This window comes from Streptomyces atratus (genome assembly GCF_900119365.1).
Lineage (GTDB): Bacteria > Actinomycetota > Actinomycetes > Streptomycetales > Streptomycetaceae > Streptomyces > Streptomyces atratus_B.
This window is the reverse complement of record NZ_FPJO01000028.1, coordinates 1-88,011: the sequence shown is the minus strand read 5'-3', so window position 1 is coordinate 88,011 and position 88,011 is coordinate 1. Positions and strand designations below refer to the sequence as shown.

Annotated in this window: 85 protein-coding genes, 11 pseudogenes and 4 CRISPR repeat arrays; of the genes and pseudogenes, 45 read left to right on the top strand and 51 right to left on the bottom strand. The window is 68.8% G+C overall.

The features are described 5' to 3' along the window. The 3 genes from BT364_RS32175 to BT364_RS41175 form a co-directional block, all read right to left on the bottom strand. Positions 1–292 (bottom strand): transposase domain-containing protein (locus BT364_RS32175; protein ID WP_177328319.1); only part of this gene is annotated, 292 nt, incomplete at its 3' end. A 77-nt stretch (positions 293–369) separates the two neighbouring features. After that, a CRISPR array of direct repeats spans positions 370–2,777; the repeat unit is 29 nt; unit sequence CTGCTCCCCGCACCCGCGGGGATGGTCCC. A 192-nt stretch (positions 2,778–2,969) separates the two neighbouring features. Continuing rightward, the gene (locus tag BT364_RS41945; RefSeq protein ID WP_177328318.1) at positions 2,970–3,134 is read right to left on the bottom strand and encodes a hypothetical protein; all 165 of its coding nucleotides are present in this window, start codon (positions 3,132–3,134) and stop codon (positions 2,970–2,972) included. Continuing rightward, complete coding sequence (locus tag BT364_RS41175) at positions 3,134–3,319, bottom strand: hypothetical protein (RefSeq protein ID WP_143166581.1); 186 nt, start codon at positions 3,317–3,319, stop codon at positions 3,134–3,136. The genes BT364_RS41945 and BT364_RS41175 overlap by 1 nt, the downstream gene beginning before the upstream one ends. A gap of 323 nt (positions 3,320–3,642) precedes the next feature. Between BT364_RS41175 and BT364_RS32170 the strand changes: the two genes are divergently transcribed. Further along, entirely contained in the window at positions 3,643–4,887 is a 1,245-nt protein-coding gene (locus BT364_RS32170) for an NsdA family TPR-like regulatory protein (RefSeq protein ID WP_072488737.1), read from the top strand. Positions 4,888–4,889: 2 nt separating this feature from the next. Then, positions 4,890–5,207: a 4a-hydroxytetrahydrobiopterin dehydratase gene (locus BT364_RS32165; RefSeq protein ID WP_107408360.1), complete on the top strand. Its 318-nt coding sequence runs from the start codon at positions 4,890–4,892 to the stop codon at positions 5,205–5,207. 180 nt (positions 5,208–5,387) lie between these two features. Here BT364_RS32165 and BT364_RS32160 read toward each other — a convergent pair whose 3' ends face one another. Next, on the bottom strand, positions 5,388–6,320 hold the full coding sequence (locus BT364_RS32160) for an FAD-dependent oxidoreductase (RefSeq protein ID WP_072488736.1): 933 nt from the start codon (positions 6,318–6,320) through the stop codon (positions 5,388–5,390). Between the two features lie 4 nt (positions 6,321–6,324). Then, positions 6,325–6,894 carry a cysteine hydrolase family protein gene (locus BT364_RS32155; protein ID WP_072488735.1) on the bottom strand — a complete coding sequence of 190 codons (570 nt, stop codon included), beginning with the start codon at positions 6,892–6,894 and terminating at the stop codon, positions 6,325–6,327. A 412-nt stretch (positions 6,895–7,306) separates the two neighbouring features. Next, positions 7,307–8,006: a CRISPR direct-repeat array (repeat unit 29 nt; unit sequence CTGCTCCCCGCGCCCGCGGGGATGGTCCC). 97 nt (positions 8,007–8,103) lie between these two features. On the opposite strand from BT364_RS32155, the pseudogene BT364_RS32145 reads away from it, so the two are divergent. After that, positions 8,104–9,191, top strand: a pseudogene (locus tag BT364_RS32145) (IS630 family transposase). A gap of 102 nt (positions 9,192–9,293) precedes the next feature. Here the strand turns inward: BT364_RS32145 and BT364_RS32140 are convergent. The 5 genes from BT364_RS32140 to BT364_RS32120 form a co-directional block, all read right to left on the bottom strand. Next, entirely contained in the window at positions 9,294–9,671 is a 378-nt protein-coding gene (locus tag BT364_RS32140; protein WP_072488733.1) for a nuclear transport factor 2 family protein, read from the bottom strand. A gap of 303 nt (positions 9,672–9,974) precedes the next feature. Then, positions 9,975–11,360, bottom strand: a complete 1,386-nt coding sequence (locus BT364_RS32135) for a replicative DNA helicase (protein WP_072488732.1) — start codon at positions 11,358–11,360, stop codon at positions 9,975–9,977. 169 nt (positions 11,361–11,529) lie between these two features. Then, a complete protein-coding gene (locus BT364_RS32130; RefSeq protein WP_072488731.1) occupies positions 11,530–12,672 on the bottom strand; it encodes a hypothetical protein in 1,143 nt (380 codons plus the stop codon). 424 nt (positions 12,673–13,096) lie between these two features. Next, the gene (locus BT364_RS32125; protein WP_079179735.1) at positions 13,097–13,372 is read right to left on the bottom strand and encodes a helix-turn-helix domain-containing protein; all 276 of its coding nucleotides are present in this window, start codon (positions 13,370–13,372) and stop codon (positions 13,097–13,099) included. 348 nt (positions 13,373–13,720) lie between these two features. Beyond that, on the bottom strand, positions 13,721–14,548 hold the full coding sequence (locus BT364_RS32120; protein ID WP_072488729.1) for an SDR family oxidoreductase: 828 nt from the start codon (positions 14,546–14,548) through the stop codon (positions 13,721–13,723). Positions 14,549–14,682: 134 nt separating this feature from the next. Here BT364_RS32120 and BT364_RS32115 point away from each other — a divergent pair, with 134 nt between their 5' ends. Next, positions 14,683–15,408, top strand: coding sequence for a class I SAM-dependent methyltransferase (locus BT364_RS32115; RefSeq protein ID WP_072488747.1), 726 nt, complete (start codon positions 14,683–14,685; stop codon positions 15,406–15,408). 143 nt (positions 15,409–15,551) lie between these two features. Here the strand turns inward: BT364_RS32115 and BT364_RS32110 are convergent, their stop codons facing one another. Further along, positions 15,552–16,874: a ParB/RepB/Spo0J family partition protein gene (locus tag BT364_RS32110; protein WP_072488728.1), complete on the bottom strand. Its 1,323-nt coding sequence runs from the start codon at positions 16,872–16,874 to the stop codon at positions 15,552–15,554. Next, positions 16,871–18,025, bottom strand: coding sequence for a ParA family protein (locus BT364_RS32105; protein WP_072488727.1), 1,155 nt, complete (start codon positions 18,023–18,025; stop codon positions 16,871–16,873). Before BT364_RS32105 ends, BT364_RS32110 begins: the two co-directional genes overlap by 4 nt. A gap of 301 nt (positions 18,026–18,326) precedes the next feature. Then, positions 18,327–18,600: direct repeats of the CRISPR family, unit length 30 nt; unit sequence TCTGCTCCCCGCGCCCGCGGGGATGGTCCC. Positions 18,601–19,053: 453 nt separating this feature from the next. Here BT364_RS32105 and BT364_RS32100 point away from each other — a divergent pair. From BT364_RS32100 to BT364_RS32075, 4 genes are all read left to right on the top strand, one after another. Beyond that, entirely contained in the window at positions 19,054–20,262 is a 1,209-nt protein-coding gene (locus tag BT364_RS32100) for a helix-turn-helix transcriptional regulator (protein ID WP_072488746.1), read from the top strand. A gap of 561 nt (positions 20,263–20,823) precedes the next feature. Beyond that, positions 20,824–21,123 (top strand): putative ATP-grasp-modified RiPP, encoded by a 300-nt coding sequence (gene tgmA / locus BT364_RS41940; RefSeq protein ID WP_072488724.1) that lies wholly within the window; start codon positions 20,824–20,826, stop codon positions 21,121–21,123. Positions 21,124–21,126: 3 nt separating this feature from the next. Continuing rightward, positions 21,127–22,092 carry an ATP-grasp ribosomal peptide maturase gene (gene tgmB, locus BT364_RS32080; protein WP_072488723.1) on the top strand — a complete coding sequence of 322 codons (966 nt, stop codon included), beginning with the start codon at positions 21,127–21,129 and terminating at the stop codon, positions 22,090–22,092. Further along, the gene (locus BT364_RS32075; RefSeq protein WP_079179734.1) at positions 22,089–23,270 is read left to right on the top strand and encodes a methyltransferase domain-containing protein; all 1,182 of its coding nucleotides are present in this window, start codon (positions 22,089–22,091) and stop codon (positions 23,268–23,270) included. Before tgmB ends, BT364_RS32075 begins: the two co-directional genes overlap by 4 nt. A gap of 542 nt (positions 23,271–23,812) precedes the next feature. Beyond that, positions 23,813–24,817: direct repeats of the CRISPR family, unit length 29 nt; unit sequence CTGCTCCCCGCGCCCGCGGGGATGGTCCC. A gap of 700 nt (positions 24,818–25,517) precedes the next feature. Here the strand turns inward: BT364_RS32075 and BT364_RS32065 are convergent. Beyond that, positions 25,518–25,661, bottom strand: coding sequence for a helix-turn-helix domain-containing protein (locus BT364_RS32065; RefSeq protein ID WP_218172471.1), 144 nt, complete (start codon positions 25,659–25,661; stop codon positions 25,518–25,520). A 214-nt stretch (positions 25,662–25,875) separates the two neighbouring features. Here BT364_RS32065 and BT364_RS32060 point away from each other — a divergent pair, with 214 nt between their 5' ends. The 3 genes from BT364_RS32060 to mobF all read left to right on the top strand — a co-directional run bounded on the left by BT364_RS32060 (position 25,876) and on the right by mobF (position 30,438). Further along, positions 25,876–26,187 carry a hypothetical protein gene (locus BT364_RS32060; RefSeq protein WP_072488722.1) on the top strand — a complete coding sequence of 104 codons (312 nt, stop codon included), beginning with the start codon at positions 25,876–25,878 and terminating at the stop codon, positions 26,185–26,187. Then, entirely contained in the window at positions 26,184–26,315 is a 132-nt protein-coding gene (locus tag BT364_RS43490) for a hypothetical protein (protein ID WP_256260307.1), read from the top strand. The genes BT364_RS32060 and BT364_RS43490 overlap by 4 nt, the downstream gene beginning before the upstream one ends. A 220-nt stretch (positions 26,316–26,535) precedes the next feature. After that, complete coding sequence (mobF, locus tag BT364_RS32055; RefSeq protein ID WP_072488721.1) at positions 26,536–30,438, top strand: MobF family relaxase; 3,903 nt, start codon at positions 26,536–26,538, stop codon at positions 30,436–30,438. Between the two features lie 92 nt (positions 30,439–30,530). On the opposite strand, the gene BT364_RS32050 is transcribed toward mobF, so the two are convergent. Both BT364_RS32050 and BT364_RS32045 read right to left on the bottom strand, forming a co-directional pair. Continuing rightward, the gene (locus BT364_RS32050) at positions 30,531–30,884 is read right to left on the bottom strand and encodes a hypothetical protein (RefSeq protein WP_072488720.1); all 354 of its coding nucleotides are present in this window, start codon (positions 30,882–30,884) and stop codon (positions 30,531–30,533) included. Between the two features lie 600 nt (positions 30,885–31,484). Beyond that, positions 31,485–32,138, bottom strand: coding sequence for a maleylpyruvate isomerase family mycothiol-dependent enzyme (locus BT364_RS32045; RefSeq protein WP_072488719.1), 654 nt, complete (start codon positions 32,136–32,138; stop codon positions 31,485–31,487). Between the two features lie 71 nt (positions 32,139–32,209). Between BT364_RS32045 and BT364_RS32040 the strand changes: the two genes are divergently transcribed. After that, on the top strand, positions 32,210–33,133 hold the full coding sequence (locus BT364_RS32040) for a LysR family transcriptional regulator (RefSeq protein WP_072488718.1): 924 nt from the start codon (positions 32,210–32,212) through the stop codon (positions 33,131–33,133). Positions 33,134–33,446: 313 nt separating this feature from the next. Here the strand turns inward: BT364_RS32040 and BT364_RS32035 are convergent, their stop codons facing one another. Together BT364_RS32035 and BT364_RS32025 are read right to left on the bottom strand one after the other, a co-directional pair. Next, the gene (locus tag BT364_RS32035; RefSeq protein WP_072488717.1) at positions 33,447–34,046 is read right to left on the bottom strand and encodes a TIGR03086 family metal-binding protein; all 600 of its coding nucleotides are present in this window, start codon (positions 34,044–34,046) and stop codon (positions 33,447–33,449) included. Positions 34,047–34,685: 639 nt separating this feature from the next. Then, complete coding sequence (locus BT364_RS32025) at positions 34,686–37,490, bottom strand: AfsR/SARP family transcriptional regulator (RefSeq protein WP_256260306.1); 2,805 nt, start codon at positions 37,488–37,490, stop codon at positions 34,686–34,688. 212 nt (positions 37,491–37,702) lie between these two features. On the opposite strand from BT364_RS32025, the gene BT364_RS32020 reads away from it, so the two are divergent. Genes BT364_RS32020 through BT364_RS32000 form a run of 5 tightly spaced genes read left to right on the top strand, consistent with a single transcriptional unit; the run spans position 37,703 to position 41,553 of the window. Beyond that, positions 37,703–37,924, top strand: coding sequence for a hypothetical protein (locus tag BT364_RS32020; protein ID WP_072488714.1), 222 nt, complete (start codon positions 37,703–37,705; stop codon positions 37,922–37,924). 19 nt (positions 37,925–37,943) lie between these two features. Then, positions 37,944–38,471, top strand: coding sequence for a MauE/DoxX family redox-associated membrane protein (locus BT364_RS32015; protein WP_072488713.1), 528 nt, complete (start codon positions 37,944–37,946; stop codon positions 38,469–38,471). A 35-nt stretch (positions 38,472–38,506) separates the two neighbouring features. Further along, positions 38,507–39,142: a TlpA family protein disulfide reductase gene (locus BT364_RS41935; protein WP_072488712.1), complete on the top strand. Its 636-nt coding sequence runs from the start codon at positions 38,507–38,509 to the stop codon at positions 39,140–39,142. Then, positions 39,139–41,031, top strand: coding sequence for an ABC transporter ATP-binding protein (locus BT364_RS32005; RefSeq protein ID WP_079179732.1), 1,893 nt, complete (start codon positions 39,139–39,141; stop codon positions 41,029–41,031). The genes BT364_RS41935 and BT364_RS32005 overlap by 4 nt, the downstream gene beginning before the upstream one ends. A gap of 24 nt (positions 41,032–41,055) precedes the next feature. Next, positions 41,056–41,553, top strand: a complete 498-nt coding sequence (locus tag BT364_RS32000; RefSeq protein WP_079179731.1) for a S26 family signal peptidase — start codon at positions 41,056–41,058, stop codon at positions 41,551–41,553. 512 nt (positions 41,554–42,065) lie between these two features. Here the strand turns inward: BT364_RS32000 and BT364_RS31995 are convergent. The 4 genes from BT364_RS31995 to BT364_RS31980 all read right to left on the bottom strand — a co-directional run bounded on the left by BT364_RS31995 (position 42,066) and on the right by BT364_RS31980 (position 45,253). Further along, a complete protein-coding gene (locus BT364_RS31995; RefSeq protein WP_072488710.1) occupies positions 42,066–43,235 on the bottom strand; it encodes a site-specific integrase in 1,170 nt (389 codons plus the stop codon). A 227-nt stretch (positions 43,236–43,462) separates the two neighbouring features. Then, entirely contained in the window at positions 43,463–43,606 is a 144-nt protein-coding gene (locus BT364_RS41930; RefSeq protein ID WP_177328317.1) for a hypothetical protein, read from the bottom strand. A 253-nt stretch (positions 43,607–43,859) separates the two neighbouring features. Then, entirely contained in the window at positions 43,860–44,585 is a 726-nt protein-coding gene (locus tag BT364_RS43485) for a DUF5710 domain-containing protein (protein WP_072488708.1), read from the bottom strand. 185 nt (positions 44,586–44,770) lie between these two features. Continuing rightward, positions 44,771–45,253 (bottom strand): hypothetical protein, encoded by a 483-nt coding sequence (locus BT364_RS31980; RefSeq protein ID WP_143166580.1) that lies wholly within the window; start codon positions 45,251–45,253, stop codon positions 44,771–44,773. Positions 45,254–45,347: 94 nt separating this feature from the next. Between BT364_RS31980 and BT364_RS41925 the strand changes: the two genes are divergently transcribed. Together BT364_RS41925 and BT364_RS31970 are read left to right on the top strand one after the other, a co-directional pair. Further along, complete coding sequence (locus tag BT364_RS41925; protein WP_256260305.1) at positions 45,348–45,653, top strand: site-specific integrase; 306 nt, start codon at positions 45,348–45,350, stop codon at positions 45,651–45,653. Between the two features lie 175 nt (positions 45,654–45,828). Then, entirely contained in the window at positions 45,829–46,395 is a 567-nt protein-coding gene (locus BT364_RS31970; protein WP_072488705.1) for a GNAT family N-acetyltransferase, read from the top strand. Positions 46,396–46,398: 3 nt separating this feature from the next. On the opposite strand, the gene BT364_RS31965 is transcribed toward BT364_RS31970, so the two are convergent. The 3 genes from BT364_RS31965 to BT364_RS31960 are packed head-to-tail and all read right to left on the bottom strand — an operon-like array spanning position 46,399 to position 47,346. Next, on the bottom strand, positions 46,399–46,686 hold the full coding sequence (locus tag BT364_RS31965; protein ID WP_072488704.1) for a hypothetical protein: 288 nt from the start codon (positions 46,684–46,686) through the stop codon (positions 46,399–46,401). 29 nt (positions 46,687–46,715) lie between these two features. After that, complete coding sequence (locus tag BT364_RS41920) at positions 46,716–47,147, bottom strand: hypothetical protein (RefSeq protein WP_177328312.1); 432 nt, start codon at positions 47,145–47,147, stop codon at positions 46,716–46,718. 49 nt (positions 47,148–47,196) lie between these two features. Next, complete coding sequence (locus BT364_RS31960; RefSeq protein ID WP_256260304.1) at positions 47,197–47,346, bottom strand: hypothetical protein; 150 nt, start codon at positions 47,344–47,346, stop codon at positions 47,197–47,199. A gap of 205 nt (positions 47,347–47,551) precedes the next feature. On the opposite strand from BT364_RS31960, the pseudogene BT364_RS44415 reads away from it, so the two are divergent. Together BT364_RS44415 and BT364_RS31950 are read left to right on the top strand one after the other, a co-directional pair. Continuing rightward, positions 47,552–47,764, top strand: a pseudogene (locus BT364_RS44415) (hypothetical protein); the annotation flags it as partial. A 418-nt stretch (positions 47,765–48,182) separates the two neighbouring features. Continuing rightward, on the top strand, positions 48,183–48,737 hold the full coding sequence (locus BT364_RS31950; RefSeq protein WP_072488703.1) for a hypothetical protein: 555 nt from the start codon (positions 48,183–48,185) through the stop codon (positions 48,735–48,737). A gap of 69 nt (positions 48,738–48,806) precedes the next feature. Here the strand turns inward: BT364_RS31950 and BT364_RS31945 are convergent, their stop codons facing one another. After that, entirely contained in the window at positions 48,807–49,286 is a 480-nt protein-coding gene (locus BT364_RS31945) for a transposase (protein ID WP_177328316.1), read from the bottom strand. Between the two features lie 2 nt (positions 49,287–49,288). After that, a complete protein-coding gene (locus BT364_RS41915) occupies positions 49,289–49,435 on the bottom strand; it encodes a hypothetical protein (RefSeq protein WP_177328315.1) in 147 nt (48 codons plus the stop codon). A gap of 948 nt (positions 49,436–50,383) precedes the next feature. Between BT364_RS41915 and BT364_RS31940 the strand changes: the two are divergent. Continuing rightward, positions 50,384–53,494 (top strand): annotated as a pseudogene (locus tag BT364_RS31940) (Tn3 family transposase); the annotation flags it as partial. A gap of 370 nt (positions 53,495–53,864) precedes the next feature. Here BT364_RS31940 and BT364_RS31935 read toward each other — a convergent pair. Next, positions 53,865–54,620 (bottom strand): alpha/beta fold hydrolase, encoded by a 756-nt coding sequence (locus BT364_RS31935; protein ID WP_107408357.1) that lies wholly within the window; start codon positions 54,618–54,620, stop codon positions 53,865–53,867. 43 nt (positions 54,621–54,663) lie between these two features. Between BT364_RS31935 and BT364_RS31930 the strand changes: the two are divergent. The 7 genes and pseudogenes from BT364_RS31930 to BT364_RS43480 all read left to right on the top strand — a co-directional run. Then, positions 54,664–54,750, top strand: a pseudogene (locus BT364_RS31930) (DMT family transporter); the annotation flags it as partial. Between the two features lie 110 nt (positions 54,751–54,860). Further along, positions 54,861–55,010, top strand: a complete 150-nt coding sequence (locus BT364_RS41910) for a hypothetical protein (protein WP_177328314.1) — start codon at positions 54,861–54,863, stop codon at positions 55,008–55,010. 130 nt (positions 55,011–55,140) lie between these two features. Beyond that, on the top strand, positions 55,141–56,157 hold the full coding sequence (locus BT364_RS31925; protein ID WP_072488701.1) for a recombinase family protein: 1,017 nt from the start codon (positions 55,141–55,143) through the stop codon (positions 56,155–56,157). Further along, positions 56,150–56,482 (top strand): hypothetical protein, encoded by a 333-nt coding sequence (locus tag BT364_RS31920; RefSeq protein WP_072488700.1) that lies wholly within the window; start codon positions 56,150–56,152, stop codon positions 56,480–56,482. Before BT364_RS31925 ends, BT364_RS31920 begins: the two co-directional genes overlap by 8 nt. Before the next feature lie 92 nt (positions 56,483–56,574). Further along, complete coding sequence (locus BT364_RS31915) at positions 56,575–56,844, top strand: helix-turn-helix domain-containing protein (RefSeq protein ID WP_072488743.1); 270 nt, start codon at positions 56,575–56,577, stop codon at positions 56,842–56,844. Positions 56,845–57,165: 321 nt separating this feature from the next. After that, positions 57,166–57,525, top strand: a complete 360-nt coding sequence (locus BT364_RS41905; protein WP_072488699.1) for a peptidase inhibitor family I36 protein — start codon at positions 57,166–57,168, stop codon at positions 57,523–57,525. 20 nt (positions 57,526–57,545) lie between these two features. Next, positions 57,546–57,674 carry a hypothetical protein gene (locus BT364_RS43480; RefSeq protein ID WP_256260303.1) on the top strand — a complete coding sequence of 43 codons (129 nt, stop codon included), beginning with the start codon at positions 57,546–57,548 and terminating at the stop codon, positions 57,672–57,674. On the opposite strand, the pseudogene BT364_RS44410 reads toward BT364_RS43480, so the two are convergent. Beyond that, a pseudogene (locus BT364_RS44410) lies at positions 57,671–57,951 on the bottom strand (hypothetical protein); the annotation flags it as partial. The gene BT364_RS43480 and the pseudogene BT364_RS44410 overlap by 4 nt on opposite strands. Before the next feature lie 104 nt (positions 57,952–58,055). On the opposite strand from BT364_RS44410, the gene BT364_RS41900 reads away from it, so the two are divergent. Then, on the top strand, positions 58,056–58,568 hold the full coding sequence (locus tag BT364_RS41900) for a hypothetical protein (RefSeq protein WP_177328313.1): 513 nt from the start codon (positions 58,056–58,058) through the stop codon (positions 58,566–58,568). A gap of 458 nt (positions 58,569–59,026) precedes the next feature. Here BT364_RS41900 and BT364_RS31900 read toward each other — a convergent pair whose 3' ends face one another. Together BT364_RS31900 and BT364_RS31895 are read right to left on the bottom strand one after the other, a co-directional pair. Then, a complete protein-coding gene (locus BT364_RS31900) occupies positions 59,027–59,302 on the bottom strand; it encodes a helix-turn-helix domain-containing protein (RefSeq protein WP_072488697.1) in 276 nt (91 codons plus the stop codon). Then, a complete protein-coding gene (locus tag BT364_RS31895; RefSeq protein ID WP_256260302.1) occupies positions 59,302–59,649 on the bottom strand; it encodes a DUF2975 domain-containing protein in 348 nt (115 codons plus the stop codon). The genes BT364_RS31900 and BT364_RS31895 overlap by 1 nt, the downstream gene beginning before the upstream one ends. Here BT364_RS31895 and BT364_RS31890 point away from each other — a divergent pair. Then, positions 59,620–60,933, top strand: a complete 1,314-nt coding sequence (locus BT364_RS31890; protein WP_256260301.1) for a hypothetical protein — start codon at positions 59,620–59,622, stop codon at positions 60,931–60,933. The two genes, BT364_RS31895 and BT364_RS31890, sit on opposite strands and share 30 nt — an antisense overlap. Before the next feature lie 44 nt (positions 60,934–60,977). Here the strand turns inward: BT364_RS31890 and BT364_RS31885 are convergent, their stop codons facing one another. Beyond that, positions 60,978–61,367 carry a VOC family protein gene (locus tag BT364_RS31885; protein ID WP_072488694.1) on the bottom strand — a complete coding sequence of 130 codons (390 nt, stop codon included), beginning with the start codon at positions 61,365–61,367 and terminating at the stop codon, positions 60,978–60,980. A gap of 87 nt (positions 61,368–61,454) precedes the next feature. On the opposite strand from BT364_RS31885, the gene BT364_RS31880 reads away from it, so the two are divergent. After that, positions 61,455–62,267 (top strand): TetR/AcrR family transcriptional regulator, encoded by an 813-nt coding sequence (locus BT364_RS31880; protein WP_072488693.1) that lies wholly within the window; start codon positions 61,455–61,457, stop codon positions 62,265–62,267. A gap of 294 nt (positions 62,268–62,561) precedes the next feature. Here the strand turns inward: BT364_RS31880 and BT364_RS31875 are convergent, their stop codons facing one another. Together BT364_RS31875 and BT364_RS31870 are read right to left on the bottom strand one after the other, a co-directional pair. Beyond that, on the bottom strand, positions 62,562–63,416 hold the full coding sequence (locus BT364_RS31875; protein WP_079179726.1) for a recombinase family protein: 855 nt from the start codon (positions 63,414–63,416) through the stop codon (positions 62,562–62,564). Positions 63,417–63,511: 95 nt separating this feature from the next. Continuing rightward, complete coding sequence (locus BT364_RS31870; protein ID WP_072488692.1) at positions 63,512–64,492, bottom strand: ArsR/SmtB family transcription factor; 981 nt, start codon at positions 64,490–64,492, stop codon at positions 63,512–63,514. Between the two features lie 89 nt (positions 64,493–64,581). Between BT364_RS31870 and BT364_RS31865 the strand changes: the two genes are divergently transcribed. Continuing rightward, positions 64,582–65,898 (top strand): MFS transporter, encoded by a 1,317-nt coding sequence (locus BT364_RS31865; RefSeq protein WP_072488691.1) that lies wholly within the window; start codon positions 64,582–64,584, stop codon positions 65,896–65,898. A 177-nt stretch (positions 65,899–66,075) separates the two neighbouring features. After that, a complete protein-coding gene (locus tag BT364_RS31860; RefSeq protein ID WP_072488690.1) occupies positions 66,076–66,660 on the top strand; it encodes a DinB family protein in 585 nt (194 codons plus the stop codon). A gap of 141 nt (positions 66,661–66,801) precedes the next feature. On the opposite strand, the gene BT364_RS31855 is transcribed toward BT364_RS31860, so the two are convergent. The 4 genes and pseudogenes from BT364_RS31855 to BT364_RS31840 all read right to left on the bottom strand — a co-directional run. Continuing rightward, a complete protein-coding gene (locus BT364_RS31855) occupies positions 66,802–67,608 on the bottom strand; it encodes a Tn3 family transposase (protein ID WP_218172470.1) in 807 nt (268 codons plus the stop codon). A 35-nt stretch (positions 67,609–67,643) separates the two neighbouring features. Continuing rightward, positions 67,644–67,817, bottom strand: a pseudogene (locus BT364_RS44630) (zinc finger domain-containing protein); the annotation flags it as partial. 455 nt (positions 67,818–68,272) lie between these two features. Next, positions 68,273–68,917 carry a YwqG family protein gene (locus BT364_RS31845; protein WP_072488689.1) on the bottom strand — a complete coding sequence of 215 codons (645 nt, stop codon included), beginning with the start codon at positions 68,915–68,917 and terminating at the stop codon, positions 68,273–68,275. A gap of 68 nt (positions 68,918–68,985) precedes the next feature. Next, a pseudogene (locus BT364_RS31840) lies at positions 68,986–69,234 on the bottom strand (Tn3 family transposase); the annotation flags it as partial. Positions 69,235–69,237: 3 nt separating this feature from the next. Between BT364_RS31840 and BT364_RS41895 the strand changes: the two are divergent. After that, on the top strand, positions 69,238–69,420 hold the full coding sequence (locus tag BT364_RS41895; RefSeq protein WP_177328311.1) for a hypothetical protein: 183 nt from the start codon (positions 69,238–69,240) through the stop codon (positions 69,418–69,420). A 105-nt stretch (positions 69,421–69,525) separates the two neighbouring features. Here BT364_RS41895 and BT364_RS31835 read toward each other — a convergent pair whose 3' ends face one another. Continuing rightward, positions 69,526–69,960, bottom strand: a complete 435-nt coding sequence (locus BT364_RS31835; protein WP_072488688.1) for a helix-turn-helix domain-containing protein — start codon at positions 69,958–69,960, stop codon at positions 69,526–69,528. Between the two features lie 90 nt (positions 69,961–70,050). On the opposite strand from BT364_RS31835, the pseudogene BT364_RS31830 reads away from it, so the two are divergent. After that, positions 70,051–72,178 (top strand): annotated as a pseudogene (locus BT364_RS31830) (Helicase associated domain protein); the annotation flags it as partial. 354 nt (positions 72,179–72,532) lie between these two features. Beyond that, the gene (locus BT364_RS31825) at positions 72,533–73,147 is read left to right on the top strand and encodes a hypothetical protein (protein WP_072488687.1); all 615 of its coding nucleotides are present in this window, start codon (positions 72,533–72,535) and stop codon (positions 73,145–73,147) included. 139 nt (positions 73,148–73,286) lie between these two features. Here BT364_RS31825 and BT364_RS43475 read toward each other — a convergent pair whose 3' ends face one another. Together BT364_RS43475 and BT364_RS31820 are read right to left on the bottom strand one after the other, a co-directional pair. Next, positions 73,287–73,409 (bottom strand): hypothetical protein, encoded by a 123-nt coding sequence (locus tag BT364_RS43475; RefSeq protein WP_256260300.1) that lies wholly within the window; start codon positions 73,407–73,409, stop codon positions 73,287–73,289. A 558-nt stretch (positions 73,410–73,967) separates the two neighbouring features. Continuing rightward, positions 73,968–74,816 carry a DUF1963 domain-containing protein gene (locus tag BT364_RS31820; RefSeq protein WP_079179725.1) on the bottom strand — a complete coding sequence of 283 codons (849 nt, stop codon included), beginning with the start codon at positions 74,814–74,816 and terminating at the stop codon, positions 73,968–73,970. A 496-nt stretch (positions 74,817–75,312) separates the two neighbouring features. On the opposite strand from BT364_RS31820, the gene BT364_RS31815 reads away from it, so the two are divergent. Continuing rightward, positions 75,313–75,540: a hypothetical protein gene (locus BT364_RS31815; protein WP_072488685.1), complete on the top strand. Its 228-nt coding sequence runs from the start codon at positions 75,313–75,315 to the stop codon at positions 75,538–75,540. Here BT364_RS31815 and BT364_RS31810 read toward each other — a convergent pair. Then, positions 75,537–76,397, bottom strand: a complete 861-nt coding sequence (locus BT364_RS31810) for a hypothetical protein (RefSeq protein WP_072488741.1) — start codon at positions 76,395–76,397, stop codon at positions 75,537–75,539. The two genes, BT364_RS31815 and BT364_RS31810, sit on opposite strands and share 4 nt — an antisense overlap. A 173-nt stretch (positions 76,398–76,570) precedes the next feature. Between BT364_RS31810 and BT364_RS31805 the strand changes: the two genes are divergently transcribed. Further along, positions 76,571–77,002, top strand: a complete 432-nt coding sequence (locus BT364_RS31805; RefSeq protein ID WP_072488684.1) for a hypothetical protein — start codon at positions 76,571–76,573, stop codon at positions 77,000–77,002. Between the two features lie 8 nt (positions 77,003–77,010). Here BT364_RS31805 and BT364_RS31800 read toward each other — a convergent pair whose 3' ends face one another. From BT364_RS31800 to BT364_RS31775, 6 genes and pseudogenes are all read right to left on the bottom strand, one after another. Continuing rightward, complete coding sequence (locus tag BT364_RS31800; RefSeq protein WP_072488683.1) at positions 77,011–78,237, bottom strand: IS110 family RNA-guided transposase; 1,227 nt, start codon at positions 78,235–78,237, stop codon at positions 77,011–77,013. Between the two features lie 530 nt (positions 78,238–78,767). Continuing rightward, a complete protein-coding gene (locus tag BT364_RS31795; protein ID WP_072488682.1) occupies positions 78,768–79,178 on the bottom strand; it encodes a DUF6415 family natural product biosynthesis protein in 411 nt (136 codons plus the stop codon). 44 nt (positions 79,179–79,222) lie between these two features. After that, positions 79,223–79,405, bottom strand: coding sequence for a hypothetical protein (locus BT364_RS31790; RefSeq protein WP_072488681.1), 183 nt, complete (start codon positions 79,403–79,405; stop codon positions 79,223–79,225). 96 nt (positions 79,406–79,501) lie between these two features. Then, positions 79,502–80,348, bottom strand: a pseudogene (locus BT364_RS31785) (helix-turn-helix domain-containing protein). Positions 80,349–80,364: 16 nt separating this feature from the next. Beyond that, positions 80,365–80,898 carry a DUF6879 family protein gene (locus BT364_RS31780; RefSeq protein WP_072488680.1) on the bottom strand — a complete coding sequence of 178 codons (534 nt, stop codon included), beginning with the start codon at positions 80,896–80,898 and terminating at the stop codon, positions 80,365–80,367. Then, positions 80,867–81,133, bottom strand: a complete 267-nt coding sequence (locus BT364_RS31775; protein WP_072488679.1) for a hypothetical protein — start codon at positions 81,131–81,133, stop codon at positions 80,867–80,869. Before BT364_RS31775 ends, BT364_RS31780 begins: the two co-directional genes overlap by 32 nt. Before the next feature lie 189 nt (positions 81,134–81,322). Between BT364_RS31775 and aac(3) the strand changes: the two genes are divergently transcribed. After that, positions 81,323–82,171, top strand: a complete 849-nt coding sequence (aac(3), locus tag BT364_RS31770) for an aminoglycoside 3-N-acetyltransferase (RefSeq protein WP_072488678.1) — start codon at positions 81,323–81,325, stop codon at positions 82,169–82,171. 202 nt (positions 82,172–82,373) lie between these two features. Here the strand turns inward: aac(3) and BT364_RS42370 are convergent, their stop codons facing one another. Next, the gene (locus tag BT364_RS42370; RefSeq protein WP_218172469.1) at positions 82,374–82,580 is read right to left on the bottom strand and encodes a hypothetical protein; all 207 of its coding nucleotides are present in this window, start codon (positions 82,578–82,580) and stop codon (positions 82,374–82,376) included. A 267-nt stretch (positions 82,581–82,847) separates the two neighbouring features. Between BT364_RS42370 and BT364_RS31760 the strand changes: the two genes are divergently transcribed. Together BT364_RS31760 and BT364_RS31755 are read left to right on the top strand one after the other, a co-directional pair. Then, positions 82,848–83,333, top strand: coding sequence for a helix-turn-helix domain-containing protein (locus BT364_RS31760; protein ID WP_072488677.1), 486 nt, complete (start codon positions 82,848–82,850; stop codon positions 83,331–83,333). After that, positions 83,330–83,701, top strand: a complete 372-nt coding sequence (locus tag BT364_RS31755) for an MFS transporter (protein WP_072488676.1) — start codon at positions 83,330–83,332, stop codon at positions 83,699–83,701. Before BT364_RS31760 ends, BT364_RS31755 begins: the two co-directional genes overlap by 4 nt. Before the next feature lie 47 nt (positions 83,702–83,748). Here BT364_RS31755 and BT364_RS44405 read toward each other — a convergent pair. Beyond that, a pseudogene (locus tag BT364_RS44405) lies at positions 83,749–84,444 on the bottom strand (IS5 family transposase); the annotation flags it as partial. On the opposite strand from BT364_RS44405, the gene BT364_RS31740 reads away from it, so the two are divergent. Next, positions 84,416–84,622, top strand: a complete 207-nt coding sequence (locus BT364_RS31740; protein ID WP_072488675.1) for a ferredoxin — start codon at positions 84,416–84,418, stop codon at positions 84,620–84,622. The pseudogene BT364_RS44405 and the gene BT364_RS31740 sit on opposite strands and share 29 nt — an antisense overlap. After that, positions 84,619–84,798, top strand: coding sequence for a hypothetical protein (locus BT364_RS42365; protein ID WP_371268672.1), 180 nt, complete (start codon positions 84,619–84,621; stop codon positions 84,796–84,798). Before BT364_RS31740 ends, BT364_RS42365 begins: the two co-directional genes overlap by 4 nt. Positions 84,799–85,324: 526 nt before the next feature. Here BT364_RS42365 and BT364_RS31725 read toward each other — a convergent pair. Next, positions 85,325–86,491 (bottom strand): lipid II:glycine glycyltransferase FemX, encoded by a 1,167-nt coding sequence (locus BT364_RS31725; protein WP_072488674.1) that lies wholly within the window; start codon positions 86,489–86,491, stop codon positions 85,325–85,327. A 113-nt stretch (positions 86,492–86,604) separates the two neighbouring features. Next, positions 86,605–87,670 (bottom strand): annotated as a pseudogene (locus tag BT364_RS44625) (IS630 family transposase). 82 nt (positions 87,671–87,752) lie between these two features. On the opposite strand from BT364_RS44625, the gene BT364_RS43470 reads away from it, so the two are divergent. Next, the coding region (locus BT364_RS43470; protein ID WP_143166578.1) for a transposase at positions 87,753–88,011 on the top strand (259 nt) is incomplete at its 3' end.

The window sequence follows — 88,011 nt, the reverse complement described above, 5'->3', positions numbered from 1 at the left end:
CCGACTTCGAGGGCGGCGTGAATGACTCCGACCATCCCGACGCCCACGACAGCCCATCCGTGAGCTGCGCGAACACATCCTCGTAGGAGCCATCCGAATACAGCGCCATCCCCATCGAGAAGTACGCCATCACCCGCGCGGGCAAGGACCGGTGGCGCCGCTCAGTACGCCCCGCCTCCTCGATCACCGCGTCAACCACATCTGCGGGAAACACCCGCGTCAGCAACCCCACAGACACCAAATCCGACAACCGGACATCAGAAGACGGCTTCACCCAACCAGAACGCGGCATCCCCCCACAATAACCCAGAAGCGCTTAACTGAACGGTATTGTCCCTAAACCAAACTCCAGTACCTAACCAAACTAAACTGCTCCCCGCACCCGCGGGGATGGTCCCTTGTCCAGCCTCGGAGACAGCGCCATTCGCAACTGCTCCCCGCACCCGCGGGGATGGTCCCCCTGCCGAAGCCGCCGCGCGTCAGCGCATCCTCTGCTCCCCGCACCCGCGGGGATGGTCCCGCGAACCGCGCCGCGGGAGCCGCCACCGCTGACTGCTCCCCGCACCCGCGGGGATGGTCCCCGTCTGCGTCCGCCGCCTACATCCGCGCCTACCTGCTCCCCGCACCCGCGGGGATGGTCCCGCCGACGCAGTCGCCTGGGCCCGCGAGACGCTCTGCTCCCCGCACCCGCGGGGATGGTCCCCGTGACCACCGACCCGAAGCATCTCACCGAATCTGCTCCCCGCACCCGCGGGGATGGTCCCCGGAGTGGTCCGCCCCCGGGTGCGCGGTAGGCCTGCTCCCCGCACCCGCGGGGATGGTCCCGAGCGGCTCCAGCAGTACTACCTCGATGAGGGCTGCTCCCCGCACCCGCGGGGATGGTCCCGTGCTGGCCGAGTCGTTCGCCGAGACCGACGTCTGCTCCCCGCACCCGCGGGGATGGTCCCATGACCGGGAGGTGGGCCCAGCGGACCGCCGACTGCTCCCCGCACCCGCGGGGATGGTCCCCAGCCGTCGCTCGGCGACGCGCACGACATGGCCTGCTCCCCGCACCCGCGGGGATGGTCCTGGCTCGGTGACGTCATCGCCCGATGCCTGTCCCTGCTCCCCGCACCCGCGGGGATGGTCCCCGGTAGATGCCGCCCTCGTCCAGGCGGAAGGTCTGCTCCCCGCACCCGCGGGGATGGTCCCGTAGGGCGCCTTTACCCCCTGAATATGCGCCACTGCTCCCCGCACCCGCGGGGATGGTCCCAGACCGCTGCCGAGTCGGTGCCCTGAACCTTCTGCTCCCCGCACCCGCGGGGATGGTCCCGACGACGAGCGGACGCGCTGGGACGAGGCGCGCTGCTCCCCGCACCCGCGGGGATGGTCCCTCACCGAGACTCGCCGAGAACTTCCGAGCCTCCTGCTCCCCGCACCCGCGGGGATGGTCCCTCGCGGAGCCGGGCGGCGCCGCCGACGTAGCCCTGCTCCCCGCACCCGCGGGGATGGTCCCGGGCGGCCGAGAGCGGCCAGCACACCGGCGGCCTGCTCCCCGCACCCGCGGGGATGGTCCCCGCAAGCCCGGCTACTGCTACGTCGTCGCGGGCTGCTCCCCGCACCCGCGGGGATGGTCCCGTCCGCCCGCCCGCTCATGGCTGAGGCGTCGGCTGCTCCCCGCACCCGCGGGGATGGTCCTTCTACCCACTGGGCGGCAACCCTGGACGGGACCTGCTCCCCGCACCCGCGGGGATGGTCCCTCCCGCTCCTCGTCGCGGAACTCGTCGAGCATCTGCTCCCCGCACCCGCGGGGATGGTCCCTCCTTGCGGGCCGCGGCCGTGATGCTCTCCTTCTGCTCCCCGCACCCGCGGGGATGGTCCCTGGGTGACCCTGCCGGACGGGCGCCGGATCCTCTGCTCCCCGCACCCGCGGGGATGGTCCCCGACCGCGCGGCCGCTGTCCTCGACCGCGGCGCTGCTCCCCGCACCCGCGGGGATGGTCCCGCCACCATCTGGGTCCCCTGTCAGGTCACACCCTGCCTCCCCGCACCCGCGGGGATGGTCCCCGGCGCGGCTTCGAGCCGGAGGACGTCGCCACCTGCTCCCCGCACCCGCGGGGATGGTCCCTGGGAGTCGGGGCGGATCACGCCGACACCTCCCTGCTCCCCGCACCCGCGGGGATGGTCCCGTCTTGGACCTGTTCGAGGAACTGTGGTCCGACTGCTCCCCGCACCCGCGGGGATGGTCCCGAAGTCCGTTCCTGTCTCTCGGCTCGCGCGACCTGCTCCCCGCACCCGCGGGGATGGTCCCTGTGGCGGGAGTTCGTGGTCACCGCGACCGGCCTGCTCCCCGCACCCGCGGGGATGGTCCCCCGGCCCGCACGTTCTGGACCGGCCCGTCGGGCTGCTCCCCGCACCCGCGGGGATGGTCCCGTACTGCTGGACACCCTCGTACACCCCGGCGTCTGCTCCCCGCACCCGCGGGGATGGTCCCGGGTAGATGCTGCCGGCCTGCGTGGTCGGGCCCTGCTCCCCGCACCCGCGGGGATGGTCCCAGGTCGCACAGTGCCTCATGGTCGTACCGCTTCTGCTCCCCGCACCCGCGGGGATGGTCCCGGTCGTTGCCCGCATCTCTCCCGCCTTCCTCGCTGCTCCCCGCACCCGCGGGGGTGGTCCTGTCCGCCGCAGCGTGACCCGCCGGGGCCGGAGCTGCTCCCCGCGCCCGCGGGGATGGTCCCCGCCGCCACCCTTCCCGACGGAACGGCGGTTGCTGCTCCCCGCACCCGCGGGAATGGTCCTCGGTGTGCCGCTCGCCGACCTCGTTCGTGTGGGGTTGTCGGGCTCGGCAGAGTTCTTGACGTCCCTTGTGACGACGGACCGTGCGGCCTTGATGGTTTCTCCGATGCCCGTGCCGGGGCCCCCGCGCGATGGCGGAGATTGAGAGACCTGCCCGGCCCCCTGCCGCCGACAGCCTCGGGTACGGGCGGAAGATCAGTACCGCCGCTCGCGCGGATACGGCGTCGGCCGAGCAGAGGCGGGCAGCGGGCACAGCTCTTTGTGGAGGTGGAGCGTCATGCCGGGGCCGGTCGCGCCGGGTACCTCGTACCGCTCCGCCTCCTCGGCCGTCAGGTGCTGGTGACAGCGGTCGCACATCATCAGCAGGTCTCCCGGGGGTGGCAGGAGCAGGCGCAGGTGAGGCGCTCGGCGACGGCGTCGCCGACCCGGATGTCGGCCGGTCCGGGGCAGAGGCGGTGCCCCTCGTCCCATGATCCGGCCGTGCTGGTCCTGCACTCTGGGGAGGTATAGGTACTGCGTGATGCCTGCTGTGCGAGGGCGGTCATTTGGCCGCCTTCTTGCACCGCGGGCATCGGCAGGCCGGGTACACGAACTTCTCTTCCACAACCTCAACCGGGACGACTTCCGTCGTCGGGCGAAGGACGCGCGTGCGGCCGTACCGGTCCACCTCGTACACCTTGATCGTCATCATGGGTCGGCCCCGGCCTACGTCGATTGAGGGGCATCCAGCCAGATTGCCGTGCTGCCCGACTTCACACCCTGATGGTGTGTGTGCACGGTGAGCAGCGAATAGGTCGCCGGATGGCCACGCGTGGCCATGTAGCGGCCACAGCCAAAAGCGCGGGCGATGACACCTCAGACTGGGCACATGAGCCGCAACGACGCACTTCGGGCAGCCCGCTTACGCAAGGGATGGCGGACCGTCGAAGCCGCCGCGACGGCCATCACAGAGCACGGGCAACAGCTCCTCGACGACCGCCAGTTCACCGTTTCAGCTCGCACCTGGCGCCGTTGGGAAGGTGAACGTCCCGGCTGGCCGGCGGAGGAGACTGCGATCGTCATTCACGACGCGCTCGGCCGCTGGCCGGAGGACCTGGGCTTTACGACTCCGCCGGGCTGGATCCGGCCCGAGCACCACGAAGAAGAACAGGTGCGCCGCCAAGCTTTCGTCCCCGTCACCGCCGCCGCGCTCGTGGCGGGGCCGGTTGCGCCACAGCACGTCGACCCTGCTCTGATCGACTACTTCCAGCAGCAGCTGGAAGGGCACTACCGGGCCGACATGTTCCTCGGCCCTCACGACCTGATCGGCACCGTGTCGGCGCAGTACCAGCTCATCGACAAGCTGCTCCGCTCTGCGAAGGGCGAGACACGCCGCGGTCTTCTCCGTGTCGGTGCGGCCTACGCCGCGCTCGTCGGCTGGTTGTATCAGGATGCCGGAGACATGGGCGGCGCGGCTTTCTGGCGCGGCGTCACCCAGGAGATCGCGGTGCGGTCCCGTGACCCGCACCTCATCGGGTACTCGCTCGTCGGCCAGGCTCAGGTACGCACCGATCTCGGCGACGGACACGCGGTCGTCGACCTGTGCGAAGCCGTGCTCGACGACGCCGACCAGCTCGTCCCGAAGGTACGGATCATGGCCATGCAGCAGCAGGCGCACGGCGCCAGCCTCACCGGTGAACGTGGCCTGGTCGACCAGCTCATGGACCAGGCCGACCGGCTGTTGCCGCGCGTGGACGACGACCTTCCGTGGGGCAACGCATGCAGGCGCACGCCCGGATACCTCGAAGTGCAGCGGGCCACCTGCTACGGACGGCTCGGCCTCGGTGCGGAGGCCGGCGCACTCTGGTCGCAAGTCCTCGCGATCGTTCCGGAGACCGCCCGCCGGGACCGCGGGGTCTACATGGCCCGGCAGGCAACAGCTGCAGCGGCCGCGCGGGAGCCGGATCAGGCAGTGGAGATCGCCCGGACCGTGGCGACGATCGCGGTGGAGACCCGCTCGGCCAGGATGCGCAGGGAACTGGTCGCCCTGGAGCGTGCGATGCGGCCGTGGCAGGATGCCCCGGTCAGCCGGGATCTTGCGGAGATCCTGGAGCCCGTGAGCAAGGGGAGCTGAGCGTGGCCGAGGAACCGGTGCCGCTGACGGACCGTGCGATCGAGGGGCGGCTTCTGGAGCTCCGCGGCTGGTCACGGGTGGGTGATGAGATCACACGGTCCTTCGGCATCCGGTATCACGGTGGCGTCGCGATGATCGTGCACGTTGCTGATGTGGAGCGGCTCATCGGACACCACGCCGACATCGATCTGCGATGGGACACGATCCGGTTCGGGATCACTACGCACGACGCGGGCCACAAGCTGACCGACGCCGACTTCGACCTCGCGAAGCGCATTGACCAGATCGCGGCAGCGCACGGCGCCGAGCCCATCGATTGATGACCGGCCGATCCCGGACGCACGAACCCGCCCCCTCCCGCCCGAAGAGCGAATTCCAGGGGCGTTGTTCGTGATCGGCGGCGGTCGGCCAGCAGTCCGAGCATGCTCAGGCCCGGGGATGGGCTGGAACGGGGCTGTTCCCCGCACCCGCGGGGATGGTCCCGAGCCGACCTCCACGTATCAGGGCAGCAGCTCCCGCGCGGCGTAGTAGGCGTGCAGCGCGGCCTCGCTGCCGGAGCCCAGGGCGGTCATGATCCGCTGGAAGCGGGCGGAGCGCAGGTCGCCGGCCACGATGATGCGGGGGTGCTGGCCGGTCGGCGGACAGTAGCCGTCCCCGTCGCGGCTGAGGTCGCCGGACGGGGCGGTGGGCGCGTTCCCGATGCTCACGTAGACGGCATCTGCCGTGACCGCGCATTGTCCGCCGTCCCGGCTCACCGCGTCCGCCGTCACCGTGGCCCCTTCAAAGGAGTGCAGGGTCAGGTGCTCGACGGGCAGGAGTGTGACGCGGGGGTCGTCGCGGATCTCCTCGGTCTTGTACTCGTCGGCTTCTGGGTGAGTGATGAGCAGGCGGGTTTCGGTGGTCGGGTGGGCGCGCAGGAAGGTGCCGATGGGGCGGTCGCCGCCGAGGACGAGGAAGGTGCGGCCTTCGGCGTCGTCCGCGTCGGCCTGCCAGAGCGGGGGCAGGGTGAGGCCGCTGGGGGCGGTGATCCAGGCGACGTCCCGTGGCTGGAGGGGGCCGACGCCGGTGGCGACAACCGCGTACGGAGCGGTCAGGCGAGTACCGGTGTCCAGGGTGACGGTGACGTGGTCGTCGGCGGCGCGGAGTTCGACAGCGTAGTGGCCGAGTTCCAGGCGGCACAGCTGAGTGCTCTTCAGCTCCGTAGTGATGGAGTCGGCGAGCTCGGGGCCGCTGGTGCAGCCGCCAAGGACGTTGTTCAGGGCCGGGATGCGGTACAGGTTGCGGCACAGGGCGTCCGGCTCGATCAGGACCGAGTGCATGCCGACACTGGCGGCCATGCGGGCGGCGGCGCAGCCGGCCGGTCCGCCGCCGATGATGATCAGGTCCGTGTCGTGGGTGATGGGCGAACCGGTGTGGGACGGTGTGTCGGCCATGGGGCTATTCCAGCACCGTGGCCCCTGCGTACGCAGTGAGCTGTCCCATTACATGCTCTGCGGTGACGAGTTGGCCGGTCCCGATCAGGCGGCGGGCGACGACGAGTCCGGCATCGTGGACGTCCGGGCCGGCGTCGCTCGCCGAGGCGTCGGTGACGATCCAGGGTGCGTAGCCGTGCTCGAAGGCGTCGGCGGCGGACTTGAGGACGCAGCTCTCGGTGGCGATCCCGCAGAAGACGAGGTCGGTCCAGCCGGCCCGGCGGATCAGTTCGGTGGCATCGGGGGTGAAGAGCGTGTACCCGGTCTTGTCGATGACCGCGTGCGCGTGGACGGCGGCCTGGGTGAGCGCGGGGACGATGTCGGTCTCGGGCGGCTCCTGGAGCCGGTGCCACTGGAAGAAGCGCTCGTAGGAGCTGCCGTGGTAGTTGAAATAGCGGGTGAAGATCACGGGTCGGTCTGCGGCGGACCACTGGGCGACCATGTCGGAGACCGCCGGCACGGCGTGGCGGCTGTGGTGGTTCACGAAGCCGTTCTGCATGTCGACCACGACCAGCGCGGCGCCACCGATGTCCATCCGCTGTCTCTCCTGCCCATGTCCTCACCCGACGCTCTCGCGTAGAGCGTCCTGTGCGGCGCGCAGCCGTTCGGCCAGCCCGATGGTCTTCCCGCCCGCTTGTCGAGCCTGGCGCGCCCGCTGCCTCACCAATCCGAGCCTGCGCTGCGAGGACGGCGAAAGCCTCAACGCCCTCCCCCGGCCGGGCCAACTTCGGCGTGCGACCGATCTCTCGTTCCTCGAAAGATCGGTTTCCGATCCGGGCATAGCTCCCTGAAAATAGGCAGGCTGGCAGGCTCTGCGATGATCGCTTTGCACTGCCGTCCCTTGAAGCTTGAGCAGAAGAACTGAGACCGATATGCCAGTTTTGCCAGACTCGGCGAAAGTATGGGAAAACTGCGCGCCGCCGCGATAAAGCCGCAGGTCGCGCAGCCTGCTCCCCGCGCCCGCGGGGATGGTCCCAGTCCGGACTCCACCTTGAGGTGCAGGCCGCGCTGCTCCCCGCGCCCGCGGGGATGGTCCGGAGAGAGATGACGACCACAGTGGAGCCGCCCGCTGCTCCCCGCGCCCGCGGGGATGGTCCCGTCCGCTCCAGACCCTCGTCGGCCGCGTGCTGCTGCTCCCCGCGCCCGCGGGGATGGTCCCGCGATGTGCTTTCACGACACGTCGCCAGGGTACTGCTCCCCGCGCCCGCGGGGATGGTCCCTTCTTCCAGTTGAAGAGGAAGATGACGGCAGTCTGCTCCCCGCGCCCGCGGGGATGGTCCCGCGCCGCCTCAGCGGTGACGATCAGCAGCATCCTGCTCCCCGCGCCCGCGGGGATGGTCCCCGGCGTCGTCGCCGCGGACTCCGAAGCACATCCTGCTCCCCGCGCCCGCGGGGATGGTCCCGCCCGGACCGGTGAGGCCGCCGAGCTGGTCGACTGCTCCCCGCGCCCGCGGGGATGGTCCCTGCCCCGTTGAGGACCTTGGCCGTCACGTTCACTGCTCCCCGCGCCCGCGGGGATGGTCCCCCGGTCACGATCGCCTGGCCCGGCGTGACGACCTGCTCCCCGCGCCCGCGGGGATGGTCCCTTCGACGAAGGAACCCGTGATGAACAAGAACACTGCTCCCCGCACCCGCGGGGATGGTCCCAATGGCTCGCTAGGTGCTGTGACCGTGAAGGTTCGCCGGGTTGGTGGTCGCGACGGTTGGATGTGCGGTGACGTCCGATCCGATCGCTGGAGGCGCGGTGGCTGAGCCTGTCCGTGTACGCAGACTGACCGACCAGGAGGGGCAGAAGCTGCAGCAGATCGTGCGCCGGGGCAGCACGAGTTCGGTGCGCTACCGGCACGCGATGATGCTGCTCGCCTCGGCGGGAACCGGGTGCCGGTGATCGCCCAGCTGGTCCAGGCCGACGAGGACACCGTGCGCGATCTGATCCACCGCTTCAACGAGATCGGCCTGGCCTGCCTGGACCCTCAGTGGGCGGGAGGCCGTCCCCGCCTACCCAGTCGTGACGACGAGGACTTCGTCATCCGGACGGCCACCACTCGCCCCAGCAAGCTCGGCCAGCCCTTCACCCGCTGGTCGATCCGCAAACTCGCCGCCTACCTGCGGAAAGCGCACGGACGTGTCATCCGCATCGGCCGTGAAGCCTTACGGTGCCTGCTCTGGCGCCGCGGCATCACCTTCCAGCGCACCAAGACCTGGAAGAAGTCACCCGACCCTGATCGCGATGCCAAGCTCGACCGGATCGAGCAGGTGCTGGACCGCTTCCCGGACCGGGTCTTCGCCTTCGACGAGTTCGGGCCCCTGGGGATCCGGCCCATCGCGGGCTCCTGCTGGGCGAAGCAGGCCAAGCCCAACCGGCTGCCGGCGACCTACCGTCGCACCCACGGCGTCACCTACTTCCACGGCTGCTACTCCGTGGGCGACGACCGCCTGTGGGGCGTCAACTGCCGCCGCAAGGGCACCGCCAACACCCTGGCCGCGCTCAAGTTGATCCGCGCCACCCGACCCGACGACGCGCCGATCTACATCATCCTGGACAACCTCTCCTCCCACACCGGGGCGGACATCCGCCGCTGGACGAAGAAGAACAAGGTCGAGCTGTGCTTCACCCCGACCTACGCTTCCTGGGCCAACCCGATCGAGGCCCACTTCGGCCCGCTGCGGCAGTTCACCCTGGCCAACTCCCACCACCGCAGCCACCCCGCGCAAACCCAGGCACTGCACCGCTACCTGCGCTGGCGCAACACCAACGCCCGCCACCCCGACGTACTCGCCGCCCAACGCAAGGAACGTGCCCGCATCCGCAGCGAAAAGGGCATCCGCTAGGGCGGACGCCCCCTCAACACCGCGGCCTGACCAACTGCGAACCGCAGCCCCCGAGCGCCGAAGGGGGCAAGTTCAGGAGAAGGACAGCGACAGAAGGATGACTCAGGAGGCGGACGGCTCGATCTCCCCCGCAAAGACGATGACCTGGTCGATGAGGCTCCGCCGCAGATGGACGACGTCCGTTCCCGCCAGGCGGGGGCCTCCACCCGGCGTGGTGAAGACCCACTGGTACCGGGCCCACTCGTCAGGCATGTCCACCGCTGAGCAGCGCACCATCGTGCCGGTCCCCGCCGGGTGGCGCCGGATGTCCAGCACGAACCGCTCGACCGCCGCGATTCCTTCGCTGCGGCCCAACGGCCCCCAGAAGACCACGTCTGAGGTCAGGGCCTGGGAGAGCAGGGCAGTCACATAGCTGTCGTCCGAGGCGTTGAACGCGGAGATGAACGTGTCGATCGCGGAGCGTGCGGTCTCTTCCTGCATGCCCCAGTAATACCAGCCGTTTCGCGTGCGCTCGTCCCGCGAGCCGCCTTCCGATCACGGTGAACCATCCCGGTCACAGCACTAGCGCAGGAGTTGACCAGTGGCTGCTCCCCGCACCCGCGGGGATGGTCCCCCCGTAGCCCTGTACGAGATCGAGCTCCGGGGCTGCTCCCCGCACCCACGGGGATGGCCTCCCTGTACAAGGACGCCCTGTGGCCCAGGCTCGCCCGCGCCACCCGCAGCCGGTGGTTGTTGTCCGCGGACAACAACCACCGGTTTGTTGTCCGCGGACAACAAACCGTCTCAGCGCGCCATCGAAGCCAGCCGCGCGAAGTGCCCCTGGAACGCCAGGTCCACGATGCGTCCGCTCGCGCCGTTCCTGTTCTTCGCGACGATCGCCTCCACCGCTCCCGCCTTGGGGCCGGTGTCCGTGCCGTCCTCGGCAAGTTCGCGGTGGAGCAGGATGATGATGTTGGAGTCCTGCTCGATGGCGGACGACTCCTTGAAGTCGGACACCAGCGGTCTGCGTCCCACCGCGCCGCGGTTGAACTGAGCCAGGGCCACGATCGGCGTCCTGAACTCCATGGCGATCAGTTTCAGTCCGCGGCTGATCTCGGCAACCTCCTGCGCCCGGTTCCCGGCTCTCGTCCTCTCCGGTGTCAGCAGCTGCAGGTAGTCGGCGACCACGAGGGCCGGGGCGTGGTCGCGGGATGCCATCCAGCGCATCCGGGCGCGGATCTTCGACAGGGTGAGGTTCGCCGAGTCGTCGAGGACGAAGTTGTGTGCGTTGGCGAGCCGGTCGCCGACCTGGGCTATCCGGTTCCAGTCGTCCTCGGTCGTCCGGCGGCGGATGAGACGGTCGAGGGGGACGCCGGCCTCGGCGGCGGTGAGGCGGGCCATGAGTTCACCGCCCCCCATCTCCATGCTGGCGACCAGCACGGGACGTTCTCTTCGCAGGGCGACGTGAGCGGCGAGGTTCATTCCGAAGAGTGACTTGCCTCCGGCCGTGGTGGCTCCCACGGTGACGAGCTGGCCGGGCTTCAGTTCGACGTACTCGTTGAGATCGGCCCACGGGGTGTCCAGCGCCTCGGGGTCGGCACCCGCGTCGAGCTGGTCCAGGAAACCGGCCCAGCGGTCCGCAACGGACAGCAGTGGTTCGGCAGTTGACGTTCCCGAAGCCGCGGCCTGGAGCTCGGCCATCGCTTCCTCGACGACCTGGCCCGCCTCCTCCGTACCGGCGTGAGCGAGCTGCACCATACGCGTTCCTGCCTCGATCACCCGCCGCAGCGCCGCCCGTTCACGCACGATCTCGGCGTAGTGCGCCGCATGGCCCGTGGTGGGCACAGTGTTGACCAGCGAATGCAGGTAAGCCGGTCCGCCGACCCTGGCCAGGTCGCCGCGGCGCTGGAGTTCGGCGGCCAGCGTGATCGGGTCGATCCGCGGGGTGGAGCTGCTCGCCGCGTACATGTCCAGCACTGCCCGGTAGATGGTCTCGTGGTGCGGCAGGTAGAAGTCCGCCGGGTCACCGAGGATCGCGTCGACTTCCTCGATCGCGCGCACCGACAGCATCAGGGCTCCGAGCACGGCCTGTTCGGCCGCGGTGTCCTGAGGGAGACCCCGCTGGGGAACGTCCTGTTGCGACGAGGTCCCGTCCCGGTGGGAAGGGCCCTGGAAGGGGTCGGTTGTCATGTGCGCGGGCTCCGTCGGCTGTTGGCATACGGGTGTGTGTGGGCCGGTTGGGTCAATTGCGTGGCGATACGGATTCGATCACTGACCCCTTGCAAGCCTCCAGGAGGCCCTCTGGAGGGCTTTGAGGGGGCGTCACGGGCAATCTCTTATCCAGACCTCTCACAGGCCTTCAGGCGGGCGTGTGTGACTTTCCGGCTCTGCTGGGGTGGCATTCGGGGCACGGGCTCACCTGGAGCAGCCCGTTGGAGTCGGTGCCGCTGCGCAGGCGGCTGACCTCGTCGCAGTCGAGATGGCGGCAGTACGGGGGAACCTCGGCCACCGGGGACTGGGCGTAGGCGTGGGCGGGCGGATCTGCCTGGGCAGGCACCGTTCGCGTGCGCCTGCGCCGGACGAGGTCCCGGATCCGGGTCTTCAGAGCTGCCTGGGGGTTGTGGGCCCCGCCCGGGTTCTTCGTCAGTTCGGCAGCAAGGAAGTCATCCAGCTCCCAGCCCTGAGCCGTAGCGCTTTCGACGAGCAGCGGTGCGTAGCGCTGTGCGGTCACCCTGCCCACGGCCCAGGGCCCCGGAAGTTCCTGAAGGAACTCAACCGCGGCGGCGAGCTGTTCCGGCGTGGCTGCCACAGCCCCCTCCTCCGCCGCCCGCGCAGCGGCGTCACGGTCGGAAGCAAGTTCCGGGAGAGGCGTGAGGGGGCTGGGGGAGGAGGTATCCACCTCCTCCGGGGGGGGTACGGGGGGGAAACCGCCATTGGAGGCACATGGTGCGACCTGCGGTTTTGCCTGGTCAGCCAGGTCTGGTGAATCACCACGCCCGGTCATTGGAGGCACATGGTGCGACCTGCGGTTTTCCGTTTTGTCCACACCGGTCTTCGACCACACCCGGTCATTGGAGGCATGTGGTGCGACCTGCGGTTTTGTGGAATCGGCAGGTACGACCTCGATCTGTTCCTGAGGGGGTTTCGGCCGCTTGGAGATCTCGTAGCGCATGCCCGCGATCTGTCCTCCCTCGCCGCGCAGCCGGTAGGCGCGGATGTACCCGGCCTTGCGGATCAGGGCGAGCTCACGGCGTACGGCGTCCTCGCCCAGGGGCCGGCCGTTGGCGCTCTTCCACCCGAGAGCGCGGAACCAGCCGACGAGCTCGTCGACGCCGAATTCCTCACCGGCGGGCAGGAACCAGATGGCCTGGAGCACCGCGATGGTCATCGGCTGCCAGCCATGACCGAAGAAGGTCTCGTCCGTGATGGTGACCGACGGCTCGGGCTCGACGGCCCGTGCCCATGTCTCCCTGAGGCCCTGGGGAGACCGTGCGGGGCTCACAGCTCCACCTCCGTGGCGAGAAGGCGGGTGGGGCACACAGGCGCTGTGAGAGGGGGCCTGGCGGGACGGAAGGGTCCCGTGACCGGGGCGCGGTGAGGGCGGTACACGTCGTACATGAGGGTGGTTCTCCCCTGGATATGGGGGAGTCGCAGAAGCGCTGTGACCAGTTCCGCAGAACTCTGTTTCCGGGCCCTCATGGCTTCCGGGAGTCGAGTCGCTTATTCTGTCCGATAGGTGACCACGGGGGCACAGCCCACGGGGAACACCCGGCGCGGTCACCGCGCTGCTTACGACTCGGGTTTGGTTTGGCCTTGTGGAGTCGTAACTGCTGGGAAGCCGTTCCTGTTGTGGCGACAGGGGCGGCTTCAGCTTTTACGGGGGTTGTTGAGGCATGGGTCTCGTCTTCCTTCCGGTGCGTTGCGCGCTAGTCGGCCAACGACGCGGCGAAGTCAGGGGCTACGGTCGGATGCTTTTCGGCCAGCCCCCGCATCAGCCGGGCATACGCCTTGCGGCGTACCCCCCGCGGCTCCGACTGACCGTTCTCCCAGCGCAGCACCGCCAGAGGAGTCACATTCAGTACCTCCGCGACCTGTGCCTGCGTGAGCTGGTCCGCCTTGCGCAGGCTGGCGCGCAGATGTGGCGGAGGAAGGTCGGCCGGACGCCTCAGCAGCGCGTCGACCGCCTGCAGCATGTCGGTCATCAGTAGTCCCGTCCGTCAACATGAAAGCGATAGGAAACGATAGATGGGACTGTAGCGTTTCAGCGGGGCGAAGGAAGGGAAACCGTCGGCGTGTCGCTGTGACTTGTGATCTCTCGCAGCGAAGGGTGATCGATTCTCAGTGAAGGCTGGTGACCGGCACTCCTTCTCACCGATGGTCGAGCGCGCAGGTCAGAGCGTTGCGTTGAACGGCAGGAGGGGCAGTCCGTTGCCCGCTCTCGCCGCGCGCGGTTGTGTTGCGAGCACCCGCGCAGGGCTCTACAGGGCCTCTGAACTGCGGCCATCCCGGCAACCTCGTCGCATCGAAGCCTGAGCGTGGCTACCGGGCTGTTAGGCCCCGGCGGCGAGGAACTGACGGGCGCCGCGCAGCGTGGTGTGCAGCTGGCGCTGGGTTGCGCGACTGTCGAGGCGCACGTCGAGTGCCCCGGGAAGTGCGGTCCCGGCCCGGAGTCCCTTCGGCAGTCGGGAGGGGGCGAGCCCGTCGCGCTTGGCGATGAGCACGCCGAGTTCGTGACGGCTGACGGCGTCAGCGCCCGCGAGATGGTGCACACCGTGTGCGTCGGAGGACCCGAGTTCCAGCAGGGCAGCGGCCAGATCGGCGACGTGCACCGGGCAGCGGATGTCGTCGGTGAACAGAACCCCTTCGCGCTCACCGGCGGCGAGGTCGTGCACAAGGCGAACATGCACGGACCGCGCGCCACCGATGATCAGCGAGGTGCGGGCGATGACGGCGTTTGGGGCGAGCAGGCGGACACCTGTCTCCGCTGCCGCCTTCGCGGCGCCGTAGGGGGTGACAGGGTCGGGAGGACAGGATTCGTCGTAATGGATGCGGGCGCCGGAGAACACCGCGTCGCTGGATACATGGACCAGGCGGCATCCCAACTTCGCAGCAGCCATCGCCAGGCGGGCGGGGCCCTCGGCCGTAACAGCCCAATCAGCCATGCTGCTGGTCGCGTTGATGACGAGGTGCGGGTTCACCTCAACCACGACCGCTTCGACGCGCTCGGCTTCCCGCAGGTCGAGGGCATGCCATGTGGCCTGCGGAACGCTGCCGGGGGCGGTCGTGAAGGTCGCAGCCGTCGCCCGCCCGGCCGCTACCGCCTGACGGGTGAGCTCAGTGCCTAGGAATCCGCTGCCGCCAACGATCAGGACCGTCATGCCGACACGGTAGACGATCCGTGAGCCATGCAGACTTCGCTGAGAATACTCAACCTTTGCTGCGACAGATCAACTTGTCCTGTGCTATCGAAGTTGACCGGCTCGGGGAGTTTGGCCTGGGTATGTTCGGCCGCATGGCTGACGACTGCTTCGCGCATCCACGGCTCGCCGCGATCTACGATCCGCTCGACCCCGACCGCGGCGACCTCGATGCCTACCTCCGGATCACAGAAGAGTTCGGGGCACGCCGAGCGCTGGACATCGGCTGTGGCACAGGGGTGTTCGCACTTCTCCTGGCTGACCGCGGGATCGAGGTCGTCGGCGTCGATCCCGCCCTTGCGTCCATCGACGTCGCTCGGACCAAACTGGGCAGTGAACGAGTGCGCTGGATCTGCGGTGACGCGACAGACCTCCCCCCGCTCCAGGTTGACCTCGCGACGATGACAGCGAATGTTGCCCAGGCCATCGCTGACCCGTATACGTGGCAGAAGACGCTACAGGGGGCCTACGAAGCACTACGGCCCGGCGGGCATCTGGTCTTCGAGACCCGCGCCCCTGCCAGACGCGCCTGGGAAGAGTGGACCCGCGAGAACTCCTATCGCGTGACAGAGATCCCAGGCGTCGGCTCCGTCGAGACCTGGGTCCAGCTGATCGAGGTGAGCTTGCCCCTCGTGACATTCCGCTGGACCTACGGGTTCGCTGCGGACGGACAGGTGCTCACGTCGGATTCGACGTTGCGTTTCCGGGAGCGAGAGGAAGTCGAGCAGGACCTGGTCGCGCACGGATACGTGGTGGAAGACGTTCGCGATGCGCCCGACCGCCCAGGAAGAGAATTCGTCTTCATGGCACGACGTCCATGATCTCTAGTGATCCACGCCACTCAAACTTCAATGGCACACGCTCAAGGTTCGATGGCACAGGACATGACTTCCAGCGGCCCCGGTGGGTGTGAGCCGGGCGGTACGAGCCCCCTCGGCGACACACCCACCAGGCAGGTCACAGGTCATACGTAGGCGCGAAGTTCTCCGAGCAACTGCGAGAGCTCGTCCGGTGTCAGACCGGCCGCGAGAGTACGGGCCTGTTCCCTCACCGATGTCCCGAGCTGACGCACCAGGAGGCGGCTTCGTCCGTCCCCGGAACCCTGGCCCCCGTCCTCCGCTGAGGCCGCGTGCGTGTTGTCCGCGGACAACACGGTGGCGTGGGCGGGGACATCTCCGGACTGTGGTGCCGAGAGGGCGGGGGAGTGGCCGGCGCTGCCGGGAGCCTCGAGTTTGTTGTCCGCGGACAACACGGCGGCCGCACCCGCGGGCGGGGGAGAGGCGGCAGAGCCGGACGCATCCGCTGCCGATTCCTCCTGCAGCGTGTTGTCCGCGGACAACACGCGACCCGGCGTCACGCTGTCCAGCGGTTTGTTGTCCGCGGACAACAAACCGTCCGGCAGCCCGCCGGTGCCTGCTGCCGGTGCCTCGTCAGGCGTGGCGGTGCTCGCCGTGCCCGCATCGTCCAGGGGAGGTTGAGGAGCGGGCACCTGCTTCTGCTGCCTGGCCTGCTGCAGCAGAGCCTTCTCCTCGTCACGGACCCGGGCCTCCTGCTCCCGGGTGTCCTTCAAGTAGGAGAGCAGCGATGCCCCGTCCAGCCCCGGCTCGTCCTTCAGCCGGCGCGCGAGCAGCCTGCCGTCACGCTCGGGCAGCGAGCCCCGGCTGAGCATCGTCTGCAGTTCATCGGGCAGCTCCAGGAGAGCGAGCTGGTTGGTCACCCACGAACGGTCGCGCCCCAGGCGCTTGGCCGCACGTGTCCGCGCGCCCTTCTCCGACTCCTCGCTGCACACCCGGACGAGCTCCAGCACACCGCGGGCCCGCTCGACGACGTCGAAGTCCTCGCGCTCCAGGTTCTCCTTGAGGAGATGGTCGACAAACTCCTCGCGGGAGGCCGCCAGATCGTCGCGTACGACGAAGTCCAGCACGTCGAGCGCCACATGCAGGGCGCTGCGGTAGCGGCGCTCACCGTTGACCAGCACAAAGGCGCAGCTGCCGATCGTGTCCTCGTGCTCGGGCCAGAGCCTGAGGTAGGCATCCCGGGACACAGCCACGCAGGCGGCGAGCTGCGCGGTACGCAGCTCCTCCCCGAAGCGCGTCAGGTCGTCGTCCGAACCGAAGTTGCGCCGGGGGTTGAGCGGAGTGGGCGAGACCTCGGCAAGACGCAGGCGCTGGAGCTCGTACGCCGGGACGTCTCCCTGGACAAGGGCCTTGGCCCTGCCGCGGGCGCTGCGGCCGCGCGGCACGCTGCCAAAGGACGAACCCGTGCCGAGCCGGTCGGCGACGCTCATGAAGTGATCCTCCGGGCGACGGTGCGCATGACCTCGGACTGCTCACAGTCCGGCGCATAACTGAGCAGGGGCTGCTTGACGCGCACAGCCTCGCGCTGTTCCTTGAGCTCGGGCATGACCCCCGCGACCGGCGGGTCCCCGATCTCCTTCCAGCTGTTGAGCGAGGAGGTCGCGATGTAGCCCTTGCGGCTGTCGTACATGTTGACGATGAAGCCGAGCATCGAGATCTCGACGTCCATGTCGGCGCTCAGATCCTGGATCTGGTCGTAGAGCATGTCGTAGGCATCCGCGGAGGAGTCCTCGGCCAGCACGGGGATGAAGATGCCGGACGTACCCGGCTCCTCGCCCTCGCGCGTGCGGCAGTAGTACAGAGCGGTGTCCATGGAGTACCCGAGGCTCGGCGGGCAGTCGACCACGATGTAGTCGAACTTCTGCTCCAGCGGCTCCAGCGCCTTCTCCAGAGCCGTCTCCTTCACCCGCACGAAACGGCTGGTCGCGAGCTTCGCGTCGAGAAGGAATGCGTCTTTGCACGCAGGCAGCATGAACAGCCGGCCTCCGAAGACACCCTCCTCTATCGGGACGAGCAGGCTGCGCAGTTCGTCCTTGGCCTCACCGAGCATGTACTTGGCGAGGCTCGGCTCGTCGATGTCGAACAGGTCGTAGCCGAGCTGCTTGGTGAGGTGGCCCTGCGGGTCGAAGTCGATGAGCAGAACGCGATTCCCGGCCTCGGCGAGAGCCTGGGCCACCCCGGAAGAGGTAGCCGTCTTGCCCACACCGCCCTTCTGGTTGCCGAAGATGATCCGACGCGCTCCGGTCCGGCGAGCCGGGCGGCGGGGAGAGGGGTGCGTGTCGAGCCAGAGCCGGATCGACTGCGCGATCCCTTGATTGAAGGGGATGCCCCGCTGCTTGCAGTCCTCCTTGAACTCCCCGTAGAGGCCGGCGGGGAGATAGGTGGCGAACGAGGTCCCTCCGGTGGTGTCCACGAGGGCGCGCTCGGAGGCATCCGTACGCCAGGCCTGAACACCTTCCGTTACGGCGTCCTTGATATCGACGCCGAACTCGGCTGCTCTGACCTTGAGTTCCTGGCGGAGGGCCACTGGCAGCTTGGCGACTACCTTTTCCCGGTCGTCGGGGGAGTATGGAACGGTCATGGGGCTACCTTACTCACTGCGGTGGTCGTTTTGGTGCATCTGGGGGAGGGGGGTTGGGGGCGTGTCGCGCGGAAGGAGGGCGGGGGAGGGGAGGTGACGTGGTGCCAAGGGGGCGTGCCCGAGAACGGCTCACGGGCGGCTGTGGCTCGTGACTACCCTTGGGGTGGTGGAGTCGAGGGGGCTTACTTCCGTCGGAGGTGGCGGCATCTCGGCAAAGAAGGTCAACTTTGAGCTTGATGTCGGATTTACTGAAACTGCTTCAAAAGCGCCTCAGCTGAGGGAAGAACAGCAGGTCAGGAAGTCTGCTCCCCGCGCCCGCGGGGATGGTCCCGGCGGTCCGCTGTTGGGCGACGGCCTGGCGGGCTGCTCCCCGCGCCCGCGGGGATGGTCCCGTCCGCACGTGGTGGAAGTCGAAGCGGGAGTTCTGCTCCCCGCGCCCGCGGGGATGGTCCCGTGAAGGCGATCCGGGTCGAGCCGGAGCACCTCTGCTCCCCGCGCCCGCGGGGATGGTCCCACTGCTCTCTGCTTTCCCAGGCGTCCCGCCGTCTGCTTCCCGCGCCCGCGGGGATGGTCCCGGGTCGGCGACGCGGTCGGGGTCGCGGACGATCTACTCCCCGCGGGGATGGTCCCCACCCTGACATGCCCGCGTACATCCGTCGGCTCTGCTCCCCGTGCCCGCGGGGATGGTCCCCACGGCCTGGCGCTCGCCATGGCCGGGCAGCGCTGCTCCCCGCGCCCGGGGGATGGTCCCATGTCGTAGGTGACGCCCTCACGGGTGACGGTCTGCTCGCTACGCCCGCGGGGATGGGCCCCGGAACAGGTGCCGGGCCAGCAGCTGGTGACCCCGCTCTCCGCGCCCGAGTGGATGGTCCCGTCACCGGGAAGACGAACTGGCCCGACTGTCTTCGGGCTGCCGCCGTACCGCCGCCGCTCATGACCACTGCGGCCCCTGCCCGGCTACGGCCGAGCAGGGGGTGGTTCTGTGGGTCCGGAGTACGGTGGTGACACACCTTCTGGCGGGGGTTCACATGAACGTTTCCATCGGAGACCGCATCCGCGTACTGCGCGAGTTCCGTGACATCACCCAAGAGCAGCTCGCCCAACGCGCCTCTGTGTCGGTGGACACCATCCGCAAGCTGGAGCAGGGGGTTCGGGAGTCCGCGCGGATCAACACGTTACGCGGACTCGCCCGTGCCTTGGATGTCCAACTGGAACGCCTCGTAGGACAGCTCACCGTGACCCAGCAACTCTCCGACGACGGCGGCGGTTTGATCGCCCTCCGTGACGCCATTCAAGACCCTGGCTCACTGCCGGGCGTCCTCGGCGACGACAACCTCGAAGACCCGCCCAGCCCAGCAGAGTGGACCGCCCAGGTACAGACGGCGACCAACAGTTACTGGGCGGGCGACTACTCCCACCTTGCCGCGGTCCTGCCCGGACTTCTCCGCGACGGCCAGGCCACCGCCCGTCAGCACGACACCGAGCAGGTATGGGCGCAACTCGCCCTTGCCTACCAGCTGGCCGCGTCCCTCTCCACCCAGTCCGGGCATCCCGACTGGGCGTACACCGCCGTCGAGAAGCAACTTGCCGCCGCCGCCCGAGCCTCCGATCCGCTCCTCGAAGGCATGGGTGTCTCCACCTTGTCCTGGGTACTGCTGCGCCAGGGCCGCTGGGAGCAGGCGCAGTCCGTGGCTGAGCGGAAGGCGGACCAACTGGAACCTGCGCGCCGACGGGCGACAGCGAATCAACTGGCTGTGTACGGCAACCTGTTGATCGCCGCAGCAACCCCGGCCGCCCGCAGTGACAACCACGACCAGGCCCTGGAGTTGCTGACCCTGGCCGAGTCGGCCGCTGTCCAGTCAGGGCCCCTCCGCGCCTACGGCAGCGCGTTCTCCGTCACCGACGTGCGGACCCAGCGAGTCAACGTGGCGCTCGCCGGGACGACGGGCCGGCCGGACACCGCGCTGTCCGCCTCCGCGAAAGTGGATCTCTCGGAGATCAGCCGACCGGTGCACTCCGCTTCGTACCGGGTCGACGTCGCGCAGGCCCGATACCAGACCGGCGACAGTCCGGGGGCCTTGGAGCTGCTCCTGGAGGTCGAGGCCGACCAGCCGGAGTGGATCCGCTTCCAGACCTTTGCGGCCGCGACTGTGCAGGAGATGCTGGAGGCGGAGCGTCGTCGTAACTCGACTTTGCGCGGTCTGGCTTCACGACTCGGTGTTGACCCTGCTCTGTAGGTAGGACGCAACGTCCTACCTACAGAGCAGGCCCGCTGTCGGTTGGTGAACTCTGCCCCTGGGGTGCGATCGCGCGCTCTCATAGCGTGACCCCCATGCCGCGGCGTCGGCCTCGTCAGGATTGGCCGGCACGCAATTCACTCCACTCCACTCCACAGCCAGGGGTGCCCATGACCACCATCGACTTGCCTCCCGTTCAGTCTCTGTCCGACGGGCAGCAGCGCGGCGCGTATTGCGTCTGGTGCGCGGTCACGCTGGCCATCGGAATGGCGCACGACCTTGGGCCGCGTCCCATTGACGCGCACGGTACGGCTGCCAATTGGTTCCCTCGGTGCTGCCGTCGCTGCTGGGACGATCGGGGATCGTCCAAATGGGGATGACGATCAAGGTGTACGAGGTAGACCGGCACGGACGGACACGCGTTGTCCGTCCGAAGTCCGAGGTTGTCCCGCTCAAGGATCTGCCCCGGACATCCGCGTACCCATCCTGCGAGTGCGCCCGGTGCGGCCAGGGCACACCCCGCCACATTGCAGGACCAACCCGCTACAGGAGGAACGGCACATGATCACCGCCATTGCGGACCCGCGGGAAGTCTTCCCGCTCGCGCCCGAAGGAACGCGCACCGTGCGCGGCGACGAGCCGCCGAGCAGCGCGCCCACCCGCCCATGGGTCCTCCGGTTCGCCCGGACCCCCGATGCCACCCGGGCCATCGTGAAACCGCAGGCCGTCTACGACAACGAGTTACAGATGTCCGTCGGCCTCTACGACGGGCCGCTCCCCTTCATGCAGACCCACACACCCACCATCCCGGACGGGTCCGTCGACAACCCGCCGCCGCTCGACGAGGGCCCGAAGGACTGACCCATGCCCACCGTTCTCGTGATCGCAGCACGCGACGACTGGCCGACCGACCGCGTCGTCAAGGCGCTCACGGACGGCGGCGCGGAGGTGTTCCGCATGGACACCGCCGAGTTCCCGCAGGAACTCACCCTTGCCGGGCGCATCGACGCCCGGCAAGGGTGGGCCGGCGGACTCACCACCGCCCACCGCGCCGTCGACCTCGCCGACATCTCCGCCGTCTACTACCGCGCCCCGAACCCCTTCGCCCTTCCCACTGCCATGTCGGAGCCCGAACGCCGGTTTGCCGCCGCCCAGGCCCGCGCCGGTCTCGGCGGCATCATCACCGCGCTCGACTGCCGATGGGTCAACCATCCGGCCGCCATGTCCCGCGCCGAGTACAAGCCGCTCCAACTCGCCACCGCACGGCAGGCCGGCCTGACCATCCCGCCGACGCTCATCACCAACACCCCGGACGCCGTCCGGGCGTTCGTCGGCGACGTCGGCGGCTCCGTCATCTGCAAGCCGGTCGCCACCCCCGTATTCGTCGAGGGCGACCAGCTCAAGGCCGTGTACACCCACCGCGTCACCGAGGCCGACCTCGACGACCTGCGCGGCATCGACACCACCGCCCACCTCTTCCAAGCATGGGTGGACAAGGCACACGAGGTACGCCTCACCGTCGCAGGAGACCGCCTGTTCGCCGCCGAGGTCCACGCCGGCAGCGCCGCTGCACACACCGACTGGCGCAGCGACTACGCCTCGCTCACCTACCGCACCACCACCACGCCCGACGACGTCGCCGAAGGCGTACGCCGCTACATGTCGGCCCTCGGTCTGCGGTTCGCCGCGATGGACTTCGTCGTCGGGCCGGACGGCGAGTGGACGTTCCTGGAGGCGAACCCGTGCGGCCAGTGGGACTGGATCGAGCACGCCACCGGCCTGGACATCGCGAAGGCCATCGCCGACGAACTGCTGGGAGTCCCCGCATGAACGCTCCGACCATCACCCAAGCACGCCCCTACATGGCCGGCCTCGCTGACGGACTGACCCGGTCCGGGGCGATCCGGACCCCTGTGTGGTCCCAGGCGTTCTCAAGTGTGCCCCGGCATCTGTTCGTGCCCCGCTGGTTCAGGCAGGAGACGAACGACCGGGGCATCGCCGTATGGCGCGAGCACCACGGCGTGACCACAGCCGACGACCTGTCCGCCGTCTACCGCGATCAGACGCTCGTGACCGCCCTCGATCCGGACACCGCCGAACAGGTAGACGGCACCGCATGGACCGGCATCCCCACCTCGTCCAGCACCCTGCCCAGCCTCATGGCCGGAATGCTCGAGGACCTGGCCGTCCAGGACGGCGACCGCGTCCTCGAGATCGGCACCGGCACCGGCTACAACGCCGCGCTGCTCAGCGCACGCCTCGGCGAACACCTCGTGCACTCCGTCGACATCGATCCCGACCTCGTCCGCACCGCGCAGGACCATCTGTCGTCCGCGGGTTTCACGCCGCAGCTCGTCCCCGGCGACGGAACCCGGGGCTACCCCGCAGGGGACAGGTTCGACCGGATCATCGCGACCTGTGCTGTCCCGGCCGTCCCGGCCGCCTGGATCGAGCAGAGCAGGCCCGGAACCATCCTGGTCGCCGACGTCGCCCTCGGTATCGAGGGAGGGCTCGTCCGCCTGGAGGTCGACGAGCAGGGCCGCGCCCTCGGCCACTTCACCGCGACCGCCGGCCGATTCATGGCAGCCCGCAGCGAGGCCCGCACGTACGCAGTGCCGCAACGGCCCGAGCGCGCTGCCGAGATGGGCACGTGGCCGTCGCCCGTCACCGCCGCAGACGTGCGCAGCCACTACCCCTTCCGCCTGCTCCTCGCCCTGTACCTGCCCCGAGCAGAGATCGTGTACCACGTCGACGAATCCGGTGCCATGGCTCTCCAGATCCAGGGAACTGACGGGTCGTGGGCCCGGTTGCCTCTCGCCGGCGACGCCGTGAGTACGGTCACCTACGGCGGCGACCCCGGCCTCTGGACCCGGGTCGAGGATGCATGGCGCTGGTGGAACGACTCTGGCCGCCCCTCGCACGACAGGTTCGGCTACGCCCGTGAGGCAGACGGGACCGCGTACGTCTGGCACATCCCCGACGGGACCCGTTGGGACATCCCCGTCTGACTGCCGAACGCTCCAACGGCCGACGCTGTACCCGCACGAGCGGCGGCACCGATCTCCCGCTCGTGGCTGCATCGCGTCGGCCAGCCAAGAGCGGGCCTGTTTTCCGGGCCCGCGGAGGTGATGCCGGGAATGCTTTCGCTGGACGGCCACGCGGCTGAAGTCGGCGTGGTTGGTGGAATCGCACCGTGGAGGTCGGTGCGGCCCGCGAACGTTGCTTCGCCGAAGTAGGGGCGGTTGGCGGAAGTCGCACTGCCGGATTGGGCAGTGTTGAGGCGGTGCGGGGCGTTCTGATGTTTGTGGGCGTGCGAGATCTGGCTTTGTGTCGGTGGGGTGTGCGAGAGGGCAGAACTGACGTGGTGCCAAGGGAACGCATTCAAGAGGGCTGTGACTCGTGGCTACCCTTGGGCGGTGGTGCCGAGGGCTGTGTGCTCCCGGCAGTGGTGGCACTCTGGCGTGAAAGGTCAGTTTTGGGCTTGATGTCGGATTCTTTGAAACTGGTTCAAAAGCGTTCCAGCTGAGGGAAGAACGGCAGGTCAGGGAGTCTGCTCCCCGCGCCCGCGGGGATGGTCCCAAGGACGACACCTACAAGAACCTGATCACCTTCTGCTCCCCGCGCCCGCGGGGATGGTCCCGTCGACACCTGCGCGGTGCGCTGTTGGATCGCCTGCTCCCCGCGCCCGCGGGGATGGTCCCATCAACCACGCCGGAACGCACGTGGCCATCAGCTGCTCCCCGCGCCCGCGGGGATGGTCCCGGTAAGTGCGTGGCCTCCAGCACCGTCGGCTTCTGCTCCCCGCGCCCGCGGGGATGGTCCCGTGACGAAGCCGCTGTTCAAGGCCGCCGACGACTGCTCCCCGCGCCCGCGGGGATGGTCCCCCCATCGCGACTCTGGATCTTCGGCGTGTCCGCTGCTCCCCGCGCCCGCGGGGATGGTCCCCCCATCGCGACTCTGGATCTTCGGCGTGTCCGCTGCTCCCCGCGCCCGCGGGGATGGTCCCGAGACGAAGAGGTCGACGACGGCGGACCCGCCCTGCTCCCCGCGCCCGCGGGGATGGTCCCTCCCTTAAATGTGACTGCAGCGCCCGTTGATCCTGCTCCCCGCGCCCGCGGGGATGGTCCCGGCGGTAGGCATGGCGACGGCCGGCGCCTTCCCTGCTCCCCGCGCCCGCGGGGATGGTCCCGACAACCTGGCCGCCGCCACCCTCCTCAGCGACTGCTCCCCGCGCCCGCGGGGATGGTCCCACGAAGCCCGGCCTCGAAGGTGTTCGAGTCCGCTGCTCCCCGCGCCCGCGGGGATGGTCCCGTACGGCCCTCCGACGTGGCACGTCCAGACGACTGCTCCCCGCGCCCGCGGGGATGGTCCCGTCCGCACGTGGTGGAAGTCGAAGAGGGAGTTCTGCTCCCCGCGCCCGTGGGGATGGTCCCTCCCTCTTGCTCCTCCACCAGGTGCGGACGTTCTGCTCCCCGCGCCCGCGGGGATGGTCCCCGCCCGCGCCGACAACAAGTCGTACAAGGGCACTGCTCCCCGCGCCCGCGGGGATGGTCCCGGGGCGGTCAGGATCATCCGGACGGTGCAGGTCTGAATCCAGCACCCGCGGGGATGTTCACCAGCCTCCATTCGGAACGAGCCTGTTGTGGTCGGTTTGTTGTCCGCGGACAACAAACCGACTGTCGTCTGCCATGAGAACGTCAGTCGTCCTGCCACCTGATGGCTTCGTTGATTTCCAGGAACAGCGTTTGTCGACGGTCTTCGGAGGCGGTTGGCGATCACGAGGCTCCGAAATGTCGAGCAGAAATGACGGCAGTGCGGTGGTGGGGTCTGAGAAACATCCACGTCGGGGGCGCGTGCCCCGGGCGGATGCCGGCGGTCACCCCGTTGGATGCGGTGGCTTGTAGAGGTCGTCAAGGCGGAGTGGCGCGGGCTGGGGCAGGGGTGTGCCGTCCGTCGGCAGGCAGGACTGGAGGAAGTAGGCGAGCAGGCGGCGGGATGCTCGTCAGGGTTGTACTGCCAGCGGTAGGGTGCATGCCGGAACGGCCGGGGCGTCGGGATTCCAGAGCGCGGACAGCACCATCCACCACAGCGTGGTCATCGGTCCGTCCCTTCTTCTCGCGGCTCGGCGTGCACCAGGTTGTTGTGCTTGTCGGCAATCGTCGCCGGTGTCCGCGCCGTACGGGCCGAACGGACCGACCTCGCCGAGGTGGGCTTCCAGGACGGCGCCCCTCCTTTCATCCGGTGCGGCTGCGGGATCACCGGGCGTTCCTTTCGAGCTGGGCGGGGATGCGGGAAGTCCGCAGTTCCTTGAGTTCGGGGATGTGGTTGTAGAGGGTGCCGACCGAGACGCCGAGGAGCCCAGCGATCGTCTCGATGCTGTTGTCGGGGTTGGGCAGCATGTCGCGGGTGGCGCGCAGCAGCTGCTCGTTGACGACACTTCAACGCCAGCCCCGACCGCTCCGCCCACCTGCTGTGCCGCAATCTCGATGAGCACGGCCGCCACCTCTACCTCAGCAGCGAGGAGTCGGCCCGGCTCATCCGCGCCGACTGGGCGCTCCGGCCCGGCACCGAACCCGGCGACGAGCGCCCACGTACGGACACAGCACCCCCAAGGTGCCGCTGCCCCCGTGCGCCGCCGAGATCGTCGCCGCCCACCTCGCGCACCGCCGGGCCGAAGGCTCCGGCACCCGCGGCCCCTGCTTCACCGACACGACGCAGCCCGAGCTCCCCGCCATCGGGCGGGCCCTTCGCCCGATGACCAAGCGCACCTGCCGACGGCTCGGCATCGACCCGTTCTGGATGCACCGCGCGTCTGCCGCGACGGCGACACCATCGGCCTGCTCCCCGACCACCGCGGCGCCGACTGGATGCACGCCCGCCACCTTGACAGCCATCTCTTCGCCGCCGATGTGGGAGCACCTGTGAACCGCCGCTACGAACCGCCCCGCCACAAGCCGCGCGGCTGGGGCGAGGAACTGAGCCGCCGCCAGCACAACGCGAGCCTCTCCCACAGTCTTCGCCTCACGGACTCCGACGACGCCACTGCCTACTGACAGACCTCATGGCAGAACCACTGACACTCAGTGGCAGAACCCACTGGCATCCTCATGACAGACGGGGGTCGTGGTCGGTTTGTTGTCCGCGGACAACAAACCGACCACGACCCCCCGCGACCAGAGGCTCCATCGCCCAAAATGGAAAGTACCTCAGGTATCATCAAGAAATGATCATGGTTCGCTGAGTGGACGAGTCGTCAGGGAAAGGGGCCGGCCAGTGGGATGGGCGACCCCGATCGTGGCTCCCGAGCAGGTCGAGTACCGGCTCGCAGAAGACTGTGGCTGTGATCAGTCGTCGGATGCCGAGGTCGAGTACCGGCTCGCGGCTGCGAGTGACCTGCGGTGGATCGGGAGCGGGCTGACGGAGCTGGGTCTGGTCGCGGGAGAGCCTGTCGATCCGGATGCCGCGCGGGCGCTGATGGACGGCCGGGACTGGCGTACCGGTGAGCGGTTGGTGAAGCGCAAGCGGGAGCTGGACCCGCGCGGAAAGGTGACCGCGCGCGTCGTGGTCGACGCGATCACCGAGCTCGCGGCCGCTGACGGGATGACTGCTGCGCAGTACCTCGGCAACGAGGCGCTGGCGAGCCGCTTCGCACGTGCCGAGCGCGGGATCGTCCGCGACGGGGAGGCGCACCTGCTGCCGGTCGGTGATGCCGGGCGTCTGGCCGCGGCTGCCGGGCTGTCGGTCGAGCAGCTCTACGGTGGCGATGTGATCGCCGAGGCGAACCGGTGGCGCAACCATCGCGTCGACGTCGGACTGCGCGGCGTCGACCTCTCTCTCGACCTCCCGAAATCCATCAGCACCGCGTACGCGCTCGCCGGCGAGGAACTGGCTGCGGCGATCGAGGGCGAGTGGATGGCCTCGGTGACCGAAGCGGTCGGGGCTCTTGAGGAGTGGACGGCCTATGGCTTGGCCGGTCACCACGGTGACGGGCAGCGCGCCGAGCGGGTGGCCACCTCCGGGCTGATCGGCTGGACGACGCTGCACCGCTCCGCCCGACCGGTGGACGCGTCCCCGGGCGACCCGCACCTGCACGTTCACGTCAACATTGCGCACATGGCGCGCTGCGAGGACGGGAAGTGGCGCACCATCGCGGCCGGGGCGGAGGACCTGCTCCGGCATGTGCACCTGATCAACGAGATTGCCGAGGCCCGGCTGCGCGCCCGGCTGATCGAGCGTCACGGTGCGCGGTTCGCCCGGAGCGAGAGCACAGGGGCGTGGGAACTCGTAGGCGTCGACGGGGACCTGCGCAGTGCCTTCTCGCGTCGTCGGCAGCAAGTCCTCGACCTCGTCGGCAGGGACGCCGGCCGTGATCGGATGAGGGCCGCCGCGAGGCGTACGGCTCAGGCCAAGGACGAGGCGGCGGCAGAGGCGCCACGCCACAACTGGCGGACGCGCGCCGCGGCGGTGCTGGGCGGCGAGGCAGCCGTTGACGCGATGGTCGCGGCCGCGCTTCCCGGGCCCGACGGACCCGACGGGCCCGCACCGTCGTGGCCCGGTGGTGACTGGCCGCTGATGCCGGGTCCGCAGGAGATCGCCTCGCAGATCTGGGATCCCGGTCATGGGCTGACCGCAGGCCGGAAGGCTGTCACCCACACCCACGTCATGGCCGCCGTCACACGTACGTTGCCCTACCTGCTGAGCAAGGACCAGCTGGTCGCGCTGACCGACGAGGTCCTGTCCGTCGACGGGCATGCCGTACGTCTCGCGGATTCCAACCGGCACCACCGCACACACCGTCAGCGCTACACGCACAGCGGCGTCGTCGCGGCCGAGCAGACCATCATCGAGTGCGCGACGGCCGGTCTGGGCGCGGGCCTGGCGCAGCTGACGCCCGAGGCCGCCGAGCTGACGATCGCCACCGTCGAAGTCGCCCAGTCCACGTCCGGCCGCGCCTTCCGGTTCTCCCCTCAGCAGCGCGCCGTCGTGATGCGTCTGCTCACCGCCGGGCACGGGGCCGACGCCGTGATCGGTGTCGCGGGTGCGGGCAAGACCACCTTGATGAGTGCCGCCCGGGCTGGGTGGGAGGCCGCCGGCCTGACCGTTGCCGGAGCGAGCACGGCGGCCGTGGCGGCCGCCAACCTTGCCGCCGAGGCAGGCATCGAGTCCCGGACGATCGCCGCCTGGACGCGTGAGATCAGCGGCGGCCGCGGTCTCGACGGCGTTGGCGTCTTGGTCATCGACGAGGCAGCCATGGTCGACGACCGCGCCCTTGCCACGTTGCTCCGGCATGCCGCCCGGACCGGCACGAAGATCGCCGGTGTCGGCGATCCGCTGCAGCTGCGCGCCGTCGGCATCGGCGGCGGCTTCGCCCGGATCCACCGGCTCGTCGACGGGCTGCAGCTGACGGAGAACCGGCGCCAGGGGGACGTCGTCGAGAGAGCGGCGCTGCAGGACTGGCGCGACGGAGGCCGCACGACAGCCCTCTCGGCGTACGCCGCACACGGTCACGTACACGCCGATGACACCGCCACCGAGGCCCTGACCTCCATGCTCGCGCGCTGGAACGAGGTACGCGGCAGATGGGCCGGGGATCCACACGGGCAGGTCGCCGATCTGCTGCTGCTCGCTGCACGGCGGGCGGACGTGGCCGCGCTCAACGCAGGGGCCCGCGCCGTCCTGGTCGCCTCCGGAGAGCTGGACGCGGGCCGTACGTACGCAGTTGCCGGCGGCGGCCGGGTCGCCTTCGCCGCCGGAGACCTGGTCCACATCCGGCGCAACGACTACCGCTCCCGCCGCGACCTGTCCCAGCCCGACGTGCTCAACGGCTTCCGCGGTGTCGTCCTCGAAGTGGACGACGAGCGGGGGGTACGGGTGGAATGGTGCCGTCGACGCCCCGGCGGCGGGCATGTCACGCAGACCGCGTGGATGTCGAGGAAGGACATCGCCGAGGGCCGGCTGACCCACGGCTACGCCATGACGATCGGTTCCGCCCAGGGGCTCACCTCGGACCTGACGATCGCCTACGGTCTGCATGCCGATTCCCGTTCGCTGTACCCGGCCATGTCCCGGGCCCGGCTGGAATCGCACCTCTTCCTGCCGCTCGACGAACTCGAGGACGACGTCACCCGGATCCGCTTCGGTGAAGTCCGTACCGACGGCGAACGACTGGACCGCGCCGTCGCGGCGTGCGGGCGGCTGCTGGAGGCGGAGCGCGGCGACGTCATGGTCACCGACGAGCTCACCACCGCAGGGCGTTCGATGCCGACGATCCCGCCCGCGGCAGTGACGCCTTGGAACGAGCGGGAATGGGGGCATCTGGCCACGGCCCAACTGGAGCCCGGTGTCCAGCAGGCCAACCGGGACGCGGCGATCGCCACGGAGCGGGCACGGACGTACGCACGGCAGGCCGAGGAGCTCGCCGCCGTTCTCGGTACCGGCCAGGCACCGGCGCGCCGGACCTTCGCACAGATCAGCCGGCACCTGGACACGGCGGACAGCGATCTCGCCCGCGCCGTGCGTGCCGAGGAGCAGGCCGACGCCGTCGACCTCCAACTTGCCAGGCTGCGCGAGTCGAACCGTATCGAGGGCGACGCCGAGCGGAAGATCGTCGCCCGCCTCGCCCTGAAGAGGACCGTGCTCACCGGGCGGCGCCGGATGAGGGAGGCCGCCGACGTCATGCACGCCAGGATCGAGGACCGTACCCGGCAGATCACGGAACTCGACGACCGGGCAGCCGAGCTGCGGGCCCGGGCCCGGGCCCTGCGCGACAGCGTCAGGGACCGGATCCACAGATCCACCGGAACCGACTCCGACAGACCGCTGTCCGACCGGATCACCGAGTGCCGCGCCCAACTGCCTGCCCTCGCCGTCCGCCTGAGCCGTGCTGACGCGGACCGGCACGAGGAGCTTCTCCGGCAGGCGGCGGAGCAGCGCACGATTGCCGCCCTGGAGACACGTAAGGCCTGCGGGCTGCGTGTGGAAGCCGAGCTACGGGCCCGGTTCACCCCTGGGCAGGCGGTCCGTGAGACGGAACAGCGGTCGCTGGCAGCGCGGGAAGCCGCAGCCGCACGTCAGGCCGGGCAGAACCTCCGACGCGCCACCCGGGAAGCCGGCCATCGCAACCGTGCCGCCTCTCCGCAGCCCCAGGGGCGGCCAGGGCCAGGCCTCGGCCGCTGAAAGACCGTGTGGTCGTGGGGGTTTGTTGTCCGCGGACAACAGACAGTCTGTTGTCCGCGGACAACAAACCCCCACGACCGAGCCGGACGGAGTCAGTTGTTCCGGACGAGGGAGTCCAGCCGTCGGCGGGTCCGGAGAGCAACCGGTGCGTCGGGTCCGTGGATGTCGGTGACCGTACTGAGGAGCTCGGTGCCGAGACGGTGGGCGTCCTGGGCGGGGACGGTTCGCCAGAGGCTGTAGACGCGGCGGGTCGCCTCCTCGGTGTCGGGATGCCGAGGCCCCTGGACCGTCGCCCGCAGGCGGGCGGTGTGCAGATACCACCCGAGCGCCGCGGCATGGTCGCCCATCAGATGAGCGAGATGCCCGCGGACCTCCCGGATGTGGACGACGTTCAGATGCTCGGTGCCGTACTCGGCGGCGATCTCGGTGTCGAGCTCGTACGCCATCCACGCGGCATCCCGCAGTCGGCCACCGGATGCCGCAGCGGCGATTGCGGGCCAGGCGTTCGCGCAGCACCTCCGGTGTACGCGCCCCGGGCCCGGCCTGCTCGGCAGAGGCGAGCGCGGGGGCTCCCCAGAACGCGGGAGACACGGTGCCCCACGGGTGGAAGACCTCTTCGTGCTCGTGCATGACGGGATGCCCTTCGGTCGCGCGGGTCACCACTTCACCACCCGGCGGACTGCGGTGATCCGGGTGATGGCGAAGCACTGCTCAAGCTCTCCGGCACTGCCCTGGCCTACAGCAGTCCACTCCGCGAGCGCCCCGATGCCGACACCGTGGCCGCCGCTCAGAACCAGAACCTCGCCTCGGAGTCGATCCTGACCTTGGCCGCTGAGGCAGTGAGACGCTGGCGAAGCGGGACGCCGTCACAGTCCACTGGCGGACGGGGTCCTTCCCAGCTACGGACAGAACGATCTGGCCCTTCCCGGCGCAGGCGACCGGGGTGGCGGTCACGACCGGGGCGGCGCAGGGTGGACCGGGTTGCTGCCTGCCGCTGTCGCCGTTGGACGGCAGGCATACCGGTGACCGTCCGGGGACTGACGCGGTCACACCTGCGCAGTGAGGAAGCGACCGCCTGGTTTGCCGCGGAGGTGTCCTGGGGGGAGCCGTCGGCCGTATGCGAGCAGGAGGAGATCCTGTGCGGCGCCGGACAGAGGTGTTCCGGTGCCGAAGGACCAGTCGAGGTCGTCGGCGCGGAGTTCGATGCCACCCAGGTCGGCTTTGAAGAACTTGAGGGTTCTGGCGTTGACGCTCTCCAGGAGGATGCGCACGCGATCTTCGGGGACCCTGCGGTCGAGGCCCAGCGCGACCGTGATGTCCAGGCCGTGGATCACGTCGTGGCCCAACGCCGCCTCGATCCCGCCGACCGGCGGCCTCCAGGGGTGATCCGCGTGGTCACGGAGCAATGCGGCGAGCTCACGCGTCGAATGGGCAGCCGAGTCCTTGCGGGCGCATCGATCGGTCATCCGGTGGAGACTGCCTCGCGATCTGATCAGTTCCCACGCCGTCTTGGAGAGCGAGTACCTGAACCCCATCGTCATGTGGGCCGCGACTTCCCGTACCCGCCATCCCCCGCACAGGGTCGGTGCGTCCCATTCTTCGGCCGACAGGCCATCCAGCATGGCTGCCAGCTCTCGGCGTTCGGCCGCGATCGCGGCTCTGATGTCCGCCGCTGGCCTGCGGTGCGTCGTGTTCCCCATGGCTTCAAGGCTCTCGGCAGGCTCACCATAAGTCCAATAGTTTGGATGTCTCGCAACTAGAATGATTGCTTATGGACATTCGGCAGCTGCGGTACTTCGTCACGGTCGCGGAGGAAGCCAATTTCACCCGCGCCGCCGCCCGGCTGCACCTGGCACAGCCTGGAGTAAGCGCCCAGGTCCGGCAGTTGGAGAAGGAGCTCGGGCATCTGCTGCTCGACCGCTCCGGCCGGTCGGTGACCCTGACGGAGGTGGGCGAGGCCGTGCTGCCGTACGCGCGGGCCGCGATCAGTGCCGTCGAGGCGGTCCGCCAGACCGCCGACGAGTTCACCGGGCTGCTCCGCGGCCAGGTCACCCTCGGCCTCGTCTCGGGGGCGGGCGCAGCAGCGCATGAGTTCGACCTGGCCCCCATCCTGGCCCGCTTCCACGCGGACCACCCCCAGGTGGAGATCGCCCTGACCGAGGACACCTCGGAGTGGATGCTCACCGCGCTGCACCGGGGGGAACTCGACATCGCCGTGATCGGACTCGCGGACGAGGAGCCCCCGCCGGGCATTTCCCTCCAGGTCCTGGTCGACGAACCCCTGGTCGCAGCCGTCGCCCCGAATGACCCCGCCCTCGCGTCCCCGGACCGCACGAGCATTACGTTGGCCGAGCTCCGCGATCGCCCGCTGATCAGCCTGCCACGTGGCACAGGCATCCGCGGGGTACTCGACCGCGCGTGCGCGCAGGCCGGGTTCCAGCCCCACATCGCCTTCGAAGCGGCCGCTCCGCTGTTCCTTGCACAGCTCGCCGCCCGCGGCCTCGGCGTGGCAGTAGTTCCGGCCCTGTCCGCCGACTCGGCGTCAGCCTTCGGGCTAAGGATGCTGGAGATCACCGAGCCGCGGCTACGCGGCCGGGTCGCTCTGACCTGGCGGACGGACGGTCCCTCCGGCCCTGCAGCCACCGTCCTCCTGGACCTGCTGCGTACCACCCTCACCGCGCCAGGGACCGGCTGACCGGGGCAAGTCGAACAGCGGGCAACAACAGCAGCACGCCCGCCTCAAGGCCCTTGCCAACGAACATGGTCCGCCCTGGTCAGAGGGTCACCGTCGACTGTCTTCGCTGACAAAGGACACCCGTCGGTGGCTTTATCGAGCAGTAGTGACGTCACTTGTCGATGGATTTGGAAGGCGCCCCGAACCACGGTCAGGTGATGCTGATGAGTTTGGGAGGCATGGCGGCTCTTGCCAGGACAGCATCGGGATGCTCTTGGTGAAAGGCGCTGGTCATGCCGCAGATTTCGAAGGTCGAGCTCGCCTTGCCCTTCGCTCAGCGGCCGAACAGACGCAGCAACCGGGCTTGGCGGGCCTCCCCGGCCACGGGTGGAGCCCCTGGCGCGGCGAAGAAGCGGTGGGTGGTGTCGGCGGAGACGGGTGACTCCGCCAAGCCGGCGTAGATTTTGGCGAGGTGCTCTTCGATCCAGGCGACGAGCTCCGGATCGAGCTTCTCGGGAGCGTTGACGGCTCGGGCCAGGTCCCAGGTGTGAATGGTCGCGTCCGTGGTGCGGACTGCGAGGGCCTGTTCTCCGGTCACCGGGCCGAGAGGGTAGTCGAGAGTCTGCTGGAGGACGCCCGGCCTCCGGAACGCCTCGGCGCACTCCCGCACCGACCGGATGTAGGCACCCACCGGATCGCTGCCCAGAGCGTCCTCGTCCCGGAGCCGGAGGAAGTCGGCGGCCGAGCCACCATCCAGCAGAGAGACGTAGTTGAGGTTTCCCCGGGTCATGTGGTTGACGAGGTGGCGTACGTCCCACTCTGCGCAGGGGGTGGGTGCCGTCCACTGCTCGGCCCGTACCGCGCGCAGCCTGTGGGTGAACTCGGAACCGGAGAGTAGATAGCGGTCGATGATGCCGGCGAAGCGGTATGACATGGCCGCAGCGTAGGAGTGCAGAAGGCGACGTGCTGGCGGAAATCAGCCGCCGAGCCCCGGAGGCACGCCCGCCGGCTACTTGCCCGAAAGGTGGGTCTCCGGGACTGAGCCAGTTGTGCCGTCACTTCTCGTCGACATGCACGGCCCCACTGATCAGCAAGTGACTCCGAAACCAGTCGACAAACGCTGTTCCTAGAGATCAACGAAGCCATGACGGAATGCAGGCCGGCGACGACCTCGGACGCGTCGTGGGCATGCTCGGAGTCGGTGAGCCATTCCGCCATCAGGCCCGTGAACAGGGCCATCTGCGCGGCACCCAGGATGCCGGGCGGCAGAGTCGTCGATTTCGTCCTCGGGCGTGCTGAGCAGCAGAGAGCCCAGGCCCCGGCAGCCCTGGGCTTGGGCGACGGCCAGATGGCGGCGCAGATCGTCGGAGTGTTCGAGTCCAACGAAACTGGGTGACAGGCTTGGTAAGAACCCTCGACTCCCCGTTGATTGCCGAAGCGGAGAGGGTGGGAGCGACACCGACCGGGCTGGTGAACTGGTGTCCAAGCAGGTCACGTGGGGCAGGAAGCGGAAGACGCTGAGTCCGGCGAACCGGGCCAGCGCGGACGAGGTCACCGCCGAGTGCAACGGACATCAACTCACGAACCGCCCTCTGCGAGCCAGCTTCTCCTCGACTTGGAAGGCCGGCCTGAGGCGCCGCTGGGATCGGTAGAGGGAACGGGCCTGTTCCCACGCCTCGCAGGCCTGGGCGTGCTGGCCCAGGGAGTCACGGATATCCCCCAGTTTTGCCAGTGTGTCTGCCTCCTCAAAGGCGTCACCGAGTTCCCGGCGCAGGGTCAAGGCCTGATCGTAGCGCTCGAGTGCAAGGGCGTGTTCGTTGGTGCGGTGGGCGAGGTAGCCGAGACTGTCCAGAGTGAATGCCTCCCCCTCGCGAAAGTGGTGCCGACGGCACAGGACGAGCGCCTCCTCGCAGTAGCTGCGGGACTGCCGGTGATGGCCCAGCCTGGCGTGGTACCAGCCCACCGCGTTGAGCGCTTCGGCTTCCCGGGGAGGACTGTCGAGTGTCCTGCGGATGCGCAGGTTCTGGATCGCGTGCGCCAGCGCCTGTCGGTCGTCGCCGTGCTTCTCCCAGGCCAGGGCGAGGTTGAGATGTGTCTGTGCCTTTCCCGCCGCCTGATCGGCTTCCTCGAACAGCGTGAGAGCCACACGCAGGTGTTCCAGAGCCGCGGCGTGCCGGCCCTGAGAGGCATGGGCGCGCCCGAGAAGCCGGTGAGCCAGTGCACGCTGTGTCTGGTCCCGCATGCTCTCCTCGGCGGCGAGCGTGGCCCGCAGCATCGCAGTGCGGTCGTCCAGGTTCCCCTGCCGCCAGTGAAAGGTATCTAGGGACCAAGCCAACTGCCATGCCTGCCGGTAGTGGCCCTGCGCCATGGCGAAGCGGTGCGCGTCGAGCAAGCAGAGGTGTTCGGCTTCGAACCAGCGCATTGCGGTTTCGATGTCCCGGAGTGGGAGGGCGCCTCGCGTGACGTCTGGTAGGTCCGGCCCGAACGGGGTTCGCAGCGGCGACAACAATCGGTCGCCGTCGTGTGCCGTGTCGGCGTAGAAGTCCACCAACCCGCGCAGCGCGGACTCCAGAGCTTCCCTGCGCTGATCCTGTGTCGCGCGCTCTGCCGCATAGAGCCGTACGAGGTCGTGCATGCGGTAGCGGCCCGGGCGGATCTCCTGGATCAGATGCGCCCCTTCCAGCCCGCGCAGGTGCGACCGCACTTCCGGGACGGGCAGTGCGGTCAGGGCCGACGCCGCGGCCAGACTGATGTCCGGGCCGAGCGACTGGCCGAGCAGTCCGAACACCCGCGCTGTCGCTGTGTCCAGGGCGTCGTAGGAGGAGGACAGCACGGCCCGCAGGTCGGCTGTGGGATCGTCGGTGCCGAAGGCGTCCAGCCGGGCGGATCTGTCATGGAGTTCCTCAGCAAGCGCGGCCAGCGGAAAAGTGGGATGAATGCCCGCCCGGGCAGACATTACGCCGATGGCCAGGGGCAGACCCGCGCAGTAATCCAGGAGCGTGGCCACCGCCTTTGGTTCCTCCGTAACCCGTTCGGAACCAAGGCGATGAACCAGCATCTCCCGGGCCTCCGCCTCGGACACCACGTCCAGGGCGAGAGGACGGGCCCCGTGCGCGGTGATCAGTCCGGTGAGTCCACGACGGCTGGTGATCAGCATCGTGCAGGAAGGAGTTCCCGGTAACAGGGGAAGGACCTGGGCGGTGTCGCGGGCGTCGTCCAGCACGATCAGCATCCGCCTGTCCGCGATCAGGCTGCGGTACATCGCCACTCGGCCCGGTAAGTCGACCGGCATCTCTGTGGGGGCGAGCCCGAGGGCGTGGAGAAAGTTCTGCACCACTTCTGCCGGAGAGGCGGGGTCTCCCAATGGGGAGAAGCCTCGAAGATCGGCGTGGAGTTGCCCGTCGGGGAACGCCGCGGCGTTGTGATGGGCCCAATGACCGGCGAGCCAGGTCTTGCCGATTCCGCCGATCCCGCCGATCGTCGAGATCACCACGGTGCCACCTGGAGCACCGCCCGCGTTGAGCGCCTTGTCGAGTTCCGCGATCTCGCGGGCCCGGCCGATGAAGTGTCCGGGCGGAGGCGGCAATTGGCGCGGCACCATGGCCGTTCCCAATTGCGCGGTTGTGCCAGTGGCAGGGCGGACGGCCAGTGCGGCGTCCGTGGTGAGAATCTGCTGGTGCAGTCGTTGTAATTCCGGGCCAGGGTCGGTTCCGAGTTCCTCCGATAATCGGTGCTGAATGTTCTGGTAGTGGGCCAGGGCATCCGACCGGCGGCCGCTGCGGTACAGGGCCAGCATGAGCTGCCCCGCCAGACGCTCGTCCAGCGGGTGCTGCTCGGCGCGTGCGGGAAGCGCGGCCAACAGCTCGGCGTGCCGACCGAGCCGTAGCCGGAGATCGGTCAGGTCCAGTTCGGCTGCGGTTCTCTCTCGGTGCCACGACTCGCGCAGGACGTTGAACCAAGGAGTGTCCAGATCACCGAAGGCATCGCCGCGCCACAGTGCGAGCGCTTGTGCGAACAGCACCGCGGCGTGGCCGTCGTCGGCAGTGCGGGCCTGCCCGACCAGGCCGCGAAAGCGGTGCAGGTCCACGGCGGACGGATCGACCGCCAGGACGTAGGAGCCCGATTGCCGTGTGATGTGCACCTTCTCGGCCGCCGTGGCCAAGGCCAGGCGCAGGCGGGACACGTAGCTGTAGAGCGTGGCGTGGGCCCGTTGCGGAGGACAGTCCCCCCACACCCGGTCCACGAGCCTGGCGGTCGGAACCGGAGCATTGGCATCGACCAGCAGCCCCGCCAGCACCGACCGCTGACGGACATGGCCCAAGTCGACCGCAGCACCACCGACATACGCCTCGATGCCTCCGAGCAGAACGAAGTCCACGAACACCCTTCCCCCTGGGCCGAAGAACCGCTGTCGAGACAGTGGGACCGACCTGTGAATTCAAGTTCCTCGCAAGGTTTGCCCAACATGCGCTGACCAGTATCTCCAACGGCCGAAAGGCCAGGCACTCTCCCCTGACGCTCCGAGAGCGGAGGGCGAGCGGCTGCACCGCGTAGATCCACCTGGAGAACGACCGAGAGAAGGAGTCCGACGTGTTCAAGATGATCGAAGCACTGGGATCCAACGTCCTGGAGCGCTTCGTACCCCGGATCGACGCTTCCGCGGCGGCCCAGGACTGCTGGACCGAGTGGAAGTGCGTCATCGGTACGAGCGGGTGCAACGCCACCGACCACACCTGGTGGCAGACCCGCACCGCCTGTTCCAGCGGGTCCACCACCGCCTGGAAGTTCCACAGCTGCTCCAACTGCCGCTGACCGCAGGGCAGACCATCTCATGCAGCAGTATCTGGAAGTCGCGGTCCGCACACTGATCGGGACGGTGTTCCTCACCTCGTTCCTCAGCAAGGCGAAGGGACGGCAGGCGTATGACGCCTTCGTGGCGTCGGTGCGCAGCATGCGGGTACTGCCGCCGGTGCTGGTTCGCCCAGTCGCGGCAGGCGTCGTGGCCGGCGAGCTCCTCGTGAGCTCGCTGGTCGCGGCGCCATCCACTGCGACCGGGGTCTGCGGGCTCCTCGGCGCCGCCGCCCTCGTGGGCGGCTTCGCGCTCGCCATCGCCCTGGCCCGGCATCGCGGAGTAAGCGCCTCCTGCCGCTGCTTCGGGGCTTCGTCCGCTCCGCTCGGTGCCCGGCATGTCGTACGGAACAGCGTGCTGGGGGTCCTCGCGGTCACCGGCGCGATGAGCGCACCGGTCGGCGGGGAGGTGCGCGTGGAAGCTGCCGTCACGGCGGCTCTGTGCGGCCTGCTGGTGGCCGCGGTGATCATGGCGCTCGATGACATCGTGGAGCTGTTCCGCCCCGCCTGACCTGAGCACATACCAATGAATCCAAGGGAGTTGGCATGTCTTTCCTCGTGGCCGCAGTCGTGCTCGTGGGGCTGCTGTGCACACTGGACCTCGCCCTCACGGTGGGGGTGGTGAAGCGGCTGCGCGAGCACACGGCCCTGCTGGCGAGTGCTCGGCCCGACGCCGGGTACGAGCCAGGACCCGGCCCGGCCCCAGGGGCAATCGCCGTGGGCGAGGAGGTGGGCCCGTTCTCGGCGACCTCTGCGGACGGCGAACCGGTGAGCCAGGACACCGTCACCAGCGAGACTCTGGTGGCCTTCTTCTCGCCCGGATGCGCACCGTGCCAGGACGAGGTGCCCCGGCTCGTCCAGCACATCAGGGCCTCCGCACTCAGCCGTGACCTGGCCTGGGCCGTCGTCGTCGGCGACGCCGAGGAGTGCACCCCCTTCGTATCCGAACTCGCCCCGGTGGCCCGGGTGTTCGTGGAGCAGCCCGGCGGCCCACTCGGCAGGGCGTTCCGGACATCCGCCTTCCCGACGGTGCTCCGGATGGCACCGGCACCCGGAGCCAGCCCCGGCATCGGAGCCGGCACCGGCATCGGAGCCGGCACCGGCATCGGAGCCGGCACCGGACGGTGCGTCATCACCTCCGACGACGTGCGACTCGACCGGTCAGCCCCCGTCGGCGCATGAGTCACGACATCCGCTACGGCAACGGTGCCGCCTGGCCCGGCACCCGGCTCCGCTCATCGGTCGCGCGGGGGGTGGCCGCCGGAGCACTCGCTGTCAGAGCGGCCCCTACGACCCTGGCGCTGCACGTCGTGGTGGCGCTCGTCGGTGGCGCTCAGCCCGTGGTGATCGCCTGGCTCACCAAACTCGTACTCGACGATGTGGCCGCCGGAGCGCGGACGGCCACCCTGCTCCCCCTGGCCGCCAGTCTGGGCGCCGCCGGACTCGTCGCCGCCGTGCTGCCCCAGCTGACGCAGTACCTGCGCGCCGAGTTCAACCGCGCGGTGGGACTCCTCGCCCAGGACCGCCTGTTCGGCGCCGTGGACCGGCTGGTTGGCCTCGCCCAGTTCGAGGACCCACGCTTCCTGGACCGGGTGCGGCTCGCCCGTGACGCGGGAGGGTCGGGACCTGGTCAGGTGGTGGACGGCACCCTCGGTCTCTTCCAAGCGGTGGTCACCATCACCGGGTTCCTCGCCTCCCTGCTGCTGCTCAGCCCGATGATGACCGGCCTGGTCCTCCTGGCCGGGGTACCGACGCTGGCAGCCGAACTCGCGCTGTCCCGGCGCCGGGCCCGTATGTACTGGGACCTCGGCCCCGTCGAACGGCGCGAGCTCTTCTACAGCCAGCTGCTCACCAGCGTGGAAGCGGCCAAGGAGATACGGCTGTTCGGCATCGGTACGTTCCTTCGCGGTCGGATGCTGGCCGACCGTCGCACCGTCAACGCCTCCCTGCGGACCATGGACCGCAGGGAGGCCATGGTCCAGTCGGGTCTCGGAGGCTTCGCCGCGCTGGTGGCAGGGGGCGGACTGCTGTGGGCGGTGTCCGCCACCCAGTCCGGAGGGCTCTCGGTCGGCGATGTAGCGATCTTCGTGGCGGCTGTGGCCGGCATCCAAGGCGCCGTCGCCGTACTCGCCCTGGAGATCGCCCGTACCCACCAGTCGCTGCTGATGTTCGACCACTATCTGTCCGTCATCCGCTGCCCGCCCGATCTCCCCGTGGCTCCGAACCCTCGCCCCCTGCCACCGCTCCGCGACGCCATCGAATTCCGGGACGTCTGGTTCCGGTACTCGCCCGAGCACGCCTGGATCCTCCGGGGCGTCACCCTTCGTGTCCCGTACGGGAAGGCGCTGGCGCTCATCGGGCTGAACGGAGCGGGCAAGTCCACTCTGATCAAACTGCTGTGCCGGTACTACGACCCCACACGCGGAGCGATCTTGTGGGACGGGACGGATCTGCGCGAGATCGATCCGGCCGATCTGCGCCACCGTATCGGTGCCGTCTTCCAGGACTACATGGAGTACGACATGACGGCCGCCGAGAACATCGCCTTGGGGGACCTGTCCTCACTCGACGACCGCGAACGCATCCATACCGCCGCGCGCCGCGCCGACTTGCACGACCGGTTGACTGAGCTGCCCCGCGGATACGACACCCTGCTGTCCCGGATGTTCTTCATGGACATGGACAGGGACACGAGCTTGAGCGCGGACGGTGAGAAGGGCACCCCGCAGACCGGCCTCGAACTCTCGGGTGGTCAGTGGCAACGGCTCGCCCTGGCCAGGGCCTTCTTACGCGATCAGCGCGACCTCATGATCCTCGACGAGCCGTCCGCAGGCCTGGACGCCGAGGCTGAGGCCGAAATCCACTCCTCGCTCACCCAGTACCGCGCCGGGCGGACCAGTCTGCTGATCTCCCATCGGCTCGGCGCGGTGCGCGACGCCGACATGATCGCCGTGCTCGCGGACGGGCGAATCCTGGAGCAGGGCGATCACGCCTCGCTGACGGCGATGGGGGGCGAGTACGCCCGGCTCTTCGCCCTCCAGGCATCCGGCTACCGGGACAATGCAACGTAACCATCACGAGGCAGGAGGCACATAGTGAGCAGAGGTCTGCTGGCGGCCGGGGGCATCGCCGTGGGCGCCTGTCTGGTCGTGCCCGCGGCTCTCCGCCGAGGCCTGACCGCGGTCACCATCCAGGGAAGCAGCATGGAACCGACGTACGAGCACGGCGACCGCGTGCTCGTACGTCGCACCCGCAACGTCTCGGCAGGGCAGGTCGTCGTGGTGGAACGTCCTACCCCGCAGGGCGCCTGGCCGGCGCCGCCTCTACCGCGCGGTAGAGGCGGCGCCGGCCAGGCGCAGCGGGAATGGCTCATCAAACGGGCCGTAGCCACATCTGGCGACCCGGTCCCGCACCATCTGCCCGCCATCCTGCGCACAGCCCCCGGGGGCTGTGTGCCGCCGGGGGCTGTGGTGCTGCTCGGCGACAACCCGGAGAACGGCTTCGACTCCCGTCTGGTGGGTTACTTTCCGGTGGAACGCGTACTGGGAACGGTGCTGTGCGCCTTCCCCCACCCCGACCCCGGAAGTATCTGAGCTTGGCGTTCAATCTCGTCGGGCTTGATGCTCCTTGACCGGCTCGGCGCGTTTGACCGTCTCGCCGACGTCGTGGTGCTTGGCCCGGTGCTGGTTCTTCGAGCCGGGAGGCCGTCTGGGCCGGGGCGAGAGGGTTTCGGTGCGGCCGCCGGGCGGGCGAGAGGCTGTCGCACGGCTCCTGCCCCGTGAAGGTCAAGAGCGATTCGTTGTTCGGTTCCAAAGATCAGGGAGGCGTCGGATTCTTGGCCGGTGGAGCGGAACTTCTTGTCGTGCGACCGTGAACGTGACCTTGAGATGCCGCGGGATGTCCGGCAGTGGCTGCCGCCCGAGCACCTGTGCTGGAAGGTGCTCGACGTCGTCGAGGTTCTTGACCTGTCGGCGTTCGAGAACAGCTACCGTGACGACGGGCGGGGCGGGGTGGCCTACCCTCCCGCGAGCCTGATTGCGCCCGGCTATCCCGTCCACCACTGTGGCGAGCCGGCGTACGGACGGAGCGCTGCGCTGCTTCGGGGTCATTCTGGCTGCTCGCGCCGCTTCGTCTGCACCTTGAGCCACGGATTCTCCGCCCTCGACTGGGCGCGGTCCAGATACTCCCGCTTCACCACGGCCGAGCCGGGCTTCCACCGGCCCTGCTTCGTCGGGTCCCCGCCGGCGTCCGCGATCTCCTGGGCACCGCCGCGGCGCAGCCCGTGCGCGGTGACGTCCTGCCAGTTCTTGAACCCGGCCTTGTGCGCGCGCCCTCGGACGATGTCGTTGACCGCGTCCCCGGTCAGGTGGTCACCCCGCCTGGTCGCGGTGGACCGGTTCTGCAGGGTGCCGGCCACCGTCAGTGCGCGCAGCACCGGCCCGGAGCGCACACCGAGGCTGTGCAGGCAGTTGAGCCAGTCCCGGGTGGCCTGCACCGGGTCGTACAGCGGGTTGTCCGAGTCGGCGGGGACCCAGGTCTCCTCGCCTCTGGCGGCCTGGTCGGTCTTGGAGTACGCGACCCACTCGGCCACGCCGCCGTCGTCGACCTCCAGGTCCTCGATGAGGAGGTCGGCGAGCTCGATGCGCCGGTTGAGGGCCTTGCGGCCGACGAGGAGAACGAACCGGTCCCGCAGCCCGATGGGGTGCCGCCGGTCGCAGGTGTCGACCATCGCCCGGCTCATCTCGGCCGTGATGGGTGGTGCCTTCTTCACCCGGTTCCGCTTGCGCCAGTCCTTGCGGTAGTCGTTGAGCAGGCGGCGGGCGACCGTGGTGCCGGGCTTCTTGTCGTCGGGCATCCAGGTGCGGATCGCGGACATGTGCGTCGCGATCGTGTTCGGGGAGGCCTCCCGGGCGATCATCGAGGCGACGTACTCGATGTACGTGGCGGTGGTGCAGGGACGGGCGACACGGCCCATGTCGTCGCACCAGCGCTCGAAGATGCCGCGCTGGGACCGGTAGTTCTTGTTGGTGTTGTGCCCGTCGGCGTACGCCTTCAGCCGCTCGGCGGTCTCCGGCGAGAGGTACAGGTCCCGTTCGGTGTACGTCGGCTGGTCGGCGGCCGTGGGGAGGGTTTCACCGGGCATCAGGACGGTGTGCTGGTCCACCAGCGGCTTCGCGGTGGGGGGCGGGCCGGCGACGGCCGGCAGCAGCTCGTCGTCCCCGACGAGCTCCGCGTCGACGACTTCGGCGGCGTCGAGTTCGTTCGCCGTGGTCATGGCGTCACCGGAGCCGCGGCCGGAGCGGGAGCGATTGACATGCGCGGGCGGCCCTTCTTGGCCAGGCGGCCGAGAAGCGCTCGCCGCTTCGCCCACCGCCGGTTCTCCTCCGGGAGCGCCTTCGGAACCCCGCCAGGTTGCTGTAGGACGATCTCGCTCATGTGCCCTCCCCCGCAGGATCGTTCCTGGCGAACCACCCTCGTATAAGGGAAATTATACGAGGGTGATCACTCCTTCCTGCCGAAGATGGCCGCCAACGCACGCAAGGACCGCTCGCGGACTGCAGGATCTGGGTGAAGCGCCGCGACCATCAGGACTAACGACACGGTGATGGGCAGGACGGCAAGGGTAGGCGCGGTGATGATCTCCATGCCGCGACCGTAGAGCCCCAAGATGTTGCGCCGGAAGGTCATCAGGTGTGGCGATTGGCGCGCCACACCTGATGGCAGTGCGCTACACCCACAAAGTGCCGATATGTGAGCTTATCGCGCATCAGGCGGGATCGCGGCTCTGAAGTAAGGAAATGTCAAGATACGGGACTCCGGTCTGCTTCTTCGCTGTGCGCGATCCTAAGCTCCACCGCCACGACCTGAAGGTGGAACTCGCGTGCACAGTTGAAGACACCTACCCTCGGCGCCTCTGCGGCGGAACGCCTCGCTGCCGCAGCGTCTCCTCGGCAACTCCCCCTCTCTCTGCGGCCGTCGGAGGTTGAGCCAGCGTAACGCCGACGGAGGTCAGCATGGACAGATCGAGGCTGTACTCACGCTGCGACCGGACCTTCCAGATTTGAAAGGCTTCAGCAACATGCTCCTGGGCCTTGCGCCGACTCATGCCAGTTACCCTCATGAGATGTGCGAGTGCCTGTTCCTCAAGGCCGCGGACCTGAGCGAAGCCGAAGTGCGTGACGGTGTGGCAGTCCGTGCACAAGCAGATCAGTCGGCGGAGCGTTTGAATCTGCCGTACGTCGTCGTAAGCCCACCGCTCATGTGCCTCAAGCCAACGCTTTGTTTCCCGATCGGCCGTGGCACCGCACGCCTCGCATCGTTGCCCAGCCCGACCGGTGATCATCCGGCGCAGCCGTTCCCAGTCCTTCGGCGTCACGCAAGAGCGGACGTTGGTGAACCAGCACGTGGACGGTACGAGGTCGACGAACAGCCCTTGCCCTAGGCTGCGGTCCTCACCAGGGAGGAGGTCCGGAACGTCGGGTCCAGCGATCCAGCGTTCCAGAGCGGCCTCCCGGCCGGCAGGGGCGTACCAGCGGCGGGCTTGGGCATCCCATCGCGCCCCTGCGGCCTTCGCTTCGTCCTTCTCCTGGTATGAGACGTCTAACCACGTCCGCGCAGTAACCACACTTCCCCCTCCGGACTCAATTCCGTTCCGACGGCGACCCTAGGCCACTGTGATCGGCCCGGTAGGCAAAATGCCTACAGATAGCGGAAATTGGCCACTGCAGTCCGGGTAGAGGTGTGCGACGAATGCCGGTCGGTTCGGCATGAACTGGCGCGGCCGCCAGGTGGTTGCACGCACCCTTCAGCTCAGCTGCGGACGGTTGGCGGCTGCCCCGAATCGTCCAAGGCAGCCCGTGCCACCGACGTGAAACTGCCGAGGCGTTCAGAGACCATGGTCACCTCGACAGCGTGGCGCTCCACGAACTTGACGTTGTGGTCTGGGGCACCCAAGGAGTCACGCCAGGCGAGAAGAGTCGTATGCATCGAATGGAGCCCCAGGTGAACGCTGTGGGCAGCCTGCTCCACTGATGCGGGCCCCTCAACCGCAAGGCTGGTGCAGGTGGCCTGCACCAAAGCCAGTCGCTCTTGCGCGACCTGAAGCCGACGGTCGGCTTCCGCCACATCCGAGACATCGCCTGTCAGTGCACGTGCAGCCATCTTCAGCGCGGTGCGCGACTCGTTGGCTGGGGCCAGAAAAGCGCTGTACGCATCTCGGCGCAGTTGTCTACGCCACTGAGAATGCTCGACCTCGGCTTGCCCCTGCACCTGCCGTCGGGAGCAGTCCGGCACCGCCCAGCTCCTGCCCCGCCTCATCGCCCGCCGCACCCGCGGCCCGCTGTTCCTCACCGACCGCAAGGCCCCGGCCGGACCGCCGACGCTGGACGTGTGCCCGGAGACCGGCCGGGCCCGGCTCTCCTACCGCCGGGCCGAGGAGATCTTCGAGGAGAACACCCGGCTCCTGGCCAACCCGCTCGCCTCACCCGAGGACATCGAGGACCTGGACGGCTGGACGCTCCACCGGCTCCGCCACAGTGCCCTCACACACGACGCCGAGGGCGGCACCTCCACCCCGATGCTGCTGGCCCGCTCCCGCGTCCGCTCCCTGGAGCGGTACGCCCGCCCCGGCGTCGACTCGGTCGCCCGGCACGTCGCGGAGCGCGACCCCGCCGCACGTCGCCGGAACCGGTAGCGGACGTGGCTCTACCTTGCACCGTGGGTCAGAGATAGGAGACCGGGGCCGTGTCGGCCGAAAGCGACGTCAGAGCAGCCCCTGCTCAGCACGCGACCGTGTCCCGCCGATAGTGTGGCAGATTTGAAGTGCATGGCCGTCAGCGCCTGCAACCGATACTGAAGCGGTAGGCGCCATGAGTGACATGTGGACTGGTGAGAAGGTACGCCTGCGGGGTGTCGAGCCGGAGGACTGGGAAGGATTTCGTGACCTGGCCCAGAACACCCTCGATGTCCGCAACGCCGACCTGGTCGATCCTCCGCGCTCTGCTGAGAGTTTCCGTTCCTGGACTGCTGAGCGGGCTGGGCGTCCGCCGGGCGGTGAAGCATTCCGCCTGGTGGTCGAGGCGCTGGCCGACCACGCATTCTCAGGGTCTGTGACAGTCGGAGAGACCGACAGCCGTGCGGGACGATTCAAGACGGGTATCGAGATCATCCGCGATCACCGCCGCAAGGGATACGCAGCCGAGGCAACCGAACTCGTCCTCACCTACATGTTCGCCGAACAGCGCTACAACAAGTGCGAGGCGGAGGTCTACGCCTTCAACGACGCCTCCCTCGCCCTCTACCGCAGGCTGGGCTTCGTGGAGGAGGGACGGCTTCGCCAGCATGGATTCTTCGCCGGCAGTTACCACGACGTTGTGCTGCTTGGCATTACCGCCGCCGAACATTGGGCCACACACCAGCGCCCATCGGTGCGGTGATCTTCACGTCACCATTCCCTGCGTATGGGGCAAAACCGTTGCGTGATCGTGGTCGATGACGAGGCGCCGGCCGGTCTCCCCGCAGACGGCACAGCGGTTGGCCTGCCACGTCGTCAGGGCCTCGCTGCCGGTGTCCAGGGCATCCGCGGCCTCCTGCAGGAGCTCCACGGCCTTCTCGCTGTAGCCGGTGGTATCGATACCGTCCCAGAAGCGCCGGTGGATGTCGTCCCTGCCTGGCCGCGTGGCGGGCCAGGACCAACAGGCGGGACAGAGGGCGGGAGCCCTGTTCATGGTTCCCGCCCTCTGGCATTCCTGGCAGGTCAGACGGCGATCGGGTCAGCCTCCGACGTGCAGTCAGATCCGATGATGGCAACTGTCGGGAACCTGCCGTCGCCGTACAGGACGGGGACGGAGACCGATTGAGTGCAGTACTCCTGGAGCGGGGAGATCCCTGCGCCGCGCAGGATGACCGGACCGGAGCCGAGGTAGGCGTTGGTGCCGCCGTCGATGAGGGTCCTCTCACCACGGCAGGTGATTCCGACAGCCTTGGGTACGCCCGGCAGCCCGGACTTCCTCGCGAGCTGCTGTACAGCGTCATAGAACGCTTCATTGCCGGGCGGTACGTGGGCGAGGTCGACGGCCTGGCTGCACCGGAGGGCGGGCGTACTGTCGGGGGCGGCGCTGGCCGCAGGGGCGAGCGCGAGGCCCGCTGCGAGGGCGAGAGGGACGGCGAGCAGGGCTGTTTTCTTCATGCGCGTGGATGTCCTTTCCAACGGGTGTGTGCGTAATGCAGCGTTTCTTTCACGGGCGAGATGGCCCTGTTCTGCCGAAGAGGTCCGGGAGGGCGGCGCAGTCGACCTCGTCACGGCTCGGCGCGAAGAACAGATGCAACTCATGCGCGGCGACCAGCCGCTTGAACCGCGGATACGCGGTCCTCTCGATCGAGGTCACAACCCACCCCGCCCCAGACGAAACCCAACATCACCACCAACGACACCGAGCCGAACGGGTGACGGGACAAGGCGCTCAACAACTCAAGATCATCCCGGTGACCTCCTCATCGCTCCGGGAGGGCCGCCCCGACCTCACCCATGCCCTGGCGACCAGACGATTCAAAGGTTTCTGCAAGGTTTCCCGTAGCCAGGTGCCGCGGCGGCGGGAGGTGTTCGCGAAGAACTCCTCCAAGTGGGGCGACCCGCGGGCGAAGCTTCTGGACGGGGAGGCGTGGGAGCAGGCCAAGCCGACCGTGCTGGCGTCGCTCGCGCTGCCCGCGGAGGCGGGCGAGCACCTGGCGGCGCGGGCCGCGTTGCTGGACGGCACCTACCGTGAGGTGGTCGGGCGGGTGTCGGCGAACTCTCAGATCGTGTACCGCCGGGGCTGTCCCGGCGGTGACTGGCTTCATTCACGAGTAGTGCCGTCAGTTGTTCACGGGTTTGGGAGGCACCCAGATCCACGGTCGGGTGATGTTCACGAGTTTTGGTTCTGGCTCACTTTCCGTGGAGCAAGCACGCTGAGTGACGGCTGACGCTCGGATCGGCCTCCGGGAGGTTGCATTAACTGGAGGTGTTCGGTGCGCGGAAAGGGCGAGAAAAGTTGGCGACGTGCGAGACATGGGTCCTGGAAGTTCTGGGAGTTCTGGGAGCGGTGAAGCGGCCGGGGTGGAGTAAGGTTTTCGCCGGGTCGACCGGGCCCTGGCGGTTCCCATGCAGGTGGGCCCGGGTGGTGCACACCCCCGGTGGGGACGTTCCCCACATCACGCTGGACCACATCGCATCGAGGATCAGCCTTTGACTCCGTACTCCCTGGCGTTCTACGTGGACGTCGTCACCACCGGCACCTTGCTCGGCGTGGGCCCCGCGGATTCTCCCGACCACGTCACCAAGGTCCTTGGGTCGGACTTCGGTGAGAACACCTTCGACGACCGCAGCATGTGCCGTGACTACGGCCTCGCCGAGTTCTACTGGGACCGCGCTTCCGCCGACCACCCCTGGTCGGGACACCACTTCACCCTGCAGGTGCACCGGCTCGCGTACCGGGACCGTACCCTCGTGAACGACGCGCTTCGCGCCCGGTACGGGCGGTTCACTCCCAGGCTTCGGTTCGAAAAGCTGCAACGCCTACTGGAGCGGCGCGGTGTCCCCCTGTTGGAGATCCCGGAAATCCCGGCGAACGCCCCGTATTTCCGTACTTTCTGGCAGCCCGATTCCCATGTGGCCGTCTCCGTCATAGGCACCTACGGCGAGTACAGCACGCCGGACAATCTGCGGGTCGGCGACGTGTACAGCGTCCAGGCCCCGATGGCTGCCGAGGAAGTGGAGTGGCGGAGGGCGCGGGTCGGTTAGCACAGGGGCGGGCGGGGCTTGCCAATTTCGCGCAACTTTCTGGAGCCCTGTCCAATTGCACAGCTTGAGTCACGACAGCAGGACTCGCTTCCGGAGGAGTTGGAAGCTGGCCCGGCCGAACATTTGGCGCTTGAGCATCTTGATTCGGTTGACGTGTCCTTCGACGACGCCGGAGTTCCAGGGCAGGGTGAGGCCGGCGATGACGGCGTCGCGGTCGCGGTCGATGCCTGCGGCGAGGGTGTGGAGGCTGGGGAGGTCGTCTCGCCGGACGGCGTCGAGCCACTGCGGCAGCCGTTCGCCCTGGCGCTCGGTGAGCATCTGGCCGAAGGACCGGACGTGACCGGTGAGGGCGTCGAGTTCGGGGCAGTGGACCAGGACGGCCTTGAGTCGAAGGTGGTCGGTCTCTGTGAGGGTCTCGGGCCGGCGGAGGATCCATCCGGCGACAACGCGGGGTGACGGTGGCCGAGCGGCGACGGGGCCCGGCGAGAGCCGCTTCTCCCGGAAATAGGCGCGAACCCGCTGGTAGCTGCCCTGATAGCCGAGCGGCACAATCAGGCGTTCGTGCAGCCTTGGTTCCAGCGGTCATCCAGGTAGGGCTTGAACGCGTCGAGCTTGGACGGCCGACCCTGCCACTGCCCGCGGAAGAGGTCCTCCGGGGCGACTGCGTCGGCGAAGAGCTTGACGGTGCGGTAGGTCATGCGGAGCTGGCGGCCGATCGCCCTCCGACTGAGCCGGCGGCCAGCAGCTCGTGGACGGTTGCCGGGGTTGGTACTGGTGAGCTCGCCTATCCATCTGTCGCCAGTTCTCGGATGGCCCGGGGCAGCTGGTGACTGAGTGTGGTTACTGGAAGGTGCGCGGTTCGCAGGCGAGCTCGACGGCCTTCTCCCCCTCGGGCGCCTTGAGGTGCGGCGGATTTGTCCTGATCGCGACGCGTCCAGCTTGATGCTGGAGAACAATGTGTGCTCCACCATCACAGAGGGGGCTCAGTGAAGACGTGGAAGTGCACAACGTGTGGGGCGACTTGCAAGGTGGACATGCTCCTGGGCAGCCCTGTCCTCCATAAGGTACTGGGAGGGCAAATGATCTGCCGCAGATCAGGCGAGAGGATCTTTCAACCTGGCGTCCTCGATGCCGATGGCAACCTGATCCCATGCGGTATCTCGGAGAATAGCCGAAGGCGTTTTCCGTTCGTGGCTGTTGGTCGCGAGTACAACAACGATGAACGGTGCACAACATCCTGCCGAGACGCTAAAGGTCACCTGTGTACATGCTCATGCCAGGCGCTTCATCATGGAAACGGAAAATGGATGTCGGGCTGGCAGATCGCCGCGAGGCAGACGTCCATGGTGGCGGGCAAAAACTGGAGTTGGCTCCTCGTTCGCCAAAGGTAGTTGCGCCACCGAAGTGGCCGAGGAACTCGGTCCACTCCTCGTGGTGGCAACCAGCAAGGGGTTACTGATGGTTCGCGTAATCGTCTGTCGCAAGTTATCCGAGTTGGCGGCACTTGGAACATCGGTACAGCCATTAACGCTAAGCATTTGATCATGGTCGGCGCATCGTGATCACTTAGCACAAGTGATCCGTTTCGCGTGGGTCTTCGGTGGAAGATCCACGGCCGCTCACGACCAGGTGGTTACGTCCGCCGCATGCCAGTGGAGTTCTTATCTGACGATCAGGCCGCGTCGTACGGGAAGTTCAACGAGGAGCCGACCCGGCCGGAGCTGGAGCGGTTCTTCTACCTCGACGACGAGGACCGCAAGCTGATCGCGAAACGGCGCGGGGACCACAACCGACTCGGGTTCGCGCTACAGATGTGCACTGTGCGCTTCATCGGCCGGTGTCTGCCGGACGATCCGCTCGATGTGCCGTGGGTGGTGATCGAGCACATCGCCGAGCAACTCGGCATCGAGGACGTCTCGTGCGTCAAGGCGTACACCGAGCGCAAGCCGACGGCGTACGAGCACGCGTGGGAGATCCGGGACGCGTACGAGTATCACGAGTACGACGATCCGGAGTGGGGGCGGAAGTTCCGGACGTTCCTGCACGGGCGGGCGTGGACCGCGCATTCGGAGGGGCCGAAGGCTCTGTTCGACTATGCGGTGGGCTGGCTGCGGAAGAACCGGGTGCTGCTGCCCGGTGTTTCCGTGCTGGCGCGGCAGGTTTCCGAGGTCCGCACGATCGCGGACAAGCGCCTGCACACCACGGTCGCCAAGGCGGCCTGGCGGGCGGACCCGTCGCTGCCCGCCGACCTGGTGGCGCTGCTGGAGACGCCGAAGGGCAGGCGGTACTCGTACCTGGAGACCTTCCGCCGGCCGCCGACGAAGACCACGGGGACGGCGATGAAGCGGGCGCTGGAGCGGGTGGATGAGATCGCCGTGTACCGGCTGGGGCGGGTGAAGCTGGACAAGCTCCCGCCGAACCGGCTCGCCGCGCTGGCCCGTTACGGCCTGGGGTCGAAGGCGACGAGCCTGGAGCGGGCGAGCGAGCCGAAGCGCACCGCGATGCTGACCGCGGTGATGCGGCACATGGAGGCCAAGGCCATCGACGACGCGCTGGAGCTGTTCACGGTGCTGATGTCGACCAAGCTGCTCAGCACCGCGAAGCGGCTCACGAACAAGGACCGCCTCTCCACGCTGCCGCAGCTGGAGAAGGCGTCCCGCATCGCCGCCCGCATGTCGAAGTGTTCATGGAGGAGCTGGAGCACATCGAGGAGAGCGGCAAGGCGGTGGACGCGGCCGCGATGTGGAAGGCCCTGGAGGAGATCGCGCCGAGGGCCCAGCTGTGGAGCGCGGCCACCACGGTGGCGAGCCTGGTCCCGGAGGACGACGACTCGGCGGAGATCGCGATCCGCGAGGCGCTGGCCAACCGCTACAACACGGTGCGCCCGTTCCTGTCGCTGCTCGGCGACACCAAGATGCTCGGCGCGGCCCCGGCCGGGGAGCGGGTCCTGGCCGCGGTCAAGGGCCTGCCCGCGCTCAGCCGGCGCCAGGTGACGAAGAAGCCGCTGCTGAAGCGGGAGGTCGACGACAAGGTGGTGCCGCCGTACTGGCGCAAGGCGGTGTACGCGAACAAGGACCTGCCGCAGGGCGCGGTGGACCGCGACGCCTATGTGGTGTGCGTGCTGGAGCAGCTGTACCGGGCGCTGGTCAGCCGCGCCATCTTCGCTTCCCCCTCGCACCGCTTCTCCAACCCGCGCGCCCGTCTGCTGGACGGCAAGCCGTGGCTGGCGGTGCGCGAGGACGTACTGGCGGGCCTGAGCCTGGAGGCGCCCGTCGAGGAGCATCTGGCGGAGCTGGTGGGGGTACTGGACGCGGCGTGGAAGCAGATGGCCGAACGCCTCGAAGAGGCCGGCGCGGATGCGAAGGTCAGCATCGAGGTGCAGCCCAACGGGCGGGCCAAGCTGAACGTGGACGCGCTCGGGGCACTTGGGGTGCCCAAGTCGCTGGCCTGGCTGCGGCGCCGGGTGGAGAAGATGCTCCCGAAGATCGACCTGCCGGACCTGTTGTTCGAAGTGCACTCCTGGACCGGGTTCCTGGACGCCTTCGTGCACCTGGGCGACGGCAAGACCCGCATGAAGGACCTCACCACCTCGGTCGTCGCGCTCCTGGTGAGCGAGGCGTGCAACATCGGCATGACCCCGGTGACCAACCCCGGCCACGAGGCGCTGACCCGCTCCCGGCTGGTCCACGTCGACCAGTACTACCTGCGGGCCGACACCATCGCCGCGGCCAACGCCGCCCTGATCGCCGCCCAGGCGAAGGTCCCGATCGTGGCGCACTGGGGCAACGGGCTGCTTGCCGTCCGTCGACGGACTGAGCTTCGTCGTCCCGGTCCGCTCCATCAGCACCGCCCCGAACCCGAAGTACTTCGGATTCAAGCGCGGCATCACCTGGCTGAACGCCGTCAACGACCAGGTCTTCGGCATCGGGCAGATGGTCGTCCCTGGCACGCCCCGCGACTCCCTGCACATCCTGGACGCCCTGCTGAACCTCGACGGCGGGGTGAAGCCGGAAATGGTCGCCACCGACAACGCCTCGTACTCGGACATGGTGTTCGGCCTGTTCAAGATCCTGGGCTACAACTTCTCCCCGCGGTTCAAGGACCTGGACGATCAAAGGTTCTGGCGGGCGGAGATGGACGGGATCGAGACCGGCGGCTACGGGCCGCTGACGGACCTGGCCCGCACGAACAAGGTGAACCTGAAGAAGGTGACCACCCAGTGGGAGGACATGCTGAAGGTGGCCGGCTCGCTGGTCACCAACCAGGTGCGGGCCTATGACCTGCTGCGGATGTTCGGCAACCATGGACGACCGACGCCGCTGGGGCAGGCGTTCGCCGAGTACGGGCGCATTGCCAAGACCCTGCACCTGCTCCAGGTCGTCGACCCGGTCGATGACACCTACCGACGGCAGATGGGCAAGCAGCTGTCCGTCCAGGAGTCCCGCCACACGCTCGCCCGGGACATCTGCCACGGCAAGCGGGGCACCATCCACCAGGCATACCGAGACGGCATGGAGGACCAACTCGGATCGCTGGGACTGGTGCTGAACGCCGTCGTGCTCTGGACGACGAAGTACATCGACGCTGCGGTCGCCCAGCTGCGTGCCGAGGGCCACGAGATCAGCGATGAGGATGTCGCCCGCCTCTCCCCGCTGAAGTTCAAGAACCTCAACGTCCTGGGCCGCTACAGCTTCACCCCCTCCACCCCGCGCCAGGGCCTGCGTCCGCTGCGCGACCCGGACGCTCCCGAGCTCGACGATGACGAAGACGGGGACGAGTGGGCCGCCCCGGCACAGGACTCGTCAACTTCTCGCAGTACTACGACTGGGCTGGGAGCAGGGTGAGGCGAACGCTTCGGCCCTCCAGGTGGAAGCTGAGAGGAGAGTGATGAACGAACCGGACGATATGGCCCTTAGAACCCGTCTTTGAACGGCCCTTGAGCAGACTGTCGGGAGAGATCGCGGGAACGCCTCCTCTGATTGGGAACGCATCGAGCCTTCTCGCCGGGCTGAGCGGTCATCGATCGCCCGGCCGTCTCGCTGCCGGGGCGGTTGCGGCAACTCTGATGGACGCGCATCAAGGTGCGAGCGATGAGGTCTCGCGGCACTTCGCCGCCTGGGCAGCGGCTCAGCGGGCGCGGCGGATGGGCTGCCTGGTCTGGGTGGGATTGGTGGTGAGGAAGTCCAGGATGGCCCGATAGACCGGCTCCGGCTTCTCCATCACCAGGAGGTGGGATGTGCCGGGTACGACGGCGAGCTCGGACTCGGGGATCGCCCGGTAGAGCGCGATCGTGTGCTCCAGCGTTACCGCGTCGTCGTCCCCGGACATGACGAGGGTGCGGCTCGCGATGCGGCCGAGGTCGTCCTCTGTCAGGTTCGGCTCGGACCGCGCCATGCGCAGCAGCTTGTCCACGACGACGGGGAAGTGTTCCTGGCCGTCGGGTGACACTTCGCCGTAGCGGGCACCCAGGTACGGCACGGCCTCGGCGAATCCGTCCAGAACGCCGGGCACCAGGCCGCCGTGTCGGAAGTTGCCGCTGATCAGGACGAGACGCCGCACGAGGTCGGGGCGGCGCATCGCGACGATCATCGCCACGTTCGCGCCGTCGCTGTGGCCGACCAGGTGCGCCGGGCCGCCGACCGCCTTCTCCAGGAAGGCGATCATGTCGTCGGCCATGACGTCATACGACAGCGGGCCATGGACGTCGGGTGTGTGGCCGTGACCGCGCCGGTCCACCGTGATGACGCGCAGGCCATCGAGAACGGGCAGGGCCGGGACGAACATCCGCGAGTCGACGAAGCCACCGTGGAGCAGGACGACGGGTTCACCGTCGCCCTGCTCGTCGTACCAGGTCGCAACCTCACCGAGCTGAATGATCGCCATATGATCCATTGTGGCCCACGTGGGACAGCGACGGCATCGGCGGGTCGCCCTGAAGAAGATCGACGTCGTCGGCTACGCCGTCTGGGCCGGCATCGGAGCCATCGGCGCGGCCGTCCTCGGTCCGGTGTTCCGGCTGACACGCATTCCGTGTGCCGGTCAGCCGATCGTCCTGGCTGCCCGGCACACGGACTCCGGCCTTGAGGGCCATCGGGGCAGCCGTTAGCGCCAAGGGCTGCCCCGATGGTCCCCAAGGCTGTAGACATCGGCCCCGACCACGAGTTCGACGCCGGGATGGTCGCCGTCGCACGGCGACAGGTCGAACGGATGCGGATGATGGAATGGGAACTTACGGGCGCCCACCCGAGCGACGTCGACCCAGACGCCGAGTGATTCTCACAAACGACCATCTGTGAGAGTTCTGAGAACGGCCCCCGGGTGATCACGTTTCCGCAGGTCGCCGTTCGCAAAAGTCCCCTCAAAACCCGCACGTTGTGCGAGGCACTTCTGAGAGACTGCCTCCATGGATTTGACGCCCGATCAGGCCGCACTTGCGGTAGAACGTCATGATTGCCCGAACTGTGACGCGCCCGCCGGCAGCGCCTGCCGCACCCGGGGCGGGAAGACCGCCGCGAAGTACCACACCCCGCGCTTCGTCCTCGTCCCCGCGCTCCGCGAGGAACTGGAGATCCCCGTCCCCGCCGACCGCGCTCCCGGCCGCGCGTGGAAGCAGGCCCCCGCACTCGCCGTCGTCCCCGCGCCCCGCACCGAGCGGCCGGTGAGGATCGGGTACGCAAGGACATCGACCGCCCGCCAAGAGCTGGCGAGCCAGCTCGAAGCCCTTCACCGGGCCGAGTGCCACAAGGTCTTCAAGGAGCAGATCAGCACCCGGGTGAAAGTGCGGCCGGAGCTGGAGAAGGCGCTCGCGCTGGCCCACCAGTTCAAGGAGGCCGCACCCGATACACCGGTCATCTTCACGGTGCACGAGCTGAAACGTCTGGCCAGGAACGCGGCCGAGCTGATGACGCTGTCCGCCGAGCTCCAGGCCGGCGGCATCCAGCTCGAACTCATCACCGGCCCCCTCACCGGCATCTACGACCCCAACGGCATGGGCGCCATGTTCTTCGCCGTCCTCGCCGTCGCCGGACAGATCGAGCGCAACTACATCCGGGAGAAGACCCTCGAAGGCCAGGTCACCGCAGCAGCCAAGGGCAACCACGGCGGACGCCCGAAGGTCATCGACGACGACATGCTCACCTTCGCCGTCGCCCTGAAGGACAAGGGAGTCCCCGTCCCCGAGATCGCGAAGAAGCTCACCATCAAGGTCGGGAAGAACGCGGGCAAGTCCCCCTCGGTCGCCTCGCTGTACCGAGCGCTCGCCGAGGCCGAGGCTGCCGCGGCGGACGATGGCCTGCCGCTGCGACCCAAGCCCGTCCGCATCCGCCGGTCCGAAGACCCGCTCACCCCCGAGGAGATCGACCTCCGCGAACGGCTCCAGTCCCAGCCCCACCCGAACGCCAAAGGCACCCGACGTGGATGACCTCGCCACCGTACGCGCGCAGGAATACGCGAAGGTCTACGACGAACTCCTCGGCGCCGCCGCCCGGCTCGACATGCTGCGGCGCCTGGAAGGCGGGAGCATCGGCGCTCACGCGACCGCCGCCATGCACGGGCTCCGGTTCGCCGCCACCATCCTCTGGCCCACCGTCCCGGACACCCCGCCGCCCGGCTACCGCCACGGCAGCGAACGGCTGCTCCAGCTCGCCGCCAACTGGCGCGAGGCGGCGCTGGAACTCGGCGAGTTCGCCCTACAGCGCCCCGCGCTCCGGCTCGTCAGCGAGACGACAGCGGGAGATGAGGACTGAGGGCGGTGGCGCGCGGGCGACGACCCAGGGACCAAGATCACCGGCTTAACGCTAATGGCTGTTCCGATGGTCCCCGAGGCCGGAACAAGGGTATCTGGAAGGCGTCCGAGCTCCAACGGGGCCTGACCGAGCACGGGTTGGTGATCTCGGCGGGGAAGATGTCCGGGCTGTGGTCCGGCCAGCCGGTCTCCCTCAAGCTGGAGGACCTGGACGTCATCTGCGTCGTTCTCGGCTGCGAGATCGGCGACCTGCTGATCCCCGAACCGGACAAGGTCCGCCGCCCGGGCGAGGAGACCGGCCAGCAGGCCGGGGTCCCCGTAGTAATCGCCGAAAGAACAACGGATATCCCTGACCTGCGGTGATGTGCCCTGGGGATGGTCGGCGCGAGCTGCGGTTGTACGGGACGCGTAAGCAGACCCGGACCGACAGCGAAGCAGGTCTGCGCAGGATGTGACGCCTCGCCGAAGAGGCTCAGCCTCCCCCGCCCCGTCGTGCCGCCCGGGCCGGGCTCAGGGGTGTCCACCACCCGGGAACGGCTCCCGCCAGTCACCCGCAGCACACACTTCCGATCCACCGGGATGGATTGGCCTGGATCGCGGCTGGGCAGCTCGTTGGCGATTGCACCATTTCGCGAGGGATGCTCGCGGGGATGCGGTGCGCAACCGAAGAGAGTGGGACAGAGCATGAAGAGGACATGGCTGGCCGGCACTGTCGCCGGCATGTGCGTGACGGTGGCCTCAGTGGTTACGGGGGGCGTGCCGGCGAGCGCCGACGTCAACGACTGCCGCGATGGTTACGTATGTGTCTGGGGCGACAGCAACTATCGGGGGCGTTATCTCTTCTCCGCGACCGACGTCCACAACGTCGGGGAGCGGATGAACGATCTGACGACCTCTCTCTGGAACCGCACCGGTTCCAAGGTCTGCTTCTTCGACGACGCGAGTTGGTCCGGCGCCCCCCTGCTGTACGTGGCCCCGGGCCAGGGGATCCCGAATGTCGGAGATGCGGCCAATGATCGAATCACCTCATGGCATACCTGCTAAGGACTGTCCCGTAATTCCTGGTGGGTCAGCGCACGGCGGGCAGCGACATCGCTCCGCGGGCTCCCCGGCGGCGGTGCGCGACGGCCGCGAAGCGGCTGACCAAGGCGAGGGCCCGCAAGCTCATCACCGCCATGGTCGGCCACGACTAGTCCGGCCCGGCCCCGTCGTCGTCCTCGTCCAGCTCCGGCGTGTCCGGGTCGCGCAGTGGGCGCAGGGCGCCGGCGGCCGGGATCGAGGCCGTGAAGCTGCAGATTGCGGTGCTTGAGCGGGAGAGACGTGCGATGTTCCACCTCGCGGATCTCGTGGCCCTCGGCCTTCAGCTGGGCGACGGCGGCGTCGATGACCGTGCAGGAGTCGCGCCACAAGCTGGCCCGGGACGTGTGCCACGGCAAGCCCGTCCCGGTACGCCTGGTGGATGGTGCCGCGCATGGAGGACCAGCTCGGCGCGCTCGGCCTGGTCGGGGGTATCTGGGACCGGGGATGCCATCGCCTCCGGGGGCTCCACCGCCATCAGCGGGTACGTACACGACTTGACCGTGGTGCACCAGGCCGCCCCACGGGAACGGGCGTCCTGGCCGCGCCAGGTAGGCGTGATCCCGACCCGGGCGCAGTCCTTCCAGCACCGGGCCGAGGTCGAGCAGTTGCGGGCCGTGGTCGATGGCGGGGGCACGGCGGTGCTGTGCCAGGTCCTGACGGGGACTGGCGGGGTGGGTAAGACCCAGCTCGCGGCCGACTACGCGCGCGCCGCCTGGGGGTCCGGCGGGGTGGACGTGCTGGTGTGGATCACTGCCAGTACCCGTTCGGCGGTTGTGTTTGGGTACGCACAGGCCGGCGTCGAGGTCCTTGGTGCCGACCCGGGGGGCCGGGAGCAGGCCGCGAGATTGTTTCTGGCCTGGCTCGAACCCAAACCCGGTGCGAGGCCGTGCCGGTGGCTGGTCGTGTTGGACGACCTCGCCGACCCGGCCGGCCTGCGGGGCCTGTGGCCCCCACCAGCTCTTCGGGCCGAACCCTCGTCACCACCCGCCGCCGGGACGCCGCCCTGACCGGTCCCGACCGGCGACTGGTCACCGTCGGCCTGTTCACCCCCAACGAAGCCGCCGCCTACCTGGCCGACGCCCTGACAGCTCGCCACCGCCACGAACCGGCCGGCCAGCTCACCGCCCTGGCCGCCGACCTCGGGTATCTGCCGCTGGCCCTGGCCCAGGCCGCCGCTTACCTCATCGACTCCGGCATGGACTGCGCCGGCTACCGACAACTGCTGGCCGACCGGACCCGCGTGTTGGCAGACGTCCTGCCCGAGCCCGACGCGCTCCCCGCCGACCACGCCACGACAGTCGCCGCCGCCTGGTCGGCGGCGTCCGGCCCGACGGCACCCGTCGGGCCCGGCGACACCACCCCCCAGGTCATCGCGGACAGGGGAAAAAGCCATACCGGGCCCGGAGGCCAGCGGCCCTCTTGCAGGGCCACGAAGAAGATAACGGGGGCGGGCTTTCGCGGGTGTTCAGCCGACGAGTCCGGCGCCGCTCTTCTCGCGGCTCGCAGCGCTGTTCCCGTCGCTCTCGTCATCCTCGTCGTCGGGGACCCAGCGCAGTACGTCGCCGGGCTGACAGCCGAGGGTGCGGCAGATCGCGTCGAGCGTCGTGAACCGCACCGCCTTGGCGCGTCCGTTCTTCAGCACGGCGACGTTGGCGGGGGTGATGCCGACGGCGGCGGCGAACTCTCCGACCGACATGTTGCGTTTGGCGAGTTGCACGTCCAGGTCGACGACGATCGCCATCACACCACCTCGGCGATCTCGGTCTCCAGATCCGTCGCCTTGCGCAGCAGGCCGCGCATGATGACGATCAGCATGACGAACGCCGCCCCCATGCCGACGCTCGCCAGCGCGGCGGCCAGGGCGCTGATGACGGCCATGTTGTCGTCATCGGGGGTGGGGATCTCGGCCAGGGCCAGGTGCCCGGTGACGCCGAGCGCCAACAGCGTCGCCACGGCCGAGGACCCGATGACGGTGTCGACCCAGCGGAAGGCCCTCGGGGTGAAGATCGCGCCGCGTTGGACCATGGCGAGCAGCATCCACACCGCGACGAGCGCGACTTGAACGCAGGCGACGCCGATGATCGCCACGGTCGCATAGGGCGCGGCGAACGGGGCGTATGGAGGGAAGCGGTCGACTTCATCGGCCGCTGTGGCCGGGATGACCACGAACTGACCTGGCTGGCCTGGAGACGCTACCTCGCGCACGGCCTGGCCGAGGCCCGCGGCTGGAGCCGCCGCGTCCGTCTCGACGTGGACCGGGCCCTGGTCGTGCTGCTGGCCCCGCACACCGAGGCCGACGTCATCCGCTACTCGGAGATCATCGCGCCGCTGCGGGCCCTCGACAGCAGCATCGAGCGAACCGCCGAGGTCCTGGAATCGATGAGCATCCTGGTCGACGACCGCAGGCCGTCCTACAAGGACTGGCTGGAGAAGCGGCTCGACGGCCTCGCTGCCGGGATCCGCCGTGAAGCCGAGGGCTGGAACCGCACCCTGCGCGGGGGCGGACCACGCACCCGCCCCCGCGACCAGGCCACCGTCTGGGCCTACCTCAACGCCGTACGTCCCGCCCTGCTGGAATGGTCCGAGCGCTACGACCACCTGCGCGAGGTCATCCGCGACGACGTCCTCGCCCACGTCAAGACTCTCCACGGGCACGAACGGCGCCAGACTCTCGTCGCCCTGCGGTCGCTGTTCGGCTGGGCGAAGAAGAACGGCATCGTCTTCCGCGACCCGACCGCCCGCATCAAGGCCGGTACGTTCGAGTACTCCGTCCTGCAGCCCCTGCAGCCCCAGCAGGTGACCCGGTCCGTCGAAGCGGTCCGCAGCCCAGCCGCCCGCCTCGCCCTCGCACTCGCGGCCTCCCACGCCGCCAGAGCCGGAGCCATACGCGCTCTCCAGTTGGACGACGTGGACCTCGGCAACCGCCGACTCACCATCGCCGGACGCACCCGCCCCATGGACGACCTCACCCACCAGATGCTGCTGTTCTGGCTGGACTACCGGCGCCGGCGCCGGCCGAACACCGCCAACCCCCACCTGCTCATCAACCAGATGACCGCGCTGGAGACCGGCCCGGTCAGCGGCTGGTGGATCAAGCACGAACTCCACGGCCAGGACGCCACCCTGGAACGGCTCCGCGTCGACCGCCAGCTCGAAGAAGCCCTCGTCCACGGTCCCGAGCCGCTCCACCTCGCCGAGGTCTTCGGCCTGGACGAGAAGACCGCGATCCGCTACGCGGATTCCGCACGGGCCCTGCTGGAGCAGGCCGCCGAGGTCGGCCCTGTTGGGGATATCTCCAGGGCCGCTCGCGTTCTCTACTTGATTGAGGGGCTCAACAACAGGTCGGGGCCTCTCCTCGCGGCGCCCCTGTGACCCTAGCTGGGCGTCATCGTTTGGGGGCGGCGCCGCCGGTTGTCTCAGCGGCTGGTGGGTGCGTTCCAGTCGACCAGTTGGACGATGACGCCATTGGGGTCGCGGACCTGAAAGGCGCGCTCGCCCCACTCCTCGTCGGTCAACGGCATGGTGATCGTGACGCCTTCGGAGCGCAGGCGCGCCAGCTCGCCTTCGAGGTCCTCGACGACGAAGGCAAGGATCAGACCTGCGGTGTGCTCATCGCGCTGGTCTGCCGGGAGGGTGTCCAGCCCCCGCCGCAAAAAGATGACGTTCATGCCGACGTCTTCGCGCGTCAGGGACGCGAAGCCGTCGGCGGCCATCTCCTCGCGGAACCCGAAGTGCTCAACGAGGAAGGCGCTGGCTGCGGGGACATCGTCGACGTTGAGCGACACGGCGCTAGAGGTGATCTTCATGAAAACTCCTCCGAGATCCACTGAGCATATTCTCTGTACGACGTACAATGTACATTGTACAGAGTTTGGCTGGGAGAGGATGACTCCATGCCAACGGAACGAACCAGCTCGGGCGACCCGGCCCACACCCTGCAACTGCTGTGGCGCGGCTCCTCCTCTGACCGTCGCCGAGGACCGCGACGGGGGCTGAGCATCGACGCGGTGGTCGAGGCTGCCACCGCCATCGCCGACGCTGAAGGCCTGGACGCGGTGACCATGCGCCGGGTGGCCAAGGAACTCGGCGTGGTGCCGATGACGCTGTACACCTACGTCCCCGGCAAGGCCGAGCTCCTCGACCTCATGCTCGACGCCGCCTACGCCCGCATGCCCCGCACCGACACCACCGGACAGCCCTGGCGCCAACGCGTCACCGCTATCGCCGAGGAGAACAAAGCCCTCTTCGAACGCCACCCGTGGGCCGCGGCCGTCTCCACCGTCAGGCCTCCGCTGGGGCCGGGGCAGATGTCAAAGTACGAGCACGAACTGTCTGGGCTCGACGGCCTCGGCCTCAGCGACGTCGAGATGGATGACTGCCTGACCCACCTACTCACCTTCGTGCAGGCATGCGCCCGCACCGTCGCCGACGCCCGCGCCGCACAGCACGACAGTGCCCTGAACGACCAACAATGGTGGGAGCTGAACGCCCCGCTCCTCGCCCGGGTCCTCGACGAGAACGCCTACCCCACTGCCGTCCGCGTCGGCGCAGCCGCAGGCGCCGCACACAGCAGTGCCTACGACCCCGCCCACGCCTACTCCTTCGGCCTGCAACGAGTCCTCGACGCCTTCGCCGCTCTGATCGACCGAAGCGGAGACGCGAAGACATTGACTTCATCGCACCGGCACGACGCCATTGCCCCGTGAGCCTGCCTCGTGAGCCGGAGCACCTGTCGCCGATGCTCCGGCTGGGGAACTCGGTGAGGAGGTCTGGCTCTTCTCCGAGCACGGGGTGGTGCAATCAGCCTCATCACTCCAGCGAGTTGAGTACGAACCCGCGGGCTCATCGCCCAGAATCAGGGGGTCGCACCCGCGGGTTCGCGTTGAAGTACTTTCAGTTTCCATGAACCCGCGGGCTTCGAGGGATCCCAGTAGTTCTCGCGGAGAAAACAACGCTAAGCGGCTGCGCCCCAGCTCAGGAGGCTCGGCAGCTGGGGCGGGTCACTCGCCGAGGTCGTTGACGCGGTTCGCGTACTCGCGCCGGGCCTTGCGCTGTGCTGGGATGGCTGAGGTCCCCGGGGCGCCGTCGAGCGGCTGGCAGTGGGCGAGGAGTCGGCGGTGGACCATGGGGGTGGCGCTGACGCGCAGCGTGTAGCCCTGGTCGAGCGCAGTGCGCTCGACGGGCGCCAGATCGGCGGCGCGGAGGAAGTCGGCGACCTTGCCCGGCATGTCGAGGACCACCAGCAGCTCCGCAGGGGTGCCCGCGTCGACGGCCGTGTACTCGGGCAGCAGGTCCGCGACGGCGGTGCGGATGGCGCCGCGGCTGACGTCGTGATCGCGAGCGAGGGCGGCGATGGACCGGCCTTCCAGGTACGCGGTGCGCACGGCGTCGGTCTTGTCGGTCGGGACGGCGGGCCGGCGCCCGCCCTTGTTGCCCTTCGCCTCGGCGGCCCGCAGCCCGTCGTAGGTCAGCTCGCGCTGGAGATCGCGCTGGAGTTCGCCGGCGGCGGCGAGGGTCTGCACCATGAACTTCACGGTGGACAGCAGCTCGCCGGTGCGCGGGTGGCGGGCAGTGAGGTCCATGGCGGAGAACGCGCCGTCGTGGATGCGCAGGGCGAGACGGTCGCGGTGCAGGACGTCGAGCACGTCGAGGATGTGCCCGGTGCCGCGCACGAGGCGGAACATCTCGGAGATGTGCACGGTGTCGCCCGGCCGCGCGTACGTGAGGAGCTCGCCGAACTTCGGCCGCTCCAGCGGATGGAGGCGGCCACCCCGTTCGGCCCTACGCCCTCGCGGCCGCCAGAGGCCGGCGACGGCGCCGGCCTCGGTACAGCGGCTATCGGTGAGATTGATCATGGTCCGGGCGGTACGAGCGTGGTGCCGCGGTTCTCGTACTTGCGGCGGGCTTTGTGCTGAGCCGGAACCGCCGGGGCGAGTGCTGATCTGAGCCCTCAGCCCGAACCGGCGACCAGCGCCTCGCCGAGCGGGGTGCGCCGGTAGAGCACCGACCGTCCGGACCGGGCGCGGACGAGCAGCCCCGCGCCTCGCAGGATGGCGAGGTGGTCTCCCACCGCGCCGGGTGCCATGGCGAGGCTTCGGGCGAGGTGGCTGGTACTGGCCGGGGCGTCCAGCGCCAACAGCAGCCGGGCTCGGGACCGGCCGACCAGAGCGGTCAGCGCGTCCGGTCGGGGGACGCTCTCCTGTTCGCCCCACAGGGCGGCGGTGCCGCGGGCACGATAGATCAAGGTCCTGGGCCAGGGGTCTTCCAGGTGGGCGGCGATATTCGCGACGAAGACCGAAGGGATCAGCAGTAGCCCGTCGCCGGCGAGGCGGACTGTTCCGACTTGGGGGAAGTGGCCGATCTCGATACCGCCGGCTTGCCAGGCGATGCTCGGGTGCAGGCTCTCGATGGTCGTGACCCAGCCGTGTTCGCCGATCACACCCACCCGGTGCACGACGTCGCGCTCACAGATCGCGCGCAGTTGCGGCCAGTCCGTGGCGAGCAGCTCGTGCCACGCCTGGTCCATCGCCTCGGCGATCCTGGAGACGGCGTCCGTCGAGTCCAGCACTGCGCGTACGCGGGGATCACAGGCGGACGGGCCGGTCGCGTTGGTGGCGATTTCGTGGCGGGCCGCTTCCAGCGGTGTGGCCCGGATAATGGCGAGGTCGTCTGCCCAGGTCTGGTTGAGGCCGCGCGGGGGCGGGGCGACGAAGTCCGGTCCGGATTGCGGGGTGTGCAGGGCGAGGGCGGCGTTCAGTTCGCTCTCGCGGCGAAGCCGTTCAAAGGCCGGCAGGAGCCGGGTGGCCCAGGCTCGCGGCAGCGGCCTGTCTTGGCCGGCGAGCGAGCGTAGCAGGAAGCACAGGTCCATCGCGGGCGACAGTGCGAAGCGGCTGCGCAGCAGGTCCTCGACGGAGACTTCGAAGCGGAGCACCGCGCCATGCTACCGAAGGATGTCTGTTCCGATTCGTCCAGCGACGAATCATTGGTGAGTGGCGTGGGCGCACGGCGAGGCTGCGCGTCATGACCCCAACCGCCGAACCCGCGCAGGGCAACCACCGTGCCACCTACCGGGAGGTGCTGGCCGAGCCACGATTCCGGCTGCTCTTCTCAACCCGCACCGTCGCGATCACTGCGGACGCGCTGCGGATCACCACGTTCTCGGTGCTGGTCTTCTCGGCCACCGGCTCCGCGCTGCTGAGCGCACTGGCCTTCGGCATCGGCTTCATCCCGCAGCTGTTCGGCTCGCTGCTGCTGGGCTCACTGGCCGACCGACTGCCGCCCCGCGCGCTCATCACCGGCGGCTACGCCTTGACGTGCGCCGCCGCCCTGCTGCTCGCCCTGGTGCGGATGCCGGTCGCGGCAAGCCTCGGTGTCGTGGCGCTGGTCGCCCTCGCCACACCGGTGTTTCACGGCGCGTCGAGTCGGCTGGTCGCGCAGTCGCTGGAGGGCGACGCCTATGTACTTGGCCGTTCACTGAACAACATCGCTGCCTCCGGCGCGCAATTGTTCGGTCTGGCACTGGGAGGTGCGGTCGTCGCGGTACTCGGCCCGCACCGGGCGCTCGCGGTAAGCGCCGCCCTCTACCTCGGCTGCGCGCTCGCTATCCACATCCGGCTACCCCGGCTGCAGCCGGGAGAGTTCGGCGGCACACCTGGCAGCGCTCGGGGCGATGGCGGGGCCGTCCGGGCAAGCCTGCACGGTGCCGGCCTGCTGCTGCGCGGACACACGGTACGACGGCTGATGCTGGCCCAGTGGCTACCGCCCGCGTTCGTAGCGGGCGCGGAAGGTCTGATCGTCGCCTACGCGGGAGGACGCCACTTCGCGCCCGGCTGGTACGCGGTGCTGATGGGCTGTCTGCCGGTCGGCATGCTTGTCGGTGACCTGCTGGTGGGGCGACTGCTACGGCCGCCCACCCGGGAGCGACTGGTAGTCCCGTTGATTGCGCTGATGGGACTGCCGCTGGTCGGCTTCGCTGCCGAGCCCGGAGTGGGCGTCTCGTCCTGTCTGCTGCTGCTCTGCGGCTTCGGATTCGCCTACGGTCTCGGCCTGCAACGGCCGTTCCTGGACGCCCTGCCGCAGGATGGCCAGGGCCAGGCCTTCGGTCTGCTCGGCTCCGGCAGCATGACGCTTCAGGGCGTCGGGCCGGTCTGCTTCGGCTCGGTGGCCGCAGGCATCGGAACAGGCGGCGCAATCGCCCTGGCAGGCGGCGCGGCGGCGCTTACCGCCGGCTGGATTCTCACCTGGCACCTGCCCACATCCCCGGTCCCCGTCCCGAACTGCTCAACGGGATCAGAGAACGGCACCGAACAGCATGCGTGTAGTTCTCCTGCGCAGTAACCGTCGCAGGTCGGGTCGGCCGCGTGCCGTCACGCACCCCACCCCCACGTCTCCCTGACAGACAGTCATTCCCGGTAGCTCATTGTGTAAGGAGTCCTAAGCCTCGGCTCTGCCAGCCGTTGCGGACCACGTACGGGATCTTGAGACCACGAACAGCCCATGGAAGGTTCATGCCGCATGATCGATGAATTCGCGAAGGACAACCTGCACGGGAGACTGCGGCGGGACCGCGAGGCGCTGCTCTGGAAACTCGACGGCTTGTCCGAATACGACGCCCGCCGACCTTTGACAGCGACCGGGACCAACCTCCTCGGCCTGGTCAAACACGTGGCCACCGTCGAGGCCAGGTACTTCGGCGAGGTCTTCGACCGCCCTTCCCCGGAACCGCTGCCCCGGTGGCAGGACTCCGACGGCAGCGATCAGTGGGCGACCGAGGACGAGACCCGCGATCAGATCATCGGGTTCTACCGGCGCACGTGGGAACACTCGGACGCGACGATCAACGAGCTTCCCCTCGACGCCCCCGGCCACGTGCCGTGGTGGCCGGAGCCTCATCCCAACACGAACCTGTTCGCCGTCATGGTCCATGTCCTCGGCGAGTCCATCCGGCATGCCGGGCACGCCGATATCCTGCGCGAGGGCCTCGACGGCCGGACCGGGGTGCGCGCCGAAAACGAGCAGCAGATCGACGAGGAAGCCCGTGCAGCCTACTGTGCGAAGATCGAGCAGGCCGCCAGGTCGGCCGCACCAATCAAGGCTTAGTTCGAGGCGCTCCTGGACGCGGGCGGAATCTTCGCCGAGCTGTACAAACTCTCCCAGGACCGGTGAGCAATCCGGCTAGGGTGATTGAACCGTTGGCCCCGGTGCCCTCCCCCGTGGGACGGCACCGGGGCCGGCCGCCGTCTACAGCCCGGCTCCGGGCTCGTCCACGTTCACGGTCCGAAGCGGCCGGTGGCCCTGGTCGTCGAGCTGGGCGAGTTCGCGGTCGTAGTCGACGGTGATCGAGCCGTAGAAGTTGACCGCCGAGCTGCGGGCCGGGGAGATGTGGGAGAGCACCTCGGCGTCCACTTCGCGGCCGGCACCTCGCAGTTCGTCCACAGCCAGGCCCATGTACTCGGTGTGCCAGCACACGACCGCGTTCGTCACCACCGTCAGGCACCACGCCTGCTCGTTCTGCTGCTCAGGCTGACGCCGGATGACCTTGCCCTCGCGCGCGTAGTGCAGCTGGCGGCGCAGCGCGTGCAGGGACTCGCCCTTGTTCAACTGCCGGGCGATCTTGCGGCGGTAGGCCGGATCGGACAGATACTTCGCGGCGTAGATCGTTCGCCGAATGGCCCCGTACTCCTTGAGCGCGGCGGCCAGGGCGTTCTGCCGGGAGGACGCGGAGAGCTTGCCGACGATCAGGGAGGCGGTGGCGTGCCCGTACTTGAGCGACCCGGCCAGCCGCAGCAGGTCGTCCCAGTGGGCGGCCACCAGGTCGAGGTTGGCCTTCTTCGTCAGCAGGGGGCCTGCGGTGGGGAACTTCTCCTCGTAGTCGGCCTTGGCACCCATCCGATACAGGGTGATCTTGCCCAGGTCGCGGATGCGGGGCGAGAGCTGCTTGCCGACCAGGCGGCAGAATTCGGCCCGGTGCGTCTCCCATTGGGCGGGCTTGAACAGGTAGGGGTGTCCGGGTCGACGGGCGCGGGCACGGGGGTGCCGGGCCGCCACGGATGGCCCGGGTCACGGTCGGCCGGGGTCGGCACGCGCAGGAGCTTGGCGAGGCGGGGCACCTTCGTGAAGCGGCCGGTGTGGTAGGTGCCGGCGACCGCGCCGGAACGCGAGCGACAGGGTGAGCCTGGCGATGCGTGACAGCGCGGGCACGGGTGGCGCTCGACGTCGTCCGCGTCGCTCGCCGACGCGGTTTGAGGGTCCGTCATGACCCCGGATCGTGTCACAAACCATTCCCAGAACGTGCCGTGTCCCACTTTGAGTGAGAACGGGTTCTGACAGTCGATCCGGCTTCCGGACCGCTTCCCCCGACCGTTTTCGATTTCGCTCCGGGAAAGGTTCGTTTCTGACAGTGCCACGGCGTGCGGCCGTGGCACGAACCCGCGGGCCCGAGGGAGTGCGCGATCGCCTTCCGGCAGCCCGTTGGAACTCCGCGATGTCGACGGTCAGTGGCCGCCGCAGCGTCTGAGCTGATAGCCGTTCAAGGGGGGAGACGACGTTCCGGGCTGTGCACGCCCAGGGAGCACCGTGTTTTCGCACCCGCACTCGGCCTGCCCCTCTGGCGCAACGCCGCGCACGGGCGGCACCGGCTCCGCCCCAGAGGCGCTCTGCGGCGTCTCGAACCGGCGACAGCATCACCGTCAGTGCCCCTCGCAGGTGGCCCTCAGTCCGTGAGGAAGGCTCCCTCGCGACAAGGGCGGCAGACGAAGACGTAGCCCAGCTGACCGCCGAGTTTCATCGCGGTCTCCCGGGTTATCCCCTCCTCCAGGTGTGCCGCGAACTCCATCGTGCCGGTGCAGGAGGGACAAACGGGCAGGCGGTCGTCCTCAAGGTAGGAGGGACTGCCTCCGAGCGACCCGAGCACTTCGCGCTGCTTCCCGAATCCTTCTTCGGGTTCCCACTTCCATCCCGAGCGGGCAAGGTCGTAGGCGCCATCGATCCCTTCCTCGTCGCAGGCATCTTCGGGGTCGATCGTCACGACGTGGGTGCGGATGGCCGAGGTGGCGGGCAGCAGCGTCAATCCCGCCTCGGGTACGGCTACCGGCCGCAGTTCCTCCCGGGGAAACAGATAGACCCTGTTCGCGCTGGAGCTCGCGTCCCAGAACGCACACGCCCCGGGGTTGTTCTGGCACAGGAACACCGACAGGACACCGTCCTCGACGGGGAGATGGGCGAAGAACTGAAGCGGTCCCCCGCAGCCGCACAGGGGCCAGGCGAATCCGGCAGGAGCCAGCGGCACGCCCCCGGTACGAGGAACGTCGGAATCGGCCGGTGCGGAGCCGTCGTAGATCATTAGCGCTATCTGCATGGCGAGAGGCTACTGGCCGCCTGTGACAGGCCCGGGGGGAGCGGGCGCCTTGCGCGGGACACCGCGGATCAGCCCTCGTCCTGGTCCTCGTCCGCGGGGTCGGCCTCGTCCGGGTCGCGCAGGGGCCGCAGGCCCTGGGCGGGCCCGCTGGCGGCGATGTTGAACAGGTAGCGGCCCAGGAAGTTGATGTGCGCGTTCTTCAGCGGGGACAGGCGGGCCATGTCCTCGTCCTTGATGTCGTGGCCCTCCGCGCGGAGCTGGGCGACGGCGGCGTCCAGGTAGCGGGTGTTCCACAGCACGACGGCGTTGAGGACGAGTGGGTGTCCTCGACGGCGGTGGACGTGCGGCCGCTGCGGCGTGCGACGGTCTGGGTGAACCACTGCCACGCCCAGGCCGAGGGGCGCCGCTCGGCGACCACGGAGGTCCAGGTGCTGGCCACGGTCTCGAAGAGCTTCGATGTCGCTATCCGAGCCTCCTCCGTGGGGAGGTGGGCGGCGGCGTAGGCGTGGTAGGCGGGTCGGTGGAGGTCGTAGAACGCGTAGTAGGCGGTCGTGAGGACAGCGGGCGACGGCTTCATGGTCAGCGCTTCCTTGCTCTGCCGTTCCTGGTCAGCCGAAGGCGTCAGCTGGGAGGCTGCTGCCTGGCCCGCGGTCGGGCGTGGCGTTGCGCCACAGGGGCAGGGCGATTTCGGGCTTGCTCTGCAGGGCGGTCGCGAGCCGGTGGTACACCGCCCATTCCGGCACTCCGGGGCCGTGGAAGGCCCGCCGGAGGTCGGCGATGGTGAGGTCGCGCCGGGCGGAGCTGATGAGCCGGTCCTCGCGGGGGGAGCCTGCGGCGTAGTTCAGGGCCTGAAAGTAGGTGCGCAGGGTGTGCACGGGGTCGGTGGTACTGACGGGTTCGTCGGCGGCGATCTTCCAGAGCAGTGTGGCGAACTCGGTCTCGGTGCTGCCGGCGCACTCCTTGGCGATCAGCTCTACGTACGAGAGGGTGGCGGGCCGCTCGCCGGACAGGATGCGGGAGAGGTAGGAGCGATGGATGTTCATGCTCCGTGGGAGCTCTCACTCCGCTGACCAGGCAATCCTCACTCCGTGACCAGCCAATCCTCACTGCTTGTCCAGCACCAGCGCCCGGCCATCACTGCTCAACACCCCATAGAAACACCCGAACCGGCCCGCTCCACAGCGCCCAAGACCGGACACCAAACTGAGAGCCAACCCGGACACGGAAGCAAGAACTCCCACAAGACGATCACGGCCGCTGCGTGCGCGCTGGAGTCGTTCGCGGACGGCCGGATTCTCGTCACCGTGCCGACCCTGGACCTGCTCGCGCAGACCGCCCAGGCGTGGCGGCTGGTCGGTCACCGGGCCCCGATGGTCGCGGTGTGCTCGCTGGAGAACGACGCGGTCCTGGGCTCGCTGGGGGTGCGCACCACCACCAACCCGGTCCAGTTCGCTCTGTGGGCCGGGCACGGGCCGGTCGTCGTGTTCGCCACGTACGCCTCTCTCGTGGACCGCGAGGAAATCGACGCTCCCGAGGGGCCAGCGGAAGGTTCGCGGGCCGCTGGAGGCCGCTCTGGCGGGCGGAGAGCGGCTGTACGGGCAGCAGATGGCCCCGTTTGACCTCGCGATCGTGGATGAGGCCCACGGCACCGCCGGTGATCTTGGGCGGCCGTGGGCTGCGATCCACGACAACCAGCGGATCCCGGCGGACTTCCGGCTCTACCTGACCGCGACCCCGCGCATCCTCGCCGCGGCCCGGCCGCAGAAGGGCGCGGACGGCCAGGAGGCGGAGATCGCGACCATGGCCGATGACCCGGAGGGCACGTACGGCGCGTGGCTCGCGGAGCTCGGTCTGAGCGAGGCGATCGAGCGAGAGATCCTTGCCGGGTTCGAGATCGACGTGCTGGAGATCCGCGATCCCTCGCCGGTCCTCGGGGAGTCGGAGGAGGCGCGGCGGGGCCGGCGCCTGGCGCTCCTGCAGACCGCCCTGTTGGAGCACGCGGCGGCGTACAACCTGCGTACGGTCATGACGTTCCACCAGAAGGTCGAGGAAGCCGCCGCGTTCGCGGAGAAGCTCCCGGAGACCGCTGCCGAGCTGTACGTCAACGACGCCTCCGACGACGACCTGGCCGCCGCCGACAAGCTGCCGAAGTCCTCCATCGACGCGGAGTTCTACGAGTTGGAGGCCGGCCGCCACGTCCCGCCGGACCGCGTCTGGTCGGCGTGGCTGTGCGGCGACCACCTCGTCAGCGAACGCCGCGAGGTTCTGCGCCAGTTCGCCAACGGCATCGACGCGGCCGGGCGCCGGGTCCACCGCGCCTTCCTCGCCAGTGTTCGCGTGCTCGGTGAGGGCGTCGACATCACGGGCGAGCGGGGTGTGGAGGCCGTCTGCTTCGCGGACACCCGCGGCTCGCAGGTGGAGATCGTGCAGAACATCGGCCGGGCGCTGAGGCTCAACAAGGACGGCTCCACCAAGGTGGCCAGGATCATCGTGCCGGTGTTCCTGGAGCCCGGCGAGGACCCGACCGACATGGTCGCCTCCGCCAGCTTCCGCCCCCTTGTAGCCGTATTGCAGGGCCTGCGCTCGCACGATGAACGTCTGGGCGAGCAGCTCGCTTCCCGGGCGCTCACGAGCGGGAAGCGCAAGGTCCACGTCCGGCGTGACGAGGACGGGCAGATCGCCGGGGCCGGCGGTGAGGGTGACGGCGAGGACCAGGAGGACGACGACACGCAGGCCGCCGCCGAAGCCGCCCTGCTGCACTTCTCCTCTCCCCGGGACGCGGCGACCATCGCGGCCTTCCTGCGGACCCGGGTGTACCGGCCGGAGTCGTTGGTGTGGCTGGAGGGCTACCAGGCCCTCATCCGGTGGCGGGCGGAGAACGAGATCACCGGCGTCTACGCCGTCCCGTATGACGTTGAGGTCGAGGTGGGGGTCACGAAGGATTTCCCGCTTGGCCGATGGGTCCACCAGCAGCGGAAGGCGCTGCGGGCGGGTGAGTTGGAGGAGCGGCGCAAGACCCTGCTGGACGCGCCGGAGGCCGGGATGGTCTGGGAGCCGGGCGAGGAAGCGTGGGAGACCAAGCTCGCCGCGCTGCGGTCCTACCGGCGGGCCACGGGGCACCTCGCGCCGCGTCAGGACGCGGTGTGGGGCGAGGGCGAGGCGATGGTGCCGGTCGGGCAGCACATGGCGAACCTGCGCCGGAAGGGTGGTCTGGGCAAGGACGCGGAGCGGGCGGACAAGCGCGCGAAGCAGCTGACGGCGTGACACCTGCCGCGGCCGGTCGTTGAACCGGACGGTCAAGCGAAGTGCACTGTGAGGCCCCGGGCGTCGTCGCCCGGGGCTTCGTGCTGTCGGCAGCTGTCCCGTGTCATCCATCGAAGTTTGATCAGTACCCGACCGTGGATGCGTGGCGGCGTATGTGGCGGAGCTTCCGTCGCCCTGTGGTGGGCGTCGGCCGCCTGCGTCGGCCCGACTCCGAGCCGCATCGCGCCCACGCCGCGAACGGCGACGAGGACAAGGGGCCCCGCCTCACGCACCGGTATCTGTCTGTCCGTGGCTCCGTGCCCGCGGCGGGATGCGTGGGGTCGCCGCCGTCACCGGGACTCGGGAGAGACCGTGACCACCGACAAGCAGTTCAAGAAGGACGTCCGCGAACTCGCCGACGCCGAAGGCATCTCGTACACCACTGCCCGCCGGCGCCTGACCACCGGGGCCGCCCAGGTCCCCCAGGTCCCCCAGGTCCCCCAGGTCCCCCAGGACCATGCCGCCATGGTGGCTGGCCTGGTCGCTCGCAGCCGCGGCAAGTTCACCACCGAGGAGTTCACCGACCGGCTGAAGCGCGGCGGTCAGGAGTACACCGGGTATCTCGCCGACGGCCGGGAAGCCGCAACCGCGGCCCTCGAATACGCCCTGGAGCACGGGGTGGATGCCGTCGATGACGAGCTCGCCGCCGTCGCGGCCAGCAAGGGAATGCCGATCACTACGGACGACCTTGCCGAGGCCCTGCGCCGGGTCCACGACCACAGCCTCCTCATCGACGGGTCGTCCGTCGCGGAGACCGCCTACTGGGTCGCGGACCGCTACTGGATGCACCGCTGGAACAACGCCATGGACCAGGCGGGCATCGGAGAGTACGACACGGTCGTCGGACCGAACGTGTACCGGCGGTTCGCGCTCCACGAGTGGATGGCGCCCGGCCACTCCTCCGGCAGCGTGCCCGGACTCTACTGAGCGTCGGCCGACTGACCTGTCTCACCGGAGTTGGGTCGTGTCTCACTGAAGATGGACAGATGCTGGTCCGTCTCATCGAATCGGTACACCTTCGGTGAGACGGTCGGCTGCGCACAGAGGATCAACTGCAGACCGGGCATCACTCCTGGGCGGAGGCGGTCAACTCCATCATCGCCTGGGCGTAGGTTGCGCCGTCAATCTCCTCGTCGTCGTACTGGCGCATCAGCTCGTCGAGCTTGGCCTGTAGCTCTGTCCGGTCCATCGTTATCTCCCAACATGTCAGTGCTGCAAGGTGGGGACAGTAGCGCGACACGTACCGCACGGACGGCGCTTTCCTCAGATCGAGGGCACCTTGCCCTTCCACTTGTCCCGTCTCATTGAGCACGTCATAAAGACGTGCTGTGAATTGGGCGCTGACAGGTCTGGCTGAGATTCGTCTCGTGGGTGACGTGGCGGGACACGGGCCTCTTCCGGGACAGCTCCGACGGTCTCATCGATCATGGTTGAAGCCGGTGTGCTGAGCTGGGGTTCGTCAGCTTGGCTGAGACGCTGGAGAGGCGATTCTCGCTGGACATGGCATGTTCCGGGGGCTGGGTCAGCTTGAGTGGACCCCGGAGTTGGGTCCGGAGTCCTGAGCCGGAGCACGATAGCTGTCACAAAGGCAGGCGTGTTATCCCTTCGTGTCGGTGTCCGGCGCTGCCGGGGTGTGACTCAGCACGCTGACTGTCGTGTCAGCACTGCATCTGTCGTCCCGATGCGTGCCTGTTGAGACCGGCCTTGAGGGTGACAGGCAGGTGAATTCCCAAGAGTCCCGATCGGCTCAGGAGTCCTGGACGAGCAGCCTGCCCTGGGTACCGTCCTCGGACACGAAGGCGAACATCCTAGGCGACGCGCCGAGGTTGAGGTGGAACGGTACCCAGTTCGAGTCCAGCTGCAGCAACAGCCGCCAGGGGCCGCCGTCCGGCCACTCGTCGCCCTGGAAGAACAGCGGTGTTCCGCCGATCTTGTCGCCGTCAACCAGCTCGACGTAGCGGTCCCGGTCGGAGGAGGACAGGGCTTCGGGTTCCTCATCCGTCATGGACCCGGGCTCGTCGACGGGGCGGAGGTCGACGGTGAACTCCACCGCCGACCCGTCGCCGTCGTACAGCCCGGGTCCGCTCGCCAGCGGGCGCACCGGGCCGGCATAGTCGCCGCCTGGCTGCACGATCACCGCGTTCTCGCCGCCGTCGGGGTCGATGATGTCGGGGTCGAAGAAGTTCTCTTCGTGATCGGCGTGGGTCACGAAGACGTATGCCACCTTCCCGTGGCCGGCCGCTGCGAGTACCGGGCCCAACTCGATCTGGCCGACGAACCGCATCGGCCGGTCCCATGCCGCGCTGATCGGCCACTGCGGGCCTGCCAGCCACACGGGCTGGCCGCCGAACTTGGTGGTCGGCGTGGAGATCGGCTGGCCGGTCGCGGAAAAGCCCTTGATGCGCAGTGTTCTCATCATGCCCGGCATCATGCCAAGCAACGGCGACATCACTGCCGCAGGTAGCCCTGCGTCGCCAGCGCGAAGCCCACTGCCTTGGCAGGATCCGGCATCTTCGGAGGACCCGCGCCCAGGGGAGACCTTTTCGGGGCTGGCGACAACCAGGGCCTCGCCAGAAACCGCACGCGTCGTGTCCATGGAACGACCATCATAGGTCCGGTGAGACAAGCCAGATCAGATGCGACCCAATCCACCCCGAAGGTGGAAATCGGGCAAAGTCAGCCACGCACGCCGGGAATCCGCCGACTACCAACTGAGACACGTGAGACACCACCAGGCTGGGTGAGACCGGACACTGGTCGCGCGCCTGCTGTCCACCTTCGATGAGACGGACCAGCATCTGTCCATCTTCAGTGAGACACGACCCAACTCCGATGAGACAGGTCACCGACGGCTCTGCCCGGACATGGCGCGGGACTGCAACGCGCGGCGCAACACCGGCTCCGCGAACCTCTATCCGGTGCATCACCGCAGGTCGGGGGCGAAACGCGCGGCGGTGTTGCACTGGCTGCGTTGCAGCGCCAGGAGCTGGTGTTTCAGTCGACGGCGCCGGGCTGGCGGGAAGCTCTGCGAGGCCGGGACCGGCGCTGACAGACTCGGGTGTCGTGATCACCGAACGCCGACGGAGGATGCGTTGAGCCAGCAGGAACAGCCCTGGCAGCCGGGCCCGAACGATCTCACCGGCGACGCCATCTTCCTGCGCCCCAGCGACATCAACCAGATCATCAGCTACGCCATGATCTGGGTCCGCAATCACCCCGAAGATCCGCGCGGCTTCGAGCTCATCGACGAAGTCGCCGCCGGAGCCAAGGGGATCGTCATGCACTTCGCCCAGGCCGCCCAGGCCCCAGTGCAGCGTTAGGCCGACGTTCCGCCCGCCGCGCCCCAGCCCCTCACGAAGGAGGCCAGGGCGCGGCGCTGTTCTTCCTGCCGGGCGGTCTGCTGCGCGAGGACCTGGCGGTCGATGTACGGGTCGACGGCGGCCAGGACCGGGCGCCGGAGTTCGTCCGGCTCCAGCGCTTCGACCTCCCACTGCACGGGGTGTTCGATGTCGAAGCCGTAGCGGCGCGCGAAGGCCGGCCACCGGGGATCGCCGCGCTTGCCCTCGGTCGCGGGCAGCTCGTAGTCGTGGACGACCTGGTCGTAAGTGAGCAGCACCCGCTCGGTGTGGCTCCAACACGCGGTGCGCGCTGTCCAGTCGCGTTCGACGTCCTCTCCTGAGCAGTCGAAATCACCGACCACCAGGAGCACCGCTTCTCTCGGGTCGGCGGCGACGCGGTCGCGGACGACGTCGACGTAGGACTGGGAGCCGAAGCCGCGGACCACCAGGACCGGGATCCCGTACTCCGCCAGCCAGCCGGTGAGGAGCTGCCGGAGGGTGTCCTTTTCCGCAGCGACATAGAGCGCCTGCGACTGGCCGGTCGTGAGGTCCAGGCCGAACCAGCCGGGGCTCTCGCGCAGGAAGGCGCCCGCGTCCGGCCAGGCCGGAGGGACGTGGACCTCGCGCAGGGCGTCGATCAGGTCAGGGAAGCGGCCCTCGCGGCGGGCCTGGGCGAGGTGGGAGGACAGGTGCCGGTACATCGACGGCGTGTGCGGCAGCACGCCAGCGGAGGCGAGGCGGTACATGACCTGGCGCAGCGTGACGCCGCCCTCGTAGCTCTCCACGACCTCCCGGGCCCGATCCACGACGGACGGCCACTGGATCCGCTCCCGCGTCATACCGGTACTCGTACCCATCGCGCCCCGGCCGGCCCCACGGTCGAAGCTGACCTCTTCTCCACGGCTAATCGCGTGGAAAGACACCTCATGCGGCTAAGCCGTCAAATCAATCGACAGCCATCCACGCCGTCGGCGACGATGCGGTGCCGCTGATCGCCTCACCAGGAGCCTCTGTGTCGTCCAGAACCGCAGACATCGACTTCACGTTTGCGCGCGAGGTCACGGTCCGGACCATCGTCGAGGCCCTGGCCACCTCAGGGTGGTCGCTGGAGGAGCCGCTCTCGTACATGGTCAACGACAACGACCTGTACGACTGGCAGTCGACCACCAACGACCACACGGGGAAGGTCCTGGCCCTCCTGGACGCGCCCGAGCATGCGAAGTACCACGTCGCCGTCTGCGTCTACCACGCGCAAGCGGGCACCGGCGGTCAGCTCCTCTTCTTCCCGCACCGCACAGCCTGCAGCTTTAGCCCCACCATTAACCGGCGGAGCCTGGCTGGCTCGGCCAGCTTCACCGATGTGAGCTGGTACCTCCACGCACTGGTGCCGCCCCTGCTGGCCCTTGGGCTGGAAGGCTACGAAGCCAGGGACATCGGCTTCTGAGGCTCGGTTCAGCCAGTGGGGACAGGCGGGGGAAACGCTGTACCTTCCTCGAAGTGGCATCGGTGCAGCAGGCAGTGGTGCAGCTGCCCGAGCATCCGATTGAACAGGTGCCTCAGGGCCTGGGCATGCCAGTCTCCGTTCTCGCGCCGTCGCCGGTAGTGGGCGTTGGCTCCTGGTGAGTGGGTGAGGGTGGCGAAAGCCCACAGGTATCCGGCGTGGTTCAGCCGGTTGTTCTTCACGAACCGGCGCCCGACGTACTTGCGTTTCCCGGACGCCCGGGTGATGGGCGCCGCGCCCGCGTATGCCTTCAGTCCGCTGGCAGTGGCAAAGCGCGTGCGGTCATCACCGATCTCAGCCAGGAGGCGGGCACCAACCTGCGCGCCGATGCCGGGAAAGCTCAGCATGATCGGCGCGTCGGGGTGGGCGCGGAAGGTCCGCTCGACCGCCTTGGCGAGCTCATCGACGGCCTTGCAGACCGCGTTCAACTGGGCCAGCAGGGCCTTGGCCTGGATGCCCATGGCCTCCTCGACTGCGGGCAACTGCCGGGCGGCCGGCTGCCGGAACAGCGTCTGGATCCTCTCGGCGTCCTCGTTGATGCCGCGCTTGCGTCCGGCGCTGTGCAGCATCACCTTGAGTTTCCAGAGCGGCAGTTCGGCGGCTGTGGCCGGGGTCGGCGCCGCAGCGAGGATCTTCCGCGCGTCGGGCCGGGTCAGTCCGCCGACCTTGTGCCGCCATGCCTCCAGGGCGACCGGGTAGTACTCGCGCAGCAGCGAGCGGAGCTGGTTGGCGATCTGCTGCCGGTTCCAGACCGCGTCCTGGTGGGCCCGGGCGAGGACGGCGACGGCCTGGGCCAGGGCGCTGTCGGCGGGCAGCGGCCGGTGCATCGGCATGTCGGTGCGGATGATGTTCGCCAGGACCAAGGCGTCGCCCGGGTCGGACTTCTTGCGGCTCACTCCGTGCCGGTCCCGGTAGCGGGAGGCCGCCATCGGGTTGATCGCGAACACCTGCCGGGCCCCGGTTTGCAGGGTGGCGACCAGCAGGCCGCGGCTGGTCTCGATGGCCACCGGGATCGGTGCTTCTGTGCTGTCGCCGTGGTCGGCCAGGAGGTCGAGCAGGAGCTGGTAGCCGTCCAGGTCGTCGTCGATACGGCACTTGGCCAGCAGCTTGCCGGTGTTGTCGATGATCGCGACGTCGTGGTGTCCTTCCGCCCAGTCGATCCCGCAGAACACGTCCATTTCCCGCCCCTTCGCCGGTGCTGTCTTTGAAGGCGAGCACACGGGCCGCACGGCGCACTAATTCCAGGACTCGAAGGTCCGCCACCTCATCAGCCGTGCGCGGCACCGCCGGACCGCACGGGCGCACGCCGTGTCCAGAGCTCGAAGCTCGTGAGGAGTAACGCGTCACCGTGCGGCAGCTCATCCATCAAGGTTCTCGAACCAGACGGGCCCGTGAGGGCAGAACATGCGAGGACCGGGCGGCACCACGGCGCCACCGGTCTTTCTACAGACCTCGCAGGGTCGGAGGTGTCGTAGGGGTCACCACGGCACCGACCGGACCACACACGTCCTGCCCTCGGCTGTACAACGCCGCCCCGGGCCCATCAGAGATCCAGAACCTCTAATTACTAACGAATTAGAGGTGTCGTCGTCCGGGAGGGCTTGCCCACCAGGGATGACCTGCGAGAACGGGCGGTGTCCGATTTGGGGGGTCACACCTTCGGTCGCACCTGCGGTCCCCCGCTGGAAGCAACCGTCCAGCCAACGGTTCAGCCCCCGCTCGGTGCAACCCTCTCCGGGGCGAGCGCCGCCTCCAGGCGGTCCAGCCGTTCGTAGAGCGCGCGGATCAGGCGGGCGCGGCTCTGGACGCAGCGCACCGTGCCCTCCAGCGTCGCGGACAGCCGGCCTTCCGCCTCACGCAGGACGACGTCGGCGAGCGCCCGGGGCCCGCTGCTCTTCGGCAGCTGGTTCGCGCGGCGCCGGACGTCGGAGGCGACCGCGCGGGCGTGACCGGTCAGCTGGAGGCCGATCTGCTCGTAGTCGCGTTCGGCCAGCGTGTCCTCGCCGGTCCACGCGAGGACGGCCTTGACGAGGCACTCGTACGGTTCGCGATCCAGCGGGAGCTCCGCCTCGATCAGCCCGTCGGGGTCGTACAGGACCGTGTGGCTGCTGGTGTGCATGGCGGGCCTCGCTGCTGGGGCGTCTTCGCGCGGGTGGCCGGCGGTCACCGCTGGGTGTCCTCGCCGCCGTCGGCCCCGTCGTCCTGGTCCTCGGTCTGCTGGGCGAGGAACCGGGCGAAGCCGCGGTCCGCGCGGGCCAGCAGGGCCGGGGAGGGAACGCCGTAGGCGGGCGGCCGGAGGCCGCGGCCCTCCGGGGCCGGGGCGGTGGAGTCGGTGTGTGTACGCATGGGGCCCCGCCTCTCCGGCTGGTGGTCCGTCAGTGCCGTCGACGCTACGCAGCTACGGGCCACGGCCTCAACGAAGTTGCGGAGAATTGCGGAGGTTCACTCCAGGGCGTCGATTGCGGCGCGGATGAGCGTGCGGGCGGCGTCGCCGTACACGGCCATCTCCGCCAGGCCGGCGAACGCCTTCGCGTAGTCGGCGAGCTCGCGCGGCTGCTTCACCTTGATCTCCGCCGTCAGGGTCTCCACCACGACCTGGGTGTCGTCGTGGAGGTAGAACGCTTCCAGCGGCCACACGGTGCGCTGCGCGGTGAACGGGTGATCCCCAGCGAGACCGAGGCGAGCGGCATCACGGCCAGGAGGTGGCGCAGCTGCCCGCGCATTGCGTCGGGGTCGGCGGTGCGGTAGCGCAGGACGGATTCCTCCATGAGGACGACGTAGCTATGTCCGCCCTCGTAGAGGAACCGGGAGCGGGCGACCTGGGCGGCGACGGCTTGGCGACGTCGTTCGGCGTGCCCTGGAAGGTCGTGATCTGCCCCATGAGGGCGGTGGCGAAGGCTGGGGTCTGGAAGAAGCCCGGCGGGACGTTGGAGACGTAGACCCGGCAGACGCGGGTCTGCTCGTGCATGGCGTACCAGCCCTCTTGGACCGTGCGCATCCCGTTGCGGTGCAGGCGCCGCCACTCCAGGTACATGGAGTCGACGGCGCGGGCGGTGGCGATCAGGTCCTCGGTCTGGTCGTCGGCGCCGCACGCCGCGCACCAGGTGCGGATGTCCGCGTCGGAGGGCGGAGCCTCGCCCTTCTGGATCCGGGTGGTCTTCGCGGGGTGCCAGCCGCACCGGGCGGAGAGCTCCTTCCCGGTGAGGCCGGCGTCCCTGCGCAGGTGCTGCAGCCGCACGGCGAGCGCCTCGCGGGCTGCTTGTGCGCTGGAGGATGGAGAGGCGGTCATGTGGCTGCTCAGGGGCCTAGACGGTGTACTTCTCGTGCGGGATGCCGCGCTCCCAGACCGTCTCGAACGCCGACGCGCACAGGCTGACCGCGGCCGGGTCCTCGGTGAACTCGCCGCCGGGGGCGACCCAGTCGCCGTCGCCGCTGAAGAAGTGGAACATGGCCAGGCGCCCGTCGATCAGCCAGAAGTCGTTGCCCGGCAGGGCGATGTCGGAGGCGTTGCGGCGGGGCAGCCAGCGGACCTGTTCGCCGGCGTCCACGTTCAGCGCGGTGACCGCGTGTTCCCAGCGGATGTAGTCGGTGACCGGCTCGGAGACGATCCGGGCGCGCCGCATGACGACTCCCCTGGCCAGGGTCTCCTTCACCAGTCCGAGCCACTCGGGCCACCAGCGGGCGGTGGGGTCCAGGTCGATCTCGCCGGTCCGGGCGAACAGCTCGATCTCTTCGGCCTCATCGCCGACGCCGTAGCGGTCGCGCATCTCCAGGTGCACCGCCGTGCGCTGAGCGCCCCTCAGCAGTTCAGCGAAGTCCGGCACGCTGCTCTGCGACATCACACGCCTCCCTCAGAATCGACGCCATCCGGACCGGGATAAGGATCACCGTTTCGTGCGGCGGGATGCCCGCCGCGTGGCCGGGCACCCACTCGGTCCCGCCGACCATCGCCTTCAACAACCCTTCGGCTTCCTCGCCCTGGAGAACCAGGTCGGCACTCTCTTCCTCCACCCACACCGTCGGCGATCCACCGCCTCCCGTGTTCGGGTCGATCCCGACGAACCGTAACGTCATGGCGCTCTCCCGTGTCGAGTCGGTTGCGCTTAGTGGTCGAGTTCGTAAGTCCTTCGGGGGTTGACTCTGGGGCCGGTCTTGGGCGCCGCTGACTCTGCGCGCCCGCCCCCGGACGACATCGAGAACCGCTGGCCAAAAGGCATCAATTCGGTTGCCCGGGATACGTGGCTCAGGGATAGGTTCGCGATCATGGACGAAATGAACTTGCTCGAGCGCTCGGGCGGTCCCGTAGTCCGAAGCCGGATCAGCCGTGACCTGGCTGCCCTCGGCCTCGCAGACGGCGACATCGTCATGTTCCACACCCGTATGTCCGCCATCGGTTACGTGGCCGGAGGACCGCAGACCATCATCGGCGCCCTCCATGACGTGGTCGGACCGCAGGGAACCCTCATGGTGACCTGCGGCTGGAATGACGCGCCCCCCTATGACTTCGTCACGTGGCCACAGGGTTGGCAGTCCGCCCTGCGTGCGGAACATCCCGCTTACGACCCCGACCTCAGCGAGGCAGACCACAACAACGGCCGCCTCCCCGAAGCACTGCGCCGCTGGCCCGGAGCCGTTCGCAGCCGTCATCCGGATGCCAGTTTCGCGGCCTTGGGAGCGGCAGCAGCCGAGCTGATGGCCGACCACTCCTGGGATGATCCGCATGGCCCGGACAGCCCCCTTGCACGGTTGGTCGCCCGCAGTGGCCGGGTCCTTCTGCTCGGCGCTCCCTTGGACACCATGACTCTGCTGCACCACGCCGAGGCGCTTTCCAAGGCCCCCGGCAAGCGGTTCGTGGACTACGAACAGCCCATCCTTGTGCAAGGTCAGCGGGTCTGGCGCCGCTTCCACGACATCGACTCGGAGGACGGGGCCTTCGACTACTCGGCAGTGGTGTCCGAGGGGCAAGAGCCGTTCGAAGCGATCGCCCGGGACATGCTCACCGCGGGAATCGGCCGGCAGGGCAGAGTCGGCGCTGCCGAGAGTCATCTGTTCGAGGCCGCGGAAGTCATCGACTTCGCCACTTCCTGGATCGAACACAAACTGAACAGGTAGACGCAGCAGAGGTATCCGCACGTCTCCGGCCCGCTGTGATCAAGAACCACAGCCAGAGCAGCCAAGGGCCGGTCAGTCCGCCCGAAGGGGTACATGAACGGAGCAGTGAGGTCCCCGTTCTCGATACCCGAGTGGCCCTCGCGTTCCGGAAGTCCTTCGGGAGTTGACGGCGGGGGGAGGGGGTGTTGTGGCTGGCGTCTGGTCAGGTGCCGGGTGCGGTGAGGTGGAGCCGGCAGGCGCAGTCGAGTGCGTCTGCGGGGGTGCCTGTGGGGCTGCCGGTGGGCAGCATGGAGTCCTCGTAGCGGTCGCTGCTGGCCAGGTAGAGGGCGAAGCCCCATCTGCCGACGGCTCCGGTGTAGCGCAGCCTCATCAGTTTGACCCGTTCCCTGTCGGCCAGTTCGGCCTCCACATAGGCGAAGGCTCCGCGGTGGCGGACGTGCAGCTGCTTCAGCTGGGGCCAGGCGGTGCGGGCCTGCTCGTCGAGGCGCGCTCCAGGGAAAGGCGGGTGTGTTCCGAGGGCGTGGGCATGGCGCCCATCCTGCCCGAGGGGCCGGTTGCCGGGTGCGGCAGGCTATGACCTGTTGATCCACTTCTCCTGATCGGCCTGTCTGCCTTGCCTGTTGCCCGTGCCCGTCCGATAGTCCTGCGTGCTGCCGATCGCGAACGGCTGAAGCAGATGGCCTACGGCCACAAAACCGAGTACCGGCTGCGGATGCGCGCGCAGGTGGTGCTGCATGCGGCGCGTGGACGGTCCAATGCGCGCATCGCCCGCGAGACGCGGCTGCATCTCGACACGGTCCGCACCTGGCGGGGCCGGTTCGCCGAGCACGGCCTGTCCGGGCTATCTGACCGCGAACGCACCGGCCGTCTGACCAGCACCTTCCCCAACGCTGTCATGGTCCACACCCCCGTCCACGCCTCGTGGACCAACCAGATCGAGATCTTCTTCTCGATCGTCCAGCGCAAGGTCGTCTCGCCCAACGACTTCACGGACCTCGGCGAGATCCGGGACCGGCTCCGAGCCTTCGAAGACCGCTACAACGCCACGGCGCAGCCGTTCCAGTGGAAGTTCACCACCTCCGACCTGGACGATCTGCTGGCCAGGCTCGACCGGCACACCGCCGATCACCCAGAAGAATCCTCCGTCGCGCTGGCAGCGTGATCAACCCCCGAAGGACTTACGAACTCGACCACTTAGGCAGTGGTTCGCTGGTCCAGATCACGCTGGGGGTGTGCGCGTTGGAGTCCGCCAGCGCCATCGTCTACGCGGTGGTCGCCGCCCTGCTCACCGATGCCTTCCCGGTCCGGGTTCGCTACATCGCGATCTCCTTGGCCCAACAGCTGGCCGGTGTGGTGTTCGGGGGTACGGCTCCGGTCCTGGCCCAAACCCTGGTCACGGCAGGGCATGGCTCACTATGGCCGGTGGCCGTCTACCAGGCGCTCCTGGCCGTCCTGTCAGCCTGCTGCCTACTGGCTCTGACATCCGCCCGCCGCAATGCCACGGCATCTGCGCACACCGTCGGGAAGTGACCAACGCGCCAGAGTAATTTCCCTGGAGCAGCGTCTCATTACAACGGCTAACACAATGAGTTGATCTGTCGGCGGGTGATCAGGCAGCAGGCGAGCTTGAGGAAGGCTTCGTGGATGTCGGCTCGGCGTTCCCAGCGGATGCGGAGGCGTTTGAAGCCGTGGAGCCAGGCGAAGGTGCGTTCCACGACCCAGCGGTAGGTGCCCAGTCCGGTGCCGTGGAGGGTGCCGCGGCGGGTGCCGCGGCGGGCGATGGCCGGCACGATCCGGCGTTGGCGGACCTGGTCGCGGTAGATGTCGTGGTCGTATCCGCGGTCGGCGAAGAGGGAGTCGGGCTTGCGTCGTGGGTGACCGACCCTGCCTCTGACCGGCGGGATGGCGTCGATCAGAGGCAGCAACTGGGTGACGTCGTTGCGGTTGCCGCCGGTGAGGATCACGGCGCGGAGTGCCGTGCCCGTCCGTGATCAGGTGGTGTTTCGATCCGGATCGGGCACGGTCGACCGGACTCGGTCCCGTGTGGTCCCCCCTTTTACGGCCCGCACGTGGCTGGAATCGACCACGGCCCGCGACCAGTCGAGACGGGCCGCCGCGTTCAGCTCGGCCAGCAGCACTTCGTGCAAGCGCTGCCAGACGCCGGCTTCGTTCCAGTCCCGCAGACGCCGCCAGCACGTCATGCCCGAACCGAAGCCCAACTCCTGCGGCAGATACTCCCATTGAATGCCCGTGTGGAGCACAGTCGACGTTCCCAGGTGTGTTGCCTCGGGCCAGTGCGTGATGCTCGCCCCCGACGTCTTCGACCAGCGGGACGAGGACGGCATGGTCGAAGTCCTCGATGACACTCCGCCCTCCGAACTCCACGACGCCGTACGCGAGTCGGCCACGATGTGCCCCGGGGCAGCGATCCGGCTCGGGGAGTCGTCGTGACTGCCGCACCCGATCGAGGCGTGATCGTCGGTGCCTCGGAGGCCGGACTGGCTGCCGCCGAGACCCTGCGCCGGTCGGGCCACACCGGCACCCTCACACTCATCGACGACGAGCCAGGGCCCCTTACGACCGACCCCGCTGTCGAAGGAGATCCTCTCCGGCGCCTGAGCCCCTGACCGGCTACCCCCTGCGCACCCGGACCGAACTCGATGCCTTCGGCCTGGACGCCCGCTACGGTTGCGAGGCCATCCAGGTGGGCCTCACCGCCCCGCACAGGCCTGCTGTTCGACGACGGCACGAAGATGAGCCCCACCACGTCCGGTGGCGGCCTTCGGGCCGGCTGATTACGCCGACGTACCGGTGCTCGACCTGGTCCTCGACCGGCTCGGCTGGCCGTCCTTCACGCTGCGGACCGCTGCCACCTCGGCTCGCGTCGGGCTGCCGCTCGTGGGCGCGCACCAGGCACTCAACGCGGCTGCTGCCACGGCGGCAGCACTCGCGGCAGAGCTCCCCCTCGATGTGGCCGCGGCGGCGCGATGCTGGTCAACGACTCCTACGACGCCCCGTCTCCCGGGCCGACGTGGTGGCGGCTGTCGACTGGCTGCGCGGCCACCTTGCCGCAGGCGAATGTGTGCTGGTCAAGGCTTCCTGCGGCACGCTGCGACGAAGTCCCCGCCGCGCTCGCGTAGTCGGCTGTGCGGTTCAGCGTCCGCGCCGCCTCATATAGAGGCCGAAGGCCCGGTAAACCATCGGCCGCAGCGGCAGGTCCCACTCGCCGACGTACCGCATCGCCTGGCCGCCGGTGCCGACTTTGAACTGGACAAGGCCGACGTGCGGGTCGTCGGCGTCGAGGGTGGGGGTGATGCCGCGCAGGTCGTAGACGTCGCATCCGGCCGCGAGCGAGTCGCGGATCATCGCCCACTGGCAGGCGTTGGAACCACGCACCTCGCGCTTCGCGGTGGAGGAGGCGCCATAGGCGTACACAGCGTGGGCGCCGACGCGGACCAGGACAGTGGCGGCGGCCAAGTCGCCCTGGTGGCGGGCCATATAGAGCTTGATCCGCTCGGGGTCCTCGGCACTCAGCGCCGCGAACATGGTCTCGAAGTAGCGCAGCGGCCGGGGTGTGAAGTGGTCGCGCTCGGCGGTGTGGACGTAGAGGTCGTGAAACGCCTTGAGGTCTTCCGCGCCCCTGTCGCTGACCGTGACCTCGACGCCCTCCTTGGCCGCCTTCTTGATGTTGCGGCGCCACTGCTGGTTCATGCCCTTGAGCAGCTCGTCCTCGGTCCTGCCTGCCATCGGGATCTCGTACTTGAACTGTGGATGCCCGACCCCGAACCCGTCCTCCGGGCTCTGCGACAGCCAGCCGGCCTCCCGGAGCCTGCTGCCCACGCGGGCACCGACCGGGTCGGACCAGTGGCCGGAGATGTCGGTGAGCCGCTTGCTGCCCGGGTCGGCGATGCCCTCCTTGACCTGGGCGGCGCTCCAGGTGTGTGTGCGCACCGGCGGGCCGAGCCGGATCGCGAACGCGCCCTGGGCCTTGAGATGGGCCGCCAGCGGATCGAGCCAAGCACCGATCTCGCCGCTCCAGTCGATGACCGGGCCCTCGGGCAGATACGCCAGCGTGAAGCGGTCGAGCCGCGGCACCGGGCGGTGCAGTACGAGCCCAGCACCAACCAGGCGCCGACCCAGGAACCAGCCGAGGGACTCGCTGCGCCACTCGGTCTTGACGCGGCCCCACGCCGGGGTCTGCAGAAAGCTGACCGACCGCTGGGCCCGCACGAACGCCACATGCTCGGCGTCGCTGATCGGCCTGACGACCGGATTCCCGGCTGCAGTTCGCATGAGTTCGCTGGAGGGGTTGAAGGACATGCCGCCAGTCAATGTAGTGGAGTGTTGCCCGGACGTATGCGATTCTCGATATGCCGACGATATGTCACCACCCGGCGGCTACTGAGGTTGAACTCGGGATGTCGTGCTGCTGATCAGGTGGGTCGGATGGTCAGGCCGGTCTCGGTGAGACAGCCGTCTATGAGGTGGCTGCGGTACTGAATGTGCCGCAGGCCGCGCCGGACGGTCTGGACGAGGTGTTCGGGGGTGCTGAAAGCGACGTTCGAGAGCCATCCGCGCCGTAGGAGTGACCAGATGCCTTCGACGGGGTTGAGGTCGGGTGCGTAGGGCGGCAGGTAGTAGATGGTCAGCCAGTCCCGGGATGCGGCGAACTCCCGCAGTCCGGCGGCCTTGTGGACGTTGAGGTTGTCCCAGATGAGCACGATCGGGCCGTCGAGCTGCTGGTGGGCGGCGATGAGCAGGTCGCGGTAGTCACGCCAGGAGAAGCTCTTGCGCCCGTCACGCCGGCCGTCGTCGCGGCGGGGCCGGTAGATCAGCCTTGACCGGTGTCCGGGTTTGTAGCAGGTCAGAGCGGCGATGGATATGCGCCTGCGGGAACGTCCGCGGACCCGGACCACCGGGGTCCGGCCGCGTGGGGCCCATGTCTTTGCGTGCGGCGGCGTCATGGAGAAGCCGGCTTCGTCCTCGAAGACGAGCCAGGCTCCACGCGCCGCCGCGAGCCTTCCGCGCAGGGCCACACCTCCTTGACCCACCCCGCGACCGCATCGTCGTCCCGCTCCATCGCGCGTCGGGCCGGGATCTGGCAGGACCACCCGTTACGCACCAACAGCTTCCGCACACCCTGGATCGTGTAAGTCAGATGGAAGCGCCGGCCGATGACCGTCTTCACACGGGCCAGCGTCCAGCGCTGGTCCTCCCAGCCATGCGCGGCCGGCCCCTTGGCCAGCTCCGCCTCCAGCTGCGTGAACTGCTGATCGCTCAACCTCGGCAGCGACGCCGGCCCCTGCGACCGCAAGGACCGCGGGCCGCCCTCGGCCCACGCGTGACGCCATCGCTGGACCGAGCGGACACTGACCCGCAGATCCCTGGCAATCGCTGTACTGCCCTCGCCCCGGGCGAACCGCTCGGCCGCCTGGAGCCGTAACTCCTCGCGGAACTGATGCCGTTCGGCCGTCAGCCCGCCCCTTGTGGATACCGCATGACTCCGGTGATGGGGCCTGTCCCCGAGTGGTGGACACCTCTGAGCCCGGCCCCGGCAGGGGCCGGGTAGGAGGCATCTTTTATGGTGATGAAGGTCTACTCGCCCGAGTTCAAGGCGGACGCGGTCGCTCTGTACCTGTCGGATCCGAGCCACACCTTCGAGGGCATCGGCAAGGACCTGGGGATCAGCCGGGAGACGCTGCGCAACTGGGTGCGGGCCGAGTGGGCCCGCCGCGGTGAGAGCGGCACGACGAGCACGAACACGAAGGACATCCCGGTGAGCGAGGCCACGCAAGAGGAGCTGGAGGCCGAGATAGCGGCCCTGCGCGCGGAGCTGAAGA

Excerpts from the sequence above, each read along its gene's own strand:
- BT364_RS31965 (WP_072488704.1), bottom strand. The coding sequence starts at position 46,686 with ATGAACAGGGCTCCCGCCCTCTGTCCCGCCTGTTGGTCCTGGCCCGCC.
- tgmA (WP_072488724.1), top strand. The coding sequence starts at position 20,824 with ATGATCACCGCCATTGCGGACCCGCGGGAAGTCTTCCCGCTCGCGCCC.
- BT364_RS32110 (WP_072488728.1), bottom strand. The coding sequence starts at position 16,874 with ATGAGCGTCGCCGACCGGCTCGGCACGGGTTCGTCCTTTGGCAGCGTG.
- BT364_RS31725 (WP_072488674.1), bottom strand. The coding sequence starts at position 86,491 with ATGTCCTTCAACCCCTCCAGCGAACTCATGCGAACTGCAGCCGGGAAT.
- BT364_RS31970 (WP_072488705.1), top strand. The coding sequence starts at position 45,829 with ATGAGTGACATGTGGACTGGTGAGAAGGTACGCCTGCGGGGTGTCGAG.
- BT364_RS32170 (WP_072488737.1), top strand. The coding sequence starts at position 3,643 with ATGAGCCGCAACGACGCACTTCGGGCAGCCCGCTTACGCAAGGGATGG.
- BT364_RS32155 (WP_072488735.1), bottom strand. The coding sequence starts at position 6,894 with ATGGACATCGGTGGCGCCGCGCTGGTCGTGGTCGACATGCAGAACGGC.
- BT364_RS31760 (WP_072488677.1), top strand. The coding sequence starts at position 82,848 with ATGGCCTACGGCCACAAAACCGAGTACCGGCTGCGGATGCGCGCGCAG.
- BT364_RS32105 (WP_072488727.1), bottom strand. The coding sequence starts at position 18,025 with ATGACCGTTCCATACTCCCCCGACGACCGGGAAAAGGTAGTCGCCAAG.
- BT364_RS31925 (WP_072488701.1), top strand. The coding sequence starts at position 55,141 with ATGGATTTGACGCCCGATCAGGCCGCACTTGCGGTAGAACGTCATGAT.
- BT364_RS31860 (WP_072488690.1), top strand. The coding sequence starts at position 66,076 with ATGATCGATGAATTCGCGAAGGACAACCTGCACGGGAGACTGCGGCGG.
- BT364_RS32115 (WP_072488747.1), top strand. The coding sequence starts at position 14,683 with ATGGCTGACGACTGCTTCGCGCATCCACGGCTCGCCGCGATCTACGAT.
- BT364_RS31880 (WP_072488693.1), top strand. The coding sequence starts at position 61,455 with ATGCCAACGGAACGAACCAGCTCGGGCGACCCGGCCCACACCCTGCAA.
- BT364_RS31845 (WP_072488689.1), bottom strand. The coding sequence starts at position 68,917 with ATGCAGATAGCGCTAATGATCTACGACGGCTCCGCACCGGCCGATTCC.
- BT364_RS41930 (WP_177328317.1), bottom strand. The coding sequence starts at position 43,606 with ATGGAGATCATCACCGCGCCTACCCTTGCCGTCCTGCCCATCACCGTG.
- tgmB (WP_072488723.1), top strand. The coding sequence starts at position 21,127 with ATGCCCACCGTTCTCGTGATCGCAGCACGCGACGACTGGCCGACCGAC.
- BT364_RS41945 (WP_177328318.1), bottom strand. The coding sequence starts at position 3,134 with ATGATGTGCGACCGCTGTCACCAGCACCTGACGGCCGAGGAGGCGGAG.
- BT364_RS41175 (WP_143166581.1), bottom strand. The coding sequence starts at position 3,319 with ATGACCGCCCTCGCACAGCAGGCATCACGCAGTACCTATACCTCCCCA.
- BT364_RS41920 (WP_177328312.1), bottom strand. The coding sequence starts at position 47,147 with ATGAAGAAAACAGCCCTGCTCGCCGTCCCTCTCGCCCTCGCAGCGGGC.
- BT364_RS32135 (WP_072488732.1), bottom strand. The coding sequence starts at position 11,360 with ATGACAACCGACCCCTTCCAGGGCCCTTCCCACCGGGACGGGACCTCG.
- BT364_RS31790 (WP_072488681.1), bottom strand. The coding sequence starts at position 79,405 with ATGCGTACACACACCGACTCCACCGCCCCGGCCCCGGAGGGCCGCGGC.
- BT364_RS32120 (WP_072488729.1), bottom strand. The coding sequence starts at position 14,548 with ATGACGGTCCTGATCGTTGGCGGCAGCGGATTCCTAGGCACTGAGCTC.
- BT364_RS32125 (WP_079179735.1), bottom strand. The coding sequence starts at position 13,372 with ATGACCGACATGCTGCAGGCGGTCGACGCGCTGCTGAGGCGTCCGGCC.
- BT364_RS31935 (WP_107408357.1), bottom strand. The coding sequence starts at position 54,620 with ATGGCGATCATTCAGCTCGGTGAGGTTGCGACCTGGTACGACGAGCAG.
- BT364_RS31775 (WP_072488679.1), bottom strand. The coding sequence starts at position 81,133 with ATGACGTTACGGTTCGTCGGGATCGACCCGAACACGGGAGGCGGTGGA.
- BT364_RS41905 (WP_072488699.1), top strand. The coding sequence starts at position 57,166 with ATGAAGAGGACATGGCTGGCCGGCACTGTCGCCGGCATGTGCGTGACG.
- BT364_RS31740 (WP_072488675.1), top strand. The coding sequence starts at position 84,416 with ATGCCCGTGTGGAGCACAGTCGACGTTCCCAGGTGTGTTGCCTCGGGC.
- BT364_RS32075 (WP_079179734.1), top strand. The coding sequence starts at position 22,089 with ATGAACGCTCCGACCATCACCCAAGCACGCCCCTACATGGCCGGCCTC.
- BT364_RS32050 (WP_072488720.1), bottom strand. The coding sequence starts at position 30,884 with ATGGCGTACGAGCTCGACACCGAGATCGCCGCCGAGTACGGCACCGAG.
- BT364_RS31875 (WP_079179726.1), bottom strand. The coding sequence starts at position 63,416 with ATGATCAATCTCACCGATAGCCGCTGTACCGAGGCCGGCGCCGTCGCC.
- BT364_RS32040 (WP_072488718.1), top strand. The coding sequence starts at position 32,210 with ATGGACATTCGGCAGCTGCGGTACTTCGTCACGGTCGCGGAGGAAGCC.
- BT364_RS31795 (WP_072488682.1), bottom strand. The coding sequence starts at position 79,178 with ATGCACACCAGCAGCCACACGGTCCTGTACGACCCCGACGGGCTGATC.
- BT364_RS32005 (WP_079179732.1), top strand. The coding sequence starts at position 39,139 with ATGAGTCACGACATCCGCTACGGCAACGGTGCCGCCTGGCCCGGCACC.
- BT364_RS31810 (WP_072488741.1), bottom strand. The coding sequence starts at position 76,397 with ATGACGCGGGAGCGGATCCAGTGGCCGTCCGTCGTGGATCGGGCCCGG.
- BT364_RS31780 (WP_072488680.1), bottom strand. The coding sequence starts at position 80,898 with ATGTCGCAGAGCAGCGTGCCGGACTTCGCTGAACTGCTGAGGGGCGCT.
- BT364_RS32065 (WP_218172471.1), bottom strand. The coding sequence starts at position 25,661 with ATGCTGCCCAACCCCGACAACAGCATCGAGACGATCGCTGGGCTCCTC.
- BT364_RS41910 (WP_177328314.1), top strand. The coding sequence starts at position 54,861 with ATGGTCCCCAAGGCTGTAGACATCGGCCCCGACCACGAGTTCGACGCC.
- BT364_RS43475 (WP_256260300.1), bottom strand. The coding sequence starts at position 73,409 with ATGGACCGGACAGAGCTACAGGCCAAGCTCGACGAGCTGATGCGCCAG.
- BT364_RS31995 (WP_072488710.1), bottom strand. The coding sequence starts at position 43,235 with ATGACCACGGCGAACGAACTCGACGCCGCCGAAGTCGTCGACGCGGAG.
- BT364_RS31885 (WP_072488694.1), bottom strand. The coding sequence starts at position 61,367 with ATGAAGATCACCTCTAGCGCCGTGTCGCTCAACGTCGACGATGTCCCC.
- BT364_RS31835 (WP_072488688.1), bottom strand. The coding sequence starts at position 69,960 with ATGAACATCCATCGCTCCTACCTCTCCCGCATCCTGTCCGGCGAGCGG.
- BT364_RS31865 (WP_072488691.1), top strand. The coding sequence starts at position 64,582 with ATGACCCCAACCGCCGAACCCGCGCAGGGCAACCACCGTGCCACCTAC.
- BT364_RS32035 (WP_072488717.1), bottom strand. The coding sequence starts at position 34,046 with ATGTCATACCGCTTCGCCGGCATCATCGACCGCTATCTACTCTCCGGT.
- BT364_RS32160 (WP_072488736.1), bottom strand. The coding sequence starts at position 6,320 with ATGGCCGACACACCGTCCCACACCGGTTCGCCCATCACCCACGACACG.
- BT364_RS41935 (WP_072488712.1), top strand. The coding sequence starts at position 38,507 with ATGTCTTTCCTCGTGGCCGCAGTCGTGCTCGTGGGGCTGCTGTGCACA.
- BT364_RS31900 (WP_072488697.1), bottom strand. The coding sequence starts at position 59,302 with ATGGCGATCGTCGTCGACCTGGACGTGCAACTCGCCAAACGCAACATG.
- BT364_RS31800 (WP_072488683.1), bottom strand. The coding sequence starts at position 78,237 with ATGGACGTGTTCTGCGGGATCGACTGGGCGGAAGGACACCACGACGTC.
- BT364_RS32140 (WP_072488733.1), bottom strand. The coding sequence starts at position 9,671 with ATGCAGGAAGAGACCGCACGCTCCGCGATCGACACGTTCATCTCCGCG.
- BT364_RS41915 (WP_177328315.1), bottom strand. The coding sequence starts at position 49,435 with ATGACCTACCGCACCGTCAAGCTCTTCGCCGACGCAGTCGCCCCGGAG.
- BT364_RS32045 (WP_072488719.1), bottom strand. The coding sequence starts at position 32,138 with ATGGGGAACACGACGCACCGCAGGCCAGCGGCGGACATCAGAGCCGCG.
- BT364_RS31820 (WP_079179725.1), bottom strand. The coding sequence starts at position 74,816 with ATGGACACGACGCGTGCGGTTTCTGGCGAGGCCCTGGTTGTCGCCAGC.
- BT364_RS32015 (WP_072488713.1), top strand. The coding sequence starts at position 37,944 with ATGCAGCAGTATCTGGAAGTCGCGGTCCGCACACTGATCGGGACGGTG.
- BT364_RS32100 (WP_072488746.1), top strand. The coding sequence starts at position 19,054 with ATGAACGTTTCCATCGGAGACCGCATCCGCGTACTGCGCGAGTTCCGT.